General features: G+C 60.3%; 86 protein-coding genes, 4 tRNA genes and 3 pseudogenes. 53 read left to right on the plus strand and 40 right to left on the minus strand.

Annotated elements, in window-relative coordinates:
• Positions 1-4: 4 nt before the first annotated feature.
• Both ACQRBV_RS17235 and ACQRBV_RS17240 read left to right on the plus strand, forming a co-directional pair.
• Positions 5-81, plus strand: a tRNA-Asp gene (locus ACQRBV_RS17235).
• A 104-nt stretch (positions 82-185) separates the two neighbouring features.
• Positions 186-262 (plus strand) — tRNA-Asp (locus ACQRBV_RS17240).
• Between the two features lie 157 nt (positions 263-419).
• Here ACQRBV_RS17240 and ACQRBV_RS17245 read toward each other — a convergent pair.
• Positions 420-1,703 (minus strand): NAD(P)/FAD-dependent oxidoreductase, encoded by a 1,284-nt coding sequence (locus ACQRBV_RS17245; protein ID WP_244385430.1) that lies wholly within the window; start codon positions 1,701-1,703, stop codon positions 420-422.
• Between the two features lie 184 nt (positions 1,704-1,887).
• On the opposite strand from ACQRBV_RS17245, the gene ACQRBV_RS17250 reads away from it, so the two are divergent.
• The 4 genes from ACQRBV_RS17250 (at position 1,888) to pcp (ending at position 5,045) form a co-directional block, all read left to right on the plus strand.
• A tRNA-Val gene (locus ACQRBV_RS17250) sits at positions 1,888-1,964 on the plus strand.
• A gap of 780 nt (positions 1,965-2,744) precedes the next feature.
• A complete protein-coding gene (locus tag ACQRBV_RS17255; RefSeq protein WP_090369815.1) occupies positions 2,745-3,461 on the plus strand; it encodes a DUF969 domain-containing protein in 717 nt (238 codons plus the stop codon).
• On the plus strand, positions 3,458-4,408 hold the full coding sequence (locus ACQRBV_RS17260) for a DUF979 domain-containing protein (protein ID WP_104994318.1): 951 nt from the start codon (positions 3,458-3,460) through the stop codon (positions 4,406-4,408). Before ACQRBV_RS17255 ends, ACQRBV_RS17260 begins: the two co-directional genes overlap by 4 nt.
• A 7-nt stretch (positions 4,409-4,415) precedes the next feature.
• Positions 4,416-5,045 (plus strand): pyroglutamyl-peptidase I, encoded by a 630-nt coding sequence (gene pcp / locus ACQRBV_RS17265; RefSeq protein WP_411984997.1) that lies wholly within the window; start codon positions 4,416-4,418, stop codon positions 5,043-5,045.
• 14 nt (positions 5,046-5,059) lie between these two features.
• On the opposite strand, the gene ACQRBV_RS17270 is transcribed toward pcp, so the two are convergent.
• The 3 genes from ACQRBV_RS17270 to ACQRBV_RS17280 are packed head-to-tail and all read right to left on the minus strand — an operon-like array spanning position 5,060 to position 7,431.
• A complete protein-coding gene (locus tag ACQRBV_RS17270) occupies positions 5,060-6,460 on the minus strand; it encodes a heavy metal sensor histidine kinase (protein ID WP_104994316.1) in 1,401 nt (466 codons plus the stop codon).
• A complete protein-coding gene (locus tag ACQRBV_RS17275; RefSeq protein WP_090369822.1) occupies positions 6,457-7,128 on the minus strand; it encodes a heavy metal response regulator transcription factor in 672 nt (223 codons plus the stop codon). The genes ACQRBV_RS17270 and ACQRBV_RS17275 overlap by 4 nt, the downstream gene beginning before the upstream one ends.
• Before the next feature lie 42 nt (positions 7,129-7,170).
• Positions 7,171-7,431 carry a DUF2790 domain-containing protein gene (locus tag ACQRBV_RS17280; RefSeq protein WP_104994315.1) on the minus strand — a complete coding sequence of 87 codons (261 nt, stop codon included), beginning with the start codon at positions 7,429-7,431 and terminating at the stop codon, positions 7,171-7,173.
• A gap of 279 nt (positions 7,432-7,710) precedes the next feature.
• On the opposite strand from ACQRBV_RS17280, the gene ACQRBV_RS17285 reads away from it, so the two are divergent.
• Positions 7,711-8,388 carry an HAD family hydrolase gene (locus ACQRBV_RS17285; protein WP_411984998.1) on the plus strand — a complete coding sequence of 226 codons (678 nt, stop codon included), beginning with the start codon at positions 7,711-7,713 and terminating at the stop codon, positions 8,386-8,388.
• 19 nt (positions 8,389-8,407) lie between these two features.
• Here the strand turns inward: ACQRBV_RS17285 and ACQRBV_RS17290 are convergent, their stop codons facing one another.
• The 3 genes from ACQRBV_RS17290 to csrA form a co-directional block, all read right to left on the minus strand.
• Positions 8,408-8,698: a hypothetical protein gene (locus tag ACQRBV_RS17290; protein ID WP_090369826.1), complete on the minus strand. Its 291-nt coding sequence runs from the start codon at positions 8,696-8,698 to the stop codon at positions 8,408-8,410.
• A gap of 91 nt (positions 8,699-8,789) precedes the next feature.
• Complete coding sequence (locus ACQRBV_RS17295; RefSeq protein ID WP_060755767.1) at positions 8,790-9,053, minus strand: hypothetical protein; 264 nt, start codon at positions 9,051-9,053, stop codon at positions 8,790-8,792.
• A gap of 213 nt (positions 9,054-9,266) precedes the next feature.
• A complete protein-coding gene (gene csrA, locus ACQRBV_RS17300) occupies positions 9,267-9,461 on the minus strand; it encodes a carbon storage regulator CsrA (protein WP_060755766.1) in 195 nt (64 codons plus the stop codon).
• Positions 9,462-9,723: 262 nt separating this feature from the next.
• Here csrA and ACQRBV_RS17305 point away from each other — a divergent pair, with 262 nt between their 5' ends.
• Positions 9,724-10,089, plus strand: a complete 366-nt coding sequence (locus ACQRBV_RS17305) for an SPOR domain-containing protein (RefSeq protein ID WP_060755765.1) — start codon at positions 9,724-9,726, stop codon at positions 10,087-10,089.
• 31 nt (positions 10,090-10,120) lie between these two features.
• Here the strand turns inward: ACQRBV_RS17305 and ACQRBV_RS17310 are convergent, their stop codons facing one another.
• The 4 genes from ACQRBV_RS17310 to ACQRBV_RS17325 form a co-directional block, all read right to left on the minus strand.
• On the minus strand, positions 10,121-10,810 hold the full coding sequence (locus ACQRBV_RS17310) for an endonuclease (RefSeq protein ID WP_090369832.1): 690 nt from the start codon (positions 10,808-10,810) through the stop codon (positions 10,121-10,123).
• Positions 10,811-10,814: 4 nt separating this feature from the next.
• The gene (locus tag ACQRBV_RS17315; RefSeq protein ID WP_244699763.1) at positions 10,815-11,096 is read right to left on the minus strand and encodes a DUF1654 domain-containing protein; all 282 of its coding nucleotides are present in this window, start codon (positions 11,094-11,096) and stop codon (positions 10,815-10,817) included.
• Between the two features lie 82 nt (positions 11,097-11,178).
• A complete protein-coding gene (locus ACQRBV_RS17320) occupies positions 11,179-11,841 on the minus strand; it encodes a helix-turn-helix transcriptional regulator (RefSeq protein WP_411984999.1) in 663 nt (220 codons plus the stop codon).
• Between the two features lie 274 nt (positions 11,842-12,115).
• Positions 12,116-13,204 (minus strand): asparaginase, encoded by a 1,089-nt coding sequence (locus tag ACQRBV_RS17325; RefSeq protein WP_090369838.1) that lies wholly within the window; start codon positions 13,202-13,204, stop codon positions 12,116-12,118.
• 558 nt (positions 13,205-13,762) lie between these two features.
• Here ACQRBV_RS17325 and ACQRBV_RS17330 point away from each other — a divergent pair.
• Genes ACQRBV_RS17330 through ACQRBV_RS17360 form a run of 7 tightly spaced genes read left to right on the plus strand, consistent with a single transcriptional unit; the run spans position 13,763 to position 20,720 of the window.
• Positions 13,763-14,722 (plus strand): sugar ABC transporter substrate-binding protein, encoded by a 960-nt coding sequence (locus tag ACQRBV_RS17330; protein WP_060756911.1) that lies wholly within the window; start codon positions 13,763-13,765, stop codon positions 14,720-14,722.
• A 57-nt stretch (positions 14,723-14,779) separates the two neighbouring features.
• Complete coding sequence (locus tag ACQRBV_RS17335) at positions 14,780-16,333, plus strand: sugar ABC transporter ATP-binding protein (RefSeq protein WP_060756910.1); 1,554 nt, start codon at positions 14,780-14,782, stop codon at positions 16,331-16,333.
• Positions 16,330-17,307: an ABC transporter permease gene (locus tag ACQRBV_RS17340; RefSeq protein ID WP_090369844.1), complete on the plus strand. Its 978-nt coding sequence runs from the start codon at positions 16,330-16,332 to the stop codon at positions 17,305-17,307. Before ACQRBV_RS17335 ends, ACQRBV_RS17340 begins: the two co-directional genes overlap by 4 nt.
• A gap of 3 nt (positions 17,308-17,310) precedes the next feature.
• Positions 17,311-18,333 carry a LacI family DNA-binding transcriptional regulator gene (locus ACQRBV_RS17345; RefSeq protein WP_060756908.1) on the plus strand — a complete coding sequence of 341 codons (1,023 nt, stop codon included), beginning with the start codon at positions 17,311-17,313 and terminating at the stop codon, positions 18,331-18,333.
• Positions 18,334-18,356: 23 nt separating this feature from the next.
• Positions 18,357-19,274, plus strand: coding sequence for a ribokinase (gene rbsK / locus ACQRBV_RS17350; RefSeq protein WP_104994310.1), 918 nt, complete (start codon positions 18,357-18,359; stop codon positions 19,272-19,274).
• Positions 19,271-19,675 carry a D-ribose pyranase gene (gene rbsD, locus ACQRBV_RS17355; protein WP_060756906.1) on the plus strand — a complete coding sequence of 135 codons (405 nt, stop codon included), beginning with the start codon at positions 19,271-19,273 and terminating at the stop codon, positions 19,673-19,675. The genes rbsK and rbsD overlap by 4 nt, the downstream gene beginning before the upstream one ends.
• Before the next feature lie 28 nt (positions 19,676-19,703).
• A complete protein-coding gene (locus ACQRBV_RS17360) occupies positions 19,704-20,720 on the plus strand; it encodes a nucleoside hydrolase (RefSeq protein ID WP_205343516.1) in 1,017 nt (338 codons plus the stop codon).
• A 35-nt stretch (positions 20,721-20,755) separates the two neighbouring features.
• Here ACQRBV_RS17360 and ACQRBV_RS17365 read toward each other — a convergent pair whose 3' ends face one another.
• Complete coding sequence (locus ACQRBV_RS17365) at positions 20,756-20,962, minus strand: hypothetical protein (RefSeq protein ID WP_060756904.1); 207 nt, start codon at positions 20,960-20,962, stop codon at positions 20,756-20,758.
• 156 nt (positions 20,963-21,118) lie between these two features.
• On the opposite strand from ACQRBV_RS17365, the gene ACQRBV_RS17370 reads away from it, so the two are divergent.
• Together ACQRBV_RS17370 and ACQRBV_RS17375 are read left to right on the plus strand one after the other, a co-directional pair.
• Positions 21,119-21,424 carry a hypothetical protein gene (locus ACQRBV_RS17370; protein WP_060756903.1) on the plus strand — a complete coding sequence of 102 codons (306 nt, stop codon included), beginning with the start codon at positions 21,119-21,121 and terminating at the stop codon, positions 21,422-21,424.
• A gap of 144 nt (positions 21,425-21,568) precedes the next feature.
• A complete protein-coding gene (locus ACQRBV_RS17375; RefSeq protein ID WP_090369850.1) occupies positions 21,569-21,889 on the plus strand; it encodes an I78 family peptidase inhibitor in 321 nt (106 codons plus the stop codon).
• Positions 21,890-21,959: 70 nt separating this feature from the next.
• Here the strand turns inward: ACQRBV_RS17375 and ACQRBV_RS17380 are convergent, their stop codons facing one another.
• Positions 21,960-22,172, minus strand: coding sequence for a cold-shock protein (locus ACQRBV_RS17380; protein WP_003234260.1), 213 nt, complete (start codon positions 22,170-22,172; stop codon positions 21,960-21,962).
• 289 nt (positions 22,173-22,461) lie between these two features.
• Positions 22,462-22,776, minus strand: coding sequence for a hypothetical protein (locus ACQRBV_RS17385; protein ID WP_081087091.1), 315 nt, complete (start codon positions 22,774-22,776; stop codon positions 22,462-22,464).
• A 365-nt stretch (positions 22,777-23,141) separates the two neighbouring features.
• Here ACQRBV_RS17385 and thrS point away from each other — a divergent pair, with 365 nt between their 5' ends.
• The 9 genes from thrS (at position 23,142) to ACQRBV_RS17430 (ending at position 30,598) form a co-directional block, all read left to right on the plus strand.
• Positions 23,142-25,064 (plus strand): threonine--tRNA ligase, encoded by a 1,923-nt coding sequence (gene thrS / locus ACQRBV_RS17390; protein WP_060756900.1) that lies wholly within the window; start codon positions 23,142-23,144, stop codon positions 25,062-25,064.
• Positions 25,064-25,615: a translation initiation factor IF-3 gene (gene infC, locus ACQRBV_RS17395; protein WP_174554058.1), complete on the plus strand. Its 552-nt coding sequence runs from the start codon at positions 25,064-25,066 to the stop codon at positions 25,613-25,615. Before thrS ends, infC begins: the two co-directional genes overlap by 1 nt.
• 60 nt (positions 25,616-25,675) lie before the next feature.
• On the plus strand, positions 25,676-25,870 hold the full coding sequence (rpmI, locus tag ACQRBV_RS17400) for a 50S ribosomal protein L35 (RefSeq protein ID WP_002553160.1): 195 nt from the start codon (positions 25,676-25,678) through the stop codon (positions 25,868-25,870).
• A 30-nt stretch (positions 25,871-25,900) separates the two neighbouring features.
• Complete coding sequence (rplT, locus tag ACQRBV_RS17405; RefSeq protein WP_003174975.1) at positions 25,901-26,257, plus strand: 50S ribosomal protein L20; 357 nt, start codon at positions 25,901-25,903, stop codon at positions 26,255-26,257.
• 109 nt (positions 26,258-26,366) lie between these two features.
• Entirely contained in the window at positions 26,367-27,383 is a 1,017-nt protein-coding gene (gene pheS / locus ACQRBV_RS17410; RefSeq protein WP_034099107.1) for a phenylalanine--tRNA ligase subunit alpha, read from the plus strand.
• A 26-nt stretch (positions 27,384-27,409) separates the two neighbouring features.
• The gene (gene pheT / locus ACQRBV_RS17415) at positions 27,410-29,788 is read left to right on the plus strand and encodes a phenylalanine--tRNA ligase subunit beta (protein ID WP_161549288.1); all 2,379 of its coding nucleotides are present in this window, start codon (positions 27,410-27,412) and stop codon (positions 29,786-29,788) included.
• A 3-nt stretch (positions 29,789-29,791) separates the two neighbouring features.
• A complete protein-coding gene (gene ihfA / locus ACQRBV_RS17420; RefSeq protein WP_002553164.1) occupies positions 29,792-30,094 on the plus strand; it encodes an integration host factor subunit alpha in 303 nt (100 codons plus the stop codon).
• Complete coding sequence (locus ACQRBV_RS17425; RefSeq protein ID WP_003174972.1) at positions 30,075-30,431, plus strand: MerR family transcriptional regulator; 357 nt, start codon at positions 30,075-30,077, stop codon at positions 30,429-30,431. Before ihfA ends, ACQRBV_RS17425 begins: the two co-directional genes overlap by 20 nt.
• Positions 30,432-30,521: 90 nt before the next feature.
• Positions 30,522-30,598 (plus strand) — tRNA-Pro (locus ACQRBV_RS17430).
• 180 nt (positions 30,599-30,778) lie between these two features.
• Here ACQRBV_RS17430 and ACQRBV_RS17435 read toward each other — a convergent pair.
• The 5 genes and pseudogenes from ACQRBV_RS17435 to ACQRBV_RS17455 all read right to left on the minus strand — a co-directional run.
• Complete coding sequence (locus ACQRBV_RS17435) at positions 30,779-31,396, minus strand: hypothetical protein (protein WP_411985000.1); 618 nt, start codon at positions 31,394-31,396, stop codon at positions 30,779-30,781.
• 55 nt (positions 31,397-31,451) lie between these two features.
• A pseudogene (gene tnpC / locus ACQRBV_RS17440) lies at positions 31,452-32,886 on the minus strand (IS66 family transposase).
• 61 nt (positions 32,887-32,947) lie between these two features.
• On the minus strand, positions 32,948-33,283 hold the full coding sequence (gene tnpB / locus ACQRBV_RS17445; RefSeq protein WP_411985001.1) for an IS66 family insertion sequence element accessory protein TnpB: 336 nt from the start codon (positions 33,281-33,283) through the stop codon (positions 32,948-32,950).
• The gene (locus ACQRBV_RS17450) at positions 33,280-33,564 is read right to left on the minus strand and encodes an IS66 family insertion sequence element accessory protein TnpB (protein ID WP_411985055.1); all 285 of its coding nucleotides are present in this window, start codon (positions 33,562-33,564) and stop codon (positions 33,280-33,282) included. The genes tnpB and ACQRBV_RS17450 overlap by 4 nt, the downstream gene beginning before the upstream one ends.
• A 31-nt stretch (positions 33,565-33,595) precedes the next feature.
• A pseudogene (locus tag ACQRBV_RS17455) lies at positions 33,596-33,736 on the minus strand (tyrosine-type recombinase/integrase); the annotation flags it as partial.
• 614 nt (positions 33,737-34,350) lie between these two features.
• Here ACQRBV_RS17455 and ACQRBV_RS17460 point away from each other — a divergent pair.
• Positions 34,351-34,551 carry a hypothetical protein gene (locus ACQRBV_RS17460; protein WP_090369857.1) on the plus strand — a complete coding sequence of 67 codons (201 nt, stop codon included), beginning with the start codon at positions 34,351-34,353 and terminating at the stop codon, positions 34,549-34,551.
• Between the two features lie 740 nt (positions 34,552-35,291).
• Here the strand turns inward: ACQRBV_RS17460 and ACQRBV_RS17465 are convergent.
• Entirely contained in the window at positions 35,292-35,489 is a 198-nt protein-coding gene (locus tag ACQRBV_RS17465; RefSeq protein WP_090369861.1) for an NADPH-dependent FMN reductase, read from the minus strand.
• Positions 35,490-35,955: 466 nt separating this feature from the next.
• Here ACQRBV_RS17465 and ACQRBV_RS17470 point away from each other — a divergent pair, with 466 nt between their 5' ends.
• A complete protein-coding gene (locus ACQRBV_RS17470; protein WP_244385445.1) occupies positions 35,956-36,819 on the plus strand; it encodes an amidohydrolase family protein in 864 nt (287 codons plus the stop codon).
• 107 nt (positions 36,820-36,926) lie between these two features.
• Here the strand turns inward: ACQRBV_RS17470 and ACQRBV_RS17475 are convergent, their stop codons facing one another.
• Together ACQRBV_RS17475 and ACQRBV_RS17480 are read right to left on the minus strand one after the other, a co-directional pair.
• Positions 36,927-38,252, minus strand: a complete 1,326-nt coding sequence (locus tag ACQRBV_RS17475) for an LLM class flavin-dependent oxidoreductase (RefSeq protein ID WP_411985002.1) — start codon at positions 38,250-38,252, stop codon at positions 36,927-36,929.
• 2 nt (positions 38,253-38,254) lie between these two features.
• Positions 38,255-40,447, minus strand: coding sequence for a TonB-dependent receptor (locus tag ACQRBV_RS17480; RefSeq protein WP_411985003.1), 2,193 nt, complete (start codon positions 40,445-40,447; stop codon positions 38,255-38,257).
• 205 nt (positions 40,448-40,652) lie between these two features.
• Between ACQRBV_RS17480 and ACQRBV_RS17485 the strand changes: the two genes are divergently transcribed.
• The 7 genes from ACQRBV_RS17485 to ACQRBV_RS17515 all read left to right on the plus strand — a co-directional run bounded on the left by ACQRBV_RS17485 (position 40,653) and on the right by ACQRBV_RS17515 (position 49,185).
• The gene (locus ACQRBV_RS17485) at positions 40,653-41,732 is read left to right on the plus strand and encodes a LacI family DNA-binding transcriptional regulator (protein ID WP_411985004.1); all 1,080 of its coding nucleotides are present in this window, start codon (positions 40,653-40,655) and stop codon (positions 41,730-41,732) included.
• A 332-nt stretch (positions 41,733-42,064) separates the two neighbouring features.
• A complete protein-coding gene (locus ACQRBV_RS17490; protein ID WP_411985005.1) occupies positions 42,065-44,458 on the plus strand; it encodes a TonB-dependent receptor plug domain-containing protein in 2,394 nt (797 codons plus the stop codon).
• 25 nt (positions 44,459-44,483) lie between these two features.
• Positions 44,484-45,449, plus strand: a complete 966-nt coding sequence (locus tag ACQRBV_RS17495) for an amino acid ABC transporter permease (RefSeq protein WP_411985006.1) — start codon at positions 44,484-44,486, stop codon at positions 45,447-45,449.
• Entirely contained in the window at positions 45,442-46,215 is a 774-nt protein-coding gene (locus tag ACQRBV_RS17500; RefSeq protein WP_161549277.1) for an amino acid ABC transporter ATP-binding protein, read from the plus strand. Before ACQRBV_RS17495 ends, ACQRBV_RS17500 begins: the two co-directional genes overlap by 8 nt.
• 18 nt (positions 46,216-46,233) lie before the next feature.
• Positions 46,234-47,157 (plus strand): ABC transporter substrate-binding protein, encoded by a 924-nt coding sequence (locus ACQRBV_RS17505; protein WP_411985007.1) that lies wholly within the window; start codon positions 46,234-46,236, stop codon positions 47,155-47,157.
• Between the two features lie 10 nt (positions 47,158-47,167).
• Positions 47,168-48,751, plus strand: coding sequence for a flavin monoamine oxidase family protein (locus tag ACQRBV_RS17510; protein WP_411985008.1), 1,584 nt, complete (start codon positions 47,168-47,170; stop codon positions 48,749-48,751).
• Between the two features lie 11 nt (positions 48,752-48,762).
• Complete coding sequence (locus tag ACQRBV_RS17515) at positions 48,763-49,185, plus strand: RidA family protein (RefSeq protein WP_060756882.1); 423 nt, start codon at positions 48,763-48,765, stop codon at positions 49,183-49,185.
• 41 nt (positions 49,186-49,226) lie between these two features.
• On the opposite strand, the gene ACQRBV_RS17520 is transcribed toward ACQRBV_RS17515, so the two are convergent.
• Positions 49,227-50,267 carry an SDR family oxidoreductase gene (locus ACQRBV_RS17520; RefSeq protein WP_411985056.1) on the minus strand — a complete coding sequence of 347 codons (1,041 nt, stop codon included), beginning with the start codon at positions 50,265-50,267 and terminating at the stop codon, positions 49,227-49,229.
• A 155-nt stretch (positions 50,268-50,422) separates the two neighbouring features.
• Here ACQRBV_RS17520 and ACQRBV_RS17525 point away from each other — a divergent pair, with 155 nt between their 5' ends.
• Entirely contained in the window at positions 50,423-51,349 is a 927-nt protein-coding gene (locus ACQRBV_RS17525; protein ID WP_411985009.1) for a LysR family transcriptional regulator, read from the plus strand.
• Here the strand turns inward: ACQRBV_RS17525 and ACQRBV_RS17530 are convergent.
• The 4 genes from ACQRBV_RS17530 to ACQRBV_RS17545 all read right to left on the minus strand — a co-directional run bounded on the left by ACQRBV_RS17530 (position 51,328) and on the right by ACQRBV_RS17545 (position 56,544).
• Complete coding sequence (locus tag ACQRBV_RS17530) at positions 51,328-52,581, minus strand: OprD family porin (protein WP_161549274.1); 1,254 nt, start codon at positions 52,579-52,581, stop codon at positions 51,328-51,330. The two genes, ACQRBV_RS17525 and ACQRBV_RS17530, sit on opposite strands and share 22 nt — an antisense overlap.
• A gap of 89 nt (positions 52,582-52,670) precedes the next feature.
• Entirely contained in the window at positions 52,671-53,975 is a 1,305-nt protein-coding gene (locus tag ACQRBV_RS17535) for a CitMHS family transporter (protein ID WP_060756880.1), read from the minus strand.
• A gap of 127 nt (positions 53,976-54,102) precedes the next feature.
• Positions 54,103-55,416 (minus strand): C4-dicarboxylate transporter DctA, encoded by a 1,314-nt coding sequence (gene dctA / locus ACQRBV_RS17540; RefSeq protein WP_060756879.1) that lies wholly within the window; start codon positions 55,414-55,416, stop codon positions 54,103-54,105.
• Positions 55,417-55,461: 45 nt separating this feature from the next.
• Positions 55,462-56,544 carry a 4-oxalomesaconate tautomerase gene (locus tag ACQRBV_RS17545; protein ID WP_198762096.1) on the minus strand — a complete coding sequence of 361 codons (1,083 nt, stop codon included), beginning with the start codon at positions 56,542-56,544 and terminating at the stop codon, positions 55,462-55,464.
• A gap of 166 nt (positions 56,545-56,710) precedes the next feature.
• Between ACQRBV_RS17545 and ACQRBV_RS17550 the strand changes: the two genes are divergently transcribed.
• From ACQRBV_RS17550 to fecE, 5 genes are all read left to right on the plus strand, one after another.
• The gene (locus ACQRBV_RS17550) at positions 56,711-57,601 is read left to right on the plus strand and encodes a LysR family transcriptional regulator (protein ID WP_060756877.1); all 891 of its coding nucleotides are present in this window, start codon (positions 56,711-56,713) and stop codon (positions 57,599-57,601) included.
• Positions 57,602-57,732: 131 nt separating this feature from the next.
• On the plus strand, positions 57,733-58,653 hold the full coding sequence (locus ACQRBV_RS17555; RefSeq protein ID WP_244699744.1) for a Fe(3+) dicitrate ABC transporter substrate-binding protein FecB: 921 nt from the start codon (positions 57,733-57,735) through the stop codon (positions 58,651-58,653).
• 2 nt (positions 58,654-58,655) lie between these two features.
• Entirely contained in the window at positions 58,656-59,645 is a 990-nt protein-coding gene (fecC, locus tag ACQRBV_RS17560; protein WP_060756875.1) for an iron-dicitrate ABC transporter permease FecC, read from the plus strand.
• Positions 59,642-60,610 carry an iron chelate uptake ABC transporter family permease subunit gene (locus ACQRBV_RS17565; RefSeq protein WP_060756874.1) on the plus strand — a complete coding sequence of 323 codons (969 nt, stop codon included), beginning with the start codon at positions 59,642-59,644 and terminating at the stop codon, positions 60,608-60,610. The genes fecC and ACQRBV_RS17565 overlap by 4 nt, the downstream gene beginning before the upstream one ends.
• Positions 60,611-60,614: 4 nt before the next feature.
• Positions 60,615-61,403 (plus strand): Fe(3+) dicitrate ABC transporter ATP-binding protein FecE, encoded by a 789-nt coding sequence (gene fecE, locus ACQRBV_RS17570; RefSeq protein WP_411985010.1) that lies wholly within the window; start codon positions 60,615-60,617, stop codon positions 61,401-61,403.
• A 13-nt stretch (positions 61,404-61,416) separates the two neighbouring features.
• Here fecE and ACQRBV_RS17575 read toward each other — a convergent pair whose 3' ends face one another.
• The 9 genes from ACQRBV_RS17575 to ACQRBV_RS17615 all read right to left on the minus strand — a co-directional run bounded on the left by ACQRBV_RS17575 (position 61,417) and on the right by ACQRBV_RS17615 (position 75,290).
• The gene (locus tag ACQRBV_RS17575; RefSeq protein WP_411985011.1) at positions 61,417-63,933 is read right to left on the minus strand and encodes a fimbria/pilus outer membrane usher protein; all 2,517 of its coding nucleotides are present in this window, start codon (positions 63,931-63,933) and stop codon (positions 61,417-61,419) included.
• Between the two features lie 85 nt (positions 63,934-64,018).
• Positions 64,019-64,759 carry a fimbrial biogenesis chaperone gene (locus ACQRBV_RS17580; protein ID WP_060756871.1) on the minus strand — a complete coding sequence of 247 codons (741 nt, stop codon included), beginning with the start codon at positions 64,757-64,759 and terminating at the stop codon, positions 64,019-64,021.
• Positions 64,760-64,831: 72 nt separating this feature from the next.
• Positions 64,832-65,437 (minus strand): fimbrial protein, encoded by a 606-nt coding sequence (locus tag ACQRBV_RS17585; RefSeq protein WP_060756870.1) that lies wholly within the window; start codon positions 65,435-65,437, stop codon positions 64,832-64,834.
• Positions 65,438-65,633: 196 nt separating this feature from the next.
• Positions 65,634-66,281: a response regulator gene (locus tag ACQRBV_RS17590; protein WP_090369896.1), complete on the minus strand. Its 648-nt coding sequence runs from the start codon at positions 66,279-66,281 to the stop codon at positions 65,634-65,636.
• Positions 66,282-66,304: 23 nt separating this feature from the next.
• The gene (locus tag ACQRBV_RS17595; protein WP_411985012.1) at positions 66,305-69,478 is read right to left on the minus strand and encodes a hybrid sensor histidine kinase/response regulator; all 3,174 of its coding nucleotides are present in this window, start codon (positions 69,476-69,478) and stop codon (positions 66,305-66,307) included.
• A gap of 83 nt (positions 69,479-69,561) precedes the next feature.
• Positions 69,562-70,755 (minus strand): EAL domain-containing response regulator, encoded by a 1,194-nt coding sequence (locus tag ACQRBV_RS17600; protein WP_060756867.1) that lies wholly within the window; start codon positions 70,753-70,755, stop codon positions 69,562-69,564.
• A complete protein-coding gene (locus tag ACQRBV_RS17605) occupies positions 70,742-73,540 on the minus strand; it encodes an ATP-binding protein (RefSeq protein ID WP_411985057.1) in 2,799 nt (932 codons plus the stop codon). The genes ACQRBV_RS17600 and ACQRBV_RS17605 overlap by 14 nt, the downstream gene beginning before the upstream one ends.
• Positions 73,541-73,599: 59 nt before the next feature.
• Positions 73,600-74,583 (minus strand): fimbrial protein, encoded by a 984-nt coding sequence (locus ACQRBV_RS17610; protein ID WP_411985013.1) that lies wholly within the window; start codon positions 74,581-74,583, stop codon positions 73,600-73,602.
• Positions 74,584-74,606: 23 nt separating this feature from the next.
• A complete protein-coding gene (locus ACQRBV_RS17615; protein WP_411985014.1) occupies positions 74,607-75,290 on the minus strand; it encodes a fimbrial biogenesis chaperone in 684 nt (227 codons plus the stop codon).
• 204 nt (positions 75,291-75,494) lie between these two features.
• Here ACQRBV_RS17615 and ACQRBV_RS17620 point away from each other — a divergent pair, with 204 nt between their 5' ends.
• Positions 75,495-76,016, plus strand: coding sequence for a chemotaxis protein CheY (locus tag ACQRBV_RS17620; RefSeq protein ID WP_090369905.1), 522 nt, complete (start codon positions 75,495-75,497; stop codon positions 76,014-76,016).
• Between the two features lie 95 nt (positions 76,017-76,111).
• Here the strand turns inward: ACQRBV_RS17620 and ACQRBV_RS17625 are convergent, their stop codons facing one another.
• The gene (locus ACQRBV_RS17625; RefSeq protein WP_060756864.1) at positions 76,112-77,188 is read right to left on the minus strand and encodes an aldo/keto reductase; all 1,077 of its coding nucleotides are present in this window, start codon (positions 77,186-77,188) and stop codon (positions 76,112-76,114) included.
• A gap of 131 nt (positions 77,189-77,319) precedes the next feature.
• Here ACQRBV_RS17625 and ACQRBV_RS17630 point away from each other — a divergent pair, with 131 nt between their 5' ends.
• From ACQRBV_RS17630 to ACQRBV_RS17655, 6 genes are all read left to right on the plus strand, one after another.
• Positions 77,320-77,997, plus strand: coding sequence for an ABC transporter ATP-binding protein (locus tag ACQRBV_RS17630; protein WP_411985015.1), 678 nt, complete (start codon positions 77,320-77,322; stop codon positions 77,995-77,997).
• Entirely contained in the window at positions 77,994-78,785 is a 792-nt protein-coding gene (locus ACQRBV_RS17635; RefSeq protein ID WP_090369910.1) for an ABC transporter permease, read from the plus strand. Before ACQRBV_RS17630 ends, ACQRBV_RS17635 begins: the two co-directional genes overlap by 4 nt.
• A gap of 120 nt (positions 78,786-78,905) precedes the next feature.
• The gene (locus ACQRBV_RS17640; protein WP_411985016.1) at positions 78,906-79,538 is read left to right on the plus strand and encodes a glutathione S-transferase family protein; all 633 of its coding nucleotides are present in this window, start codon (positions 78,906-78,908) and stop codon (positions 79,536-79,538) included.
• Positions 79,539-79,556: 18 nt separating this feature from the next.
• Positions 79,557-80,477 carry a LysR family transcriptional regulator gene (locus tag ACQRBV_RS17645; protein WP_411985017.1) on the plus strand — a complete coding sequence of 307 codons (921 nt, stop codon included), beginning with the start codon at positions 79,557-79,559 and terminating at the stop codon, positions 80,475-80,477.
• Positions 80,477-81,355, plus strand: coding sequence for a LysR family transcriptional regulator (locus ACQRBV_RS17650; protein WP_060756860.1), 879 nt, complete (start codon positions 80,477-80,479; stop codon positions 81,353-81,355). Before ACQRBV_RS17645 ends, ACQRBV_RS17650 begins: the two co-directional genes overlap by 1 nt.
• A gap of 85 nt (positions 81,356-81,440) precedes the next feature.
• Positions 81,441-82,358 carry a pyridoxamine 5'-phosphate oxidase family protein gene (locus ACQRBV_RS17655; protein ID WP_411985018.1) on the plus strand — a complete coding sequence of 306 codons (918 nt, stop codon included), beginning with the start codon at positions 81,441-81,443 and terminating at the stop codon, positions 82,356-82,358.
• A 321-nt stretch (positions 82,359-82,679) separates the two neighbouring features.
• Here the strand turns inward: ACQRBV_RS17655 and ACQRBV_RS17660 are convergent, their stop codons facing one another.
• Both ACQRBV_RS17660 and ACQRBV_RS17665 read right to left on the minus strand, forming a co-directional pair.
• The gene (locus ACQRBV_RS17660) at positions 82,680-83,138 is read right to left on the minus strand and encodes an REP-associated tyrosine transposase (protein ID WP_090369920.1); all 459 of its coding nucleotides are present in this window, start codon (positions 83,136-83,138) and stop codon (positions 82,680-82,682) included.
• A 119-nt stretch (positions 83,139-83,257) separates the two neighbouring features.
• On the minus strand, positions 83,258-84,745 hold the full coding sequence (locus ACQRBV_RS17665) for an aldehyde dehydrogenase family protein (protein ID WP_411985019.1): 1,488 nt from the start codon (positions 84,743-84,745) through the stop codon (positions 83,258-83,260).
• 235 nt (positions 84,746-84,980) lie between these two features.
• Between ACQRBV_RS17665 and ACQRBV_RS17670 the strand changes: the two genes are divergently transcribed.
• Positions 84,981-86,150 carry a p-hydroxyphenylacetate 3-hydroxylase oxygenase component gene (locus tag ACQRBV_RS17670; RefSeq protein ID WP_411985020.1) on the plus strand — a complete coding sequence of 390 codons (1,170 nt, stop codon included), beginning with the start codon at positions 84,981-84,983 and terminating at the stop codon, positions 86,148-86,150.
• Positions 86,151-86,208: 58 nt separating this feature from the next.
• A pseudogene (locus tag ACQRBV_RS17675) lies at positions 86,209-86,688 on the plus strand (flavin reductase family protein); the annotation flags it as partial.
• 32 nt (positions 86,689-86,720) lie between these two features.
• On the opposite strand, the gene ACQRBV_RS17680 reads toward ACQRBV_RS17675, so the two are convergent.
• Positions 86,721-88,043 carry a hypothetical protein gene (locus tag ACQRBV_RS17680; protein ID WP_411985021.1) on the minus strand — a complete coding sequence of 441 codons (1,323 nt, stop codon included), beginning with the start codon at positions 88,041-88,043 and terminating at the stop codon, positions 86,721-86,723.
• A 217-nt stretch (positions 88,044-88,260) separates the two neighbouring features.
• Here ACQRBV_RS17680 and ACQRBV_RS17685 point away from each other — a divergent pair, with 217 nt between their 5' ends.
• The 3 genes from ACQRBV_RS17685 (at position 88,261) to feaR (ending at position 91,343) form a co-directional block, all read left to right on the plus strand.
• Positions 88,261-89,760: an APC family permease gene (locus ACQRBV_RS17685; protein WP_411985022.1), complete on the plus strand. Its 1,500-nt coding sequence runs from the start codon at positions 88,261-88,263 to the stop codon at positions 89,758-89,760.
• Positions 89,705-90,289, plus strand: coding sequence for a DUF3156 family protein (locus tag ACQRBV_RS17690; RefSeq protein WP_235594056.1), 585 nt, complete (start codon positions 89,705-89,707; stop codon positions 90,287-90,289). Before ACQRBV_RS17685 ends, ACQRBV_RS17690 begins: the two co-directional genes overlap by 56 nt.
• Before the next feature lie 112 nt (positions 90,290-90,401).
• Complete coding sequence (feaR, locus tag ACQRBV_RS17695; protein ID WP_244385463.1) at positions 90,402-91,343, plus strand: transcriptional regulator FeaR; 942 nt, start codon at positions 90,402-90,404, stop codon at positions 91,341-91,343.
• Positions 91,344-91,439 lie beyond the last annotated feature (96 nt).

Below are 91,439 nucleotides of genomic sequence, written 5' to 3' on the forward strand. Positions count from 1 at the left end.
ACGCGCAGCGGTAGTTCAGTCGGTTAGAATACCGGCCTGTCACGCCGGGGGTCGCGGGTTCGAGTCCCGTCCGCTGCGCCATATTTTCCAGGTCCGATATGTCGGGCTTGAGATCGAACAGCCAAGGCTGATCGATCAGATGTTCCAAGACAGTTGAGGTTTTGCCTTGGCTGGTCAAGCGATACGCAGCGGTAGTTCAGTCGGTTAGAATACCGGCCTGTCACGCCGGGGGTCGCGGGTTCGAGTCCCGTCCGCTGCGCCATATCTGCCTCAAGGCCCACTGAACGCCTTGAAGCACAAAGAAAGCCTCTGGCTACTTTGATCCGATAGCAAAGACCCTGGTCGAAAGACCGGGGTTTTTTGTTTCTGCGATTTGGAAAACTGCCCGAAGAGCCGGCGAACCGGCTCTCACTGTGCTGTCAGAACCCCAGCTTATCCCGCAGCCCGTAGTACCAGGCCCCGAGTGCCGCAAACGGCGTGCGCAGTAGTTGTCCGCCCGGAAATGGGTAGTGCGGCAGGTCGGCAAACGCATCAAAACGCTCTGCCTGGCCTTTCAATGCCTCGGCCAATACCTTGCCTGCCAGGTGGGTGTACGTCACGCCATGGCCGCTGCAGCCCTGGGAATAGTAGATGTTGTCGCCCAGGCGCCCGACCTGCGGCAGTCGGGAGAGTGTCAGCAGGAAATTGCCGGTCCAGGCGTAGTCGATTTTCACATCCTTGAGCTGCGGAAAGGCCTTGAGCATCTTCGGTCGGATGATCGCTTCGATGTTCGCCGGATCGCGTGCTCCATACACCACACCGCCGCCGAAGATCAGGCGCTTGTCGCGGGTGAGACGGTAATAGTCGAGCAGATAGTTGCAGTCTTCTACGCAGTAGTCCTGCGGCAGCAGTGTCTTCGCCAGCTCATCGCCCAGTGGCGCCGTGGTGATGACTTGAGTGCCGCAGGGCATCGACTTGGCCGCCAGCTCCGGCACCAGGTTCCCCAGATAGGCGTTACCCGCGACAATGATGAATTTGGCCCTGACCTTGCCCTCGGCGGTATGCACTACCGGGTTGGCGCCGCGCTCGATGCGCACCGCCGCCGACTGTTCATAAATGACGCCCCCCAGGGACTCGACGGCCGCAGCTTCTCCCAATGCAAGGTTGAGTGGGTGGATATGCCCGCCACTCATGTCGAGCATGCCACCCACATAGTTGTCACAGGCCACCACGTCGCGAATGCGGCGTTCGTCCAGCAATTCCAGCTGAGTGTGGCCGAAGCGTTCCCACAGGCGCTTCTGCGACTCCAGATGAGCCATGTGCTTACTGTTGAGTGCGGCGAACACGCCGCCGTCCTTCAAGTCGCACTGGATCTGATACTTGGCCACGCGCTCGCGAATGATCCTGCCGCCTTCGAATGCCATTTGTCCCAGCAACTGGGCTTGCCTGGGGCCGACACTGCGCTCGATCACATCGATGTCACGGCTGTAGCTGTTGACGATTTGCCCGCCATTACGACCCGAGGCGCCGAACCCCACTTTGGCGGCCTCCAGCACCGTCACGCGAAAACCGTTTTCGAGCAGGAACAGCGCGCTGGAAAGACCGGTATAGCCGGCGCCGATCACGCACACATCGGTTTCGACTTCGCCCTGCAGCGTCGGGCGAGGCGGGACCGCATTGGCGGAGGCTGCGTAATACGACTGGGGGTAGGGGGTGTTCGCCATCCTGGAACCTCTGTTTTATATTTTTTACGAGTGCTCCGATCCTACCTGAGTTGAAAATTGCCTGCCAGCCACCGAAAAACCATGGGCATGCCCGCCGCAAATAAAAAATTCGCATATTCATAGGGTTAGCTGCAAAAAAGATGTTGACACCCCTCCGGAATTCCGTAGAATGCCGCCTCACAGCAGGCACGTAGCTCAGTTGGTTAGAGCACCACCTTGACATGGTGGGGGTCGTTGGTTCGAGTCCAATCGCGCCTACCAAACAAAATCCGCTCTGCTGGGCGGTCTGGAAGGGCTCACCGAAAGGTGGGCCCTTTTTTGTTGTCCGCGATTTGCACAGCGCTCGCAAACACCCACCTCAGGACGCCAGTTCGCGCCTGTCTCCAGGTACTCGATCAATGATTGGGGAATTCGACAGCGTCCTATATGAATCAGGCGCTACCGGGTACGCCCTTGGAATCAACCAGGGCCGGTCTTGATACTGGACACGACGGTCGGATTACCCTCATAACCTGCACCGCTATGCGGATCCCTATGCCCCGTGTGTGCGAGGTCGTCAGCAGAAAAGCTGCGCCACCCCTAGCAGGCAGATAATCTGGACGACCACCTGGCAGCGGATCTCGCCCAACGTCGCTGTTGCCTTACTCATTTGCCCGGCATACATATCGGCTAGCCTCTTGATCGGTACTGGCGCTGTGGATTTTGCCCAGATACAGCACTGCATTATTGAGTGTAGGCGCTGATCCAGAATTTTCACGACTGAATTCGACTCTCGGCCATGGAGGTGTCGCCGGGGCTGAATGACTGCACCGCGCCAGGTAAACCGGCGCCGATCACCCACAAAATTTATTGGTTTGCAGCAACAATTTTTCTTGTTGGACACCCCCCGGCCCAAGCGGCAAAGATGCCGCCACTGTCGCTCGACCTTCCAGGTCAACAATAAAAAAACCTAGCCGACTGCACGCCACTTTCATGCTGTGAGCCCTTTGCCCACATCCTGCTGTAATGGCGCCGCAGCGCGCACTAAAGGACCTCTCCGCCATGCAAACAGTTGTGAACTTATGGCCGTTGATCGGCGTACTCGTCATCGTGGTCGGCTTTGTATTGCGCTTCAATCCGCTGTTGGTGGTCACCGCCGCCGCCATCGCCACCGGGCTCGCCGCCCAATTCCCGCTGGAAAAAATACTGACTTCCATGGGGGATGGCTTTCTTCAGACCCGCGCCCTGCAATTGATTCTGTTATTACCGCTGGCGGTGATCGGCTTGTTGGAGCGCCATGGCTTGCGCCTGCATGCACAAAACTGGATCGCCCGCTTCGAACGTGCCACGGTCGGGCGTTTGCTGATCATGTATCTGTTTGTGCGTGAGTCCACGGCGGCCATGGGGCTGACCAGCCTGGGTGGCCATCCGCAAATGGTGCGGCCGCTCTTGGCGCCGATGGCCGAAGGCGCAGCGGAAAAACGCTTTGGCAAGCTGCCGGACAAGCTGCGCCACAAGGTACTGGCCATGTGCGCCGCCACCGACAACGTCGGGTTGTTTTTTGGTGAGGATATCTTTGTCGCCTTCGGTGCGATTGCGTTGATGCACACCTTTTTGCTGGGTTCGGGAATTGATGTGGAGCCGTTGCACATTGCGGTGTGGGGCATCCCGACGGCGATCTGCGCCTTCATCATTCATGCGATCCGGCTCCATCGCTTCGATCGACGACTGACCCGCGAGATGAGCCCCGCCGGCGTCCCGGTGGAGGCTGCTCAATGATTATTTCCATTCAATATCTTTACTGGCTGGCGGGTGTCCTGTTGCTGATCACCGCGGGCATGATCCTGCTCGACCGTACCCACCCCAAGCGCTGGTCCAGCGCGTTGTTCTGGTTGTTGTTTGCCGTGCCGTTCCTGGCAGGGGAGCGCCTGCCCTCGGTGGTCATCGGCGTCGGAGTGGTGGTGATGGCGTTGATCGCGGGTCTGGGCGGCGTTGGCCGTGGCCAGCACGCCGAGCTGCATGACAAGGCTTCCCGCGCCAGTGCCGGGCGCCTGGGCCACAAGCTGTTTATCCCGGCGTTGGCCATACCGCTGACCACGGTGATCGGCTCGGTATTGCTCAAGCACACCGAAGTGGGCGGTGTACCGCTGCTGGACCCGAAGAACACAACCTTTGTCTCCCTGGGCATCGGCTGCCTGATTGCGCTTGGCCTGGCCTGCTGGCTGACCCGTGATACGCCGGTACAAGCCTTGCGTGAATCGCGCCGTCTGACCGAAGCCCTGGGCTGGGCCATGGTATTGCCGCAGATGCTGGCAATGCTCGGGTTGCTGTTCAACGAGGCCGGGGTAGGCACTGCGGTCGCCCACGTCACTACCACCTATATCAACCTGGATTACAAGTGGGTGGCGGTGATGGTTTATGTGCTGGGCATGGCGTTGTTTACCGTGATCATGGGTAATGGATTTGCGGCGTTCCCTGTCATGACCGGCGGTGTCGGCGTGCCGGTACTGGTGGGAATTTACGGCGGCAACCCGGCGGTGATGGCCGCCATCGGTATGTTTTCCGGCTACTGCGGAACGCTGATGACGCCGATGGCGGCCAACTTCAATATCGTTCCGGCGGCGTTGCTGGAGTTGCCCGATAAAAATGCGGTGATCAAGGCGCAGATACCGACTGCATTGATGATGCTTCTGGTCAATATCGTGCTGCTTTACCTGTTGATGTGAGGCCACTATGCAAATTGTGCTGCTGACGGGCTTCGAGCCTTTTGATAACGACCGGGTGAACCCCTCGTGGGAGGCCGTGCGTCAGTTGGATGGCGTGCTGTTGAGCGAGGGTGTGCAGATAGTTGCGCGTTGCTTGCCCTGCGCATTTGCCACCGCTGCCGAGAGCCTGCTCCGGTTGATCCACGAACTGCACCCGGTCATGGTCATCGCCACGGGCTTGGGCCCTGGGCGTAGCGATATTTCCATCGAGCGTATTGCGATCAACGTTAACGATGCGCGCATTCCCGACAATCTTGGGGCGCAGCCGATTGATACGCCAGTGCTGGACGGCGGCCCGGCTGCGTACTTCTCGACATTGCCGATCAAGAGCATGGTCAGGGCGGTGCGCGAGGCGGGTATTGCGGCCTCGGTTTCGCAGACAGCGGGGACGTTTGTGTGCAACCAGGTGTTTTATCGGTTGCAGCATGCACTGGCGGGGGCTGCGGTGCGCAGTGGGTTTATTCATGTACCGGGCCTGCCTGAATCGGGCGAGCCGTCGATGGCGTTATCGACGGTAGTGGAGGGGCTGCGTGTTGCGGTTTCGGCAGCCTGGCAAACTCACGTCGACATCGTGCTGGGCGGTGGTCAGGTAAGCTGACGACGGGCTTTCCCTCAGACCTCACGGCCTGGGAAAAACAACTCAAAGCACGTCACGCCATCTTCACTGCTCACGCGGTATCGCCCGTTATGCAAGTGCATGATGGTTGCCACGATCGACAGCCCCAGTCCGTTGGACTGGGACGACCGTTCGCGGGATTCATCCACCCGGTAAAACCGTTCGAACAAGCGTGGCAGATGCTCGGCGGGAATGGTCTGGCCGTGGTTGCTCACTTTCAGATGGATACCCGCGTCATCAGGGATCGCCTGGATGCTCAGTTCCGAACCCGGCGCGCCGTACTTGATGGCGTTGGCGCACAGGTTCGCCAAGGCACGCCGCAGCAGCATCGGTTCAGCCCAGATCACCCCTTCGCCCGAGGCAACAATGGGCATGTGCACATCACCGGCCAGCCCTTCGAAGTAATCCGCGATGCGTTCCACTTCATCCGCCGCGCTCAACTCCTGACGTTGGCGCAGCGCGCTGGCGGGGTCGGTGCGAGCCAGAAACAGCATGTTGTCGAGCATCCGTGCCAGGCGCTCAAGCTCTTCTACATTGGAGGCCAGCAGTTGTTGATAGCTTTCAATACTGCGGCCTTGTTGCAGGGCCACCTGGGTTTCTCCCAGCAAGTTGTTGATCGGTGTACGCAGTTCATGCGCCATATCGGTAGACACCTGGCCCAACTGCACAAAGCCTTTAGCCAGCCGTTCGAGCATGGTGTTGAACGCATCGATCATGGGCAGCAGTTCTTTCGGCGTGCCGTGGCTATCGAGCCGTTCGGCCAGGTTGCCCACGCCGATCCCTTGAGTGTGCCGGGCCAGGCGACGTAACGGCAGCAGGCCACGGTGCACGAGCAGGTAACCCACCACCGCGAGGATGATCGCGGCGATGCTTGCCAGGATAAACACGTTCAAGCGATAGCTGGCGAGCATGCTGGTGCGTTCGGTCATCAGACGCCCGGTGGTGACCTGCAGGCTGCCAAGGTCTCCCGAGTCGATCGACGCAGCGACGGTGGCGAAGGGCACGCCATTTACACCGGGCAGATGGTGCACGTCGGCGAAGCCCAGCTCGCGGTCTTTGGGCGCCGGGGGCACGGACGGTATTTCAATGTTTCCTGGGTTGACCAGCAACAAAGGCTTCTGGCCAGGTGCTGCGATGCTCAGCACCGATTCGCTGTTGCCCAGCATGTTCTGGAACAGCTCCGGCTTGGTCTTGATCAGGTCCAGGGTGTTGCTGTCGTTGAGTAGTTTGCGCAGTTGGTCGGCGCGATAGATCAGCGAAGCGTCGTCACGCTTGATCAGTTCACGTTCCAGCTCGCGGTAAAGCGCCACGCCTAATGTGGCGAGCAGGGCGAAGGCGAGCAAGGCGAAGATCAGCGCCAGGCGCAGGGTCAATGAATAATGGCGACGGTTGCTCATGGCTGGGTATCGAAGCGGTAGCCGATGCCCCGCACGCTGTGAATCAGTTTGAGCTGGAACGGATCATCGATTTTCAAGCGCAGGCGCCGTACGGCAACGTCCACCACGTTGGTGTCACTGTCGAAGTTCATGTCCCACACCCGCGAGGCAATCATCGAGCGTGATAACACCTGGTCTTGATGAGTCGCGAACAGGTGCAGCAGGGCAAACTCTTTATTGGTCAGCGTAATGCGCGTACCGGCACGGGTGACACGGCGTTTCAGGACGTCAATTTGCAGGTCGGCGATTTGCAGCTGTTCTTCTTCGCGACTGGGGCCGCGGCGGGTCAGGGTGCGCAGGCGCGCCACCAGCTCGGCGAACGAGAAGGGCTTGATCAGATAGTCATCGGCGCCCAGCTCCAGTCCCTTGATACGGTCGGCAATGTCATCGCGGGCGGTGAGAAACAGCACCGGCGTATCGGCTTCCTTGCGCAGGCGGCGCAGCACTTCCCAACCGTCCATTTTCGGCATCATCACATCCAGCACGATCACATCGAATGGCGCTTCCAGCGCTTGATGCAGTCCATCGACACCATCACGGGCGAGGCTCACCGAGTAACCCAACTCCCGCAGTCCGTTGAGCAGGTAGTTGCCGGCCTTGGGTTCGTCTTCGACTACGAGGATATTCATGGCAAGTGCCTTGGTTCGATGTGTGGCGCAAGTGTAGCCCGATCAATTCTCACTGGCACAACCGATGCCTTGCACCTGGTAGTCGAGTACGTGTTCGCGGCCCTGATGGTCCAGGTAGTTGAGACGAGCGGGGACAATGCCGCACTGCCCGTAGGTGTCGGTGCTCGATAACACTTTGTCGATGTCCAGGTGAACGAAGAAGCCGGTTTTGTCGTGGATCACGTTTGTTGCAGGGGCAGTGTCGGCGGCGAATGCCGAACCGGTGGCGAGCAAGGTGGCAAAGCCGAGGGTAAACAGTTTCATGATGGTGTCTCTTTCCAAGGGATGGCTGCCAGGTTCCGGCAGTGAGTTCACGGTAATCAGGCACCCCGAACAGCCAACCAACAGAATCATGACAAGTTTGTAATGAAGTGCCTGAGGCTCGAAGGTTTCGAGGATCAGAGAGGTGATTTTTGGGGCGCGTAACGTTTCAGGCCGGGGGATGGGCGGCCTGCCGCTTTATTCCGAGGTTGCGATGCAATGGCGTGATCCGTAGATTGCATCGGGGTCAGCCAATGTTCGCTAATAGAAGGAAAACCAGCAGTGTCCGCTCCAGGCCCCTCCTTACTGACCCAACGCTACCGTGCCTTTCTGTTCGATATGGATGGGACCCTGCTCAATTCCATTGCCGCTGCCGAACGTGTGTGGAGCCGCTGGGCGACGCGGCATGGCTTGGAGGTCGAGGCGTTCCTCGCCACGATCCATGGTGCCAGGGCCATCGATACCATCACCCGCCAGGCGTTGCCAGGCATTGATCCGGAGGTCGAAGCGCAGTGGATCACCGCGGCTGAAATCGACGATGTCCAGGGGGTTGTGGCGATTCCCGGTGCAGTCGAGTTTCTGAACAGCTTGCCAGGTGATCGATGGGCGCTGGTGACCTCTGCACCCAAGGCGTTGGCATTGCGTCGGTTGGAGGCGGCAGGCATTGCAGCGCCGGTGGTGCTGGTGACGGCCGAAGATGTCGCGCGCGGCAAACCTGACCCCGCCTGTTATGTGCTCGGTGCGCAGCGCCTGGGCGTGCCGGTGCAGGACTGCTTGGTGTTCGAGGATGCTGCGGTAGGGATTCGAGCGGGGGAGGCTGCGGGAGCAGATGTGATGGTGGTCACCTCGACGCATCTCACGCCCCTGGCGACAGCGCATGCTTGCATAACAGGGTATGAGGGATTAGAAGCCCGGTGTGATGCTGACGGCTGGTTGTCTTTGAGGCCGTTGGCAAGGTGATCTGAATACACCGAGTCGGTCATCGGCCTCGGTGGTCTTCACACAGGTCGGTTGACGCTTGTAACCGGCTGCTTCTCATGCCTTGGCGCGAGAGCACCATTTCCCTGAGTATCTCGTTGGCGAGCCGGGCAATGGCTTCAGTGCCGCGATAGTGCGCGCGCACGATTCCGGTAATCGCAAAGTGATCGGTTTCCGGGCCGCTGAGAATGGCTGACAGGGTGCCGTCAGCATGCAGCGTGCAGGTCACCGTGTAGCTGGGCAGGCGTGCCGCCAGCGCTTGTTCGATTTGAGATTTGCTGAGGGTGTCCATCGGCTTTTAGCACCTTTCACTGTCCGCGCCAGCCCAAGCATAGGTGCTACTGTGGGTCTGTAAATACCGGCAATCTGATAGCGTGGCAACGTCAGCGTATGGTTTTTCGATACTCACGATGGGCCGCGCGTTGGCACAACTTGCGCAAAACAGTCTTTTGGATCGGCCTGATGCAAAACACCAGCAAGTAGCCACAGAGCAGTAACGCCAGGTCCAGCGAAGAGTGAGTGCCGGGATCGCTGACGCGGTCAATTTCGAACCTCAGGCCATATCCGGCAGCCAGGAAAATCAGCCCTATCAACAGGGTGATCATCCAGGATCTGGAAATAAGCGGCTGTGTTGCTCGATGCCTCATCGACGTGCTCCTGAATGCACACAGACAGATGGCAGGGTGATTGTCAGAAGGTTCGGCTACGAATAACGCCGCAAGTTCCAGGCTTTATGACAGTTTTATCTCACCGCGAGGGAAATGCAGGAGGCGCGCTGAACGCGTAAGCATACGCGAGCAGGCTGAATGGGTTTTCGCCAGCCGTCACTGTGAACGAAAAGGCTGGCTACTCGGGGCGCTTCAAGGCGTCTGGTTTTTGTCCGGCGCAGTGAGGCCGGCCTGGATGCGCTGATAAATCTCCTCACGATGCACGGCGACGTCTTTGGGAGCGTTGATGCCGATTCGAACTTGCTGGCCGCTGACGCCCAGGATGGTGATCGTAATGTTATCACCGATGTTTATGCTTTCACCGACTTTGCGGGTGAGTATAAGCATGGACTTCTCCTTGATTACTTTTAAGGACACATGTTCCAGACAGGGTAGGTGTCAGATGTGTGTAGCTTACTGCTAAGCGCTTCCCTGTGACTGCCTCTTTTAGGACGCATAGAGGCGACATTAATTCCCATGGCGGCATCATACAGGTCTGCGGTACATCATTCGCATTGTTTAAGCCAACGTTTATGACGGCCAGAATAGACAGTGAATGGTAAAGTTGCCTCTTTATCCTCAAAGGAGCAGGGCAGTGCGTAAAGTAGCGATGGCGATTGCGGTGTTGGCATTGACCGGTTGCGGTGAAGGCAAACCTGTCGATGCCCCCAAGGCCAAGCCTGCCGTGACCGAAAGCCAGCCACAAACCGGCGCGATTGCCGCTCAGGAATGGGATGTGTGGGTAGGCCCGCCGGATCACAAACTGCAGGCGATCACCGACCTGACCGCGTGGTTGCTGGAACACGGCTTCAGTTTTTATATTGTGAAAGTGGACGGTAAGGACGAGGTGTTTCTGGGGCCGTTCGCCAGCAAAGCTGAGGCCGAAGCCAAGCAGGCACTGCTGACTGAAAAGCTGGCCCGCGCCAAGAAGAACGACACCGAGTCGCAAGTCATCGAGCACAAGGCCGCGCAATAGTAGGCGGGCTGGGCGGGAATACCGCCCACGTTCAACTGCAGGCTTTCAAGTTCACCGGGCCCACAAATTCATTGCCGCGGCCCATCACGCAGGCAACTGTCTGATTGCGCTGGCGCTCCCAGGTCTGTACCGGATAGGTCTTGTTCCAGGCTTCGTACAGCTGGCGATCCTGTTTTGACAGGCGTAACCCGTATTGTTTGCTCATATAAAAATACGTGCGTGCGATCATTCCGCGAATCGACGGTCGTGGCATGACCTTCTTGGCCTTGAAGTCCACTTGGGTCAGGCATGAGCCGTATTGCCCGCTTTGCACTGGCAGCCAGCCGAAGCTGAAGTTGTTACGGTCGCCATTCACTTCGCCGATACTCGGCACCAGGTTGTGCAGGTCCGCCTCGGCCCGCTTGAACACATCATCGTGGCGCGTGCAGTTTTTTCTCCCTCCATTTTGCCAGCATTGGCGCTGATGCCCAATTTGCCAGGCCGGTACAATGTGTTCCCACTCAATACGCGCGGCGCGGTTGGCATTTTTGCGTGGGATGTAACCACAGGCTTTCAGGTCCACCCGGTTACCGGTGTATTTGCAGCCGCAATAAAATTCGGTGGATTGCGGAGCGTAGAGCTTCCAGGCGATTTTCTTGGCTTCGCTGAAGGTGCGAGGGGCTTGGGCGTTGGCGGTGAGGGCAAAAAACAGGCAGCACACAGCGATAAAACGGACACTCATTCAATCAATCTTCCTTCGGCACAACCCAGAAAATCTGCACGCCACCGTCATCCCGATAGGCGAGGGTGACGTTATCGTTTTCGGCGATCTCTTCCAGCAGGCGCTCCCACTCATCCACAGGCTCATCCGGCAGACGGAAGATCAACGCTGCCTTGGCTTTTTGGGCGTTGGTTGAATTGATGATTTTTTGCACGCGCAGCGCCAGGCGTTCGTAGGCGTCTGGCGATGTGGGCGCTGCGGAAGAAGACTTTGCCACAGAGAATTCCTTGGTGGGCTGTACGCACATACAGTATTTAACTGTGGGCGTTTTCGCAACTACTTAAAATTCAAGAGGTTCTGGAAGGCGGGGTATTCAAGGTTCCAGTGGTCTATCGGTCGGCCAATTTACGGATGCGGTACACGCAGCGGCGACCGCCACGCAGTAAATGCTCTTCGCGCGTCACCTGGCCCCAGCCCTGCATCAGCATTTGAAATTGCGACAGTTCTGATGCGCAGAATCCTTGGCATTTGGTTGCGGCGGCGCAAATCGGGCAATGGTCCTCGATCAATAAAAAATCATCACCATCGCTTTCAACCCGTGCCATATAGCCTTCCGCATCTCGCGCATCGGCCAGTCGCTTGACGCGTTCGGCCAAGGAACTCGCCGATGCCAGTTGCGCTTGATACTCGGCTAATTGTTGCGAGCCGCGTAGTTCGATGACTTGATCTATGCCCCCCTGGCCAAACAACTGCGTCACCGATTCGATGATTTGCACGGTGAGTTGGGCGTGCGTATCGGGAAATCGCGCATGACCGGAATCAGTCAACTGCCATAGCTGTTTGGGGCGACCAACGCCTGAGCGTGAGACCACGCTATCGACCAAGTCTTGTTCGACCAACTTGACCATTTGTTGGCGCACCGCTTCGGATGTCACCCCCAGCACCTTTGACAAATCCGCCGTACTGCATGTGCCATGGGTTTTAAGGTGTCTCAAGAGATGTTCGGATGAGCGCGAAGTCGAGTTATCCAGGCTTTTGTTTGCATACGTCATTGTGGGCTCAATAATATTGAAACTGTTAGCTTGCTTATTAAGGCATCTCCCGCGGCAGGCTTCAAGCCTGCGCTCTTGGTAGCTGTGGGAAAAACGTATGGATGCTCAACGAGCACTTAGACACTGAGGAAACAATAGGCAGCTGACGTTATGAAAGCGTCATTCCGATACTGTCGGTGGGGCTGGTTTTTGGGGTAGGGCGGGGGCTTTTATCGCGGGGTCTACGAGTGGGTAGAGGCAGATAAATCTGCCTCTACCGCAGTGTCACCAGGAATCAGTATTCCCAGAACATCCGTTGCAGTTCCTTGCTGTCCTGGGTCTTGGTCAGGGCAACCATTGCCAGGATGCGGGCTTTCTGTGGGTTCAGGTCAAGGGCGGCGACCCAGTCGTATTTGTCGTCCGGCTGTTCGGCGTTACGCAGCACCATGCCGCCGGCGTTGACGTGGGAGGAGCGAATGATCTGCACGCCTTGCTTGCGCAGTTCCACCAGCGCTGGAACGACCTTGGACGATACCGAACCATTACCGGTACCGGCGTGGATGATGGCCTTGGCGCCAGCCTGGGCCAATGCTTTGTAGGCGGTATCGCTTACGTTGCCGTAGCCGTAGGCAATTTCAACGTCAGGCAGGCTCTTGATGGTCTTGATGTCGAACTCCGAATCCATGGTGTGGCGCTTGGCTGGCAGGCGGAACCAGTAGGATTTGCCTTCCACTACCATGCCCAGCGGGCCCCAAGGGCTCTTGAACGCTTCGGTTTTGATGTTGATCATTTTGCTGACGTCGCGACCCGATTGGATCTCGTCGTTCATGGTCACCAGCACGCCCTTGCCACGCGCATCTTTGCTGCCGGCCACGGCCACGGCGTTGTACAGGTTAAGCATGCCGTCCGCGGACATTGCGGTGCCTGGGCGCATGGAGCCGACCACCACGATTGGCTTGTCGGTTTTTTCCACCAGGTTCAGGAAGTAGGCGGTTTCTTCGAGGGTGTCGGTACCGTGGGTGATCACGATGCCGTCAACGTCCTTGCTGTCGGCCAGTTCGGCCACGCGGCGGCCCAGTTGCAGCAGGTTTTCGTTGTTGATGCTTTCGGAGGCGATCTGCATCACTTGTTCGCCACGCACGTTGGCGATCTGGGAGAGCTCGGGAACGCCGGCGATCAGTTGTTCGATACCGACTTTGGCTGCCTGATAGGTGGCGCTGTTGGCGGCACTGGCGCCAGCGCCGGCGATGGTACCGCCGGTGGCGAGGATCACCACGTTGGACAGTTTGGTCTTGGTTTCAACTTCTTTTGCGTGGGCGGCAACAGGGAACAGCAGCAGAAGGGCGAGGGCGCCCGGAACAAAGTTCTTCAATGCAGATTTCATTATTTTTCTCTCTGGTTTTTGATGAGTGCGGTGGCAGTTTCATCCAGAACACCCGGGCGACTCTGAACGCCTCGGGTGCTGAGAAAGAGCAGGATTTGTACCAGGCGGATTGTGCGCAGGGATATAAATTAACGTATTGATTTAAAACAACTTAATTTGAATTTTTGACGTTGCGAAAAGGGCGTTTGTCCGGCTTTCCGAACAGTGCGTGGGTATTTCGTTCGGTTGTCCGAAAAAGATGACGGAATATTCCTGGCTCCCGCATGACCTTGGTGTCACAGCCTGTCGTTTCGGCGCAGGACCTGGTGAGGTGATGTTCAAACACATCTCAGGGGGCGTAACTGCGGCGCTGAGGACCTTGGATGAAAGACGGATTACCCCGTTGACAAACCTCGACAAGGTTCTCATAGTTTGAATAACGCAAACGTTTGCGAGATGTTTCACGAAGCGCTTCTGGTGTGTCGTGACCGCTCGTTTCAGCCCCCCGGGTGGGGCGGCTGCCGAAGAGGGTTTCGGTGCAAGCGTTGCTCACAATAATCATAAGATCGGAGTGAACCCATGAAGCTGCCATTTGCTGGACGCCTTCTTGCTGTCGCTGTGCTTGCCGCCGCATCCGCTGCCCTGCCTCTCTCCTCTGCATTTGCCGATGACGCTGCCGCCAAACCCAAGGTCGGCCTGGTCATGAAGTCCCTCGCCAATGAATTTTTCGTCACGATGCAGGACGGTGCCAAGGACTACCAGAAAGCCCACGCCGCCGACTTCGACATGATCACCAACGGCATCAAGAACGAAACCGATACCAGCGCGCAGATCGATATCGTCAACCAGATGATCCTCGCCAAGGTTAACGCCATCGTGATTGCTCCTGCCGACTCCAAGGCGCTGGTTACCGTGCTGAAGAAGGCTTCGGACGCGGGCATCAAGGTCGTCAACATTGATAACCGCCTGGACCCTGACGTCCTGAAAAGCAAAAACCTCGACATTCCGTTCGTAGGCCCGGACAACCGCAAAGGCGCCAAGCTGGTAGGCGATTACCTGGCCAAGCACCTGACCTCGGGTGACAAAGTCGCGATCATCGAAGGCGTACCCACCACCACCAATGCCCAGCAGCGCACCGCAGGCTTCAAGGATGCGATGGACGCTGCCGGTATGAAGATCGTTTCCACCCAGTCCGGCAACTGGGAAATCGACCAGGGCCAGAAAGTGGCGTCCGCCATGTTGAGCGAACACCCAGACCTCAAGGCACTGCTGGCCGGCAATGACAACATGGCGCTGGGCGCTGTGTCTGCCGTACGTGCCGCAGGCAAGACTGGCAAAGTGCAGGTGGTCGGCTATGACAACATCGAAGCCATCAAGCCGATGCTGCAAGACGGCCGTGTACTTGCGACCGCCGACCAGGCTGCTGCCCAGCAAGCCGTGTTCGGTATCCAGAACGCGCTCAAGCTGGTCAAGGGTGAGAAAGTCGATGCCAAAGACGGCGTGATCGAAACCCCTGTCGAACTCGTCCTCAAGAAGTAATCCTGGCAGTACCCAACAGCGTCCGCTCGTCCTGAGCGGGCGCCTGGAGATTTTCCTATGTCATCTTCCGCCCCGAACGCTGTCCTCTCGGTCAGCGGTATCGGCAAAACCTATGCCCAACCGGTTCTGGCCGACATCACCCTGACGCTTAATCGCGGGGAAGTGCTGGCGCTGACCGGTGAAAACGGTGCAGGTAAAAGCACGCTGTCGAAGATTATCGGCGGCTTGGTCACGCCGACCACCGGGCACATGCAGTTCAACGGTCAGGATTACCGCCCGGCCAGCCGTACCCAGGCCGAAGAGCTGGGCGTGCGCATGGTCATGCAGGAACTCAACTTGCTGCCGACGCTGACCGTGGCCGAAAACCTGTTCCTGGATAACCTGCCCAGCCGGTGCGGCTGGATCAGCCGCAAGCAACTGCGCACGGCCGCAATCGAAGCCATGGCCCAGGTTGGCCTGGACGCCATCGACCCGGACACCCTCGTCGGCAGCCTGGGTATCGGGCATCAACAAATGGTCGAGATTGCGCGCAACCTGATCGGCGATTGCCATGTGCTGATCCTCGACGAGCCCACGGCCATGCTCACCGCGCGTGAAGTCGAGATGCTGTTCGAGCAAATCACCCGCTTGCAGGCTCGCGGCGTGGCGATCATCTACATCTCGCACCGGCTCGAGGAGCTGGCCCGTGTTGCCCAGCGCATTGCGGTACTGCGTGATGGCAAGCTGGTCTGCGTCGAGCCGATGGCCAACTACAACAGCGAGCAACTGGTCACCCTGATGGTGGGCCGTGAGTTGGGTGAGCAGATTGACCTGGGCCCGCGGACCATTGGTGGTCCCGCCCTGACCGTGAAAGGGCTGACCCGTTCGGACAAGGTTCGCGATGTGTCCTTTGAAGTGCGCGCCGGCGAAATCTATGGCATCTCCGGCTTGATCGGCGCCGGCCGCACCGAGCTGTTGCGCCTGATCTTTGGTGCTGACCTGGCCGACAGCGGCACCATTGCCCTGGGCTCGCCTGCCCAGGTAGTGAGCATTCGTTCGCCAGTGGACGCGGTGGGGCATGGGATTGCCTTGATCACCGAGGACCGCAAAGGTGAAGGTTTGCTGCTGACCCAATCCATCAGTGCCAACATCGCGCTGGGCAACATGCCCAAGATTTCCGGTGGTGGCGTGGTGAACAACCGTGACGAAACCGCCTTGGCCAAGCGTCAGGTAGATGCCATGCGCATCCGCAGCTCCAGCCCGGCGCAATTGGTCAGCGAGCTGTCGGGTGGCAACCAGCAGAAAGTCGTGATTGGTCGCTGGCTGGAGCGCGATTGTGCGGTAATGCTGTTCGACGAACCGACCCGTGGCATCGACGTTGGTGCCAAGTTCGACATCTATGCCTTGCTGGGCGAGCTGACTCGCCAGGGCAAGGCGCTGGTGGTGGTGTCCAGCGATCTGCGAGAGCTGATGCTGATCTGTGATCGGATCGGCGTGCTCTCCGCCGGACGCCTGATCGAAACCTTCGAGCGCGACAGCTGGACCCAGGACGAGCTGCTTGCCGCCGCCTTTGCCGGCTATCAAAAACGTGATGCGCTGCTCAACGACGCAGTGCTTAGGGATACCCCATGAAAACAACAACTTCCCCCGGCAAAACCGGCGGTAACTTCTACGGCCTGGGTACCTACCTGGGCCTGGCCGGTGCCTTGCTGGCGATGATTGCGCTGTTCTCGGTGCTCAGCGACCACTTCCTGTCCTATGACACCTTCAGCACCCTGGCCAACCAGATTCCGGACCTGATGGTGCTGGCGGTGGGCATGACCTTCATCCTGATCATCGGCGGTATCGACCTGTCGGTGGGCTCGGTGCTGGCGTTGGCCGCATCGGCGGTCAGCGTGGCGATTCTCGGCTGGGGCTGGAGCGTGTTGCCGGCCGCCATACTCGGCATGGGTTGCGCGGCGCTGGCTGGCACCATCACCGGCTCGATCACCGTGGCCTGGCGGATCCCGTCGTTCATCGTCTCGCTCGGTGTGCTGGAAATGGCGCGGGGCGTGGCCTATCAGATGACCGGCTCGCGCACCGCTTACATCGGTGACTCGTTTGCCTGGTTATCCAACCCGATTGCCTTTGGTATTTCTCCGTCGTTCATCATTGCGTTGCTGGTGATCATCGCGGCGCAACTGGTGTTGACCCGAACGGTATTCGGTCGCTACCTCATTGGTATCGGCACAAACGAGGAGGCTGTGCGTCTGGCGGGGATCAATCCCAAGCCCTACAAAATCCTGGTATTCAGCCTGATGGGGTTGTTGGCCGGTGTTGCGGCGTTGTTCCAGATCTCGCGCCTTGAAGCGGCAGACCCGAACGCCGGTTCCGGCCTGGAGCTGCAAGTGATCGCCGCTGTGGTGATCGGCGGTACCAGCCTGATGGGTGGGCGCGGTTCGGTCATCAGTACCTTTTTCGGGGTGTTGATTATTTCGGTGCTGGCGGCTGGCCTTGCGCAGATCGGTGCTACGGAACCTACTAAACGCATCATTACCGGTGCTGTCATTGTGATTGCCGTGGTCCTCGATACCTATCGCAGCCAGCGCGCCAGTCGGCGGGGCTGAACCATGGCAACGATCAAGGATGTGGCGGCGCTTGCGGGTATTTCCTATACCACGGTGTCCCATGTGGTGAACAAGACGCGCCCGGTCAGCGAGCCGGTACGCGTCAAAGTCGAGGCGGCGATCAAGCAGTTGGACTACGTGCCCAGCGCCGTTGCGCGCTCGCTCAAGGCCAAGACCACGGCCACCATTGGCTTGCTGGTGCCCAATAGCCTCAACCCGTACTTTGCGGAGCTGGCGCGTGGCATCGAGGATTACTGCGAGCGCAATGGCTACTGCGTGATTCTCTGCAACTCCGACGACGACGCTGAAAAACAGCGCAGTTATTTGCGCGTGTTGCTGGAAAAACGCGTCGACGGCTTGATCGTGACGTCTGTGGGCGGCGATGACAGTGGTCTTGCCGCCGGCTTGAGTGCGGTGCGCACGCCCATGGTGATTGTCGACCGGGCGCTGGATGGCATTGATGTCGATCTGGTACGCATCGATCACGAAGAGGGCGCTTATCTCGCCACCCGCCACCTGCTGGAACTGGGGCATCGGGACATCGCCTGTATCGGTGGCCCGGTGCATACCCGGGTAGCACAGATGCGTCTGGCGGGTTACCAGCGCGCGTTGCGCGAGGCGGGGGTCGAAGTGTCGGCCAGCCGTATCCTGGAAAGTGACTTCACCAGCACCGGAGGTTATGCCGCAGCCGTGCAGTTGTTGTCGGGAAACCCGCCCAGTGCGATTTTCGCCAGCAACGATATGATTGGCTTTGGCGTGCTGCGCGCCGCCGCGGAGCGCAATCTGCGTGTGCCGGGCGAGCTGTCGGTGATCGGTTTCGATGACATTCAGATGGGGCGCTATGTCTACCCCGCGCTGACGACGGTCGGGCAGTCGATCCTGCAATTGGGCGAGACGGCGGCCGAATTATTACTGCAACGAATAGCAACCCCCCAACTGCCGATCGATCAACGCATCGTGACGCCCAGCATTGTTTTGCGTGAGTCGACCGCGCCATTGGCCGATGTGTTCGCCCAATACCGCTGAACCGAATTGATGAGTACTGATGTATGCCAGCAAAAGTAGTGGTAATAGGCAGCTTGAACATGGACCTGGTCACCCGCGCCAGTCGTTTGCCACGTGCCGGTGAAACCCTGATCGGCCAGACGTTTTCCACCGTTCCCGGCGGCAAGGGCGCGAACCAGGCCGTCGCATCGGCCCGTCTGGGGGCGGATGTCGCGATGGTCGGTTGCGTCGGCACTGACGCCTACGGCAGCCAATTGCGGGAAGCGCTGCTGGTGGAGGGGGTCGATTGCCAGGCGGTCAGTGCTGTGGAAGGCTCCAGCGGTGTGGCGTTGATCGTGGTGGATGACAGCAGCCAGAACGCCATTGTGATTGTGGCGGGCAGCAACGACCAGTTGACGCCAGCGTCTCTGAAAAGCTGCGACGCGGTGTTACAGGCGGCAGATGTGATCATCTGTCAGCTTGAGGTGCCGATGGATACCGTTGGGCAGGCGCTCAAGCGGGGGCGTGAGCTGGGCAAGACAGTCATTCTCAACCCCGCCCCGGCAAGCGCACCGTTGCCTGCCGAGTGGTATCACTCGATCGATTACCTGATCCCCAATGAAAGTGAGGCCACTGCCCTCAGCGGTGTGACGGTCGACTCGCTCGACAGCGCCAAGGTCGCCGCGACCGCGCTGATCAAGGCGGGGGCGGGCAAGGTCATCATCACCCTTGGCGCCCAGGGAGCACTGTTTGCCGACGGCAAAGGCTTCGAACAGTGGGTGGCGCCGAAGGTCAAGGCGGTCGATACCACGGCCGCCGGCGATACCTTTGTCGGTGGCTTTGCCGCCGCGCTGGCCGCCGGCAAGAGCGAGGCCGAGGCGATCCGTTTCGGCCAGGTGGCGGCGGCGTTGTCAGTGACCCGTGCCGGTGCTCAGCCATCCATTCCTACGCTGCAAGACGTACAAGGTTTTGTGCCCTCATGAAAAAGACACCTTTGCTGAATATCGCCCTGTCGCGGGTCATCGCATCGCTGGGCCATGGTGACATCCTGGTTATCGGTGATGCGGGTCTGCCGGTGCCTCCCGGCGTGGAGCTGATCGACCTGGCGCTGACCCAGGGTATTCCGGATTTCATCAGCACCTTGCGCATCGTGCTGAGCGAAATGCAGGTTGAAAGCCACGTGCTGGCGGAGGAAATCCTGCTTAAACAACCGCCTGCACTGGGCGAGCTTGATGCGCTCGCAGAGCAGGCGGCGCTGGGTGAAAGGCGCCTGCTCAGCCATGACCAATTCAAGCAACTGAGCCGCAATGCCCGTGCGGTCGTGCGCACGGGCGAGTGCCAACCTTATTGCAATATCGCGCTGGTCTCCGGCGTAACGTTCTAGCGTCCCCCCTTATGACAAGGAGTGTTTTATGCATACCCTGAAAAACCTGTTCCGGAGTGTTCTGCTTTTGTCCGCGCTCACTGCTGCAAGCGCCCAAGCGGCGGAAAAAATCGACCTGATCATCGACACCGACCCTGGGGCCGATGATGTGGTGGCGTTGCTGTTTGCCATGGCCTCGCCGGAGGAGTTGAAGATTCGTGCACTGACCACCGTCGCCGGCAACGTGCGCCTGGACAAGACCTCTCGCAATGCGCGCCTGGCGCGTGAGTGGGCAGGGCGCGAAGATATTCCGGTGTACGCAGGTGCGCCAAAACCGCTGCTGCGCACACCGATCTACGCAGAGAATATTCATGGCAAGGAAGGGATTTCCGGCGTCACCGTGCACGAGCCCAAGAAGGGCCTGGCCGAAGGCAATGCCGTCGACTACCTGATCAAGACCCTGAGCAGCGCCGCGCCGCACAGCATCACCATCGCCATGCTCGGCCCACAGACCAACCTGGCGCTGGCGTTGACCCAGGCGCCGGAAATCACCCAGGGCATCAAGGAAGTGGTTGTGATGGGCGGCGCGCATTTCAATGGCGGTAATATTACGCCCGTGGCCGAGTTCAACCTGTTCGCCGATCCGGTCGCGGCTGAGATTGTGCTCAAAAGTGGTGTGAAGCTAACTTACCTGCCGCTGGACGTGACTCATAAGGTCCTCACCAGCGACGCCCGCCTTAAAAAGATTGCTGACCTGAATAACAACGCGAGCAAGGTGGTCAGCGCCATTCTGAATGAGTATGTCAAAGGCGATATGGAGCACTACGGGATTCCGGGTGGTCCGGTCCATGATGCTACCGTGGTGGCGTACCTGCTCAAGCCTTCGCTGTTCAGCGGTCGCGAGGCCAATATGGTCGTAGACAGCCGTGAGGGCCCCACCTTCGGCCAGACCATCGTCGACTGGTACGACGGCCTCAAGCAGCCGAAGAATGTGTTCTGGGTCGAGAACGGCGACGCCCAGGGCTTTTTCGATCTGCTGACCGAGCGCCTGGCGCGTCTGAAGTAGGGTGCTTGACCCGGTCGACGTTCGTCGTCCGGTCCTTAATCGCGCGTCTGCGCCCCCATGTAGTCGGCCGGGTATTTCTCGAATACCTGGCCGATGAACGCTTGTGCCGCCTGTGTGCCGAGTTCCTTGACCAGCAGGTCGATACCAATGATCGCCAGTTCTTCAGCGCTTCCAGGGCTGTAGGAGCTTTGGCCTTGGGGCCATTTGGCTTTGATATCGGCTTGGAGCGTTACGGTGGTCATGGAAATCTCACGGGCTGAAAATACGGGGCAATGCACTGGAAAGCGGTTCCAGCGGGCGCAGTTAAGCATTTTGCGGGGCATTTGGCACTGCTACTTAGGCATGAGGGAGGGGGCTGTGCGACACTGGCGCCCTGTTTAACGGCCGGGAAACTGCGCGTGCAAATCGATTTGAACAAGCCCGATAACCTTACGCTGGAGGCTGTGCGCCAACTGCTTGGCAGCGCCAGTGACGATGAACATACCCAATTGCGGGTCAGCAAGGCGGGCATCGCCTACATCTCGTCAGGGGTGGTCGGAGGGGCTGAGGTTGATGGCCTGCTGTTTCGCCTGGAGACCTGGGCTAAAGGGTCCGGCTATGTCGGCATCGTGGCGGCCAGCGATGAAGTCTGGGTCATGCAGATTTTCAACGCGCTCAAACAGAACTGGCCAAAACCAGCGTCTGACTACATCGACATCTACTGAATACGTTCATATCTAGTCACGATTGACCGGGCGCCTGCCGGCCGTGAGTCAGGCAGACTTGCGCGCAGGCGGTTAACGTCTTGAAACCAATCGCCTTGACTGCTGTCGCACGATCTCTGTCCATTTTTTATCATAGGAGGCTTCATGCCTTGGAAGCTCGCATCATTCGGTACTTTGTTGGCAGCACTCGCGTTGGCGGGTTGCAGCACCCCGGGTGCCTCTGAGCCAGGCAAAGATGCCACCGTGACCGATGCCGGTCATAGTCGCTGTGAGTCGAAGGCCGCCGAGTTCGCGATCGGCCAGAAAGCCTCGCCGCAACTGCTGGAGCAGGCGCGTACGCGTGCCGGCGCGCAGAACGCACGTATCCTCAAGCCCAACGATATGATCACGCTGGAGTATCGCTCCGACCGCTTGAACCTGAACACCGACGACAACCTGGTGATCACGCGGGTCAATTGCGGCTGATAGCGCCTCTTTTGTAGCGCCCATAAAAAACCCCGTCACATGGACGGGGTTTTTTTAGCTCAGCGGGGAATTACTCGCCGCGAACTTGTGCAGCTTGCATACCCTTTTGGCCTTTCTCAGCCACGAAGGAAACGGTTTGGCCTTCTTTCAGGCTTTTGAAACCGTCGCTTTCGATAGCTTTGAAGTGTACGAACAGGTCGTCACCGCCACCTTGAGGAGTGATGAAGCCGAAGCCTTTTTCATCGTTGAACCATTTAACGGTGCCGGTTTGGCGATTAGACATGGTGTATCTCCAAGAAACATATATTTTCAGTAGTACTGTGCTGCTCAGGCCAACTGGGCACACCGAGCTATCATAGTCGAAATGTTCGACTTGGGAGCCCCCCCAAGGCACTGTTTGCTCATCAATAGCGCTGCATTGCGGGTTTGGATCGGCTGAAAGCCCCGATCTACGGGGCTTTGGCTCGAAATATCAACTGATAAAAAAAGCCGTAAAAGCTGCGTATTTTGTGAGAAATGGCAGTTTTTGGGCTGTTTTTCCCAGGGCAAAGCAGTGGTGCCAATGGAAAATCTTACTTTTTCTTCACGACTTTGCAGGACGAAATAGCCGCGACGGCTTTGTTTTTAAGCTCCGGGCTGGCGTTCTGGTTAGTCATGAGTTCCTTGATTTCGGCGGTGCTCAATTCGGCGTTGATCTTGTCAGCGCCGCATTCGCAGTGAGTCTTTGCGGTTTTGGCATCCACGTTCTGGCTGGCTGCCGCGCTGCAGTCATTAATAAAGCTGTCCCGTGCGCCCGCTGGCCAGTTCGAGGGGGCTGCTGCCTGCGCACCGAGCGAAAGGAGGGTCAGGGAGGCAGCTAGGGCGAGGCTGGAGGTAAAACGCATCATGAAATGCTCCTGGGGTTTGAGGACGAACGGCAATTCTCAGTGGGTTTGAGGGGTAGCGTACAGCTCAAGTTCACTTTCGCGACCATAAAGCCTGGAATTTGCTATTGCATGAAGAGGCGCCAGCACGATGACCGTTCATCTGTGCTAGCATCCGCCTCCTGGCTATTCCAAGGCGCGCCATTTGCCGCCTCGCCATGTCTTTTTAGCTCACTCCAGTCACTCTGGTTCGATTATCGGTTGGCCGAAAGGCTCCTGCCGCTGTAAGGCAGGCGTTCATCACTGAACGGCCTGGTGTTGGATCTTGTACTGGCTCATCCCAACCCACGTGACCTTTGGTAGGGGTCACCACTAGGAGAGGAGGCGCCATGCCAACTATTACTCTTCCCGACGGCAGTCAACGTTCATTCGATCATTCGGTTTCCGTAGCCGAGGTCGCCGCATCCATTGGTGCGGGCCTTGCCAAGGCCACCGTGGCCGGCAAGGTCGACGGCAAGCTGGTTGACGCCAGCGACCTGATCACCCGCGATGCCAGCCTGCAGATCATCACGCCCAAGGATCAAGAGGGGCTGGAGATCATTCGCCACTCTTGCGCACACTTGATTGGCCATGCGGTCAAGCAACTGTATCCGACCGCGAAGATGGTCATCGGCCCGGTCATCGACGAAGGCTTCTATTACGATATCGCCTACGAGCGTCCTTTTACTCCGGACGACCTCGCGGCCATCGAGCAGCGCATGCATGCGCTGATTGAAAAAGATTACGACGTGATCAAAAAGGTCACGCCGCGCGCCGAAGTGATCGACGTGTTCACTGCCCGTGGCGAAGACTACAAGCTGCGCCTGGTCGAAGACATGCCGGACGAGCAGGCCATGGGCCTGTACTACCACGAAGAATACGTCGACATGTGCCGTGGTCCGCATGTGCCGAACACGCGCTTCCTGAAGTCGTTCAAGCTGACCAAGTTGTCCGGCGCCTACTGGCGTGGTGATGCGAAGAACGAGCAGCTGCAGCGGATCTACGGCACTGCGTGGGCTGACAAGAAGCAGCTGGCAGCCTACATCCAGCGCATCGAAGAAGCCGAAAAACGCGATCACCGCAAGATCGGCAAGCGCCTGAACCTGTTCCACCTCCAGGAAGAAGCGCCGGGCATGGTGTTCTGGCACCCGAACGGCTGGACTCTGTATCAGGTGCTTGAACAGTACATGCGCAAGGTCCAGCGCGAAAACGGATACCTGGAGATCAAGACGCCTCAGGTGGTTGATCGCAGCCTGTGGGAGAAATCCGGGCACTGGGCCAACTATGCCGACAACATGTTCACCACCCAGTCGGAAAACCGCGACTACGCCATCAAGCCGATGAACTGCCCTTGCCACGTGCAGGTGTTCAACCAGGGCCTGAAGAGCTACCGCGAGCTGCCGATGCGCCTGGCGGAGTTTGGTGCCTGCCACCGTAACGAGCCTTCGGGTGCGCTGCACGGCATCATGCGTGTGCGCGGCTTCACCCAGGATGACGCGCATATCTTCTGCACCGAAGAACAGATGCAGGCCGAATCCGCCGCGTTCATCAAGCTGACCATGGACGTTTATCGCGACTTCGGCTTTACCGAAGTCGAGATGAAGCTGTCCACTCGTCCGGAAAAACGCGTCGGTTCCGACGAGCTGTGGGATCGCGCAGAGTCGGCACTGGCCGCAGCGCTCGACAGTGCGGGGCTTGCGTACGATCTGCAGCCGGGTGAGGGCGCGTTCTACGGTCCGAAGATCGAGTTCTCGCTGAAAGATTGCCTTGGTCGCGTCTGGCAGTGTGGTACCCTGCAGCTCGATTTTAACCTGCCGATCCGTCTGGGCGCCGAATACGTCTCCGAAGACAACAGCCGTAAACACCCGGTTATGTTGCACCGAGCGATCCTCGGTTCGTTCGAACGGTTCGTCGGGATCCTGATCGAGCACTACGAGGGTGCGTTCCCGGCGTGGCTTGCTCCGACCCAGGCAGTGATCATGAATATCACTGATAAACAGGCAGATTTTGCCGCTGAAGTTGAAAAAACTCTCAACGAAAGCGGGTTTCGTGCCAAGTCCGACTTGAGAAATGAAAAGATCGGCTTTAAAATCCGCGAGCATACCTTGCTCAAGGTTCCCTATCTTTTGGTTATTGGAGACAGGGAAGTCGAGATGCAGACTGTCGCTGTGCGTACTCGTGAAGGTGCTGACCTGGGCTCGATGCCCGTCGCCCAGTTCGCTGAGTTCCTCGCGCAAGCGGTTTCCCGGCGTGGTCGCCCAGATTCGGAGTAATTATTATTAAGCGTGAAATGAGACAAGATAAACGAGCTGCACCGAAAGCCCCGATCAACGAGAATATCTCGGCACGCGAGGTTCGGTTAATTGGCGCTGACGGCGAGCAGATTGGCATCGTCTCGATTGATGAAGCGCTTCGTATCGCTGAAGAGTCCAAATTGGACCTGGTGGAAATCTCCGCCGACGCAGTCCCGCCTGTTTGCCGGGTGATGGACTACGGCAAGTCGATCTTCGAAAAGAAGAAGCAGATTGCTGCGGCGAAGAAGAACCAGAAGCAGATTCAAGTAAAAGAAATCAAGTTTCGTCCAGGGACGGAGGAAGGGGATTACCAGGTAAAACTGCGCAACCTGGTACGTTTCCTGAGTGATGGGGACAGGGCCAAGGTATCCTTGCGATTCCGCGGCCGTGAGATGGCCCACCAGGAGCTGGGGATGGAACTCCTCAAGCGGGTTGAACAAGACCTGCTCGAGTACGGTTCGGTCGAACAGCATCCTAAGATGGAAGGACGCCAGCTGATCATGGTCATCGCCCCGAAAAAGAAGAAGTAATCAACAGGGCACGGCAGGCCTTCTGATTATGTTTATCAACTGAATGCGGAGTATCCGAACATGCCAAAGATGAAGACTAAAAGTGGTGCTGCTAAGCGGTTTCTGAAAACTGCTAACGGTATCAAGCACAAGCACGCTTTCAAGAGCCACATCCTGACCAAAATGTCGACCAAGCGTAAGCGTCAACTGCGCGGTAGCAGCTTGCTGCATCCGTCTGACGTGGCAAAAGTCGAGCGCATGCTGCGCCTTCGTTAATTTTTGGATCAAGAATAGAGGAAGTAACTCATGGCTCGTGTAAAGCGTGGCGTCATTGCCCGTAAGCGTCACAAAAAAATTCTGAAACTTGCTAAAGGCTACTACGGCGCGCGTTCACGCGTATTCCGTGTTGCCAAGCAAGCGGTAATCAAGGCAGGCCAATACGCCTACCGTGACCGTCGTCAGAAAAAACGTCAGTTCCGCGCTCTGTGGATCGCTCGTATCAATGCTGGTGCTCGTGTTAACGGTCTGTCCTACAGCCGTTTCATCGCTGGCCTGAAAAAAGCGTCCATCGAAATCGACCGTAAGGTTCTGGCTGAACTGGCCGTGAACGAAAAAGCGGTGTTTGCTGCGATTGTCGAGAAAGCTAAAGCCACCTTGGCTTAAGTACCCCCGACAGTCACCCTGGGCTGCTCCTGCAGCCCAAGGTGGTAAACGTCTTAAATAGGGGAAGAGCCTTCAAGCTCTTCCCCTATTTTGTATCTGGAGTCTGTACATGGAAAACCTGGACGCGCTCGTCGCTCAAGCTCTTGAGGCTGTGCAAAGCGCTGAAGATATCAATGCCCTGGAGCAAATCCGGGTTCACTACCTTGGCAAGAAGGGTGAATTGACTCAGGTGATGAAGACCCTGGGAAATTTGCCGGCTGAAGAGCGCCCACAAGTCGGTGCGCTGATCAACGTCGCCAAGGAGCGTGTCACAGAGGTTCTCAATGCGCGCAAGGCGTCGCTCGAAGAGGCTGACCTTGCAGCCAAGCTCGCGGCCGAGTCCATTGACGTAACCTTGCCTGGCCGTGGCCAGGCCTCGGGCGGTCTGCATCCGATCACCCGGACTCTGGAACGTATCGAACAGTTCTTCACCCATATCGGCTACGGCATTGCCGAAGGTCCTGAGGTCGAAGACGACTATCACAACTTCGAGGCGCTCAACATCCCAGGCCATCACCCGGCCCGGTCGATGCACGACACCTTCTATTTCAACGCGAACATGCTGTTGCGCACCCATACCTCGCCGGTACAGGTCCGCACCATGGAAGCGAACAAACCGCCGATCCGCATCGTCTGCCCAGGCCGTGTGTACCGTAGCGACTCGGATATCACCCACTCGCCGATGTTCCACCAGGTCGAAGGCCTGCTGGTCGATCGCGACATCAATTTCGCCGACCTCAAAGGCACTATCGAAGAGTTCCTGCGGGTGTTCTTCGAGAAAGAGCTGGCGGTGCGCTTCCGTCCTTCGTTCTTCCCGTTCACAGAGCCATCCGCCGAAGTTGATATGGAATGCGTGATGTGCAGCGGCAAAGGCTGCCGCGTCTGCAAGCAGACCGGCTGGCTGGAAGTGATGGGCTGCGGCATGGTGCACCCTAACGTGCTGCGTATGTCCGGGATCGACCCGGAAGAGTTCTCGGGCTTTGCCTTCGGCATGGGCGTTGAGCGTCTGGCCATGCTGCGTTACGGCGTGAACGACTTGCGTCTGTTCTTCGACAACGACTTGCGGTTCCTCGCGCAATTTCGCTAGTCGTAACGAATCTTTAGGAGAGCAGGATGAAATTCAGTGAACAATGGCTGCGTGGCTGGGTAAGCCCGCAGGTAGATCGCGACGAGCTGGTTGCCCGTCTGTCGATGGCCGGCCTTGAGGTCGATAGTGTGACGCCGGCCGCCGGTGTTTTCAGCGGCGTGGTGGTGGGCGAGGTGTTGAGCACCGAGCAGCATCCCGACGCCGATAAATTGCGTGTGTGCCAGGTCAGCAATGGCGCCGAAACCTTCCAGGTCGTGTGCGGGGCACCGAATGTGCGCCCGGGCCTGAAGATTCCGTTCGCGATGATCGGTGCTCAATTGCCCGGCGACTTCAAGATCAAGAAGGCCAAACTGCGCGGTGTCGAGTCCAACGGCATGCTGTGCTCCCAGGCTGAACTGCAGGTGGGCGAGGGCAATGATGGCCTGATGGAGCTGCCGGCTGATGCGCCGGTGGGCCAGGACATCCGCGTTTACCTGGAGCTGGAAGATGCCAGCATCGAGGTCGACCTGACTCCGAACCGTGGCGACTGCCTGTCCCTGGCGGGCCTGGCGCGTGAAGTCGGCGCGTTGTACAACGCACCCGTCACGCGCCCGGTTGTGACCCCGGTAGCGGCAGTGCACGACGAAGTGCGCTCCATTGAAGTGCTGGCGCCCAACGCTTGCCCACGTTACCTGGGGCGTGTGGTTCGTAACGTCGACCTGTCCAAGCCAACCCCGTTGTGGATGGTTGAGCGTCTGCGCCGTGCCGACGTGCGCAGTATTGATGCTGCCGTCGACATCACCAACTACGTGATGCTGGAGTTGGGCCAGCCGCTGCACGCCTTCGATCTCGCCGAAATCAACGGTGGTATCCGCGTACGCATGGCTGAGGAAGGCGAAAAGCTGGTTCTGCTCGACGGCCAGGAAGTTGCCCTGCGCGCCGATACCCTGGTCATCGCTGACCATTCCCGCGCCCTGGCGATTGCCGGCGTGATGGGGGGCGAGCACAGCGGCGTGTCTGCGACCACTCGCGATGTTTTCCTGGAAAGCGCGTTCTTCGATCAGATTGCTATCGCTGGCAAGGCGCGTTCCTACGGCCTGCACACCGACGCTTCGCATCGCTACGAGCGTGGCGTGGACTGGAAGCTGGCCCGTGAAGCCATGGAGCGTGCTACTGGCCTGCTGCTGGAAATCACCGGTGGCGAAGCCGGTCCGATCACTGAAACCGTCAGTGAGCAGCACCTGCCTTCTGTTGCGCCGATCACCCTGCGTGCCAAAAGCGTTGAACAGATGCTTGGCCTGGTCATTGACCCCGCTGAAATCGAGCAACTGTTGTCGGCCCTCGGCCTGGGCATTTCCTCGAGTGGGGAAGGCCAGTGGCGCGTTGAAGTGCCGAGCCATCGCTTCGATATCAGCCTGGAAGTTGACCTGATCGAAGAACTGGCCCGCCTGTACGGTTACAACCGCTTGCCGGTTCGTTATCCGCAAGCACGCCTGGCGCCACAACCCAAGGCCGAGGCGCGTGCGCACCTGCCTGAGCTGCGTCGTCTGCTGGTCGCCCGTGGTTATCAGGAGGCGGTGACCTACAGCTTCATCGATCCGAAACAGTTCGAACTGTTCAACCCAGGTGTTGAACCGCTGCTGCTGGCAAACCCGATCTCCAACGACATGGCAGCCATGCGTTCGTCGCTGTGGCCGGGTCTGGTGAAAGCGCTTTCGCACAACCTGAACCGTCAGCAAGATCGCGTGCGCATGTTTGAAAGCGGCTTGCGGTTTGTGGGGCAACTGGACGGGCTGAAGCAAGAGCCGATGCTGGCCGGTGTCGTCTGCGGTAGTCGCTTGCCGGAAGGCTGGGCGCAAGGCCGCGATGCCGTGGACTTCTTCGACGTTAAAGCTGATGTGGAAGCGGTATTGGGCTTCGCCGGTGCACTGGACGACTTTACGTTCGTGCCAGGCAGCCACCCGGCGTTGCACCCAGGCCAGACCGCGCGTATCGAGCGAGAAGGGCGCCTGGTGGGCTTCCTGGGGGCCATTCACCCCGAGCTGTCGAAAACCCTGGGCCTTGATCGTCCGGTCTTCGTGTTCGAGCTGGTCCTGGCTGAAGTGGCTTCGGGCAAAATGCCTAAATTCAGCGAGTTGTCGCGCTTCCCTGAAGTGCGCCGCGACCTGGCCCTGATCGCTGACCGTGAAGTCGCAGCCACTGCCGTTCTGGATGTAATCCGTGAAAATGCAGGGGAATGGCTGACAGACCTCAGGCTATTTGACGTCTATCAGGGTAAAGGTATTGATCCGCATAGAAAAAGCCTTGCAGTTGGCTTGACCTGGCAGCATCCATCGCGCACTCTTAATGACGATGAGGTGAATACCACGACACAAAATATCCTCACCTCGCTCGAACAAAGGTTGAACGCCACGTTAAGGAAGTGACGTATGGGGGCTTTGACGAAAGCTGAGATGGCGGAACGTCTGTACGAAGAGCTGGGTCTGAACAAGCGCGAGGCCAAGGAATTGGTCGAGCTGTTTTTTGAAGAAATCAGGCACGCTCTGGAAGACAATGAGCAGGTCAAGCTGTCCGGTTTCGGCAATTTTGACCTGCGGGACAAACGCCAGCGGCCTGGCCGCAATCCAAAAACGGGAGAAGAAATCCCGATCACGGCTCGCCGTGTGGTCACCTTTCGTCCAGGGCAGAAGTTGAAGGCCCGAGTTGAGGCTTATGCTGGAACCAAGTCATAACGACGAGCTACCCGTCATCCCAGGCAAACGCTACTTCACCATTGGTGAAGTCAGCGAACTCTGTGCGGTAAAACCGCACGTGTTGCGCTATTGGGAGCAGGAGTTTCCTCAACTCAACCCCGTCAAACGCACCGGGAACCGTCGGTATTATCAGCGCCAGGACGTGCTGATGATCCGACAGATCCGTGCCTTGCTGTACGACCAGGGGTTCACCATCAGCGGCGCACGTCAGCGCATGTCCGGTGATGAAGCCAAAGACGACACCACCCAATACAAGCAACTGATCCGCCAGATGATCTCCGAACTCGAAGATGTGCTGGTGGTTTTGAAGAAGTAATTCCGGCTTTTAAAATACTTCCACATTTCAAAAGCTTGCGGTATATTCTTCATCGCTTCGTTGCGAAGCGAACCCAGTAACACGCCTAGTCGGGGCGTAGCGCAGTCCGGTAGCGCACTAGCATGGGGTGCTAGGGGTCGAGTGTTCGAATCACTCCGTCCCGACCATTATTCCTGAGTAAAATCAGTCATTTAAGCCGATCATACAGATCGGCTTTTTTGTGTCTGCGCAAAATCCGCGCACAACTGGCGCAAAACCCGATGAAGAATAGTAAGCGGATGGTGAACACATCTTTACTTCGCCCTCACATCGATCTGCTTCCAACTGCTATATAAAACTCCGTCTCGCTAAGAGCCGTGAGTAGGTCGTGGGAGCGATGCGATCATTTGATCAAAGGCCACCACCGCATATCTTCTATCAAGGCTTTTCAAGGTTGGCATTTCTGAAGGAAACCCGAATCGCACTCTGCCGGGAAGCACTTCATCCATAGCTGAGTACCAAGTCAGCAGAGCTTGTTGGAGACGCACGTGCAGCTCGAATCCACTCCGTCGGCGGGTGGTGTCTGCTTTGGCTCGCTCTCGCGCGAGCTGAGGATCTATGCGGCCAACAATGTAACAGTCAGCAAAGCCAATACGTCCTTGTGCGATTGTTTCTCTTGTGGCGTCCAACTCTATTCGCCAGTTGTGTTCGCTCGTCTCGCCGATCTGCCAAAGGCTCCAAATGTAGTGGAGCTTGAGAGGATCACTGTCACACAAAGCCCACGAAGAAATGTCTTCCATGGCCAACGCTTTTTGCCAGCGATCCACGTTCCGCTCTGCCCAAAAAGTTGCTGCTCCGACTGGATCTTTTATCCGATCCGGCTCGTTTTCAAAACGGCCGTTTTCAGGAATGACATGTTGCCCTCCATGCTTAGCGCACCAAGTCGTTTTCCCGCTGGCGCTGATTCCTTCAACAACCAAAATCATCGTTATGACTACTCCGTTAATTGCGCCATCCTTGCAAGTCCCAAATCATCAGGGCTTACGTGGTTTCTGCCGCCACCCACTGATGCGGCAGCAGTTGCTCGATCTCGCTCGCCCGCTGCGTCGGCAGGCGTGTAAGAACGTCTTTCAAATAAGCATACGGATCATGCCCGTTGAGCCGCGCAGATTGGATCAAACTCATGATCGCCGCCGCCCGTTTTCCTCTGCGTAGCGACCCTGCAAAGAGCCAGTTCTTACGTCCAAGAGCCCATGGCCGGATTTGATTCTCTGCCCAGTTGTTGTCTATGGGTATGGCCCCGTCATCGAGGTATCGCGACAGCGCTGCCCAGCGTTTCAGGCTGTAATCCAGCGGCCTGCTGATAGCCGAACCTTCGGGCACGAGATCACGCTGGACGATCATCCAGGCATGCAGCATATCCATCACCGGTACGGCTTTTTCTTGCCGTATTCGCCGCCGTAAACCAGGTTCTAAGTCGCGGACTTCGCTCTCGACTTCGTAAAGCAACTGGATATAGCGCAGGGCCTGCTCGGCGAGCATGCTCTTGTAGGTGGCATTTACCCTTCCAGTCTTGCAGGAAGTTGCGAGCATGCTCTCCCGCACGGCTGGGGCTAAAGTCATAAACCACCGCTGCCAAGTCCGAGAACTGGCTAGTGGCGTAGGCCCAAACATAAGAACGGTGGGTTTTCTTTGTTCCCGGCATGAGCATCTGCACCGGTGTTTCATCTGCGTGGATGACTTGTTGCCCAAGCACTACTTCGCGCAGCGCGTCGCCCAGAGGCTGCAACTGCACGCCCATCACGCCAACCCATTGAGCCAATGTTGAACGTGGAATCGCCAAGCCTGCTCGACCGAAGATCGATTCCTGACGGTAAAGCGGCAGATGGTCAGCAAACTTGGCAATCATGACGTGTGCAAGTAGGCCCGCAGTCGGGATGCCCTTATCAATAACCTGCGCCGGAACCGGTGCCTGAATCAGCGTTTTGCAGTCATCGCAGACCCACTTGCCACGGACATGGCGTTCGACGGTGAACACGCCGGGCGTGTAGTCCAGCTTCTCGCTGACGTCCTCACCGATGCGCTTGAGAGCGCAGCCGCATGGGCAGTGAGTGTTGTCCGGTTCGTGATGGATTAGTGTGCGTGGAAACTCAGCCGGTAATGCAGTGCGCTTGGGTTTCTGCTTTTTCTCGGTCGCCGCTGGCACTGTATGCAAGGCCTGAAGCTCTGCTTCAATCGCTGCGATATCGGTATCGATCAGGTCATCGAGCAAACTGGCCTGCTCAGGATTCATCTGCTCGCTGCGCTTGGCAAACTTCAAACTCTTGAGCTGGGCTATCTCGTGGGTCAGTTTCTCGATCAGCGTTTGGTCGCGGTTGATTTTCTTGCCCATCGTGTCGACTTGCGACAGCAACTGCGCTGCCAAAGCACGCAGTTGGTCGGGGGACATTTGGTCGAGATTGGGAGAAGAAGTCATGCGCCGGATTTTGCCAGAGCAGGCGCTTCGCGGCGATAGACCGATAGACTAATGGCAGCCGTTAAAGCAGTGTGATCGAGCCTCCAGAACCTGCGCGTTGCCATGGCAGACCCAGCACCAATGCCTGAAGTTGCTCGGTATCCAGTTCCATCTCAGAACCATGGCGAATGCCAGGCCAATGGAACTTGCCTCGATTCAACCGGCGCGCCGCCAGCCATATTCCAAAGCCTTCATGCACCAGCACTTTCATGCGATTGGCGCGGCGGTTGGCAAACAGATAAGCACAGTGCGGTTGCGCCGCACCGAACACGGCGATCACCTTGGCTAACGTCGTTTCGGTGCCTGCGCGCATGTCCATCGGTTCGGTGGCGAGCCAGATGGAGTCAATGCGAATCATCGCAAAAGGTCTCGAAGAAAAGTCGCACAGGCGGCAGCACTTTCAGTCGGCCAGTTCACTTTGATGGTGCCGCGCGGGTGCTGTATTTCAACGCAGATATTCGATGATGCTGGATGGGAGTTTGCCCCGGCCAGCGGCATGGGTAACGGAATAAATGCAGGTGGGAGCGTAGGGCTTTTCTGCGCTTGCAGCCGAATCCATTTGTGGACGAGGTTTGCGTTGAGGCTATGGCCGAGCGCGACGCTGGCAATCGAAGCGCCGGGCTGTGCACACTCTTGAATGACTTGGGGCTTGAAGTACTTGGAATAGGCCCTTCTTCCAGGCCGAGTCGTTCATACGGTGCATCGCGGTTCCGTTGTATGGGAAAACCCATTACTTGCTGATACCGCGCTGCTTTTCAATGATCGACCTGGCCACGCTATTCAGCACCACCAGGGTTTCCCGCGAGCGCTTGAACCAGTACCAAGCTCGGGCAACGCGCGGCACGCTGTAGCTGTCGCCCAGGCGCTGCAGTTTGATGAATGCCACCGGCATCTTGCCGTTATCGTCGCTGAATGCCTGCTCGAACTGATCCTGCATTGTCTGTGTCATGGCCTTGGCCCCTGTAGATGAAGACGTAGGCGAACAAGAGGGTGGCGATCATGGCGTCACCCGGCGCGCCCACTGGGCGTACGGACCGTCCTCCGTATCGAAGATCCCCATCAGGAACCACTCAGGCCCAGGTGATTTGGGGTTCCAGCCATTATAGTGAGCCGCTCCGTATTCGTATGGGTGGCCATCCAGATCGCTATCCATATGCCATCCCTTCAACTCAAGGCCTTGTGTTTTCGTCCAGTGAATGTATGGCGTAGGGTCTTCGCCACCGCCGAAGCTTGGAATATCGGGGTGATACCACTAGCCGTCCTTGTCACGCTCTACGGCAGCCGGCTGGTTCAGACATGACTGTTCCTTTGCTGCTATAGCGGCTGACTTTAAAGGGGGAGGGAATTTTCAAAAGTTGTACGCGGTCTAGGTTATTGTACAACTATTTCTGGTAGCATTCACTTCGTACAACAGGTGCTCAGACCATGATCAACAATGACGATCTGCGATTTGAATCACACAAACATCTGCTCGAAATTGATGCCTCAGTTGCCGAATTGATGAAGCTCGTTGCCTCCCGAAAGACGGCAGGCGTCGAATGGGTTCAAGCGATCGCTCGTTACGATGCTGCTCACTCCAAGTGGGTGAAGTTTCTTCTGGATGCGGCAATTTCGAATAAGTCTTAACAGACCACATAACGAGATTTCACAACCGTCAGGCAGGCCGGTCACGGGGCCGCTGAGGTAATCCCGCTTCACGAAATGTGCTTGCCGGGCGATGCCCGGGAAGTGGTTAGGTTTAAAGAGTCGACTACAGTTCGAAGATGATCCCTAAGGACAGATCTATGACATGCTTTATTTGCGGCGAAAAAGCGCTCGCAACCGATGTTGGCAAGGATTACGAAGAAAGAATTTGTCAAAAATGCGGACACTATCGAATCACGAGCGCGGCGCTCATTCTGCTGAGGTCTCGCGATTGGAGCTTCGATGAGGAGTTGGTCAGAGCTTGGCTTGAGCAGCAAAAGCGTCGTGGATTTATACCTACCATAGATGATCACCAGGCAAGTCGATTGATCCGCGTTTAGACCGCCTCATCCTGGCCCTCAGTCATCCGCGCTCAACAGTGCAAGGAAAGCTTCAATTTTGTTTTCTGTAGGCATGGGGTCGTCCTTGCCGGGCCATGCCCGGGCGGTGGAGTGGGGGGCGACGATATTTGCCGACGTTATGCATCACCTGTTGGGAGTTATTCCCAGAGGAGCATTGCATGGCACATCTCACAGAGTGGTTGATATTACTCAGTGCGTTAATCAGCCTGGCAACCGAAATCCTTCGGTGTCGGAGCGGCAGCAAGCGGAAGGAATGATAAAAAGCGCTAAGAAGCTGGGCCTCCCCTGAACTGGAGGCCCATTCTTTCGTCTATCCGGCAGTCAGATAATCGAGCGTAGCGCCATGATGGTCTCGGGGGGATCCTCGAACAGGTCTGGGTTGAAGTGTGGCAATTCTCCGATGCCTTCGTAATGCGTGATCAATATCCCTTCGGGGCAGAGACGCTCCGCTGCTCGTAACAAAATTGAGTTGGAAGAGGCCTGACGCAGACTTCCCGAGACAGCGAGCAAACGCGCCATTTCAACACCGTTCGTGGTTTAGGAGTCGCTGGAGTTTGGCACGGAAGCTTGGTCGGGTCAGGCGTAAACTTATCATTCGCGATAGGCGTCGCAGCCGCTGCCCTCCCGGGAGATGAACGCTGGGCCCTTTATTTGGTTTCTTTAATTAACTAGTTGTCGGTTTTAGATGTCGGAAACGGCCTCGTCAATGTTAAGTCAGCCTGATTTTTAATGATCTGATGTCGCCTAAAATTGCAGGTTTGCGAGCTTAGGAGGAGGGGCGTCGGAGTCAAGGCGAGTCAGTCGGTTTGATCTGCGGTAGAGAATAATTAATTGACGTAACTAATTTGAAAGGCTAATTTCGCCTCAACAAAAACGGTAGACGCGCCAAAAAACCGAGGCGCCGCATGCCGGTATCGATCCGGATCGGCAACTGGCGAATGTTCGCCGCTAGCTTGCCGTTTGCCTGACTGTTGAAGGAGCTGAAATGAACATCGCCGATCTGGTCGCTATCGATGTGCACACCCATGCCGAGTTCTCCTGTCATGAACCGGATGATGACTATCGCATCGAGTTCGAAGACGCCAAACGCAAATACTTCAAATCCGGTTCACCACCATCCATCGACGAAACCATTGCTTATTACCGTGAGCGCAAGCTTGGCCTGGTGATGTTCACCGTGGACTGGGAGTTCGAGATCGGGCGCAGGCGGGTGCCCAACGAAGAGGTGGCTCGCGCCGCTCAGGACAACGCTGACATGATGATGGCGTTTGCCAGTGTGGATCCCCATAAAGGAAAAATGGGGGTTCGGGAAATGCGCCGTCTGATCGAGGATTTCGGCATCAAGGGGTTCAAGTTTCATCCGACCTGCCAGGGCTTTTTCCCGAATGATCGCATGGCCTATCAACTGTACGAGGTCATTGCGGAATATGGCTTGCCGGCCATTTTCCACAGTGGCCATTCAGGTGTCGGCAGTGGCATGCCGGGGGGAGGAGGGTTGCGCTTGAAGTACTCCAACCCTATGTACCTGGACGATGTCGCAGCGGACTTCCCCGAGATGAAAATCATCCTGGCGCACCCCTCATGGCCTTGGCAGGATGAGGCACTGTCGGTGTGCCTGCACAAACCGAATGTCTACATCGACCTGTCGGGTTGGTCGCCCAAGTACTTCCCACCTCAGTTGGTGCAGTACGCCAATACCTTGCTGAAACATAAGATGTTGTTTGGTTCTGACTATCCGTTGATTACCCCGGATCGCTGGATGAAGGATTTCACCCAGGCCGGTTTTAAAGAGGAAGTCCATGCTTTGATTCTGAAAGAGAATGCGATCAAGGTGCTCGGCCTTGGGTGACGGAATTTTTTCAGCAAAGCCATCTCATCCACGAATGCCGCCATCGACAGCGTTTTTGACTTCAATGGCTTTAGGCAGCAGGCGGTTCCGGCAGACAAATCCCCATGTCAGGTCCTTTCAAAACGATTGGCAGGGCGCGCCAAACCGAGGTTTTCACGCAGGGTAGCGCCGGTGTATTCGGTGCGGAAAAGGCCACGCCGTTGCAGTTCGGGCACCACCCACCGGGTGAAATCTTCAAGCCCGCCCGGCAGGTGCGGTACCAGGATATTGAAACCATCGGCCGCGTTGTTTTCGAACCAGTGCTGCAGCTCATCGGCGATCTGCCCAGGTGTGCCAATCACGCTGTAATGCCCGCGGCCACCGGCAATGCGCCGGCCCAGTTGCGCCAGGGTCAGGTGCTCGCGACTGGCCAGCTCGCTGAGCAGTTGCTGACGGCTGCGCTGGCCGCTGTCGGTCAAGGGCAGTTCGGGTAGTGGCCCGTCGAGGGGGTAGCCCGACAGGTCAAAATTGCCCAGCATGCGCCCCAGTAATGCCACGCCGACTTGCGGCTCGACCAGCGCCTGGAATGCCTCGAATTTCGCCTGCGCCTGGGCTTCGGTCTGCCCGACCACGACAAACATGCCCGGCATGATTTTCAGCGAATCCTGCGCGCGCCCGTAGCTTTCCAGGCGCCCTTTGAGGTCGGCGTAAAACGCCTGGGCCTGTTCCAGTGACGTCTGCGCGGTAAACACCACCTCGGCGGTTTGCGCCGCCAACTCACGACCGGTTTCTGATGAGCCCGCCTGCACAATCACGGGATGGCCCTGTGGCGAGCGCGCCACATTCAGTGGGCCTTTGACGCGAAAGTGCTCGCCGACGTGATCCAGCACATGCCGCTTCGCCGGGTCGTAGTAGGTGCCGCTGGCCTTGTCGCGCACGAAGGCATCGTCTTCCCAACTGTCCCACAGCCCGGTCACTACCTGATGAAATTCCCGCGCACGGCTGTAGCGTTCAGCATGGCCCAGATGTTCGTCGCGGCCGAAATTCTGCGCCTCGGCGGCAGCGTCAGACGTCACCAGGTTCCAGCCCGCCCGCCCATTGGACAAGTGATCCAACGAGGCGAATTTACGCGCCACATGGTAGGGCTCGTTGTACGTGGTGGTCGCTGTCGCGATCAGGCCGATGTGGTCGGTCACGGCACTCAGCGCCGACAGCAAGGTCAGCGGCTCAAAATGGTCCGAACGCGCCATGTGACTGGCAATCTCGCCCGCGGCCGCTGCAATGCTGTCAGCCACGAACAAGGCATCGAATTTTGCCGCTTCGGCCACGCGTGCCAAATGTTTGTATTGGGCGAAATCCAGCCCGGCATCGGCCGGTACATCCGGGTGACGCCAGGCGGCGACGTGGTGACCGGTGGCCATGAGAAAGGCGCCGAGCTTCAGTTGACGGCTCATGCTCAGAAGTCCTTGCGCAGTTGCACGCCGAAGTAACGTTCATCGTCACGGGGCACGGCGCGGTAGATGTAGTTGCCACCGCTGGCCAGCAGCGGCGAGTAGGACTTGTCGGCAAGGTTCTTGGCGAGGAGGGCCACGCGCCAGCCATGGCTGTAGTCGGCCAGGGCAACGCTGGCATTCCAGATCCCGTAGGCGCCTTGTCGGGTGTCGACGTTCTGGCTGATGTCGTACTGCACTTCGCTCTGCCAGCTGTAGTCGGTACCCAGTTCGATATCCAGGCCGTTGTCCAACGGGATGCTGTAGTCGGCGCGTATGTAGCTTTTCCAGTCCGGGCTGAAGGGTAATGGCTTGCCATTGACGTTGCAGGTTGCCGCTGCGCCGGCCGGGCAGGCGAACTCATCGATGCGCGCACGGGTATACGCCAGGGCGCCGGAGAGTTTGAGCTGTTGGGTGGCCTGCAAGGCGTAATCCAGCTCGACACCTTCAGTGCTGACGCTGCCGGCGTTGATCAAGCGTGTCACGACCTGGCCGGCAACCGTGTCAAAGAAGTTGGCCTGATAGTTGTCGTAGTCGCTGTGAAACACCGCCAGGTTGGTCGTCAGGCGGTTGTTCCAGGCCGTGGCCTTGATCCCGGCTTCCCAGGTGTTGGAGGTTTCTGGCTTGAGCGCGCTGGTGTCACGCGGTTGCATATTGAAAAACACGTTGTACGCCGGGCCTTTGTAGCCACGCGAGTAAGTCAGGTAACTGGTGAGGTTGTCGCTGATGTCGTACTGCACGCCCAGGCGGCCGGACCATCCATCCTCGTCCACCGAGCCCGAGCTGGACGTGGCGGGTTGAATCCCGCTGACCGTGGTGGCCGAGGTGGAGACACGACGGTGAGCATATTTCAGCTCGTCATGGGTGTAGCGCAGTCCGGCGATGCCGCGAAAGCGCGAGGTGAAGTTCAGCGTGGTCTCGCCGAATACTGCACTGCTGTCGCTGGTGGTGCTGTAGTCGGCGACGCCACGGTCGGTGCGCGAGGGAGTCGTCAGCGTACGCTGATAGGTTTCTTCATCCTTGCCGTGCATGTAGAACAGACCACCGACGTATTCAAGAAACTCACCTTTGGGTGAGGCCAGGCGCAGTTCCTGTGAGTATTGATCGAACGCCAGCTCGCCTTTGTCGGCGGTGCCGGGGAACGTGGCAGTCACCGTGCCCAGGCGGTCACCGTCCTGGTACTGAGTGTTATCCCAGCCGCGCCACGCGGTGATCGAGGTCAGGGTGTAGTCGCCAAGGTTCCAGTCCAATTGGGCCGAAAGCCCCTTGTTGGTGTCTTCCACATGGCTGCGGGTGTCGGTGTTGATGTCGCGGTTGTCGCCGGAAGCGCGCACCGGCGCCAGCGCGTTGGCGAACGCCGGGGTCAGGGACTTGCTCACCACGCCGTTTGGCGCGTCGTCGTGGGACTGCATGTAGTCGGCGATCAGGGTCAATTTCACGTCGTCGTTGGGGGTAAATTCCAACTTGCCGCGGATGCCCTTGTGGTTGTAACCGTTTACTTCTTGCCCGTTATGCTTGTTGTCGACATTACCGTCGTAGCTGCCGAACAAGGTGCTGATCGACCCCTTGAGCACATCCGGCACCAGGCTGCCGCCGATGCCGAAACGGGTGCGGCTTTCGTTGCCGCTGTACCAGGACTGGTCGATATAGCCGTGGGGTTCGGCGCTGGGCGCTTTGCTGGTGATGTTCAGCACACCGGCCGACGCGTTTTTACCGAACAGTGTGCCTTGCGGGCCGCGCAGCACTTCGACGCGCTCCAGGTCCAGCAAGTCCAGGGTGGCCTGGCCGGGGCGGGCGTAGACCACGCCGTCGATCACCGTAGCCACCGTCGGCTCGACACCGGGGGAGGTGGAGATGGTGCCCACGCCGCGCACGAATAGCGAGGTGTCCTTGTTCGAGGCGCCGGTGCGGAAGTTCAGTGACGGTACCTGCTGGGCAATACTGGCCACACCGTTGCGGTTGTCACGCTCCAGTTGTTCGCCATCCAGCACGGAGACGGCCACTGGGACTTTCTGCAGCGATTCTTCACGGCGCGTGGCAGTGACGGTCACGGCGTTGAGCGTCGGTTCCTGCTCGTCGGCCGCAAATGCGCCCGGCAAGGGCAGCATGGTGAGGCCGGCGAGAAACAGCAGTTGAGAGTGTCTTGGAAAGTTGTACATGCTTTGCCCGCTCAAAAAATGCCCTGGACCGTTACCGTTCTACGACGGTAACGCCTGTGAAATCGTCTTTGGCATTCGCTCGAGCGAGTAGCAGACATTACGCTTTGTTAGCGCTAACATCGGCATTATTGTTGGGCGCGTTTTAGAACGTCAAATATTTAAAAATTAGCCCTATATTCTTTTTGGTTTTTATCAGGATGGCCTTGTGAGCGAAGAGAAACCGCGTAAACGTCGTGGCGCAGGGCGCGTTACCCTCAACACCGTCGCCCGGCAGGCAGGCGTGTCGGCGATCACCGTGTCACGCTATTTCAACCAGCCGGAGCAAGTCTCGGTGGAGCGCCGCGAACGCATTGCCGAGGTGGTGGCCGAGTTGGGTTACGTGCCCAACCTGGTCGCTGGCGGGCTGGCGTCGGCTCGAGGGCGCATCGTGGCGATGGTGATCCCGAATATTTCCGGGCCGATCTTCGCCAATACTCTACAGGGGGTCAGCGACACCCTCGCTCAGCATGGTTATCAGCTCTTGTTGGCATCGAGTTACTTCAGTGCCGAGCAGGAGGAACGGGCGGTGCGCGCATTCCTCGGTTGGTCGCCGGCGGCGCTGGTGCTGACGAGCCGTTTTCACAGTGCCGGCACCGAAAAGATGATCGCTGACGTCGATATTCCAGTGGTGGAAACCTGGGATTACGTGCCCGAGCGCGAACCGTTACAGATCGGCTTCTCCCATTACGAAGTGGGCGTCACCGCTGCGCGTTACCTGCACGGCCAGGGCTACCGCCGCATCGCTTTTGTACAGAACAGCGCCATCGGTGACTTCAGTGCGATGGAGCGAGGTGAAGGTTTTGCCGCGACGCTGATCGAGCTAGGCGCGCAACCCAGAGTCTTTACCCCCGATGCCGGCAGCGCTCCGTTCGAAGCCGGCAAGCAGGCAATGGACGCGCTCATGCGCCACGCCACGCCGCCGGATGCAATCTTCTTTGCCAATGACAACCTGGCCGCCGGTGGATTGCTCGCCGGTCAGCGCGCCGGTGTGAACATCCCCCAGGATTGCGCGGTGCTGGGTTTCGGCGATTATCCGTTCGCCGAAATGCTGTTGCCCAGCCTGAGTACGATCAAGCCGCCCGCATTGGAGATAGGTGTTCTGGCCGCAACCCGCGTGCTGGAAAGTCTCGGCGTACTGCCGGTTGAACATGAGGTGCAACGGCTGAGTCGGTTGGAGTGCCACTTGATCGAACGCGAAAGCACACGGGTGTCACCAGGACTCAGATCATCCATAAAACATTCTTAATATGAATAAAGATTTTTATAAATAATAAAATTAGAGAATATTAGCTTATACCAAAACAGCATTATATTTTTGAAATCCATTCCGTTATGTTTGGACTCAACAGCCTACCCCTGACCCCGGATGGTACCCAGCGTGATTCAGATTCCGCGCACCATGCCAGGGTGATCAACCCCTGAGCCCGCCGCGAATCGTTGGAAGGGAGCTCAACCCATGTTGCTGATTCAACCCCCTCGCCACACCTAGCCCAAACCGCCGAAACACCTTCTGACACCGCGCCGTCACCCCGACGGCGTGTCTGCCCGACTTCGCGATTTGGAAATGCTGGAGTGGATATGAAACAAGTCTTGCAACCCACCGCCGCGCTGGCACTGGCCATGCTGGCCAACGCTGCACAAGCCCAGGACGACAGTACCCTGACCACGGTGGTCGTCACCGGCAACCGTGGCGCCGAGCAGCGTACGGTCACCAGCAGCCCGGTGCCTATCGATGTGGTCAGCGCCAAGCAGTTGCAGAGCACCGGCAAGCCCGGCCTGATGGAAGCCTTGAGCGCGGTCATCCCGTCGCTCACCTTGCCGGAAAAAACCGGCTGGGACGCCAGCGGCATTGCCCGTGCGCCCAACCTACGTGGCCTGAGCGCCGCCGAGGTGCTGGTGCTGGTCAATGGCAAGCGCCGCCACACCAGCGCCACGCTGAACATCAACGGTATCAACACGGGGGCGGCACCGGCCGATCTCGACCTGATCCCCATCAGCGCCATCGACCATGTGGAAGTGCTGCGCGACGGCGCCGCCGCCCAGTACGGATCCGATGCCATTGCCGGCGTGATCAACGTGATTCTCAAGGCCGACACCAGCGGCACCTCGGTCACCAACATCGGCCAGGGTTACGACGGCAAGAAGCAGACCGTGCAGCAAAGCCTCAACAAAGGCTTCGAGATCGGTGACGGCGGTATCGTGCAACTGGCGCTGGATGCGCGCAGCCAGAATGACGACAACAAAGCCAGCGCCAACGGCTACACCTATGAGCAGGCGTATGGCCTGGCGGGCAAGGCTACTTATGGCGGCTACGGCACGCCCAAGACCAACCTGTTGACCCTGGGCTACAACGCCGAGCTGCCGGTCGATGACAGCCTCAGCCTGTACTCCTTCACCACCTATTCGCGGCGCAAGGCCGAGCAGGGCCAGAACTTCCGCCTGCCGACCATCACCAACACCATCACCACCGGGCCCAATGGTTACCCGGCCGGTTACACGCCTACCTGGTATATCGACGAAGACGATTTCCAGGCGGCCGTCGGCGGCAAAGGCACTATCGGTGAGTGGAACTGGGACTTGTCCACCACCTACGGGCGCAACGAAGCGGAGCAGGGCACCACGCATAACCAGAACCCGTCCCTGGGTGAAGCCACGCCGAACAGTTTCACCTCCGGCACCTGGGTTTCCACCGAGCTGACCACCAACCTGGACTTCAAGCGCGGCTTCGATATCGGCCTGCAAAAGCCGCTCGATCTGTCCTACAGCTTCCAGCATCGACGCGACACGTATGAGGTGCAGGCCGGTGACTACGCCTCCTATGCCAACGGCGGCTATTGCGTGGCGCCGGGTAATTGCGCCTCGTCGGGGGCCCAAGTCACCAATGGTATTTCGCCGGCTGAAGAAAGCAGCGCCTCGCGCAACAGCCTGGCCAGTTACGTCGATGTGGGTTTCAACCCGCTGCCGGACTGGTACGTCGGCACGGCCTTTCGTTATGAGCATTACAACGAAGGCGTGGGCGCCACCCGCAGCGGCAAGTTGACCACCCGTTACGATTTCACGCCGCAACTGGCCGTGCGGGCCACGGTCAGCAATGGTTTTCGTGCGCCGTCCCTGGCCAACAGCCTGTTCAGTGCGCGTTCCACCACGTACGGGGTGGTTGATGGTGTGTACCAATCGATCAACTACGGCGTATTGCCGGTGGGCTCGGCAGCGGCCAAAGCCCTCGGCGCGCAGGATCTCAAGCCCGAGCGCTCGACCAACTTCAGTCTCGGTCTCACCTTCACGCCCTCCGACCGCTTGAACTTCACCGCCGATGCCTACGTGATCAACTTGCGCGACCGCATCACCCTCACCGGCACCTTGCTCGGCCCCGAAGTCACCCAGGTGTTGCAGAACAACGGCATCAATTCCACGTCCGGCGGCCAGTACTTCATCAACGGTGCCGACACCCGCACCAAGGGGCTCGACCTGGTGGGCAACTACAACCAGGACCTCGGCCAATTCGGCGCGTTGAAATGGACGGCGGCGTTCAACTGGAACCAGACCCGGATCCTCAATTACCAGGCATCCACCACCATTCTGGGCACCGCCTACGATTTGATGGACCGTCAGGCCCGCAACCTGATCACCGGTGTGCAACCCAATACCAAGCTGATCCTGGGCGGCGACTGGAGCATCGACCGTTTCAACCTCAACCTGGCATTGACCCGCTACGGGTCGTACAAGGAGGTCAACTCCTCGGCCAATCGTGACCTCGACCGGGTCTACAACGCCCGCTGGATCACCGACCTCGACCTTGGCTACAACCTCACCAAAGCCCTGAACATCGCCGTCGGCGCCAAGAACCTGTTCGACCTCTACCCCAAGAAACAAGGCGTGCCGAGCAGCACCATGCTCGCCAGCTACGGCACCTATTCGCCCTACGGTTTTACCGGCGGGTACTACTACACCCGTTTGACCTACGCCTTCTAACGCCTGCACGAGCGAGGAACAGAACATGCCGATCGTCGCCAAATCCTATGACCTGATTGATCAGGCCGGCCCGGTTCGCCAGGCCCGCGTCACCCCGCCGATCAAGGCCCTGCAGGTGGTGCCCGCCCGGCATCCCTGGCGCTGGGCCGGGTCGATATTCGCCGCATTGGTGCTACTCGCCATTGTGCATTCCCTGGCCACCAACCCGCGTTGGGAGTGGGGGGTGTTCGGCCAGTGGTTCTTCTCGCCGTCGGTGCTGCGCGGCTTGGGCCAGACCTTGCTGCTGACGCTGCTCAGTACTGTGTTCAGCGTCATCCTCGGCACCGCGCTGGCGTTGGCGCGGCTGTCGGGGTCGCCGCTGCTGGCGGCGTTGGCCTGGGGCTACATCTGGTTCTTCCGCTCGATACCAGCACTGCTGGTGCTGATCATCCTCTACAACTTCGCCTATCTGTATGACCACATCGTGCTCGCTGTGCCGTTCACCGAGGTGGTGTTCGCCGAGTGGTCGACGGTGGATGTGCTCAGCCAATTCACCGTAGCGGTGCTGGGCTTGAGCCTGATGCAGGCGGCCTATGCGGCGGAGATCATTCGCGGCGGCCTGATCGGTGTCGACGCCGGCCAGCATGAGGCGGCGGCAGCCCTGGGCCTGCCCGCCTCGCGGCGCATCTTTCGCATCATCCTGCCCCAGGCGCTGCGCTCGATCCTGCCGTCGGGTTTCAACGAAATCATCGGCCTGGTCAAGGGCACTTCCATCGTGTACGTGCTGGCCTTGCCCGAGCTGTTCTACACCGTGCAGGTCATCTACAACCGCACCCAGGCGGTCATCCCGCTGCTGATCGTGGCGACCGTGTGGTACCTGCTCATCACTACCGTGCTCACCAGCGCCCAGTACTACGTCGAGCGCCACTTTGCCCGCGGCACCGCCCGCGTATTGCCGCCCACGCCGCTGCAACGCGTGCGCGGCTGGTTCAAGGAGAAAACCCATGGCTGAAGCACGCGCCGGGCGCATCCAGATCCAGGGCGTGGGCAAGCGCTTTGGCCACCAGCAGGTCTTGCGGGATATCGACCTGACCATCGACCCGGGCAAAGTCACGGTGATCCTCGGGCCCTCCGGCTCGGGCAAATCCACGTTGCTGCGCACCATCAACCATCTGGAGAAGATCGACAGCGGGCATATCACCATCGATGGTGAATACGTCGGCTATCGACGCCAGGGCGACCTGCTGTTTGAGCTCAAGGAGCGCGAGATTCTCAAGCGTCGTATCGACGTCGGTTTCGTGTTCCAGAACTTCAACCTGTTCCCGCACCTCACCGCCTGGGAAAACATCGCCGAAGCGCCTCTGGCCCATAAGCGCTGGAGCAAGACCGAGGCGCGGGCCAAGGCGGCCGCGATGCTGGCCAAGGTCGGCCTGGCGGACAAGGCCGATGCCTACCCACGCCAGCTCTCCGGCGGCCAGCAACAGCGGGTCGCCATTGCGCGAGCCTTGGCGCTGGACCCCAAGGTGCTGCTGTTCGATGAGCCGACTTCGGCACTCGACCCGGAGCTGGTAGGCGAAGTACTCGACGTGATCAAGGGCCTGACCCAACTGGGCGTGACCCTGGTGATCGTCACCCACGAGATCGGTTTTGCCCGCGAAGTGGCCGACCACGTGGTGTTTCTCTGCGACGGTCAACTGATCGAAGAAGGCCCGCCCGAACAGATCTTCCGCCAACCCCGACATCCCCGCACCGTGGCCTTTCTCGGCAAGGTGCTTTAGTTCAAGGAGTGACTGCCCATGCTCATCCACACCGCCCGCCTGGCCTTGCTCACGTTCGCCGTCGGCACCGCGCATAGCGCGTACGCCGTGCAACAGGTCGACCTCAGCCCCGACCGCGTGCGCATCCATGCGCCGCGCAATGAAGCCGCCATCGCGCAGATCCCGCCGGGCTTCAAGTTCGCCCAGCCGGGCAAGTTCACGGTGGCCGTGTCCGGCGTGGCCGGGCCACCCCTGGCGCTGCTGGCCAATGACGACAAGACCACCATCGGCAGCGAAGCCGACACCGCGCAGTTGGTCGCTGATAGCTTGGGCCTGCAGCTCAACGTGGTGCAGACCAGTTGGGAAGACTGGCCCCTGGGTGTCAGCTCGGGCAAATACGACGCGGTGATCAGCAACGTCACCGTGACCGAGGCGCGCAAGAAGCGTTTTGACTTCGCCACGTATCGCCAGGATGTGCTCGGTTTTTATGTGAAGAGCACCAGCCAGATCAGCCAGATCAAGCAAGCCTCGGACATTGCCGGGCTGAAGATCATTGTCGGCTCCGGTACCAACCAGGAGAAAGTCCTGCTGGCCTGGAACGAGGCCAATGAAAAGGCCGGCATCAAGCCTGCGTTGTTGCAGTACTTCGACGACCAGGCCGCCGCCCAGTTGGCGGTGCAGTCGGGGCGCAGCGATGCGTTGTTCGGGCCCAATTCGGTGTATGCCTATTCGGCGGCGATCACCGGCGGCATCAAGCGTGTCGGCACCGTGAATGGCGGCTGGCCGCTGCAGGCGGATATCGCCGTGACCACCCGCAAGGACAACGGTCTGGTCAAGCCGATCCACACTGCGTTGGAGGGCGCCATTGCCGGTGGTCAATACGAACAGGTGCTGCAGCGTTGGGGCCTGGATGTGGAGCGTGTCGACCAGTCGCGGATCAACCCACCGGGCCTGCCGGACTAGGAGCAACGACATGGGACTGACACGACGTGAAGCACTCTCGACGATTGCTGCAATAGGCGGCGAGCACGCCATCAAGGATGCCCTGGCGGTATTGGGCCTGGGGCCTTCGTCGCACCGCCGGCCGCAACCCCTGAAACTCAACGCAGGCTTGGGGCAGGGCACCCGCGTGCTGGTGCTCGGCGCCGGCATCGCCGGGCTGGTCAGCGCCCTGGAACTGAGCCGCGCCGGGTTCAGCGTGCAAGTGCTGGAGGCTCGCGAGCGAGTCGGCGGGCGCACGTGGACAATCCGTAACGGCGACCGCGTGGACTACCTGGACGGCCGTACGCAAACCGCCGCCTTTGACCAAGGCCACTACTTCAATGCGGGGCCGGCGCGGATTCCCAGCCAGCACCGCACGATACTCGACTATTGCAGCGAGCTGGGGGTGCCGCTGGAAGTGCTGGTCAACAGCAGCCATGGCGCCCAGGTGCGGCCGGACCTGCAACAGCCGGCGTTCACGGTGGGCCAGGCGATCAACGACGCGCGTGGGCACTTGTCTGGTTTGCTGGCCAAGGCGGTGCAACGCGATGCCCTCGATGATGTCTTGAGCGGCGAAGAACGCACCCGGTTGCTGGCGTTCTTGCAAGTGTATGGCGACTTGTCCCAAGAGCTGGCGTTCGAAGGCACGCTTCGTTCAGGCCACCTCGACTCACCGGCCCATCCCGGCGCCTTGCCCGACAGCCGCCGCCCGCTGGCGCTGGATCGGCTGCTGCACCCCGAACTCTGGGGCGCGTTGTTGCACACTGAATTTCCGGAGTTCTCGGCCACAATGTTCCAGCCCGTGGGCGGCATGGACCGCATCACCGAGGCGTTCTACCAGCGCGTGCGTGGGCAGGTGCAACTGGGCGCCCAAGTCCGCCAGGTCCGCCAGCTCGAAGACGGCGTCGCGGTGACCTACCACGACTCACTCAGCGGGCGCGAACAGGTGGTGCGGGCTGATTATCTGGTCTCGACCTTGCCGCTGCCGCTCTTGGCCAGGCTCGACACCGACTTCAGCGACCCGATCAAGGCCGCCTTGCGCAGCACACGCAGCGATCAGGCGACCAAGGTGGCGTGGCAATCCCCGCGCTTCTGGGAGACTGACTACCGCACCTATGGCGGCCTCTCTTGGATCGAGCACCCGGCACGCCTGCTGTGGTATCCGAGCAACGACCTCAACACCCGCGAAGGTGTGTTGGTGGCCGGTTACGTCACCGGGGAGGGCGCCGACGTGTTTGGCGCACAGCCGTTGGCCCAGCAGTACGCCACCTCCAGGGACGCCGTGGAGTGGCTGCATCCGGGGTACTCCAGGCACCTGCGCCACCCGCTGGCGGTGTCGTGGGAGCAGATCCCCTACAGCGAAGGCCCCTGGCTGCAACGCGAACACTTCCCGGCCGACGCCAGCGCCTTGCTGGAGCAACCCCACGGCCGTGTGTATTTCGCCGGTGACGGCCTGGTGCAGAGCGGCGTGGGTATCTGGCAGGAGTCGGCGGCCAACTCGGCGCGGTATGTGGTCGGGCAACTGGCTGAACGGGTGACTCATCAACGACAGATGGCGGCAGTGGCCGCTTCATAAGGAGCAACACCATGAGCGACAGCATTCAACGCACCGGTCTCGGTGATTTCCCGATCTCGCAGACCGTCACCGTCCCCGCGTCGGCGAGCCTGGTGTTTGTCAGCGGTACCTTGCCGGACCTGGTCGATCCGAACGTCCCGGCCGCCTACGGCAATACCGAAATACAGACGGTCTCGGTGTTCAACAAAATCCGCAGGATCTTGCGCCAGCAAGACCTCGACCTGGGCGATATCGTGCAACTGCGCGTCTTTCTGGTGGGCGCCGAGGAAACCGCCGGCCAGCTGGATTTCGCCGGGCTGCAGCGCGGCTATACGCAGTTCTTCGGCACGCCGGAGCAGCCCAACAAACCGACGCGCACCGCGTTGCAAGTGGTGGCCTTGCCGTTGCCCGGTGCGCTGGTGGAAGTGGAGGCGATTGCCGCCCGGACGGCATGATTCCATTCGCTGTTCACGGTTCTGTGCAGGACCGTGACGCATCAGATCTTGTCTGTTGCGCCCTGGTTTTTGTTGAACCCGCCATGCTTGCGATACCAGGCCACGGTGTCGGAAAGGGTCTGCTCCAGCCCTCGAAAACTCAGGCCCAGCTCTTGTTCACTCTTGCGAGGGTTGAAGCCGGTGCGGTGCTCCTCTCTTACCAATAGGCGCACCGTCGCCATGCTCAGCAAAACCGGCTTGCCGGTCAGGCGCGCATACACTTCCTGCACCGCCGCCAACAGGTAGAGCACGGGCAGTGGCAGTTGCCGGGCAGGGGTTTTGACCTCGGCGATCCGGCCCAGGGCAGGCACCAACTGGCGCATGGTCAGGTTCCGACCGGCCGCGAGGTAGCGCTCGCCCCGTCGTCCGTTTTGCGCCGCGGCAATCAGAGCCCAGGCCACATCACGGGCATCGACCACGGAGAAGGTGCCGGGGATCAGCCCGGGCAACTTGCCGTTGACGACATCCTTGACCAATTGTCCCGAGGAGGTCGGGCCGATATCACCCGGGCCCCACATCCAGCCCGGCAGCACCATGCAGGCGAACATCTGGGGATGCGTTTCAAGAAACGCCAACACCACACGGTCGGCGAGGATCTTGCTGCGGTAGTAGTCATCTGCATCGGCTTCGGCACGCAGGCATGTCTCATCGATAGCGGAGCCTGGGGCGCCGTCGAGCACGGCAATCGATGAGGTATGCACAAACCGGCGGACCCCCGCGCGGTAGGCCTGGTCAAGCAGGTCTCGCGTACCGGCGACATTGATTTTTTCGAGCGCTTCCCAGTGGCTGCCGCCCTTGTAGTTGTCGCGAAAGAACGCTGCCGTATGAAACACCGTATCGCAGCCGCGCAACGAGGGGGCGAACGCGTCGATGTCGGCCATGTCGCCAACCACTAGTTGCACGGTGGGGAGGTCGTTGAACTGCTGTTCACCTTTGGCTTTTGAGCGGACAAGCGCTTTGACGGCGTAGCCACGTGCGACCAGTTCCCGCACCAGGTTGTTTCCCAGCAAGCCGGTTGATCCCGTAACGAATACGTTGCGCATCACCGCGTGTTCTGCGTCATGGTCGAGGCCCTTGGTCATACATTTCATTCCAGTCGTTTCGAAGGGCGGTAGATATACCGCTGAGACCACGCCTGAAAAACAGCGACTGCTGCATAATGGCTTTGCATATTTGCAGACCATGGAGGACCAGGGGTATGGCGGTGCAGGCAAATTGGGATGATCTTCGTCTGCTGTTGGCTGTCTCGCGGCGTGGCAGTTTTCTGCAGGCGGGCCAGTTGCTGGGTATCGCGGCGTCCACCGTGTCCCGTCGCCTGACCCAGCTGGAAGCGGCCCTCGGTGAGCCGCTGGTGGAGCGAGGTGTTGAAGGGTGTTGGTTGACTTCGCGTGGCCAATCCCTGGTGGAGGTCGCCCTGGCTGCGGAGGAGGGCTTGCGGCGTCAAACGGCGGTGGACCTGTCCGGGGAGCACACAGCGCTACAGGGCAGTGTCCTGGTCAGTGCCGGTGAGGGGTTTTCTGCTGGTGTGTTGGAGGCCGCACGGCGTTTTACGGCCCTGCATCCGCGCTGCTCCGTGGAGTTACAGGTCACCGCCGAGTTTCACAAGATCGTCCGTGGCGTGGCGGATATCGCGATCCGTACCGTGCACCTGGGCGAGCCATCGCTGATCTATCGGCCCATCGGCAAGCTTGCCTACGGCGTCTTCGCGGATGCCGGCTACCTGAAGCGATCGCCACAGGTGACCCTGGAGACGGCGGTCAATATCGCCTTGCTGCCTCCGCTGGATATGTTGCCGCAAATGCGTGCCGCAAAGGCGGCGGGCCTGGACCGTGAGCAAATCAGCGTGAACTCGTTTGCCGTACAGCTGGAGTCGGTGCGCCAGGGGATGGGCGTGGCTGTCCTGCCGCGTATCCTGGCCAAAGACCTGACCGAGCTGTTCCCCGAGCTAGAACTTCCCGATATGGAGGTTTATCTGGTCACCCGGCCCCAAGCGTTGAAGCAGGCGCAGATCCGATGTTTCTTCGGCATCCTGGAGCAGGTATTGCTCGAGCTTTTTCGTGATTTGCCGCAGGAAAGCGGCCCACCAGGGCCGCGAATATCGACCTACCAGAGCGCGATGTCATAGGTGAGGTAGAGGCGGTTGCTGTCGCGGCCCCGGGAGAATTCAGAGCGATAGACGTAGTTGCGCAGGCGCACCCCCAATCCCTTGAACGTGCCGGCTTGCACCACGTAGGCCAGCTCGGTATCACGCTCCCACTCCTTGACCGTCGTCGTGGACTTGCCGTCGTCGCCGCTCAGGTAGCGTGTCGAGAAGGTCAGGCCGGGCACTCCGGCGGCCGCGAAGTTGTAGCCGTAGCTGAGCATCCAGGTCTTCTCGTCTTCCTCGATGAATTTGCCGATACCGGCGTTGCTGAACGAGTACACGGTTGCGCCGCTGATGTAGGGCAACCCGGCATCCCCGTGTAGGGCCTGATAGCCGCCGCCGAGTGTATGGCCGGCGATGGCGTAGGATAACTGGCCGCTGAGCATGTCATTGTCGATTTTGCCGGCGTAGGCAGAGCCGCTATCGACGCTATTGAAGTAGCGCAGGTCGCTGGTCAGCACGCCACCGGCCAATGGCAGGTCGTACTGGATGCCTGCGAAGTTCTGTCGGTAGAAGTTCTCCAGTTCCCCGTAGAAATAGCTCAAGCGAATGTTTTTACCCCATTTGTACTCGGCCCCGGCGTAATTGAAATCCCCCGATTTTGCCCCGCTGTAGCCATCCGGCACGATCGGCACGCTGTTGGTGGAGTCGCGTAGTTTGAAGCGGTCCAGGTGCCCGCCGGTGACGCTCAGGTTCTCGATGTCGTTACTGCTCACTTGAGTGCCCTGGTAGGTCTGGGGCAGCAAGCGTGCATCGTTGTAAATCAGCACCGGGGTTTTCGGGAGCAAGGTGCCGTACTTGACGGTGGTTTTGGCGAACCGGGCTTTTGCGGTAGCGCCGGCGCTGGCAAATTCGCCGGCCGCCCGCCCGTCATCGTGCACCGGCATCAGCCCGGTGCCGCTGCGGCCGCGGCCTGAATCGAGCCTTACGCCATACAGCCCCAGGGCATCCACGCCGAAGCCGAGGGTGCCGGCGGTAAACCCGGACTGATAATCCAGCAGGAAGCCCTGGGCCCACTCCGTGCGTTCGCTTTTTGCGGTTCTTGCAGCGCGTGCGCTCATGCCGTGCTCGTCACGAAAGTTCTCGTTGAAATACACATTGCGCAGCTGCAACTTGAGCTTGCTTTCATCAATAAAGCCTTCGGCATTGGCACCGGTGAAGGGCACCAGGCCCAATGCGCAAAACAGAGCCCGACGGGTATACACAGGGTTCATGGCAACTCTCTCATTGTTGTTATTGGGGTGCAGGGCAGCACGCGCCCCTTGAACGAGGCGCGTTGGACGGCAGCAGTGGCGTTGGGGAATCAGATGAACAGGCTGATGGCGCCGGTCAGCAGGGCCAGCGCGGTGACGACCAGGGAGGTCAGCACAGCCCACTTGACGGTGGCTTTCTGGAAGTCACCGATATCGCGATCCACCATGCCCACCAGCAGCAGGGTCGAGGCCACCAATGGGCTCATCAGGTGCACGGGTTGCCCCAGGATCGAGGCACGTGCGATTTCGACCGGGTCGATGCCATAAGCGGCGGCGGCATTGGCCAGGATCGGCACCACGCCAAAATAGTAGGCGTCATTGGACAGCACGAAGGTCAGCGGCATGCTGGTGATCGCCACCACCAGTGGGAACAGGTGGCCCCAGGACGGCGGGATCCAGTCGACCAGAGTCTGGGCCAGGGCGTCGACCATCTTGGTGCCGGAAAAGATCCCGGCAAAAATCCCGGCGGCGAATACCAGCAGCACCACCGTCATGGCGTTGCCCGAGTGCGCCAGGATGCGTTCTTTCTGAATGTCCAATTGCGGGTAGTTGATCATCAGTGCGAGCACAAAGCCGATCAGAAACAGGATCGCAGAGTGCATCAGCCCCATCACCAGGGCCGCCATCACCGCAATCACCAAGGCCAGGTTGACGTACGCCAGCTTCGGGCGCTTGTGCGGCGTGTCCTCAAGAATCGCGTTGATATAGCAATTGCCGCCACCGCTTTGCAGTTGCACGTTACCGATGCGCTTGCGCTCGGCTCGCCCGAGTAGAAAGGCCGTGAACACCACCCACAGGGCGCCGCCGATCATGGTCGGCAGCAACGGCACGAAGTATTCGCCGGCATCCAGGCCCAGCGCGGCGATCGCCCGTGTTGCGGGGCCGCCCCAGGGTGTCATGCCGCTCATGATGCTCAGCGACAGCATGGAGATGGTCGCCAGGATCATCGGGTTCATGCCGATGCGTTTGTACAGGGGCAGCATGGCCGCGCAGGTAATCATGTAGGTCGTGGTGCCGTCGCCGTCGAGTGCCACCAGCAACGACAGCAGGGCGGTGCCCACCGCGATTTTCATCGGGTCTCCATTGACCCGCTTGAGGATCTTGCGGATCAGCGGGTCAAACAGGCCCGCATCGATCATCAGGCCGAAAAACAGGATCGCAAACAGCAGCAAGGCGGCAGACGGTGCGACCATTTTCAGGCCATCGAGCATCATCTTGCCGGTGGTGCCGCCGAAACCGCCGATCACCGCGAAGACGATGGGTACCACGGTGAGCGCGACGATCGGCGACAAGCGCTTCGTCATGATGAGGACGGTGAATACGACCACCATGGCCAAGCCAAGGAAAGCAAGCATAGGACGATTCTCTTGTTGTTATCGTAATAATGGCTGACGCCGAGGCGCACGAGCCCTGGCCCGCCGGGCGGGCTAAGGCGCCTGGCGGGGAGGGAGTCAAGTCAGGAGGGGCGTTGCCCGGGGAGTGCTAAGCGCGTTTGGGGACTTTCAAGTCTTCCCAGGCTTCTACCGGTGCCGCAGAGGGTTTGGCGTCGAGCATCCGGTGCAGCGTTTCGCGATCGCAGGCATTTTCCGACAGCGACATCACCACGGTCGCGACGGCGTTGCTGGCCAGGCTGGTCAGGGCCCGCGCTTCAGACATGAAGCGGTCGATGCCGATCAGCAACGCCAGGCCGGCCAATGGGATGTCGTGAATGACCGTCAGGGTCGAGGCCAGTGCGACGAACCCGCTGCCGGTGACGCCGGCAGCGCCCTTGGAGGACAGCAGCATGATTGCCAGCATGGTGATGATCTGCGTCAGGCTCAGGTCGATATTGCAGGCCTGGGCAATGAAGATCGCCGCCAGCGACAGGTAGATCGCGGTGCCGTCCAGGTTGAACGAGTAGCCGGTGGGCAGGACCAGGCCCACGACGCCTTTTTTGCAACCCAGCGCTTCGAGCTTCTCCAGCATGCGCGGCATGACCGGCTCGGTGGAGGAGGTGCCCAGCACCACCAGGAACTCTTCGCGGCAGTAGCGCAGCAGTTTCCACAGGCTGAAACCGTTGGCGCGGCAAATGCTGCCCAGTACCACGAACACGAAGAAACCGCAGGCGATGTACAAGGTCATGATCAGCTTGGCCAGCGAGCCCAGCGACGTGATGCCGTACTGGCCGACGGTGAACGCCAAGGCACCGAAGGCGCCGATCGGAGCGAAACGCATCAGGTAGGCGAAGATCTTGAACACCATCTGCGAGGCGGCCTCGAGCACATCGAGCACCGGCTTGCCACGCTCGCCCAGTGATGACAAGGCAAAGCCGGACAACACCGCAATAAACAGCACCGGCAGCACTTCACCCTTGCTGAAGGCGCCGATAAACGTCTCCGGGATGATATGCATGAAAAATTCCACCACCCCAAGCTTGGCGGCCGACTCGGTGTATTGGGTCAAGCCTTTGGTGCTCAGTTGGCTGGGATCGATGTTCATGCCCGCGCCCGGCTGGAACACAAATACCGCCACCAGGCCGATCAGCAGGCTGATCACCGTCAAGCCCAGGAACAACAGCAGGGTCTTGCTGAGCAGGCGTCCGAGCGAGCGTTTATCGCTCATCCCGGCGATGCCCGTGACGATGGTGCAGAACACCACGGGCGCAATCATCATCTTGATCAGCTTGATGAATGCATCACCCAGCGGTTTGAGTGCAATGGCTTGCTGGGCCCAGAAATGCCCGACCACGATGCCCAGTACCACGGCGCAGAGGATCTGGAAGTAGAGCGATTTAACAACTTTCATGGCATCACCCATTTTTTAGAATTGTGCGGATGCAAAAAATGCCAACGACCGCCGGAATTATCCGGCGAGGCGCTGTGAATCTGTGGCGTAGACGTAGCCGGAAAAAAGCCTGCGCGCAGTACGAACGACGGATGCCTGGATTGTCTCACTGTTGAGCCCGGTGTAGGACAATACGACATCAATCCCGCCGCTGGGGTGCTCGATACGCACCGCTTGAGGGCGCGGCGTACTGATCCCGCCGAGCATCTGCGCAACGATGCTGCCTTCTATCACGCACGCGGTGGCCAGGCCAATCGAGCCGGTAATGGCCAGGGCCCGGTGGCAGTTGTGCGGCATGAAATAGCGAACCTGGATCGTACCGCCGGCTTTGGCAGGCGAGACCAGTACCGGCTTGGGAATCACTTTGTGGCTGACATCGCCCAGGCCCATAGCCTGGCCGGCTTGCAGTCGCAATGACTCAAGCCGCCGCAGGAAGTCTTTATCGGCGTCCAGTTCCGCCGGGCTTTCATCACCGCGCTTGCCCAGTTGGCCAGCCTCGATCAGCACCATCGGCATCGCCATATCGATGCAGGTGACGGCAATACCGTCGATCACATCCTGCGTGTTGCCGGTGGGGAAGAGCTTGCCGGTCTTGCTGCCGGCCGCATCGAGGAACGTCAGTTGCACCGGTGCTGCGGTGCCCGGCACGCCGTCGATGGCGGTGTCGCCCTCGTAACTGACGTTGCCATCCGGTGTGTACACCTGCGAATGGATAAGGGTCCCGGTGTTCACATTGCGAATGCGTACTCGGGTGCGCCCCGGCGTGCCTTTGACCAGGCCCTGTTCGATGGCGAAAGGGCCGACGGCGCACAGCATGTTGCCGCAGTTGGGCGCGCTGTCGACGCGGCGTTGCGAAACCATGACTTGAACGAACAGGTAATCAACGTCCGCATCGGGATGCAGTGAGGGGCTGACAATCGCGACCTTGCTGGTTTGCGGGCTGCCGCCACCAATGCCATCGATCTCCAGCTCGTGGCCGGACCCCATCAGGTTGAGCAGCAGCTCGTCACGGGCCTCAATCGCTGCCGGCAAATCCCAGGCTAGAAATACCGGGCCTTTGGAGGTGCCACCACGCATCAGCACACAGGGAATTCTTTGCATGATACTGACTCTTGTTGATCAATCGAGTTAATTGATGCTCTGCGAACAAGAGTCTCAAGCTTTAAAAGATCTATCAAATGCAAAAATTGACGAGATTGTTGCGTTTTACGAATGATAAATTTACGCTGGATTTTCTTTTCGAACCTTGCAGCGGATGAGGCATAACGTGGACTATGAGCTTAACGACATTCGATCTTTCGTGAAGATCGCCGAACTGGGCAGTTTTCACGAAGCTGCCGATGCCCTGCACCTGTCTCAGCCCGCACTCAGCCGCCGGATCAAAAAACTTGAAGAGGGCTTGGGCACCGCGCTGCTTGATCGCACCACGCGCAAGGTCAGCCTCACCAGCGTCGGCCGCGATTTCCTGCCCAAGGCACGCCGCCTGCTGGACGACTTCGACGAGTCGATTCTCAATATCCGTGAACTCGCCGAACGCCAGATCGGCCGGGTCACCCTGGCGTGCATCCCGACGGCTGCTTTCTATTTCCTGCCCTCGGTGATTCGTCTGTACAACGAACGCTACCCCAAAATCCGCATCCGCCTGCTGGACTTGAGCGCCAACGAGGGGCTTGAAGCGGTCCTGCGTGGGGAAGCTGATTTCGGTATCAACATGATGAGTGGACAGCACCCGGACATCGAGTTCGTGCCCTTGGTCAGCGAACCGTTTGTGTTGGCCTGCCGGCGTGATCATGAGTTGGCCAAGCGCAGTGCGGTCACCTGGTCTGAACTGAGCGATTACCGCCTGATCGGCGTCGGGCGCCTGAGCGGCAACCGCATGCTGCTCGATCATGCCTTGTCTGGCTTGAGCTGGCGGCCGCAGTGGTTCTACGAAGTCCAGCATCTGTCGACCTCGCTGGGCCTGGTGGAGGCTGGGTTGGGAGTGTCGGCGATGCCGAGCCTGGCCATGCCGGCCGAGGACCATCCCACCTTGGTCAGCGTCCCGTTGATCGAGCCGGTGGTGAACCGCTCGTTGGGTCTGGTCTACCGCCGTGGGGCATCGCTTTCGCCGGCGGCGGAAAAATTCGTGTCGATATTGCTTGAGCAATGGCCGCAATAAGCCATTGACCGTCTGGTCGGCCGGCGTGGTGTTAATAAGAATGTTTTTTGATTGCACCGCGCCGTTGTGGAATAGTACCCGCCGTTTTCCCCGGCCTGCCTGGGCGGGGTATGTCAACGCCGAGGTGCTTCATGCGATTACTGCGCTCCATTGCGACCCTTGCCGCCTGTCTCCTGGCGTTCTCTTCAAGCGTGTTATGCGCCGCTCCCATCGACCTCAATGACGGCCAGCACGCCGTGCATCTGCCGGATGCGCCCAAGCGCGTGGTGGTACTGGAGTTTTCCTTTCTCGACAGCCTGGCGGCAGTCGACGTCACGCCTGTCGGGGCGGCGGATGATGGCGACGCCAACCGCGTGTTGCCCAAGGTGCGCCAGGCCATCGGCCAGTGGACGTCCGTGGGCTTGCGCTCGCAGCCGAGCATCGAGGAAATCGCCAGGCTCAAGCCTGACCTGATCGTCGCCGACCTGAACCGCCACCAGGCGCTGTATAGCGACCTCTCCAGTATCGCACCGACCTTGCTGCTGCCCTCGCGCGGTGAGGATTACCAGGGCAGCCTCAAGTCCGCCGAACTGATCGGAAAAGCGTTGGGCAAGAGCCCGCAGATGCAGGCGCGTATCGCGCAGAACCGTGAGCACCTGAAGGCGATTGCACAGCAGATCCCCGCAGGCGCCAGTGTGCTGTTCGGCGTTGCGCGTGAAGACAGTTTTTCCGTGCACGGCCCGGACTCCTATGCCGGCAGCGTGTTGCAAGCCATCGGCCTGAAAGTGCCGTCGGTACGTGCCAAGGCGGCGCCGACGGAGTTTGTCAGCCTGGAGCAACTGCTGGCGCTGGATCCGGGCTGGTTGCTGGTCGGCCATTACCGCCGTCCGAGCATCGTCGACGCCTGGAGCAAGCAACCGCTGTGGCAGGTGCTTGGCGCGGTGCGCAACCAGCATGTGGCTGAAGTGGACGGTGACAGTTGGGCGCGCAATCGAGGGGTATTGGCCTCCGAGCAAATCGCCGAAGACGCCTTGGCGATTCTCAAGGGCGGCAAAGCCGTACTGAGCCAATAACCGTGCAGCGCAGTTTAGCCGCCGCCGGCATCGTGCTGTTGGGAGGCGGGTTGTTCTGGCTTTCGCTGTATAGCTGGTCGCCGTTTGTGATCACCCCGGCAGATGCGTGGAATGGCCTGGTGCACCAAGGTCACTCGGGCGGCAACATGGCTTATATCGTCGCCCAGCTGCGGGTGCCGCGTGCGGTGTGCGCGGCGTTGGTGGGTGCCTGCCTGGGCCTGGCGGGGGCATTGATGCAAGGCATCACGCGCAACCGCCTGGCCTCGCCGTCTCTGTTCGGCGTTACCGCCGGGGCGGCGCTGGGCCTGGCGTTGTTTTCCACCGGCCTGGTGGCGCCACCCTTTGCCGGTGGCGCCTTGTTGATGACGTGCGTGGGGGGCGCGCTGGCCTGGGTCACGGTGTTCAGCCTCGGCGGCGCCTGGTCGCCCACCACGTCCCAAGGGCGCCTGGTGTTGGCCGGAGTGGCCGTGGCGGCGTTATGCGCGGCGTTGACGCGGCTCACGGTGATTCTGGTCGAGGCCCAGGCGCAAAGTGTCCTCAACTGGCTGGCCGGCTCCCTGGCCAACGTGGGCGCCGCGCAGGTGCAACTGCTCTGGCCCTGCACCCTGGTCGGCGGTCTGTGGGCGTTGTGGTGCGCGCCGCGCTTGAACTTGATCAACCTGGGCGAGGAGGCCGCCCGCTCGTTGGGCGTGGGCATCGCCAGCCTGCGCCTGCAGGTCTTCGTCGCCAGTCTGTTGTTGGTGGGCGCCAGTGTCTGTGCCGTCGGCCCCATCGGGTTCGTCGGGCTGATTGCGCCCAATATCGTGCGGCAGTTTCTCGGTAACGACTATCGCTGGCTGATCCCGCTGAGTGCCGCCCTGGGCGCAGTGATTGTGCTCGGCGCCGACCTGCTCAGCCGCGCCGTGGCGTTCCCCGTGGAAACCCCCGCCGGGGTCGTCACCGCGTTGATCGGTGCGCCATTCTTTCTCTTTCTCGCCAGGCGCGCCCTATGACTCGGCCACGCTTTCGCCTTTGGCTGCTGGCGGGCCTGTTGCTGCTGGTGACGTTTGTCAGCCTCAGCGCCGGCACCCTGTGGCTCACGCCCGAAACGGTAGTGGAGCGCCTGTTGGCCCACGACGCCGTCGATTTTGAAGTGTGGAACCACCGCCTGCCGCGCAGCCTGATCGCGATCCTTGCCGGCTGCGCTTTCGGCCTGGCAGGCGCGATAGTGCAGGGTGTGATACGCAACCCGCTGGCCTCGCCGGAGATTCTCGGGGTGACCCAGGGTGCAGGGCTGGCGCTCACCGTGGCGATCATTACCTGGCCGCAATTGCCGATTGGCTGGCTGCCACTGGTGGCGTGCCTGGGTGGGGCGGCCGGGGCTTTGCTGCTGGCGTTGTACAACAGCGGGGTGAGTTTTTCCGGGGTGCGCTTTGCGCTGTCCGGGGTGGCGATTGCGGTGACCTTGTCCAGCATCACCGAGTTCCTGATCCTGTCCCACCCGCTGGATATCAACACCGCATTGCTCGCGCTCACCGGCAGCCTGTGGAGCCGCAACTGGCACCATGTGGGGTTGGTGCTGCCATTTCTCGTTTTGATCCCACTGGGGTTGTGCCTGGCCAAGCCACTGAACCTGATCGCGCTCGGTGATGAGGCGGCGCATAGCCTGGGCACCGCGTTGAACCGCACGCGCGGGTGGGCGATGGCCTGCGCAGTGATGCTCACCAGCCTGGGCGTCGGCGTGATCGGGCCGATCGGTTTCATTGGGCTGGTGGCGCCGCATATGGCGCGGCGCCTGGTGGGCGGGCATCACCACTACCTGATGCCGGCGGCGATGTTGATCGGCGCGTTGCTGCTGGTGCTCGCCGATACCCTCGGACGCACCTTGATCGCTCCCAGCGAGATCCCGGCAGGGGTGCTCACGGCGGTGATCGGCGCGCCCTATTTTCTTTGGTTACTGGCACGCTTCAAGGGCTGATGACATGAGTATTCTGAAGGCACACCAGCTCGATATCGGTTATGGCGCAACGCGCATTGTGCAAGGCTTGTCGTTCGCGCCGCCAGTGGGCAAGGTCACGGCGTTGATCGGCCCCAACGGCTGCGGCAAGTCCACCTTGCTCAAAGCCTTCGCGCGTATCCTCAAGCCAACCCAGGGCGAACTGACCCTGGAGGGGCAGCCCTATGCCAGCTTGTCCGCGCGGCAACTGGCGCGGCAGATCGCGTTCCTGCCACAGGTGTTGCCCGTGCCGGAGGGGCTCAGCGTGCGCCAGTTGGTTGCCTATGGTCGCAGCCCACATAACTCGCTGTGGGGGCGCCTGAGCGGCAATGACCAGTCCCACGTGACCCAGGCCCTGCAGCGCCTGGAGCTGGACACCCTGGCCGAGCGTGCCTTGGCCGACCTATCGGGCGGCCAACGCCAGCGCGCCTGGCTGGCGATGGTGCTGGCACAGAATGCGCCGGTGGTGCTGCTCGACGAACCCACCACTTATCTCGACATCAGCCATCAAGTCGAACTGCTGGACTTGATGGGCGAACTGGCTGCCGAAGGCAAGACCGTCGTCACCGTGCTGCACGACATCAACCAGGCGTGTCGCTACGCCGATCACCTGGCGGTGATGCACGGCGGCAGGTTGGTGGCCGATGGCGCGCCAGCGGCGGTGATCAGTGCCGAGTTGATGCACCAGGTGTTCGATGTGCATGTGCAGATCATCAATGAGCCGGTGGCAGGTACACCCATGTGCGTGGTGCAGAGGAGCGCACGCACGCATTGATGCTCGGCGCCCGTCAATCGGCCGGCGGCTTGCATACCAGCGCCTGGCGCTCATAGTTCAGCGCCTTGTTCTGCGGTGGCAGCGCGTAGCTCGCAGTGCATTGCTGTTCACCCCACTTGATGATCAAGGTGCCGTGATCCTGCTCCACCAATGCCAGGGCGTTGCCGTTCGGATCGGCGATCGCCAGTTGCTTGCCTTGGGTATCTTCCAGCGACGCGCCAAACGCCAGTGGTTGGTGCTGGGCATCGAACAACTCGAACAGTACTCGCCGTCCGGTGGTGCCGCTGTAATGCGCCACGACGATGGCGCCACGGCGCGGCACCAGTTGTTGCGTGGCATTGCTGATTTCGACATCGCCACCCAGGTCTCGGGTGTCCAGGCTCACCCAGTTCACCCGGTAGGGTTGGGCCGTGGGGATCACCGCATAGCCGTTGTAGCCGGTTTCGACGCCGCTGTAGCTGCCGATTTTTGCCCCGCTGATACCGGGCACTTCGGCCAGCGCGAAGGTTTCACTGACGGTCTGCCCCAGGTTGATCCCGCCCGCGTGGGCCACCACGGAGCCTGCGAGGTTGAGGTTCTGCGAGTTGTAGCCCTGGCCCTGGCTGTAACCCAGGCTGACGTCCGCTACCGAGGTCCGGCTGTTGATGTTCACCGAGCCCGAATCGCCGCTGGTGTCGCTGTGGCCGGCTTGCACCGAATAAAAGGTGTCGCTGGTGTCGGCGACGTAGCCGTTGATACCGGCTTGGGTGGTGGTGTCGCCGCGGTTGCTGCTGGTGGTGACGAACGCTCGTGGCGCACGCGGCTGGCTGCCCAGCGGGAAGGAGATGGACAGGTTCACTTGGGTGTCATCGCTGGGTTCGCCCCAGGTGACGATTTGCTTGGTACGCGTGACGCCGAGGTTGTAAGTCACATCGCCCCAGTTGCTGGTATAGCCGGCGGAAAAACTCTGGGAGCCGCCACGGTTCCAATAACGCTGATCGCTGGCGTTCACGTAGAGGCTGCCGTATTCACGATGACGCCCGAGGCTTTGGTTGATCGTCAGGTCGGTGCGGGTCTTGGAGTGGCCGGTGCGTACACGCGCGCCTTCGCTGATGTCTTCGACGTGGTCGGTGAAACTGCGGTAGCCCTCGGTGGAGTAGCGGTAGGCTGCCAAGGTGAAGTTGGTGTCGGTGCCGGCAAAGGTCTTGGCATACAGCGCACGCACGCTGTTGCCCTGGGTGGTTTGCCCCCGGGCCTTGCTCGATGAGTGTGTGACATCCAGCGATACCGCGCCCAGTGCGGTGTTTTTGCCGGCTCCCAGAGACAGCGCGTTGTACGCCTCGCTGGCTTGTACACCGACGATGCCGCTCAGGCTGCTGGTCAAGCCATATGCCACGGTGCTGCTGACAAATCGGGGAGTCGCCAGGCCCTCGGCATTGCTCTTGAACGTGCCCGCCGAGACGCTGTACTTGACCTGGCCTTCACGCACCATGATCGGCAGGCTGGAAAACGCCTGCATCGTCACGCGGCGGCTGCCGTCGGCTTCGATCACGGTGATTTGTAAATCACCGTTGGAGCCGCTGGGGTAGATGTCGTTGATCTCGAACGGGCCCGGCGCGACGTTGGCGGTGTAGAGGATGTAGTCGTTCTGGCGGATTTCCACGGTCGCGTTGGTCTGCGCCACGCCACGGATCACCGGCGCATAGCCGCGCTCGCTGTCGGCGCGCATGCCTTCATCCGAGGCCAGTTTCACGCCGCGATAGCGCACGCTGTCGAACAGGTCGGTATCGGAGAAAATCTCACCGGCGCTGAACTGGCCTTTGATCGCCGTCACGTCATGCTGCACGTAGGTACGGTTGCTGGTGAAGGTGTTCGAGCGCGCGGTGCCACCACTGAAATTCGACTCGTTGCGCAGGCGCCAGGCACCCAGGTTGATGCCGTTGCGCAAGCCCAGGTTATGGTTGACGCGGGTTTGATAGTCGCCGGCCGTGCGGCTGCTGTTGAGTTGGTAGTTGATGAACGCCGCCGGCACGCCGTCATCCCATAACTGCGGGTCGACATAGCCACGCAGGCCACGTTGCATAGCTATCTGTGGAATGCTTGCCATCAGGCGCAGGCGGCTGCTGTCGTACCGCACGCTGGCGTCTTCGATCAACTGCGCCAGTGAGTAGCAGGGCGCGGGATGTTCAGGGTCGATTTTGCCTTGAGCCTGCAGGCGAGCCATGTCGATTCCCAGTTGCTTGAGCAGGTCGAGGGTCAGGCACGCTTCGACCTGGCCGTTTTGCGGGTTGCGCAGGAAGTCGATATCACGCCGCCCGACCAGCACTTCGTTGCTGAACAGGTCCACCCGGTAATTGCCCGGAAGCACACTGTTGGCCGCGAGCAATTGCTGCAGGTCGACCGCCTGCCCACCTTGTAAAAACGTGGTATTGAAGGCTTCGGTGGCCTCATCGGCCATCACCCAGGCCGGCAAGCTGGCGGCGATCGCCAACGACAGTGTCTTGAATTTCAGTGCGCAACGCACGGGCCTGTTGCTGGAAAGAGAAGACATGCGAAGACCTTTGACGTCCCCCGGCAGCGAACAGGCAGGCACGCAAATGCGCACCCGGCATTCGCCTGGGGGTTAGAGAGCAGGCTTAAGGGGCCAGTCGTGATTCAGTGGCGTGTGCAGGGGCCGAAACGCCGCTTGAAAGGGGCGTGGTGTAGTGATTCTGCGCGCCGTAGTCATTGATGCTGTAGAACGACAATTGCACCGGGCCGCTGGTGGGCAGGGCACCGAGCGCAAATTGCTTGTGCTCGCCGGGCGCGATCATGGTGGAGTCGCTCGCCAGTTGCGCCTGCACTTTGATGTCGGCCATCGACACGTGATACAGCGTCGGGTTTTTCACGCTCAGCAGCGTCTGCGCGCCTTGCCGGACCAATGTCCATTCAAGCTGTGCCGGGGCTTGCAAGGCACTGCCGGGCAGCCCGGCAGGCCGGTAGAAAATCTTGATGCGTTGGCGGATGGCCAACTGCAAGGTGTTCTCGGCCTCACTGGCCTTGGGGATTTCCTGGACGTTGAGCCACACCACCGACTCGCGGTCCGTGGGCATGCCGGTGCCTTCATACAGCACGCGCAGCAGCTGCTGTTCCTTGGCAAACACGCGGGCCAGGGGCGGCGTGACCGCAAAGGGCGCACGGGTGGCGCCGGCGTCATTCATGTCGACCCAGGATTGCACCAATACATCCTGGTTACCGTTACGCACAGTGATGTTGGCTTCCTTGTGGTCGCCATCGAAGACGATGCGGGTGGCGTTCAGTGAAATGCTGGCGCCGGCCTGGGTCGCCATAAGCATGCCCAGCAGCCCCAGGCATGCGGCAATCGAACGAGGCAGCATGAGGTTTATCCAGTGTGATCAGAAGGAATGGCGAGGCCGCAGGGCCTCGCACGTCGGGTGCCGGGGCGCCGATTATTCGTATTGCAGGATGAACGGCAGGGTCGCATCACCACGACCGGCAACGGCCGAGCCGGCGGCTGCGGTGGTCACGTAGGCGGCTGCGAAGCTCAAGGTGGCGTCGCCGCCTTCGGAACCTTGGCCGTGAATGGTGCTTTCAATGCGCGCCGTGGACGGCGAGCTGAGGTCGATCAGCGCGCCGTTGCTGTCGAGCAGGGCGATACCGACGTTTTTCGCCGAAGCGGAGCCGGCGTTCAGCGCCAGGACTTTCTTGCCGGTGACCAGGCCCGAACCGCCGTTGTTGGCGTCAAAGATCATCGCGACCTTGGTGCCTGCGTTGCAGTTGACGTTCAGGTTGAAGTCTTTGGCGGTCACGCGACCGGCAGCCGGGTTTTCTGCGGTGCCCATGTCCTTGATCGAAACGTTGCCCATGTCGACCGAAATGGTGCGGTCGGAGTTGGCGCCGTCCACCGAGCATGCATCGTTGTTGATCACGCCGGTGAAGGTGATTTTGCCGCTGCCACCCAGGGTTGGAGTGGGGGTTACCGGGTCTGCGGCGAATGCACTGCCGGAAGCGGCGATAATGGCCGAGGCGATAACAGCCAGGGAAAACTTCTTCATGATGATGTCCGTAAGTGTTAGTTGGAAAATGCTGTTGTTGAACTGCCCGCAAAGAGTAAGGGGTAGTGACAGGCGGGCAAATAAGACGATTCTTATAAGTGGCACGAGGGGCGGCAAGGTTGCGCGGGTTGAACAGCTTTTAGGCCCGTAAATAAAGGGCAAAGCCATTATCCAGGAATGGCTTGCAAGTGCTTGGTTAGTTGAAAATGTTGCGGGCCAGGCAATAAGCCAACAAGTCTTGGTCACTGCTCACTTCAAGTTTGCGCATGGCTGAAATCTTTTGCGCGCTGATGGTTTTGGAACTTCGGTTCTGGCAGCGCGCAATATCACTCACGCTCATGCCGGCAATAAATAAGCGCAAGATTTCGAACTCTTTGGGTGACAACGTGGAAACGCGCTCGTCGATCGCCGTCAGCGTCTCGATCACCGAGGTCTTCGGCGGCTCCAGGCTGTGATAGGCGCCTTGTTGCGCAATGGCTTTGAGCGCCAGTTGAATCTCGGTGTGCAATTGGCTTTTCTGGATGATGCCGACCACGCCCAGTTCCTGCAGGCGGGTGAGGATCAGGTGATTGGAAATCATCGTCAGGATCAGGACCTGCACCTGCGGGAAATGCCGTTTCAGGTACTCCACCAGTTTCAGCCCGTCACCGTAGGGCGAGTCGCCCGGCATGTTGTAGTCGGTGATCACGATGTCGACCACCTGGCGTTGCAGCAACTCGATCAAGCCCGCCGAACAGACAGCCTCGCCCACGACCGCAAAGCGCGTATCACGCTCCACCAGTTCGCGTACACCGAGCAGCACGATCGGGTGATCGTCCGCGATAACCACGTTGAATGTTTTCATAAGGGGCCGTCCGTAGTGCCAGTTCAAGTGAGTGAAGTGTGCCCAGGCTGGAGCGTCTCCAGGATGGCCGACATTCGCTGCATGACCGCCTTCACGTTGAGTACCAGTGCGGTATTGAGGCTGCTGCTGTTGAGTGCACTTTCCAGTTCGATGCAGGCCTGGGACAGCGCCAGTGCCTGCACCGCGCCCAGGGCACCGGCGACTGAATGCAGGCGCTGCCCGAGGCTGTGCGCATCACGTTGCTCAAGGGCTGCGCCGATCTGCTGCAGGTCTTGGCGCAACGTGCTGATGAACAGGGGGCGCATCGTGTCTGACAGTTGCACGCGGTCATCGAAAACCGCGATGGCGCGCTCCGGCGGCGGCTTGGCCTGGCAAAACTTGATCAACTGCGCACGCAAGGTTTGCAGGCTCAAGGGTTTGACGATCCAGGCGTTCATGCCCACCGCCAGGCAGCGCACGCCTTCTTCGCGCATTGCGTTGGCGGTCACGCCGATGATCGGCAACTGCGGATCATGCTCGCGCAGCTTCCTGGCCAGTTCATAACCGTTCATCAACGGCATATTCACATCGGTCAATACCAAGTCGAAGACCTGCGGTTGCCACAGCTGCAACGCCTGCTCACCGTTGACGGCCAGGGTCACCGAGCAACCCAGCGCCTCTAGCTGTTCCTTGATGATCGCCTGGTTGACCGGGTTGTCCTCGGCGACCAGGATGCGCAACCCCAAATGACCGGCGCTGCGCGGCTGTGCCGCTGCGGGTTGCTCATACTTGCCGTGCTGCGCCAGTGACACGGTGGCGGCGAGGGTGCGTACATCATGCAAATCGACTACCCAGCCTTGCGCCGTATGCAGTGGCGGGCTGTGCGCGCCCGGCAGGCAGAGTACACGTGGGCCGGTCCAGGGGCAGGGGGGCTCGCTGGGCAGCAGGTCGACCAGCACCGCGTGGCGGCTGTCTTTTTCCTGGATGGCCGCCGCCAGGTCGGCCGCAATGCCCAGGCGATTGAGCCAGTCACTCATCGACTGTGCCAGTTCGCGCACCGGTGCCTGCACGTACACCGGCGTGGGGCTCGGTTCGATCACTGGCGGGTGGGTCAGTGCCCCGCTGCACAAGGGCAGGCGGATTTTCAGCGTAAAACTGCTACCCAGGCCCGGCTCGCTGACCAGCCTGATTTCACCGCCCATCATCTGCGCCAGCCACCGGCATATCGGCAGCCCCAGGCCGGCGCCACCTTCGCTGGCCGTATCCGGTGCCTGGTAGAACAGGTCGAACAGTTTGGCCTGCTGTGCCTCGGGGATGCCGACGCCGGAGTCGGTGACTTGCCATTCCAGATCGACGCTGTCGCTGTCGCGCCCGATCACCCTGGCACGAATGACCACACGGCCGGTGTCGGTGAACTTGATGGCGTTGCTCACCAGGTTGTTGAGGATCTGGCGGATGCGCATCGGGTCGCCCATTACGCAGTCAGGCAACTGCGGGTCGATGCAGCTGTAGAGCTGCAAGCCCTTGCGCTGGGCGAACGCGGTGTAGGTGTGCAGCGTGTCTTCGAGTATGTCCAGGGGGCAGAAGTCCATGGCTTCTATCGCCATTTGCCCGGACTCGATCTTCGAGACATCCAGCACATCGCTGATCAGTTGGAACAGCGTGGCTGACGAGCGCTGGATGGTGTGCAGGTAGGTTTGCTGGTGCGGGTCCAGGTTGGTCAGGCCGAGTAACTCAAGGGTGCCCAGCACGCCATACAACGGCGTGCGGATTTCATGGCTCATGGTCGCCAGGAACAGCGTCTTGGCTTCGTTGGCAGTGTCGGCGGCGTGACGTGCCTCCTCCAATGATTGCGCATCTTCGATGTGCCGGGTGATGTCGTTGAACGCGTACAAACGCACGTCCTCGGCCTGATAGCGGGTCGACACGAAGCCGATTTGCAGGTGCCGGCCTTCGATCTCCAGATGCGTCTCGCCATGCTCGGCAGGGTCATGTTGACCGGCCATGGCCGCCACCAGGCGGGCAGTGCCCGGCCATTGCTGGGCGCGCTGGTTTTCGATCAGTACCTTGCCATCGCTGCGCCGCACCACGCACAGCCCGGTGGGGGCGGTGTCGATGATGATACGGCTGAACGCCATGCTTTCGGCTATGCGTTCATGGGCCAGACGCGCTGGCGCGATGACCTGGCGGCGATACCAACGGCTGCCGGCCCAACCCAGGGTGATCAGGCTGGCCAGCAGCAGCGCCAGGGTACTCAGCGGCCATACGGCGGAGTGGAAGAAGTGCGAGTAGTTCAGGCCATAGACCGCACTCCACGGCTGGTCGCCTGAGTGGGTGATCTTGAATTGAAAGCCATTGGCGGTGAAATGCACACCATCACTGAGTGACACCTGCGTCGGAGGCCCGATCAACCGCTCGCCGTCCGGCGCAATCAGCGTGAAGCGATCAAACGCCGAGTGATCGAGGGCACGCTGTACGTCGTCGACCTGCGACAGATCGAGCAAGGTGCCGACTACCGTCTGGCCCTGGCCTTCGAGTGGCAGGCCGATATAGGCCAGCAAGTGTTCGGGCTCGGGCCCGGTGTGCCAATACACGCGATCCTGCTCGAGCGGTTGCGGCGTTTGTGTGAGGATCTGTTGCACCGCATTGACCAACGTCACCAGATTGCCGGTTTCCTCGGTGCCTTCCCTTCGCTGGTAGCCCACCGACGGAATGGTGATGGTGTAGTTCGTCTGGCGATTGGACAGAAAGGTTTGCGGCGCCTCGTACGGCGACGAGGACCAGAAAGCGCTGTAGTAGCTGGTCAGGTGCGCGCCCAAGGCAAAAATCGCCGGCCTGGAGGCGACACCCACCTGCTGCTCATCGAACTTGACGCTGAACGGCACCGAAAACGAATACTTCTGGCCTTCGTACAGCGTGCGGCGATTGTCGACCATACGGCTTTTCAGGCTGACCTGGACGTGGGTGGCGCGTAGCAGTTCGGCCTGGATGCCCGGATGGGTCAGGCTCTTGAGGTAGGTTTGCTGCTCCGCGAGGTTTTCCATCAGGCGCGTGAAGTGAAAGCGCGTCGCGCCGTAGCGGGTTTCGATGCCTCGTTGCAGTGACCAGTAATTGGTGAGGACCAGCAGCAACGCGATTCCAATCAGTACCATCAGGCCTTTGTTCAGGCGCGCAGAGCTACGGGTAAAGGCTTCGAGGATCGCGTTGTTGTGCTTCATCAGGAGGGTCCACAGGCGCAGGATAGATCGGCACTGGAGGGCGCTTGCTCTTTAATAAAGCGCAAATGATCCGGGGCCGCCAGCTAGTGAGATGTCGCGGGGCCATCATTGTTCAGTAGTTGCTGAAATTGGTCTGAAGACACCGCGTGAGAAATCAGGAAACCTTGCACCTGATTGCAGTCGATCTTGCGTAACAGGGCCAGTTGCTGGGGTGTTTCCACGCCTTCGGCGACCACCGTCAGGCCGAGCTTGCGGCCCAGTGCGATGATGCTCGCCAAGGCCTGGGCGATGCCTTCGTTGTCGTGGCTGCCTTGCACCAGGGCCTGGTCGATCTTCAGTTCGGTGAAGGGCGTGGATACCAGGTTCAGGTACGAGCTGTAGCCTTTGCCGAAATCGTCCTGGGACAGCCCGAAGCCCTTGATACGCAGGCGGCACGCTCCGGCATAGAAGTTACTGATGTCCTGCGGTACCGAGCACTCCATCAGTTCGAAGCAAATCATTCCCGGGATCCCGTTGTAGTGCAGCACGAACTCCAGCAGGCGGTCGGCCAGGTCATGGCTGTTGAGCAGGTGGGTGGGCAAATTGATCGACACGGGTATTTCATAACCGCGCTGGCGCCAACGCTCCTGGGCATGGATGGCTTGCTTGAGGACCACCCACAACAGGCGTTCCTCCAGCTCGAATGCCTTGATCGCCGGCAGGAACGCGGCTGGCAATAGCACGCCTTGCTCAGGGTGCATCCAGCGCACCAGGGCCTCGGCGGCGACGATACGGCCGTTGGCCAGGGACTTTTTCGGTTGGAACCAGGCCTGGAGCTGGCCGTTGCCCATGGCCTGGACCAGCGTGTGGCGGTCGATATCCAGGTACTCGGTCAGGGCGGGAGAGGGCCGGTGTACCTTGGTCTTGAGTTGCTCCACCAGGCTGCGCAGGGCGTCGACGGCGACCGGTTTGGAGATCAGCCCGATTACCTCGACATCGAGGTTTTTCGCCACCAGGCTGGCCGCCATCAGCATGCGCCGCGAAGCCGCGCTCATGATCGCCAGCGCCGGCTTGCAGCGCAGGTTGGCCAGGCACTGGATGAATTGCACCCCGTCCATGCCGGGCATCAGCAGGTCGGTCAGTACCAGATCAAAATCCCGCTGGCGCAGACGCTCCAGCGCTTGTTTGCCATCTTCGGCGGTTTCGAGGCTGAAATCCCCCAACTCACTGAGCAGGTGCTGCAGGTAGATGTGCTGCAGGGGGTGGTCCTCGACGATCAAAATACTAAGGGGCTTCATGGGTGGTCCGTGCATAAGGTGCCAGGGCGTTCAACAGCGCCCGCAACGCAAAGGGTTTGACCAGGCAATGGTTCATGCCGGCGGCCAGGCACAGGTCGGCTTCGCCGCGCATGGCGTTGGCAGTGGCCCCGATAATCGGTAGCGTGCAGCCCTGGCGCCGCAATTCGCGCGCCAGCTCATAGCCGTTGATATGGGGCATGTTGACGTCGCTCAGTACCACGTCGAAATGCCCGGCGCTGTACAACTGCAGCGCCTCCTGGCCGTCGGCCGCCAGTTCCACCGTGCAGCCGAGTTCTTCGAGTTGGTCGCGCAATATCAGTTGGTTGATGATGTTGTCCTCGGCCACCAACAGGTGCAGGTTGAGGGCGTCCACGTCGCTCTGGCGTGTCGGCTCATCGCTGCGGGCCACCCACAGCCCCTGGGCCTGGCTGACAGCCTGATGGATGGCACCGAGGTGGTTGAGGTTGACGTGCCACGCGCCGCTGTCAGCTTCTACGGTGGTGCTGGCGTGACTGCTGACATGGATCACCGGCCCCGGCCAGTCGGGTGCCAGCAGGGGATCGACGCTGCCGGGGTGCAATTGCAGCAGCAGGTTGTGGTCGGGCAGGTTCGGCAGGCCGGGCTGGGCCCGTGCGCCCCAGCGACGCAGCCAGCCGCTGATCGCGTGGGCGAGTTCCGGAATGGGCGAGGCGACGTAGACGGTGTCGGCCAGCAAGGCGCTCACCGGCAGGGTAGGCGCTTCTTCCAGCGGCAGCGTGAGGCTGAAGCTGCTCCCCAGGCCCAGCTCGCTGACCATGCGCAGCGAGCCGTTCATCAACTCGGTCAGGCGTTGGCAAATCGGCAGGCCCAACCCGGTGCCGGCCACCACATTGGTGTTGCCTTCGCTCTGGTAAAACGGCTCGAAAATCATCGCCTGGTCTTCCTGGGCGATGCCTTTGCCGGTGTCCGAGACTTGCCACAACACACTGGACCGCTCGCCGTCGCGGCCAAGCACCTTGACTCGCAGCACCACGCGCCCGTAATCGGTGAACTTCACCGCGTTATTGAGCAGGTTGTTGAGGATCTGGCGGATACGCGTCACATCGCCGATCAACCGTTCGGGCAACTTGGGGTCCAAGCAGGCGTACAACTGCAAACCCTTGCCTTGGGCGGCTGCGGCATAGCCCTGGATGATTTCGTGCACCAGGTCCAATGGCGAGAACTCGCTCATCTCCAGTGCCAACTGCCCGGCCTCGATCTTGGACACGTCAAGCACGTCGCAGATCAGTTGCAGCAACGTGGCGGACGAGCCTTCGATGGCCTGCAGGTAGTCTTTTTGCTGGGCATCCAGCTGGGTTCGGGCCAACAGCTCCAGGGTGCCCAGCACACCGTACAGGGGCGTGCGGATCTCATGACTCATGGTCGCCAGGAACAGGGTTTTCGCGGCGTTGGCGGCGTCCGCCGATTGCCTGGCCTCTTCCAGTGCAGCCTCGACCTGCTTGCGCGCGCTGAGGTCGCTGAAGGCACAAAACAGCACGTCTTCACCCTTGTAGCGGGTCGGCGCGCTGCTCAAGTACAGATGCCGGCCGTCGACGGTTTCAAAGTAGTCGCTGCGTTCGCAAGGCTCGCCGGCAAAGGCTTGCTCGATCCAGCTGTCGCGCAGGGCTTCGCGCTCCGGGCCGTTGCCGAGCCACTGCTGGGCCAGGGTGTTTTCCAGCACTACCTGGCCGTCGGTACGGCGCAGTACACACAAGGCGACGGGGGCGGTCTGGATGACGTCGCGGCCAAAGGCTTCGCTCTCGATCAGGGCCTGGATGCGATGGATCGACGGGATGATGAAGCGCTGGTCAACCCGGCGCATCACCAGCCAGATCAGCGTGAGGCTGAACAGGCAGAACAACAATGAACCGAGCAGTTGTTTCCATAGGCCGGTGACCACTGCGCGCAGATCGATGGAGTACATCAGTTGCCAGTCGGAAGACTTCAAATGCTTGCGGATCACCAAGTGGTCGGGTAGCCAGCCATTGCCGACAAATCCGAAAAAACTGTCTTCGCCCGGCTTGAGGCGCTGTTGGCTCAGCCGTGTATCGGCACTGTTGGTGAAGACCAGCATGCCTTGGGAGTTGAGCATCATGAACTCGCCGGCACTCTGGTCGCTGAGCGTCGAGGAGACCTCGCGGCTCTCCATCTCCAGGCCCAGCCAACCTGAATTGACATCGCGCTCGTCCAGGCGGATGAACACGTACAGGTGCGAGTGGTGCTCGGTCCTGTCACTGAGCCATAGCTCGCCGAGGGTGCTCGGGTCGCGATATTGCAGGGCCTTGAGGCGGTTGAGCATGCACTTGGACGTCGGCAGCACCTGTGCGGTCGAGTTGTAGAGGCGGGTCACCTGCGGGCTGGGGCCGGCGTTCACGTAGAGCAGGTTGAGTTGCCGCGCCTTCAGGTAGTCGCGCATGCGTGCGGTCAGCCAGATGCTCCATTGGTTGCCGGGGATATCGCCCAGTTGCAAATGTTCTTCTTCCGGGGACGGCGGATAGATCCGTGACTGTTTGCGTACCGCCGACAGGCTGAGGCTTTCCAGCAGGGCCTCGCGATTGGTGAAAAAAGTATGTGCCTCGGCGATGGCACTGCTCATGTAGCCGCGTCGTTGGGAGATATCGTTGTTGAAGGTGGACAACAGGAAGGTATAGACGCCGCTCAAGATACCAATCAGTAACACGGTGGCAAACGTACGAAGCAGCCTTCTGGCTGCTTCGGGTCGGGAGAGGACGGGGTTGATCTGGAGCAGATAACTTTTCAATCGCATCGACAGAGAGTAGTGGCAGATCGCTGCCAGTGGCATAAGACAATCCTTAAAGTCGCCAGCTACTTGTAGAACATGTCGACCACCACAGCCGCCTCGAAAGCCCCGGGAATCGGCAGGGTGCGCCAGCTCAAGTCCGCACGGAAATCATTGCGCGCCTGGCCGGAACCCATCAGCGTCTGCAAGGTGAACCAGTCATTGAACGGCAAACGCTGATCGCTTTCGGCACGCGACAACGAGATGCCGACCGAGCTGTTGTTGGCCGGCACCAGCAATCCGTTGATCACACTGCCGCCGCCTGGGGTGGTGGCGAAACGTGCGTTGACGGTGTAGGGCGTGTCGCAGGCTTTGCGCAGGCTCAGGTTGAAATTCGCGGTGCTGGCCACCGCGCCGATCTGCGCCGTGCGCGAAGGCGTGGGGAAGTTGACCACGCTGGGGGTGATAGTCAGCTCGGGCGCGCAGGGCACGAAACGGATGTCGTTCATACCGGTGACGATGTAGTTGAGGTTACTGTTGGGCTTGTTGTTCAGCCCACGTACCCCATCCAGTTGGAATACGCGGTATTGGGCCAGGGTGCTGGCCTGGCCATTGGGCGGGGTTTTGCCATATTTCTCGATGAACACACTGAAGTTCAGGGTGAAGCGTGCGTTGTTCCAACCTGTGCAGTTGGACCAGTTACAGCCTCGGTCCGAGAAGAAACCAGTACCGACCTTGCCCGTGCTTTGGGTGATCGGCGCATTGTTGTAGCGAATACCCACACGGATGCCCTGGCCGACGCTGACATTGGCCGGGTTGACGTAGAAATACACCTCTTCACGACCGTGGTTCTGGTCGTCCTTGCACAGCACGTTGGTGGAGCGCGGGCCCGACTCCCAGATGATCGTGCCATCCGGCGCGTCGGCCGCCACCGCCAGTGAAGTGCCCAGAGGGTTGATATCCACGTACGCACCGCTGCCATCTTCCACGCAGGCCAGGGCATGGCTGGTGGCGGGCAGCACGGCGCAGCCCCACAGCAAGAATGGGAGAACACGTTTGATGAGTGACATAGGTGCCAATACCCCGCGATGGATCAGTTGAGCGCCGCGCGGTGGCGGGCCTGCAAACCGATGTCGTTGATTTCGGTGAAGTGAAGGGTGGTGCCTTTGGGCAAAACGCCCGGCGTGGTCAAAGTGATGCTTTCGTGGGGCTTGAGCAGCAGATAATCGCTGAGCGCCTGGGTGTCGGTGTGCACGTTCACCAGTGACAGGTGAAACGCGCTGGGATTACTCACGGTGATGCTCTGCGCGTCGTGGCGGCTCCACACCAACTGCTGCAGCGCTTCGGTCGAGCCGCCTTCGAGCGTGGGCGGTCGGTAGAACAGCTTGAGGCGTTGGCGGATCGCAAATTGCACGCTGCCGGGCTCTTTCGGCTTGAGCGGGACCTCCATGAAGTTGAGCCAGAACAACGATTCACGATCGCTGGGCAGTCCGGCGCCTGCGTAGAGTACCCGCAGCCGGTGATGCTCCCCTGGCCCCAGTTTTACCAGCGGCTCGGTGGCGGCAAACGGCACATCGCGGTTGGCGGTTTCATCTTCGGCGGTGATCCAGGTTTGCACCACCACGTCTTGTGACGCCTGGTTGACCACGTTGATGCCTGCGGCCTTGTCCTGGCCGAAGTAAATCAGCCGTGTACCTTCGATTTTCAGCGCGGCGCGGGCCGGTGGCGCCAGGGCCAGCAACGCACCGGCGATCAGCAGGATTCGCAAAAGGGGCATCAACACAATCAATTCCATGGGGCATTTGCAGACGCAGACCATGGTAGAGGCAAGGCGGCGGCAGGGCTTTCAGGCGATTCTTAAAAGTGCGCTCGCGCTGCGTCTGCCGTTTCAGAATCGCCTTAAAGTCATAGCCGGGTGCCGACCGTTACCGTATTCACCGTTGAATGATCGACGTGGATACCCAACTGTCAGGTTTACCCTATGTCTAATAAAGCGCTACGCCTTCTGATTGCCGATACCGACCTGCTGCAACGGATCAAGATCGAGAAAATGCTTAACCAGCTGGGTTATCACCGTATTGCACCCATCAGTTCATTCGACGAACTGCAGGGGCTGACACGTTCGGTGGGGGTAGCGTTCGACCTGTTGATCATCAACACCGCGCTGGTGCATTCGCGAGAAGTCAACCTGCTCAAGTACTGCCACGACAACCCGCTGATCCGCCACACCCTGATCTATGACGGGCAATGCGCATTGAGCTCGGTGGTGTCGGTGTCGGTCAGCCAGACCCTGCACCTGTCCCTGTCGCAGTCGCCCGACTTCAACTCGCTGCGCCGCTGCATGGAAATCGTCGACCCCGCCCACAGCCCTCCCGTGGTTGAACGCCCCACGTTGCGAGCGGTAGACACGCGAAACCCGCAATCACCGATAAGACTGCGCCCCCATGACCACGGCGATTCGGCGGTGGTGGCGTGTGCGGTGGGGTTGACGCCCAAGCGGTGAGGGGCGCAACCGCTGTTTGCGGAAGATCGCGTAGAGGGCGCCTGACGGGAAATAGACTGCACAAGGCGACCCTCGGCGGGAGAGTCGCCCCTCCATCACTTGTCCTTGCGGGCATCCATGGTTTTTTGGTGCTCGGCCAAAAACGGCTGCTCTGCCGGGTCGAAGCGGTCGATCCCGGCGGTGAAGCGGTGCCAGTACGGATACAACGGCTGGCGCCGGGTGACGGCTTCGATGCGCGAAGACTGCGCCTCGGTGAGTTTCAATTCAGTGGCGGCGAGGTTGTCGCGCAGGTGCTCTTCGGTGCGGGCGCCGACGATCAGCGCGGTGATGCCGGGGCGGTCCTTGAGCCAGGCCAGGCAGGTGCGCGCCACCGACACACCCAGCTCATCGCCGACGGCCGCGAGGGTTTCGATGATATCCAGGGCGCGCTCGCGGTCATGCACATAGGGTTCCGGCCAGTCGCTGCCTTGGCGTGTATTGGCTGGCGGGTTTTGCCCGCGTCGGGTTGAGCCGGTCAGCAGGCCTTCGCCCATCGGGCCCCACACCAGGGTGCCGACGGACTGGTCCAGCGCCAGGGGCAGCAACTCGTACTCGGCCTCACGGGATTCCGGGGTGTAGTAGATCTGTTGGGTGATGGGCTTGAGCATGCCGTGCAGCTCGGCTTTGCCCAGGGTTTTCATCATCTGCCAGGCGGTGAAGTTGCTGGTGCCGAAGTAGCGGATCTTCCCCGAACCGACTAACAGCCGCAGCGCTTCAAGGGTCTCTTCGATGGGCGTCAGGCCATCCCAATTGTGCAATTGGTAAAGGTCGATGTGATCGGTGCCCAGGCGCTTCAAACTGGCCTCACACGCGCGGATCAGATGGTAGCGCGAGGCGCCGGAGTTGTTCGGATTGTTGTCCACGGGGCTGCGGCCCTTGGTGGCCAGCAGGATATCGTTGCGCTTGTCACCCAAGGCTTTGCCCACCACTTCCTCGGCCAGGCCGTGGGAGTAGAGGTCAGCGGTGTCGACCATGTTGACCCCGGCCTCGAACGCGATGTCGAACATGCGCCTGGCTTGGGGCACGTCCACCGCGCCGCATTTTGCAAACTCGGCGCGACCGCCGAACGGCACGGTGCCGAGGATGATTTCAGATACCAGTAGGCCGCTATGGCCCAGTTGTCGGTATTGCATGTCGCCTCCTACCTAACGTTGCACGTGAAGGTGTGAACGACGTGAGGGGCGATAGTTTGAATTTTTTCATGAAAACTTCGTTCGGCTGCCGCACCATGTCTGCCAACCGGATCAAGAGGAATACCGTGTCCATGAGCGCACTGATAGAAACCCGCGCCCTCACGCGCCAGGACGAGCGTCGCCAGGCGATTTTGCTGCAACCCACCGACTTCAGCTTGAACCGCGCCGACCGCGTGTCGATCACTGGTTCCTCAGGCTCCGGCAAAAGCGTATTCCTGCGCGCACTGGCCCTGCTGGACGCGCCCAGCTCCGGGCAGATCCTGTGGAACGGTCAACCGATTGCTAACTCAGAGATTCCCCATTACCGCAGCCATATCAGCTACCTGTCCCAGCGCCCGGCGTTGATCGAGGGGACTGTGGAGGACAACCTGCGCTTCCCGTTCAGCCTCAAGACCCTGCGCAAGCGCAGCTTCGATCGGCAAGCCGTGACCACGTTGCTGGAGCATGCCGGTAAGCAACCGGACTTCCTGACTAAAAACGCCGGCGATCTATCGGGGGGCGAAGCCCAGGTGGTGTCGTTGATCCGCACCCTGCAATTGAACCCCGAAGTGCTGTTGCTGGATGAGCCCACCGCCGCGCTCGACCCCACGTCCTCCCGGGATGTCGAAGCGCTGATCGATGCCTGGTACGCCGCCGATAAGGCCCGCGCCTACCTCTGGGTCTCCCACGACCTGGAGCAGGCCCGGCGCATGAGCGACCTGCATTTGCAGATGAGTGCCGGTGTTCTGAGCGGAGTCGCCCAACCATGAATTATCAAAACCTGACCGCACTGGACATGGGCATCGCCGCCTCGCTGATCCTGATCAACGGCGCCTTGTCGTTGTTGTTGCGCCTGGGCCTGGAGCGCCAGTTGCTGTGGGCCGCCGTGCGCACGGTGGTGCAGTTGATGGCCATCGGGTACCTGCTGGGCTGGGTATTCGAATTTGCCTACTGGTACGTGGTACTGCCGTTGATGTGTGCGATGACCTTGATCGCCGGTATCTCGGCGGCGGGACGTGGGCGGCGCACTTATCGTGGGCAGCGGGTCGACAGCATCGTGTCGGTCTGGGGCAGCTCGTGGCTGGTGACGGCGGTGGGCCTGTTCGCGGTGATCCGTATCCACCCTTGGTATGAACCGCAATATGCGATCCCGATCCTCGGCATGATCCTGGGCAATACGCTGACCGGCGTGTCGTTGGGCATTGAGCGCATGACCCAGGAACTGACCTCGGGGCGCAATACCATCGAGATGATCCTGGCCCTGGGCGGCTCACGCTGGGAAGCCGCCCAGGAGGCGATCCGCCAGGCCGTGCGGGCGGGGATGATCCCCACGCTGAACCAGATGACCGTGGTCGGTATCGTCAGCCTGCCGGGCATGATGACCGGCCAGGTGTTGGCGGGGGAGAGCCCGCTGGACGCGGTGCGCTACCAGATCGTGATCATGTTCCTGATCGCCGCCTCATCGGCGCTGGGCACGGTCGGCGCGGTGCTGCTCACCTACCAGCGGTTGTTTTCCGCCAGCCACCGGTTTCTGCGTGACCGGCTGGAGGAGCGCTGAGCACCCTGGCGGTATTGTTTCATGCGGTGAAATGCTGGATTGTAAATCCTGGTGATTCCAACGATTTGCACTGCGGTGGAACATGACCGGCGTCGAAACCCCCACCTTTGGAGCGTCTCAATGTCCCAGCCTGCGATCAAACTGTATGGTTTCCCGTTGTCCGGCCACTCGCATCGGGTCGAGTTGATGCTGTCCCTGCTGGGTCTGCCCATGGAATTCATCCTGGTGGACCTCAAGCACGGCGCGCACAAAACCGCGGAATTTCTGACTGAGGTCAACAGCTTCGGACAGGTCCCGGCGATTGATGACAACGGCATGGTGCTGGCGGACTCCAACGCCATCCTGGTCTACCTGGCCGCCACCTACGGTAAAGGCCAATGGCTGCCGAGCGATCCGGTGGGGCAGGCTCGCGTACAACGCTGGCTCTCGGCCGCGGCCGGCCCGTTGCATTTCGGGCCTGCGTCGGCGCGCCTGGCCGTGGTGTTTGGTGCCGAGATCGACACCGCCAATGCCATCGCGCGTTCCCACGCTTTGCTCAAACTGGTGGAACAGCAACTCAGCCAGACGCGGTTTCTTGTCGGTGAGCAACCGACCATCGCCGATATCGCGTTTTACTCCTACGTGGCTCACGCGCCGGAAGGCAATGTGTCGCTGGCCGACTACCCTAAAGTGCGGGCCTGGCTCGCCGGCATCGAGGCGTTGCCGGGCTTTGTCGGCATGCCTCGCACGGTAGCGGGCCTGCAAACACCGTAACGTCCACAAGGGGCGCCGATGGACCGATTTCATGAGATGCAGGTGTTCCTGGCGGTGGCCGAGGAGGAGGGCTTCGCCGCCGCCGCACGCCGCCTGAATACCTCACCGCCCAGCGTGACCCGGGCCATCGCCGCCATGGAGGCGCGCATCGGTACCCAATTGCTGGCGCGTACCACACGCAGCCTGCATTTGACGGAGGCCGGCCAGCGTTACCTGGAAGACTGCCGACGCATCCTGGCCGAACTGGATGAGGCCGAAGAGGCGGCGGCAGGCAGTTACTCCAGCCCTTGCGGGCATTTGACGGTGACCGCGCCGGTACTGTTCGGCGAGCGGTATGTGGCGCCGGTGCTGGGGGATTACCTGGATCGTTTTCCGCTGGTGACGCTCAACGCGTTGCTGGTCGACCGTGTGGTGAACCTGGCCGATGAAGGTGTTGATGTGGCCGTACGCATCGGTCATCTGTACGAGCCGGGGCAACAGGCAATCAAAGTTGGCGAGGTACGCCGGGTGGTCTGTGCGGCGCCGGCCTTTCTCGATCTACACGGGCGGCCTCGGCATCCCGCCCAATTGCGTGACTTCAAGATCGTCACCTCGTCCGCCAGCCAACGGGTGCACGAGTGGGCGTTTGTCGACCAGGGCCAGCCGGTGACGGTGCCTATCGAACCGCGCCTGGTGGTCACGGCGAATAACGCGGCGATCAATCTGGCGTGCCTGGGCTGGGGCGCGACCCAGGTGTTGTCCTATCAAATCGCGGCGCAGGTGGCGGCGGGCGAGCTGGAGATTGTGCTGGAGGCGTTCGAATCGGCACCGCTGCCGATCCAGGTAGTGTTTCAGCAGAGTGCCCGCGTACCGGCCAAAGTCAGCACCTTCGTGGATTTCCTCAGCCAGCGGCTGGGCCAGGACGCCGCGCTGAACCCGGCGATGACGCGGCGCGGCTGATGGAGCGTTATCGCGATATGCAGCTGTTTGCCGCGTTGGCCGGGCACACGAGCCTGGCCGCGGCGGCACGTGCAACCTGTGTCTCCGCGCCGACACTGGTACGTGCGGTGGCGCGGCTGGAGGCACGGTTGCGCGTGCCGTTGCTGCTGCGCAGTACCCAGGGTGTGCGCTTGACCGACGCGGGCCAGGCGTACCTGGCCGATTGTGTGCGCTTGCTGGCGGCCGTGGACGCTGCTGAAGCTTCGGCCAAGGGCTTGCAGACTCAGGCTCAAGGCAACCTGCGGGTGTTTCTGCCGTTTCTGTTCAGTCGCTACGTGATGGCGCCGGTATTGGCCGCTTACATGGAGCGTTATCCCGACGTGCGCCTGAAAGCCTGTTATCACGATTACTACCCGAACCTGCATGAAGAGGGTCTGGATGTAGCGATCCTTGTCGGCCACTTGCCTAACTCGTCGCTGATCGCACGGTCGGTGGGGCAGGTGCGGCATATCCTGTGCGCCAGCCCCGACTACCTTGCAACCCACGGCGAACCCCAGCACCCGGAGGATCTCAAGCAGCATCGGCTGATAGCCGGAGGCGACCAGGTGGCTTGGGATTTCCACGGCTACCAGCTCAAGGCCCGTGCCCGCCTGGGTTGCACCACGGTGCAGGGCGCGATCAATGCCGCCGTGCATGGGGCGGGGCTGATCCGCTGCCTGAGTTACCCGGCGCATGAGCATTTGCGCAGTGGGCAACTACGCCGGGTATTGGCCGGTTACGAACAGCCGCCACTGCCCGTGCAGGTGGTGTATCGCGAAGGCCGCAACGCACCGATGCGCGTGCGCAGCTTTGTCGAGCACTGTGTGGCGCAGCTGCGTGAGCATCCGGCATTTCAGTGAGTGTAATAGTGGATTGCCTGACGTGGTTATTCGCACACGGGCTGTCAGGGCGCAGCATAGGGCTCTCCAGCATGAGGTGCTCAGCATGAACCCCATCGAACCATCCCTCCCGCAAACATCCCCCTGGCATGCCGGCGAACGATACCTGCAGGCAGCGGTTGGCGTGGCCGACCGCATGGCCGTGGTCGGGCCCAAGGTGATTCGCGATCATCTGCCGGAACAACACCGGGACTTCTATCCCTTGTTGCCGTACCTGGTGCTGGGTGTGGTGGACGAGCAGGGCATTCCTTGGGCGACGATGCTTGAAGGCGCCCCCGGCTTTGCCCACTCGCCGGACCCGCAGACCTTGCAGATCGACAGCCTGCCATCCACAGGCGACCCGGCCCGCACGGCACTGCACGTCGGCGCCTCGGTGGGCCTGCTGGGTATCGACCTCAACACCCGCCGCCGCAACCGCATGAACGGCCGGATCGAGGCGCTTGATCACGATGGCTTCTCGGTCGACGTCGTGCACACCTATGGCAACTGCCCCAAGTACATCCAGTTGCGCCCGGTCGACGCGATTGCACGTAAACCTGGCACGCAGGTTGAGCGTCTTGACGGCCTGGATGACGCGGCACAAATGATGATTCGCAGCGCCGACACCTTCTTCGTCGCCAGCTACGTCGAAGTGGACGGCCAGCGTTCGGTGGACGTTTCGCATCGGGGCGGTAACAGCGGTTTTGTGCGGGTCGAGGGCAACGTGCTGACCATCCCTGACTTTGCCGGCAACCTGTTCTTCAACACCCTGGGCAACCTACAGGTCAACCCGGTGGCGGGCCTGTTGTTCATCGACTTCGAGTCGGGAGAGGTGCTGCATCTGTCCGGGCACACCTCGCTGATTCTGGAGGGGCCCGAAGTGGCCCGCTTCGAAGGCGCACAACGGTTATGGACGGTGACGGTGGAACAGGTGATACGTCGCCCAGCGGCATTGGCCTTGCGCTGGCATAGCGGGCCCTTGTAGTGAGCGGGCTCGCCCCGCGCTGGGCGGCGCAGCCGCCCCAAAAAGAACGCCGCGCCGTTTCAGCAAGACCAAGGTGCCTGGGTTTGGGGCCGCTTCGCAGCCCGGCGCGGGACAAGCCCGCTCACTACGGGTCGGTTTAAGAAGCGGGCACGCAACCCATCACCCGAGCGCCGAACGCTTGTAGTGAGCGGGCTCGCCCCGCGCTGGGTGGCGCAGCCGCCCCAACAAGAACGCCGCGTTGTTTCAGTGAGACCGAGGTGTCTGGGTTTGGGGCCGCTGCGCCGCCCAGCGCGGGGCAAGCCCGCTCACTACGGGCCGGTTTCAGAGCCAGGCGGCATCCCATAATGAATAGTCCCCGACCCGCTCTACCAAACCCGCGCGCAGCGGGTTGGCAACGATATAGCGCGCCATCGTGCGTACATCGTCCTCTACACGCACAGCCCTATCGTAATAGCCTGGTTGCCAGACGCGTTCTTTGCTTTGGCGATACCTGTTGATTGTCAGCGTACTGCGTGACTTGATACGACGAACGACGTCGGCCAGCGTTTGCTGTTTCAACTCAAACAGCCAATGGATATGGTCGGGCATGATGACCCAGGCCATGGAGTCGACCAAACCAAGTTCATGAACCTGCCGGAGCTCGGCAACCAGCAGGCGACCCAGAAACAGGTCGGTAAAAAATTGCTGGCGTTGGTGAACGACGATGGTGATGAGGTAGCTACGCCCATGTTCCGAGTAGCGACCGTGACGCAGGCGGTGGGTTTGGGGTGTGGGGCGCAATCCGTTGCTCCTGAGAGAGTCCTTCAGAGCATTAACGCTAGCTTGTGGTTTACTCGAGCCTGCCCCACTTGGTCACTGGATATGTTTGGGAACGGTGCTATTCCTGACCTTCAGTTCGCTCAATACCGAATCATCACCGACTTGAGCTCGGTGTAATCCTCGATAAATGCACTGCCAAACTCGCGGCCTACCCCCGAGGATCGATTCCCCCCAAACGGCACCGCCGGGTCGAGCAGTGTGTGCATATTCACCCACACCGTGCCCGCCTGGATGGCCGGTACCATGCGCAGGGCTTTGCCCAGGTCATGGGTCCACAGGCTGGCGCTGAGGCCGAAGGGGCTGTTGTTCATCAGGGCGAGCAGTTCGTCTTCGCTGTCGTAGGGCAGGAAGGTGGCGATAGGGCCGAAGGTTTCTTCATTGAGCAGGGTGTCGTTGATATTGTTGGCCAGGATCACCGTGGGTTCTACGTAGCAACCGGGGCGATCGAGCAGGGTGCCGCCATGGATGATCGTGTTGTGCTCTGCGCGGGCCTGGGTGAAGTAACCGAGCAGTTTGAGTTGGTGCTGGCGGTGGGTCACCGGGCCGAATTCGGTGCGTTCGTCCAGGGGCGAGCCGATGGTCAGGCGGCGCAGGCGCCGGCTGAGTTTTTCCAGTACCGCGTCGATCTGCGAGCGATGCACGAAGAAGCGTTCGGCCGCCGCGCAGATTTGCCCGGAGTGCAGAAACCCGGCCTCGATGATGCCTTCCACCGCTTTGTCCACGTCCACATCGGGCAGGAACCCGGCGGCGTTCTTGCCGCCCAGCTCCAGGGTCGTGCGGGTCAAGCCTGCCCCCATGGCGCTGCGGCCCACGGCGATGCCGGTGGGCACCGAGCCGGTGAACGACACCTTGTGGGTGCCGGGGTGCTCCACCAGGCCCTTGCCGACGTGGCCACCTCCGGTCAGCACATTGAGCACGCCTGCCGGCAACCCGGCTTCGATGGCCAGCTCAGCGATGCGCAGCAGGGTCAGCGGTGTGAATTCGCTGGGTTTGATGATGATGCTGCAACCGCACACCAGCGCCGAAGCGAGTTTCCAGATGGCGATCATGGTCGAGAAATTCCACGGCACTATGCCCACCACCACACCCACCGGTTCGCGCAGGGTGAAGGCGGTGTAGCACTCGCCATTGAAGGAAGGCAGCGATGGCGTGATCGTCTGGCCGCTGATCTTGGTGGCCCAACCGGCGTAATAACGCAGGAAGTGCGCGGCCTGGTCGACCTCGAAGGCGCGCGCAATCTGGATGATCTTGCCTGACTGGCAGGTTTCGATCTGCGCCAGTTCTTCGCGGTTGTGTTCCAGCAGGTCGGCGAGTTTCAGCAACACATTGCCGCGTGTCGCCGGTGCGGTCTGGGACCACCGCGTAAAGCCGCGGGTGGCGGAGCTGACGGCGGCGTCGATATCCGCAAGGTCCGCGTCGGCAACCTGGGCGATGACCTGGCCGGTGGCAGGATTGGTCACGGCCAGTGTCTGGTCGGCATGGCTCGGCACGTTGATGCCGTCGATGAACAACCCATGGCGGCGACGCAGAAAAGCTTCGACCTGAGGCAGCAGCGGGATATCGCTCATGAAAGATTCCTGGCAGTTCACTGAGAAAAACCGAGGGTAACCAACGGCTATCGAGGTGGCTTGACTGTGCCTGCCAGGTTTTATGCCTGTGCCTGCCGAACTTGTGAAAAGTACAACCTTGCCTGTGGAACGTGCATTTTGCGCCCGGGCCATGCGGTCGATACTGGCCCTGCATCCAGCGTCGCTCCTCGATCCGGAGCGTGTGCCGGACCTCCAATAATAAGCAGGGCCATCCATGAAAAAGCCAAACCCACTGCTCGAAGACCTCAAGCCCCTCCTGCCCGCCATCGCCGCGAATGCGGTGCGCGCTGAACAACTGCGCCAAGTGCCGGATGAAAATATCGCCTTGCTCAAAAGCATCGGCCTGCACCGTGCTTTTCAGCCCAAGGCATTTGGTGGCCTGGAGCTGTCGCTGCCCGAATTCGCCGACTGCATCGCCTTGCTCGCCGGCAGCTGCGCCAGCACCGCCTGGGCCATGAGCTTGCTGTGTACCCACAGTCACCAGTTGGCGCTGTTCTCGGCGAAGTTGCAGCAGGAGATCTGGGGCGAGAACCCGGATGCCACGGCCAGCAGCAGTATCGCGCCGTTCGGGCGGGTGACGGAGGGCGAGGGCGGCGTGTATTTCAGTGGCGAGATGGGCTGGAGCAGTGGCTGTGACCATGGCGAGTGGGCGATTGTCGGCTGCCGCCGCGAGAACGCCGAAGGCACCCAGGATTACTGCTTCGCGGTGCTGCCGCGCAGCGACTACCAGATCCGTGATGACTGGTACGCCGCCGGTATGAAAGGCAGCGGCACCAAGACCTTGCTCATCGACAACGCCTGGGTGCCCGAACACCGTATCCAGAAGGCCAAGGACATGATGGAAGGCAAATCCGCAGGTTTTGGTCTCTACCCCGACAGTCAGATTTTCTACGCACCGTATCGGCCGTACTTCGCCAGCGGTTTTTCCACCGTCAGCCTCGGCGTGGCCGAACGCATGCTGGAGGTGTTCCGTGAAAAAACCAAAAACCGCGTGCGCGCCTACACCGGTGCCGCAGTGGGCGCCGCCACCCCGGCGTTGATGCGCCTGGCCGAGTCCACGCACCAGGTGGCTGCTGCCCGCGCCTTCCTTGAAAAAACCTGGCAGGAGCATGCCGAACACAGCGCGGCGCAGCGTTACCCGAGCCGCCAAACCCTGGCGTTCTGGCGTACCAACCAAGCCTACGCGACTAAAATGTGCATTGAGGCAGTCGATCGCCTGTTTGCTGCAGCGGGGGGTAATGCATGGTTTGAGTACAACGAAATGCAGCGCCTGTTCCGCGATTCCCATATGACCGGCGCCCATGCCTACACCGATTACGATGTCTGCGCGCAAATCCTCGGCCGCGAGCTGATGGGGCTTGCGCCGGACCCGAGCATGGTGTGACACGTTCTTCACTCATAACGATGAGGGTGCCCCCACGGGATGCGCCCGGGAGTCTTGCATGTCTGACAACTGCCTTTTCGACCCACGGGCCTTTCGCCGTGCCCTGGGCAACTTCGCCACCGGTGTGACCGTGGTCACCGCGGCCACCGCCTCCGGGCGCAAGGTCGGCGTGACCGCCAACAGCTTCAACTCGGTGTCCCTCGACCCACCGCTGGTGCTGTGGAGCATCGACAAACGTTCCAATAGCCATGAAGTGTTCGAGGAGGCCAGCCACTTCGCGGTGAACGTACTGGCGGCAGACCAGGTACACCTGTCCAATAATTTTGCGCGCCCCCGTGAAGATCGTTTTGCCCTGATCGAGTACGAACCGGGCGAGGGCGGTTCGCCGGTATTCGCCGATTGCAGTGCACGCTTTCACTGTGAGAAATACCAGCAGGTGGACGGCGGCGACCACTGGATCATGATCGGCAAGGTGGTGGCTTTCGATGACTTCGGCCGTGCGCCGCTGCTCTATCACCAAGGTGCTTATGCAGAAGTCCGGGCGCTGCGTCCGTGCGCGCCCGAGGAGGTTCAGAAGGGGACGGCGACCACCAACTGACTGTAGACATTGGTGCCGTTGCCACCGACCTGGTTGCCGCCGGTCTCTGCCCCCTTGTTGGGTTTATACAGGCCCAGCAGGGGGGTGATGATCAGGTGCTCGTTGACTGCCCACTCGGCGTACAGGTCCAGCTCGCGGCCATCCAGGTTGAGTTGGCCACGGGTGCTGACGGTGTTGTAGTCGAAAAACAGTGCGCCGAGGGTGACGTTGTCCAGCGGCTTGACCTTGAGTGCCACGTGTTGCACCGCCGTATTGGTGTTGTACGGCCCGGAATAGTTGCCCGCCACTTCGCCTTGTACCCAGGTGCCGTAGCCTCGGTTGAAGCCTGAGAACATACCGTCCCAGTTTTTCGAATAACGCGCGTAGCGATACGTCAGGTCGGGTGACCACGGCAGGTCGGCGAAGGTGTAGCCGGCTTCGGCGTAGCCGGCGTTTTCCTGGCTGTCGCGGCGGTCCTGGCGGGCCAGTTCGAAGGCGAAATGTGCATGCTCGATACCGGCATTGCCGGTGCCGCGCAGGCTGTAGAGGTTCATGCCTTTGCGTTGGCGTTGTACATCGCTGGCGAAGCGTTCATCCACATCGATTCCGTGAAGATAGGTGAGCCCCAGGGTGCCCGGCGCGGCGCTGTATTCCAGGGTGGCGGCGGCCATTTCGGTCATGGCCTGGGCCGGGTTATCGGATTTGATCCACATCAGGCTGCCATGCACGCCCTCCTTGCCGCCCAGGCGGATCACGGCGGTTTTATCGAAGGCATGGCGCGCCGCGATGTAGTAGGCGCCGCCCCGGTTGAATTCACCATCACCCACGCCTTTGCCCAGGTTGGGCCCGTCGTCGTTGACGATAAAACCGTCGCCCAGGGTGATGACCTGTCGGCCGAACGACAGGTCCACGCCGTCTTTGCCCAGGGCCGGGAACAGGTCGCCGGAGCGCCAGCCGGCAAAGGCTTCGTCAAACTTGGTGGTGCGTTCCTGGCCGGTGGTGACGCCGGAGGCATCGCCGTCGCCCCAGGTACCGGAACTCACCAGGTTGGCAGTGCCATACACCCCGCCAAAGCTGCCCAGGCGCTGGTTCACGCTCAGGCCATACTTGATGAAAGCCTCTCGCCAGGTGGAACCGCCGCTGCGCCCGTCGTAGTTCTTCGGGCTGTTGAACATGCCGTAGACGGCAAGGAAATTGCCGGTGACCTGGGTGTCGGCATCGGCGTACAACTCGATGGCGCAGGCTTTGCCCGCCAGCAAGGTGATGCCCAGCACGACCGCCTGGCGCAGGCGACGATTTTTCAGGGTGTGCTCCATTGTTATTGCCCCCATCTTGGTTAAGAGTGAGGGCGCATTAGGGCGAGCGCCTGGTGTTGAAGTCTTTCATTTGCGTGCCAGGGAATTGACCCTGGCCGCCAGACCCTGCGCCGTGGCAGGGAGCAACAAAACCGGCGGCACACAGGGGCAAGACGAGCAACTCGGGTGGGGCGCAGAGTGCCGATACATTAAAAAAACCGTTTTCGAGGGCCCCACCATGTCGAGCAACGACCCACTCACCGCGCACCTCAACCGGGGTACGGTAGGTTTTCCCACCGCGTTGGCCAGCACCATCGGCCTGATCATGGCGAGCCCCGTGATACTCACCGCAACCATGGGGTTCGGCATCGGCGGCAGTGCGTTTGCCCTGGCGATGCTGATCGCGGTGGTCATGATGCTGGCCCAGGCGACCACCTTCGCCGAAGCCGCCGCGATCCTGCCCACCACCGGTTCGGTGTACGACTACATCAACTGCGGCATGGGGCGTTTTTTTGCGATCACCGGCACCTTGTCGGCCTACCTCATCGTGCATGTGTTCGCCGGCACCGCCGAGACCATCCTCTCCGGGGTCATGGCCTTGGTGAATTTCGAACACCTCAATACCCTGGCCGAATCCGCTGGCGGTTCATGGCTGCTCGGCGTGGGCTTCGTGATGGTCTTCGGCGTGCTGAATGCCTTCGGCGTCAGCGCGTTCGGCCGTGCGGAAATCATCCTCACCTTTGGCATGTGGACCACCCTGATGGTGTTCGGCGTGCTCGGCCTGATCGCCGCCCCGGCGGTGCAGTTGGACGGCTGGTTCGGCGCCTCGTTGGTGGGCACGGACCTGATCACGGTGCTGTCACTGGTGGGCATGGCGATGTTCATGTTCGTCGGCTGCGAGTTCGTCACACCCCTGGCGCCGGACCTGCGCCAATCGGCCAGAGTGATGCCCCGTGCGATGGTGCTGGGGCTGATGGGGGTGGCCACCTGTATGTTCATCTACGGTGCGGCGATGAAGCGCCAAGTGGAAAACGTGGTGCTGGATGCGGCGTCCGGCCTGCACCTGCTGGACACCCCCATGGCCATTCCCAAATTCGCCGAGCAGGTGATGGGGCAGGTCGGCCCACTGTGGCTGGGCATCGGCTTTCTGTTTGCCGGGGCGGCGACCATCAATACCCTGATGGCGGGTGTGCCGCGCATCCTCTACGGCATGGCGGTGGACGGTGCGCTGCCCAAGGTCTTCACCTACCTGCACCCGCGCTTCAAGACGCCGCTGCTGTGCATCCTGGTGGCGATGCTGATTCCCTGCCTGCACGCACTGTACCTGGGCGGTAACACCGACAACATCATGCACCTGGTACTGGCGGCGGTGTGTGCGTGGAGCTTTGCCTACCTGCTGGTGACGGTATCGGTGGTGATCCTGCGCATTCGTCGCCCGGATTTGCCGCGTGCCTACCGTTCGCCATGGTTTCCGTTGCCGCAGATCGTATCGAGTATCGGCATCCTGTTGGGCATGTGGTTTATCACACCGCCCGGCATGCACCCGGCGGACATTTATGTGCCATTTGGCGTGATGCTGGGCGTGACGGCGGCGTATGCATTGTTCTGGACCCTCGTGGTGCAGAAGGTCAACCCCTTCAAGCCGGCCTCCGTGGAGGAGGTGCTGGCCAAGGAATTCAGCAATGAACCGGGGCATCTCCATGACGGCTATGGCGACTTTGCGGCAAAAACTGTTTGAGCTGTTGCGCGCCGACCGCGCCCCGAGCGGCTATCGGCCAGGGGTGACCCTGGCGCATTTGCGACGCAATCTTGGGCTGGCCACACTCGAAGTGGACGGCTTCGCGTTTGAGATCGTCGAGCGCACCGAGGCGCAGCTGTTGATGCACTTGGTCATGACCGAATTTGTCCTGCAAGTCCCCGCTGGGGCAGGCGGCGCTGGGAGTTTCGAGGTGCAGCATGGTGGCGCGATTCGCCGCACTGGTCTTCGTGTGCGGCGCCGCTGCGGCGACCCGGCACTGGGCCGTGAGTTGCAGGCGCGGTTGCAGGCCGACGAGGCGCTGTACCAGGCGCTGATGCCACTGGATTTCAAGCGCTTGCGCCTTGAACTGCGCGACCGGCAATGGACCGTGCGGCTGGAACATATGGGCGGCAGTGAAGTGGTCAATCGAATGCCGGCGTTTCGGCGTTATATCGCCCTGAGCCCGGTACAACGCGGGCATTTGCTCGCGACGTTGGCCGGGTTGCCACGCGTGTTATCGAACCTCTGATTGGCATCATTAGTGCTTCTGCAATGGCAGACAGGTTGTTGTTGCGCGTATATAGATAACATGTTAACTATTGCGCCAGAACAACAAAAAGAAGCCATTGCGGAGACACCCCATGAGCATCCCACAGCATGCACACGATGGACTCGACAGCTGGAACAGCGAACTGCGCGCTGCGTGCGGCCACTTCGATACCGAACTGGCGTTCAACCGCTCGCTGTTCATCGGCGAGATCCATAACCTGCCACGTGGCCTGGCTATCCTGCGCACCAATGCTGGGCTGATCACGCGCCCGGCGCACCACGCCGACCACGATAATGACCAGGAGTGTTTCCTGGTCAGCCAGCGCAGCGGTTACTCGCAAATCGTCCAGAACGGCCAGACCCTGCAACTGGCCCCCGGCGAGATGCTGCTGATGGATTCGGTGGGCTCTATTGAAATCACGCCCTTCGGCCTGATTGAACATGCCTCGCTGTCCCTCGCGCGCGCCGAGGTCTGCAAACACGTGGGCGGTGATGCACGTGCCTTTGGCAAGATCTCCTCGACCAAGGCCTGTGGGCGCATGCTGCACGTGCTGATGGACCAATTGTGCAAGGACGACAGCGAAGACGGCGGGGGTGAAGTCGAGGCGTTGCAAGCGGCGTTCGTCTCGCTGCTGGGCTCGGCCCTGGAGCAGGGCGATGAGTGCTGCGAAGGCGTGGCGGCGCTGCACGGCAACAACCTGCGCAGCTATGTGCAGAAGGTGATTGATGAGTCACTCAGCCAGCCGGGCCTGAGCCCGATCGGACTGGCCAATCGGCTCAACATTTCCGTGCGCCAGTTGTACCGGTTGTTTGAAGAACAGGACGACAGTGTCTGCCGTTATATCCAGCGGGCGCGGCTCAAGCGCAGTGCGGACGACTTGACCAACCCGTTCCTGCGCAGCGAGTCGATCACCTCGATTGCCTACAAGTGGGGCTTTACCGATTCGGCGCACTTCAGCCGATCGTTCAAGAAGCAGTTTGAGGTGTCGCCGAAGGATTTCAGATCAAGCCGGATGCAGGCGGTGGGAGCATAAAGAAATTCGCAAAAACAAACCCGCTCCAATGTGAGAGGGGGCTTGCTCCCGATAGCGGTGGATTAGTCAGTCCTTGTATTGACTGACCCACCGCTA

Origin of the sequence: Pseudomonas sp. R11F (genome assembly GCF_050312575.1) — a bacterium.
Taxonomy (GTDB): Bacteria; Pseudomonadota; Gammaproteobacteria; order Pseudomonadales; family Pseudomonadaceae; genus Aquipseudomonas; species Aquipseudomonas palleroniana.

Bases quoted from the DNA above. Each gene is read 5' to 3' on its own strand.
- ACQRBV_RS17280 (WP_104994315.1), bottom strand. From the start codon at position 7,431: ATGAAACTGTTTACCCTCGGCTTTGCCACCTTGCTCGCCACCGGTTCG.
- ACQRBV_RS17425 (WP_003174972.1), top strand. From the start codon at position 30,075: ATGCTGGAACCAAGTCATAACGACGAGCTACCCGTCATCCCAGGCAAA.
- ACQRBV_RS17340 (WP_090369844.1), top strand. From the start codon at position 16,330: ATGAAAACAACAACTTCCCCCGGCAAAACCGGCGGTAACTTCTACGGC.
- ACQRBV_RS17330 (WP_060756911.1), top strand. From the start codon at position 13,763: ATGAAGCTGCCATTTGCTGGACGCCTTCTTGCTGTCGCTGTGCTTGCC.
- ACQRBV_RS17495 (WP_411985006.1), top strand. From the start codon at position 44,484: ATGCCGATCGTCGCCAAATCCTATGACCTGATTGATCAGGCCGGCCCG.
- ACQRBV_RS17650 (WP_060756860.1), top strand. From the start codon at position 80,477: ATGGAGCGTTATCGCGATATGCAGCTGTTTGCCGCGTTGGCCGGGCAC.
- ACQRBV_RS17645 (WP_411985017.1), top strand. From the start codon at position 79,557: ATGGACCGATTTCATGAGATGCAGGTGTTCCTGGCGGTGGCCGAGGAG.
- ACQRBV_RS17625 (WP_060756864.1), bottom strand. From the start codon at position 77,188: ATGCAATACCGACAACTGGGCCATAGCGGCCTACTGGTATCTGAAATC.
- pcp (WP_411984997.1), top strand. From the start codon at position 4,416: ATGCAAATTGTGCTGCTGACGGGCTTCGAGCCTTTTGATAACGACCGG.
- ACQRBV_RS17260 (WP_104994318.1), top strand. From the start codon at position 3,458: ATGATTATTTCCATTCAATATCTTTACTGGCTGGCGGGTGTCCTGTTG.
- ACQRBV_RS17595 (WP_411985012.1), bottom strand. From the start codon at position 69,478: ATGAAGCACAACAACGCGATCCTCGAAGCCTTTACCCGTAGCTCTGCG.
- ACQRBV_RS17680 (WP_411985021.1), bottom strand. From the start codon at position 88,043: ATGGAGCACACCCTGAAAAATCGTCGCCTGCGCCAGGCGGTCGTGCTG.
- ACQRBV_RS17665 (WP_411985019.1), bottom strand. From the start codon at position 84,745: ATGAGCGATATCCCGCTGCTGCCTCAGGTCGAAGCTTTTCTGCGTCGC.
- ACQRBV_RS17515 (WP_060756882.1), top strand. From the start codon at position 48,763: ATGAGCGACAGCATTCAACGCACCGGTCTCGGTGATTTCCCGATCTCG.
- ACQRBV_RS17475 (WP_411985002.1), bottom strand. From the start codon at position 38,252: ATGAGCCGTCAACTGAAGCTCGGCGCCTTTCTCATGGCCACCGGTCAC.
- thrS (WP_060756900.1), top strand. From the start codon at position 23,142: ATGCCAACTATTACTCTTCCCGACGGCAGTCAACGTTCATTCGATCAT.
- ACQRBV_RS17620 (WP_090369905.1), top strand. From the start codon at position 75,495: ATGTCTAATAAAGCGCTACGCCTTCTGATTGCCGATACCGACCTGCTG.
- ACQRBV_RS17690 (WP_235594056.1), top strand. From the start codon at position 89,705: ATGAACCGGGGCATCTCCATGACGGCTATGGCGACTTTGCGGCAAAAA.
- ACQRBV_RS17520 (WP_411985056.1), bottom strand. From the start codon at position 50,267: ATGCGCAACGTATTCGTTACGGGATCAACCGGCTTGCTGGGAAACAAC.
- ACQRBV_RS17510 (WP_411985008.1), top strand. From the start codon at position 47,168: ATGGGACTGACACGACGTGAAGCACTCTCGACGATTGCTGCAATAGGC.
- ACQRBV_RS17615 (WP_411985014.1), bottom strand. From the start codon at position 75,290: ATGCCCCTTTTGCGAATCCTGCTGATCGCCGGTGCGTTGCTGGCCCTG.
- ACQRBV_RS17290 (WP_090369826.1), bottom strand. From the start codon at position 8,698: ATGGACACCCTCAGCAAATCTCAAATCGAACAAGCGCTGGCGGCACGC.
- tnpB (WP_411985001.1), bottom strand. From the start codon at position 33,283: ATGATTCGCATTGACTCCATCTGGCTCGCCACCGAACCGATGGACATG.
- ACQRBV_RS17585 (WP_060756870.1), bottom strand. From the start codon at position 65,437: ATGAAGAAGTTTTCCCTGGCTGTTATCGCCTCGGCCATTATCGCCGCT.
- ACQRBV_RS17375 (WP_090369850.1), top strand. From the start codon at position 21,569: ATGCCTTGGAAGCTCGCATCATTCGGTACTTTGTTGGCAGCACTCGCG.
- ACQRBV_RS17685 (WP_411985022.1), top strand. From the start codon at position 88,261: ATGTCGAGCAACGACCCACTCACCGCGCACCTCAACCGGGGTACGGTA.
- ACQRBV_RS17575 (WP_411985011.1), bottom strand. From the start codon at position 63,933: ATGTCTTCTCTTTCCAGCAACAGGCCCGTGCGTTGCGCACTGAAATTC.
- ACQRBV_RS17365 (WP_060756904.1), bottom strand. From the start codon at position 20,962: ATGACCACCGTAACGCTCCAAGCCGATATCAAAGCCAAATGGCCCCAA.
- ACQRBV_RS17605 (WP_411985057.1), bottom strand. From the start codon at position 73,540: ATGCGATTGAAAAGTTATCTGCTCCAGATCAACCCCGTCCTCTCCCGA.
- ACQRBV_RS17435 (WP_411985000.1), bottom strand. From the start codon at position 31,396: ATGATTTTGGTTGTTGAAGGAATCAGCGCCAGCGGGAAAACGACTTGG.
- ACQRBV_RS17555 (WP_244699744.1), top strand. From the start codon at position 57,733: ATGCGATTACTGCGCTCCATTGCGACCCTTGCCGCCTGTCTCCTGGCG.
- csrA (WP_060755766.1), bottom strand. From the start codon at position 9,461: ATGCTTATACTCACCCGCAAAGTCGGTGAAAGCATAAACATCGGTGAT.
- ACQRBV_RS17670 (WP_411985020.1), top strand. From the start codon at position 84,981: ATGAAAAAGCCAAACCCACTGCTCGAAGACCTCAAGCCCCTCCTGCCC.
- ACQRBV_RS17345 (WP_060756908.1), top strand. From the start codon at position 17,311: ATGGCAACGATCAAGGATGTGGCGGCGCTTGCGGGTATTTCCTATACC.
- ACQRBV_RS17610 (WP_411985013.1), bottom strand. From the start codon at position 74,583: ATGTCACTCATCAAACGTGTTCTCCCATTCTTGCTGTGGGGCTGCGCC.
- feaR (WP_244385463.1), top strand. From the start codon at position 90,402: ATGAGCATCCCACAGCATGCACACGATGGACTCGACAGCTGGAACAGC.
- dctA (WP_060756879.1), bottom strand. From the start codon at position 55,416: ATGGGTGATGCCATGAAAGTTGTTAAATCGCTCTACTTCCAGATCCTC.
- rplT (WP_003174975.1), top strand. From the start codon at position 25,901: ATGGCTCGTGTAAAGCGTGGCGTCATTGCCCGTAAGCGTCACAAAAAA.
- ACQRBV_RS17270 (WP_104994316.1), bottom strand. From the start codon at position 6,460: ATGAGCAACCGTCGCCATTATTCATTGACCCTGCGCCTGGCGCTGATC.
- pheT (WP_161549288.1), top strand. From the start codon at position 27,410: ATGAAATTCAGTGAACAATGGCTGCGTGGCTGGGTAAGCCCGCAGGTA.
- ACQRBV_RS17535 (WP_060756880.1), bottom strand. From the start codon at position 53,975: ATGCTTGCTTTCCTTGGCTTGGCCATGGTGGTCGTATTCACCGTCCTC.
- ACQRBV_RS17325 (WP_090369838.1), bottom strand. From the start codon at position 13,204: ATGAAATCTGCATTGAAGAACTTTGTTCCGGGCGCCCTCGCCCTTCTG.
- ACQRBV_RS17295 (WP_060755767.1), bottom strand. From the start codon at position 9,053: ATGAGGCATCGAGCAACACAGCCGCTTATTTCCAGATCCTGGATGATC.
- ACQRBV_RS17460 (WP_090369857.1), top strand. From the start codon at position 34,351: ATGATCAACAATGACGATCTGCGATTTGAATCACACAAACATCTGCTC.
- ACQRBV_RS17385 (WP_081087091.1), bottom strand. From the start codon at position 22,776: ATGATGCGTTTTACCTCCAGCCTCGCCCTAGCTGCCTCCCTGACCCTC.
- ACQRBV_RS17465 (WP_090369861.1), bottom strand. From the start codon at position 35,489: ATGGCGCGTTTGCTCGCTGTCTCGGGAAGTCTGCGTCAGGCCTCTTCC.
- ACQRBV_RS17565 (WP_060756874.1), top strand. From the start codon at position 59,642: ATGACTCGGCCACGCTTTCGCCTTTGGCTGCTGGCGGGCCTGTTGCTG.
- ACQRBV_RS17305 (WP_060755765.1), top strand. From the start codon at position 9,724: ATGGCGATTGCGGTGTTGGCATTGACCGGTTGCGGTGAAGGCAAACCT.
- ACQRBV_RS17655 (WP_411985018.1), top strand. From the start codon at position 81,441: ATGAACCCCATCGAACCATCCCTCCCGCAAACATCCCCCTGGCATGCC.
- ACQRBV_RS17275 (WP_090369822.1), bottom strand. From the start codon at position 7,128: ATGAATATCCTCGTAGTCGAAGACGAACCCAAGGCCGGCAACTACCTG.
- ihfA (WP_002553164.1), top strand. From the start codon at position 29,792: ATGGGGGCTTTGACGAAAGCTGAGATGGCGGAACGTCTGTACGAAGAG.
- ACQRBV_RS17380 (WP_003234260.1), bottom strand. From the start codon at position 22,172: ATGTCTAATCGCCAAACCGGCACCGTTAAATGGTTCAACGATGAAAAA.
- ACQRBV_RS17630 (WP_411985015.1), top strand. From the start codon at position 77,320: ATGAGCGCACTGATAGAAACCCGCGCCCTCACGCGCCAGGACGAGCGT.
- ACQRBV_RS17600 (WP_060756867.1), bottom strand. From the start codon at position 70,755: ATGAAGCCCCTTAGTATTTTGATCGTCGAGGACCACCCCCTGCAGCAC.
- ACQRBV_RS17530 (WP_161549274.1), bottom strand. From the start codon at position 52,581: ATGAACCCTGTGTATACCCGTCGGGCTCTGTTTTGCGCATTGGGCCTG.
- ACQRBV_RS17245 (WP_244385430.1), bottom strand. From the start codon at position 1,703: ATGGCGAACACCCCCTACCCCCAGTCGTATTACGCAGCCTCCGCCAAT.
- ACQRBV_RS17635 (WP_090369910.1), top strand. From the start codon at position 77,994: ATGAATTATCAAAACCTGACCGCACTGGACATGGGCATCGCCGCCTCG.
- ACQRBV_RS17500 (WP_161549277.1), top strand. From the start codon at position 45,442: ATGGCTGAAGCACGCGCCGGGCGCATCCAGATCCAGGGCGTGGGCAAG.
- ACQRBV_RS17590 (WP_090369896.1), bottom strand. From the start codon at position 66,281: ATGAAAACATTCAACGTGGTTATCGCGGACGATCACCCGATCGTGCTG.
- rbsK (WP_104994310.1), top strand. From the start codon at position 18,357: ATGCCAGCAAAAGTAGTGGTAATAGGCAGCTTGAACATGGACCTGGTC.
- ACQRBV_RS17310 (WP_090369832.1), bottom strand. From the start codon at position 10,810: ATGAGTGTCCGTTTTATCGCTGTGTGCTGCCTGTTTTTTGCCCTCACC.
- ACQRBV_RS17255 (WP_090369815.1), top strand. From the start codon at position 2,745: ATGCAAACAGTTGTGAACTTATGGCCGTTGATCGGCGTACTCGTCATC.
- ACQRBV_RS17470 (WP_244385445.1), top strand. From the start codon at position 35,956: ATGAACATCGCCGATCTGGTCGCTATCGATGTGCACACCCATGCCGAG.
- ACQRBV_RS17315 (WP_244699763.1), bottom strand. From the start codon at position 11,096: ATGTGCGTACAGCCCACCAAGGAATTCTCTGTGGCAAAGTCTTCTTCC.
- ACQRBV_RS17640 (WP_411985016.1), top strand. From the start codon at position 78,906: ATGTCCCAGCCTGCGATCAAACTGTATGGTTTCCCGTTGTCCGGCCAC.
- ACQRBV_RS17320 (WP_411984999.1), bottom strand. From the start codon at position 11,841: ATGACGTATGCAAACAAAAGCCTGGATAACTCGACTTCGCGCTCATCC.
- ACQRBV_RS17490 (WP_411985005.1), top strand. From the start codon at position 42,065: ATGAAACAAGTCTTGCAACCCACCGCCGCGCTGGCACTGGCCATGCTG.
- rbsD (WP_060756906.1), top strand. From the start codon at position 19,271: ATGAAAAAGACACCTTTGCTGAATATCGCCCTGTCGCGGGTCATCGCA.
- ACQRBV_RS17580 (WP_060756871.1), bottom strand. From the start codon at position 64,759: ATGCTGCCTCGTTCGATTGCCGCATGCCTGGGGCTGCTGGGCATGCTT.
- ACQRBV_RS17505 (WP_411985007.1), top strand. From the start codon at position 46,234: ATGCTCATCCACACCGCCCGCCTGGCCTTGCTCACGTTCGCCGTCGGC.
- rpmI (WP_002553160.1), top strand. From the start codon at position 25,676: ATGCCAAAGATGAAGACTAAAAGTGGTGCTGCTAAGCGGTTTCTGAAA.
- ACQRBV_RS17545 (WP_198762096.1), bottom strand. From the start codon at position 56,544: ATGCAAAGAATTCCCTGTGTGCTGATGCGTGGTGGCACCTCCAAAGGC.
- ACQRBV_RS17480 (WP_411985003.1), bottom strand. From the start codon at position 40,447: ATGTACAACTTTCCAAGACACTCTCAACTGCTGTTTCTCGCCGGCCTC.
- fecE (WP_411985010.1), top strand. From the start codon at position 60,615: ATGAGTATTCTGAAGGCACACCAGCTCGATATCGGTTATGGCGCAACG.
- ACQRBV_RS17335 (WP_060756910.1), top strand. From the start codon at position 14,780: ATGTCATCTTCCGCCCCGAACGCTGTCCTCTCGGTCAGCGGTATCGGC.
- ACQRBV_RS17360 (WP_205343516.1), top strand. From the start codon at position 19,704: ATGCATACCCTGAAAAACCTGTTCCGGAGTGTTCTGCTTTTGTCCGCG.
- pheS (WP_034099107.1), top strand. From the start codon at position 26,367: ATGGAAAACCTGGACGCGCTCGTCGCTCAAGCTCTTGAGGCTGTGCAA.
- ACQRBV_RS17525 (WP_411985009.1), top strand. From the start codon at position 50,423: ATGGCGGTGCAGGCAAATTGGGATGATCTTCGTCTGCTGTTGGCTGTC.